At 65.3% G+C, this 112,652-nt stretch carries 100 protein-coding genes, 3 tRNA genes, 1 other RNA gene and 1 pseudogene (2 of these 105 cut by a window edge); 61 read left to right on the plus strand and 44 right to left on the minus strand.

Annotated features, from left to right (window positions below; genetic code table 11):
• Positions 1–104, plus strand: the final stretch of a protein-coding gene (locus G7045_RS07405) for a MinD/ParA family protein (protein WP_166159047.1). The gene continues 730 nt to the left of window position 1, outside the view; the window shows 104 of its 834 coding nt (coding positions 731–834); its start codon lies off the left edge, out of view; its stop codon occupies positions 102–104.
• Positions 105–180: 76 nt separating this feature from the next.
• Here G7045_RS07405 and G7045_RS07410 read toward each other — a convergent pair whose 3' ends face one another.
• On the minus strand, positions 181–594 hold the full coding sequence (locus G7045_RS07410; protein WP_166159048.1) for an OsmC family protein: 414 nt from the start codon (positions 592–594) through the stop codon (positions 181–183).
• A gap of 201 nt (positions 595–795) precedes the next feature.
• Between G7045_RS07410 and G7045_RS07415 the strand changes: the two genes are divergently transcribed.
• Genes G7045_RS07415 through G7045_RS07430 form a run of 4 tightly spaced genes read left to right on the plus strand, consistent with a single transcriptional unit; the run spans position 796 to position 4,532 of the window.
• Positions 796–1,788 carry an NAD(P)/FAD-dependent oxidoreductase gene (locus G7045_RS07415; protein ID WP_166160387.1) on the plus strand — a complete coding sequence of 331 codons (993 nt, stop codon included), beginning with the start codon at positions 796–798 and terminating at the stop codon, positions 1,786–1,788.
• Between the two features lie 11 nt (positions 1,789–1,799).
• Entirely contained in the window at positions 1,800–2,750 is a 951-nt protein-coding gene (gluQRS, locus tag G7045_RS07420; protein WP_166159049.1) for a tRNA glutamyl-Q(34) synthetase GluQRS, read from the plus strand.
• Positions 2,750–3,478 carry a tRNA (guanosine(46)-N7)-methyltransferase TrmB gene (gene trmB / locus G7045_RS07425; RefSeq protein WP_166159050.1) on the plus strand — a complete coding sequence of 243 codons (729 nt, stop codon included), beginning with the start codon at positions 2,750–2,752 and terminating at the stop codon, positions 3,476–3,478. The genes gluQRS and trmB overlap by 1 nt, the downstream gene beginning before the upstream one ends.
• A 19-nt stretch (positions 3,479–3,497) precedes the next feature.
• Positions 3,498–4,532 carry a GGDEF domain-containing protein gene (locus G7045_RS07430; protein WP_166159051.1) on the plus strand — a complete coding sequence of 345 codons (1,035 nt, stop codon included), beginning with the start codon at positions 3,498–3,500 and terminating at the stop codon, positions 4,530–4,532.
• 73 nt (positions 4,533–4,605) lie between these two features.
• Here G7045_RS07430 and alaS read toward each other — a convergent pair whose 3' ends face one another.
• The gene (alaS, locus tag G7045_RS07435) at positions 4,606–7,239 is read right to left on the minus strand and encodes an alanine--tRNA ligase (protein WP_166159052.1); all 2,634 of its coding nucleotides are present in this window, start codon (positions 7,237–7,239) and stop codon (positions 4,606–4,608) included.
• A gap of 133 nt (positions 7,240–7,372) precedes the next feature.
• On the opposite strand from alaS, the gene G7045_RS07440 reads away from it, so the two are divergent.
• The 3 genes from G7045_RS07440 (at position 7,373) to G7045_RS07450 (ending at position 12,074) form a co-directional block, all read left to right on the plus strand.
• The gene (locus tag G7045_RS07440) at positions 7,373–8,875 is read left to right on the plus strand and encodes an NAD-dependent succinate-semialdehyde dehydrogenase (protein WP_166159053.1); all 1,503 of its coding nucleotides are present in this window, start codon (positions 7,373–7,375) and stop codon (positions 8,873–8,875) included.
• 78 nt (positions 8,876–8,953) lie between these two features.
• On the plus strand, positions 8,954–11,989 hold the full coding sequence (locus G7045_RS07445; protein WP_166159054.1) for an EAL domain-containing protein: 3,036 nt from the start codon (positions 8,954–8,956) through the stop codon (positions 11,987–11,989).
• An 11-nt stretch (positions 11,990–12,000) separates the two neighbouring features.
• A tRNA-Gly gene (locus G7045_RS07450) sits at positions 12,001–12,074 on the plus strand.
• A gap of 165 nt (positions 12,075–12,239) precedes the next feature.
• On the opposite strand, the gene G7045_RS07455 is transcribed toward G7045_RS07450, so the two are convergent.
• The 3 genes from G7045_RS07455 to sbcB form a co-directional block, all read right to left on the minus strand.
• On the minus strand, positions 12,240–13,223 hold the full coding sequence (locus G7045_RS07455) for an IS481 family transposase (RefSeq protein WP_166159055.1): 984 nt from the start codon (positions 13,221–13,223) through the stop codon (positions 12,240–12,242).
• Positions 13,224–13,399: 176 nt separating this feature from the next.
• Positions 13,400–14,308: a pseudouridine synthase gene (locus tag G7045_RS07460; RefSeq protein ID WP_166159056.1), complete on the minus strand. Its 909-nt coding sequence runs from the start codon at positions 14,306–14,308 to the stop codon at positions 13,400–13,402.
• Positions 14,309–14,365: 57 nt separating this feature from the next.
• Positions 14,366–15,826 carry an exodeoxyribonuclease I gene (sbcB, locus tag G7045_RS07465; RefSeq protein WP_166159057.1) on the minus strand — a complete coding sequence of 487 codons (1,461 nt, stop codon included), beginning with the start codon at positions 15,824–15,826 and terminating at the stop codon, positions 14,366–14,368.
• Between the two features lie 64 nt (positions 15,827–15,890).
• Between sbcB and G7045_RS07470 the strand changes: the two genes are divergently transcribed.
• Positions 15,891–17,168, plus strand: coding sequence for a lytic murein transglycosylase (locus G7045_RS07470; RefSeq protein WP_166159058.1), 1,278 nt, complete (start codon positions 15,891–15,893; stop codon positions 17,166–17,168).
• Positions 17,169–17,240: 72 nt separating this feature from the next.
• On the opposite strand, the gene G7045_RS07475 is transcribed toward G7045_RS07470, so the two are convergent.
• From G7045_RS07475 to G7045_RS07480, 3 genes and pseudogenes are all read right to left on the minus strand, one after another.
• Positions 17,241–17,450, minus strand: coding sequence for a hypothetical protein (locus tag G7045_RS07475; protein WP_166159059.1), 210 nt, complete (start codon positions 17,448–17,450; stop codon positions 17,241–17,243).
• Positions 17,451–17,599: 149 nt separating this feature from the next.
• Complete coding sequence (locus tag G7045_RS14685; protein ID WP_240919312.1) at positions 17,600–18,421, minus strand: crotonase/enoyl-CoA hydratase family protein; 822 nt, start codon at positions 18,419–18,421, stop codon at positions 17,600–17,602.
• Between the two features lie 84 nt (positions 18,422–18,505).
• A pseudogene (locus tag G7045_RS07480) lies at positions 18,506–20,536 on the minus strand (FAD-dependent oxidoreductase); the annotation flags it as partial.
• A 123-nt stretch (positions 20,537–20,659) separates the two neighbouring features.
• Here G7045_RS07480 and G7045_RS07485 point away from each other — a divergent pair.
• From G7045_RS07485 to G7045_RS07505, 5 genes are all read left to right on the plus strand, one after another.
• Positions 20,660–21,217 (plus strand): PadR family transcriptional regulator, encoded by a 558-nt coding sequence (locus tag G7045_RS07485; protein ID WP_166159061.1) that lies wholly within the window; start codon positions 20,660–20,662, stop codon positions 21,215–21,217.
• Positions 21,218–21,247: 30 nt separating this feature from the next.
• The gene (locus G7045_RS07490; RefSeq protein ID WP_166159062.1) at positions 21,248–22,696 is read left to right on the plus strand and encodes an EAL and HDOD domain-containing protein; all 1,449 of its coding nucleotides are present in this window, start codon (positions 21,248–21,250) and stop codon (positions 22,694–22,696) included.
• 116 nt (positions 22,697–22,812) lie between these two features.
• A complete protein-coding gene (locus G7045_RS07495) occupies positions 22,813–23,058 on the plus strand; it encodes a type B 50S ribosomal protein L31 (protein ID WP_166159063.1) in 246 nt (81 codons plus the stop codon).
• A gap of 83 nt (positions 23,059–23,141) precedes the next feature.
• Positions 23,142–24,839 (plus strand): hypothetical protein, encoded by a 1,698-nt coding sequence (locus G7045_RS07500; RefSeq protein ID WP_166159064.1) that lies wholly within the window; start codon positions 23,142–23,144, stop codon positions 24,837–24,839.
• Positions 24,839–26,197 (plus strand): MATE family efflux transporter, encoded by a 1,359-nt coding sequence (locus G7045_RS07505; protein WP_166159065.1) that lies wholly within the window; start codon positions 24,839–24,841, stop codon positions 26,195–26,197. The genes G7045_RS07500 and G7045_RS07505 overlap by 1 nt, the downstream gene beginning before the upstream one ends.
• Here G7045_RS07505 and phoR read toward each other — a convergent pair.
• From phoR to pstS, 7 genes are all read right to left on the minus strand, one after another.
• Entirely contained in the window at positions 26,136–27,497 is a 1,362-nt protein-coding gene (gene phoR / locus G7045_RS07510) for a phosphate regulon sensor histidine kinase PhoR (RefSeq protein ID WP_166159066.1), read from the minus strand. The two genes, G7045_RS07505 and phoR, sit on opposite strands and share 62 nt — an antisense overlap.
• 45 nt (positions 27,498–27,542) lie before the next feature.
• Complete coding sequence (gene phoB / locus G7045_RS07515; RefSeq protein ID WP_166159067.1) at positions 27,543–28,262, minus strand: phosphate regulon transcriptional regulator PhoB; 720 nt, start codon at positions 28,260–28,262, stop codon at positions 27,543–27,545.
• Positions 28,259–28,960, minus strand: a complete 702-nt coding sequence (gene phoU, locus G7045_RS07520; RefSeq protein WP_166159068.1) for a phosphate signaling complex protein PhoU — start codon at positions 28,958–28,960, stop codon at positions 28,259–28,261. Before phoU ends, phoB begins: the two co-directional genes overlap by 4 nt.
• Before the next feature lie 121 nt (positions 28,961–29,081).
• Positions 29,082–29,867 carry a phosphate ABC transporter ATP-binding protein PstB gene (gene pstB / locus G7045_RS07525; RefSeq protein WP_166159069.1) on the minus strand — a complete coding sequence of 262 codons (786 nt, stop codon included), beginning with the start codon at positions 29,865–29,867 and terminating at the stop codon, positions 29,082–29,084.
• A gap of 10 nt (positions 29,868–29,877) precedes the next feature.
• Positions 29,878–30,759 carry a phosphate ABC transporter permease PstA gene (gene pstA / locus G7045_RS07530; RefSeq protein WP_166159070.1) on the minus strand — a complete coding sequence of 294 codons (882 nt, stop codon included), beginning with the start codon at positions 30,757–30,759 and terminating at the stop codon, positions 29,878–29,880.
• Positions 30,756–31,763 (minus strand): phosphate ABC transporter permease subunit PstC, encoded by a 1,008-nt coding sequence (pstC, locus tag G7045_RS07535; RefSeq protein WP_240919180.1) that lies wholly within the window; start codon positions 31,761–31,763, stop codon positions 30,756–30,758. The genes pstA and pstC overlap by 4 nt, the downstream gene beginning before the upstream one ends.
• Before the next feature lie 64 nt (positions 31,764–31,827).
• Positions 31,828–32,868, minus strand: a complete 1,041-nt coding sequence (gene pstS, locus G7045_RS07540; RefSeq protein WP_166159071.1) for a phosphate ABC transporter substrate-binding protein PstS — start codon at positions 32,866–32,868, stop codon at positions 31,828–31,830.
• A 181-nt stretch (positions 32,869–33,049) separates the two neighbouring features.
• Here pstS and G7045_RS07545 point away from each other — a divergent pair, with 181 nt between their 5' ends.
• The 4 genes from G7045_RS07545 (at position 33,050) to G7045_RS07560 (ending at position 36,353) form a co-directional block, all read left to right on the plus strand.
• Positions 33,050–34,195, plus strand: a complete 1,146-nt coding sequence (locus tag G7045_RS07545) for an ABC transporter substrate-binding protein (protein ID WP_166159072.1) — start codon at positions 33,050–33,052, stop codon at positions 34,193–34,195.
• Positions 34,196–34,247: 52 nt separating this feature from the next.
• Positions 34,248–35,729, plus strand: a complete 1,482-nt coding sequence (gene ppx, locus G7045_RS07550; protein ID WP_166159073.1) for an exopolyphosphatase — start codon at positions 34,248–34,250, stop codon at positions 35,727–35,729.
• Between the two features lie 65 nt (positions 35,730–35,794).
• The gene (locus tag G7045_RS07555) at positions 35,795–36,073 is read left to right on the plus strand and encodes a BrnT family toxin (protein ID WP_205737173.1); all 279 of its coding nucleotides are present in this window, start codon (positions 35,795–35,797) and stop codon (positions 36,071–36,073) included.
• Positions 36,033–36,353, plus strand: coding sequence for a BrnA antitoxin family protein (locus G7045_RS07560; protein WP_166159074.1), 321 nt, complete (start codon positions 36,033–36,035; stop codon positions 36,351–36,353). The genes G7045_RS07555 and G7045_RS07560 overlap by 41 nt, the downstream gene beginning before the upstream one ends.
• A gap of 60 nt (positions 36,354–36,413) precedes the next feature.
• Here the strand turns inward: G7045_RS07560 and G7045_RS07565 are convergent, their stop codons facing one another.
• From G7045_RS07565 to G7045_RS14915, 3 genes are read right to left on the minus strand one after another with little or no spacing between them, the layout of a single operon-like run.
• Positions 36,414–36,590 carry a hypothetical protein gene (locus G7045_RS07565; RefSeq protein WP_166159075.1) on the minus strand — a complete coding sequence of 59 codons (177 nt, stop codon included), beginning with the start codon at positions 36,588–36,590 and terminating at the stop codon, positions 36,414–36,416.
• 48 nt (positions 36,591–36,638) lie between these two features.
• Positions 36,639–39,815 (minus strand): DNA methyltransferase, encoded by a 3,177-nt coding sequence (locus tag G7045_RS14910; RefSeq protein ID WP_205737174.1) that lies wholly within the window; start codon positions 39,813–39,815, stop codon positions 36,639–36,641.
• Positions 39,816–39,863: 48 nt separating this feature from the next.
• Entirely contained in the window at positions 39,864–40,682 is an 819-nt protein-coding gene (locus G7045_RS14915; RefSeq protein WP_370521586.1) for a type IIL restriction-modification enzyme MmeI, read from the minus strand.
• An 82-nt stretch (positions 40,683–40,764) separates the two neighbouring features.
• Here G7045_RS14915 and G7045_RS07580 point away from each other — a divergent pair, with 82 nt between their 5' ends.
• Together G7045_RS07580 and G7045_RS07585 are read left to right on the plus strand one after the other, a co-directional pair.
• Positions 40,765–41,064, plus strand: a complete 300-nt coding sequence (locus G7045_RS07580) for a BrnT family toxin (protein WP_166159076.1) — start codon at positions 40,765–40,767, stop codon at positions 41,062–41,064.
• Complete coding sequence (locus tag G7045_RS07585; RefSeq protein ID WP_205737175.1) at positions 41,054–41,380, plus strand: BrnA antitoxin family protein; 327 nt, start codon at positions 41,054–41,056, stop codon at positions 41,378–41,380. The genes G7045_RS07580 and G7045_RS07585 overlap by 11 nt, the downstream gene beginning before the upstream one ends.
• A 19-nt stretch (positions 41,381–41,399) precedes the next feature.
• On the opposite strand, the gene G7045_RS07590 is transcribed toward G7045_RS07585, so the two are convergent.
• From G7045_RS07590 to G7045_RS07625, 8 genes are all read right to left on the minus strand, one after another.
• Positions 41,400–42,575 (minus strand): acetyl-CoA C-acyltransferase, encoded by a 1,176-nt coding sequence (locus G7045_RS07590; protein ID WP_166159078.1) that lies wholly within the window; start codon positions 42,573–42,575, stop codon positions 41,400–41,402.
• 27 nt (positions 42,576–42,602) lie between these two features.
• Positions 42,603–44,699: a 3-hydroxyacyl-CoA dehydrogenase NAD-binding domain-containing protein gene (locus tag G7045_RS07595; protein ID WP_166159079.1), complete on the minus strand. Its 2,097-nt coding sequence runs from the start codon at positions 44,697–44,699 to the stop codon at positions 42,603–42,605.
• 172 nt (positions 44,700–44,871) lie between these two features.
• Complete coding sequence (locus tag G7045_RS07600) at positions 44,872–45,561, minus strand: ABC transporter ATP-binding protein (RefSeq protein WP_166159080.1); 690 nt, start codon at positions 45,559–45,561, stop codon at positions 44,872–44,874.
• A complete protein-coding gene (locus tag G7045_RS07605) occupies positions 45,545–46,318 on the minus strand; it encodes an ABC transporter ATP-binding protein (protein WP_166159081.1) in 774 nt (257 codons plus the stop codon). The genes G7045_RS07600 and G7045_RS07605 overlap by 17 nt, the downstream gene beginning before the upstream one ends.
• Positions 46,315–47,517 (minus strand): branched-chain amino acid ABC transporter permease, encoded by a 1,203-nt coding sequence (locus G7045_RS07610; protein WP_240919181.1) that lies wholly within the window; start codon positions 47,515–47,517, stop codon positions 46,315–46,317. Before G7045_RS07610 ends, G7045_RS07605 begins: the two co-directional genes overlap by 4 nt.
• Positions 47,518–47,521: 4 nt before the next feature.
• Positions 47,522–48,421: a branched-chain amino acid ABC transporter permease gene (locus G7045_RS07615; RefSeq protein ID WP_166159083.1), complete on the minus strand. Its 900-nt coding sequence runs from the start codon at positions 48,419–48,421 to the stop codon at positions 47,522–47,524.
• Positions 48,422–48,479: 58 nt separating this feature from the next.
• Positions 48,480–50,117 (minus strand): 3-(methylthio)propionyl-CoA ligase, encoded by a 1,638-nt coding sequence (locus tag G7045_RS07620; RefSeq protein ID WP_166159084.1) that lies wholly within the window; start codon positions 50,115–50,117, stop codon positions 48,480–48,482.
• Positions 50,118–50,160: 43 nt separating this feature from the next.
• A complete protein-coding gene (locus G7045_RS07625; RefSeq protein WP_166159085.1) occupies positions 50,161–51,309 on the minus strand; it encodes an ABC transporter substrate-binding protein in 1,149 nt (382 codons plus the stop codon).
• A 137-nt stretch (positions 51,310–51,446) separates the two neighbouring features.
• Here G7045_RS07625 and G7045_RS07630 point away from each other — a divergent pair, with 137 nt between their 5' ends.
• The 6 genes from G7045_RS07630 (at position 51,447) to G7045_RS07655 (ending at position 55,283) form a co-directional block, all read left to right on the plus strand.
• Positions 51,447–52,133: a Crp/Fnr family transcriptional regulator gene (locus tag G7045_RS07630; protein WP_166159086.1), complete on the plus strand. Its 687-nt coding sequence runs from the start codon at positions 51,447–51,449 to the stop codon at positions 52,131–52,133.
• A 71-nt stretch (positions 52,134–52,204) separates the two neighbouring features.
• Positions 52,205–52,642: a peptide-methionine (R)-S-oxide reductase MsrB gene (gene msrB / locus G7045_RS07635; RefSeq protein ID WP_166159087.1), complete on the plus strand. Its 438-nt coding sequence runs from the start codon at positions 52,205–52,207 to the stop codon at positions 52,640–52,642.
• A 10-nt stretch (positions 52,643–52,652) separates the two neighbouring features.
• Positions 52,653–53,219: a septation protein A gene (locus tag G7045_RS07640; protein ID WP_166159088.1), complete on the plus strand. Its 567-nt coding sequence runs from the start codon at positions 52,653–52,655 to the stop codon at positions 53,217–53,219.
• Positions 53,216–53,488 (plus strand): BolA family transcriptional regulator, encoded by a 273-nt coding sequence (locus G7045_RS07645; protein ID WP_166159089.1) that lies wholly within the window; start codon positions 53,216–53,218, stop codon positions 53,486–53,488. Before G7045_RS07640 ends, G7045_RS07645 begins: the two co-directional genes overlap by 4 nt.
• Before the next feature lie 56 nt (positions 53,489–53,544).
• Positions 53,545–54,330 carry a peptidylprolyl isomerase gene (locus G7045_RS07650; protein WP_166159090.1) on the plus strand — a complete coding sequence of 262 codons (786 nt, stop codon included), beginning with the start codon at positions 53,545–53,547 and terminating at the stop codon, positions 54,328–54,330.
• A gap of 83 nt (positions 54,331–54,413) precedes the next feature.
• Positions 54,414–55,283 carry a TIGR00730 family Rossman fold protein gene (locus G7045_RS07655; protein ID WP_166159091.1) on the plus strand — a complete coding sequence of 290 codons (870 nt, stop codon included), beginning with the start codon at positions 54,414–54,416 and terminating at the stop codon, positions 55,281–55,283.
• Here the strand turns inward: G7045_RS07655 and rmuC are convergent.
• Positions 55,265–56,722: a DNA recombination protein RmuC gene (gene rmuC / locus G7045_RS07660; protein WP_166159092.1), complete on the minus strand. Its 1,458-nt coding sequence runs from the start codon at positions 56,720–56,722 to the stop codon at positions 55,265–55,267. The genes G7045_RS07655 and rmuC overlap by 19 nt on opposite strands.
• 69 nt (positions 56,723–56,791) lie before the next feature.
• Positions 56,792–58,201, minus strand: coding sequence for a sodium:proton antiporter (locus G7045_RS07665; RefSeq protein WP_166160390.1), 1,410 nt, complete (start codon positions 58,199–58,201; stop codon positions 56,792–56,794).
• A 237-nt stretch (positions 58,202–58,438) separates the two neighbouring features.
• Between G7045_RS07665 and G7045_RS07670 the strand changes: the two genes are divergently transcribed.
• The 4 genes from G7045_RS07670 to G7045_RS07685 all read left to right on the plus strand — a co-directional run bounded on the left by G7045_RS07670 (position 58,439) and on the right by G7045_RS07685 (position 61,504).
• A complete protein-coding gene (locus G7045_RS07670) occupies positions 58,439–58,984 on the plus strand; it encodes a phasin family protein (RefSeq protein ID WP_166159093.1) in 546 nt (181 codons plus the stop codon).
• A 202-nt stretch (positions 58,985–59,186) separates the two neighbouring features.
• Positions 59,187–59,936: a leucyl/phenylalanyl-tRNA--protein transferase gene (gene aat / locus G7045_RS07675; RefSeq protein ID WP_166159094.1), complete on the plus strand. Its 750-nt coding sequence runs from the start codon at positions 59,187–59,189 to the stop codon at positions 59,934–59,936.
• Complete coding sequence (locus tag G7045_RS07680; protein ID WP_166159095.1) at positions 59,933–60,688, plus strand: arginyltransferase; 756 nt, start codon at positions 59,933–59,935, stop codon at positions 60,686–60,688. Before aat ends, G7045_RS07680 begins: the two co-directional genes overlap by 4 nt.
• A 30-nt stretch (positions 60,689–60,718) precedes the next feature.
• Positions 60,719–61,504: an IclR family transcriptional regulator gene (locus tag G7045_RS07685; RefSeq protein WP_166159096.1), complete on the plus strand. Its 786-nt coding sequence runs from the start codon at positions 60,719–60,721 to the stop codon at positions 61,502–61,504.
• An 11-nt stretch (positions 61,505–61,515) separates the two neighbouring features.
• Here the strand turns inward: G7045_RS07685 and G7045_RS07690 are convergent, their stop codons facing one another.
• Positions 61,516–61,959, minus strand: a complete 444-nt coding sequence (locus G7045_RS07690) for a MerR family transcriptional regulator (protein WP_166159097.1) — start codon at positions 61,957–61,959, stop codon at positions 61,516–61,518.
• 41 nt (positions 61,960–62,000) lie between these two features.
• On the opposite strand from G7045_RS07690, the gene G7045_RS07695 reads away from it, so the two are divergent.
• From G7045_RS07695 to G7045_RS07720, 6 genes are all read left to right on the plus strand, one after another.
• Positions 62,001–64,007: a cation-translocating P-type ATPase gene (locus G7045_RS07695; RefSeq protein WP_166159098.1), complete on the plus strand. Its 2,007-nt coding sequence runs from the start codon at positions 62,001–62,003 to the stop codon at positions 64,005–64,007.
• An 81-nt stretch (positions 64,008–64,088) separates the two neighbouring features.
• Positions 64,089–64,709 (plus strand): YitT family protein, encoded by a 621-nt coding sequence (locus G7045_RS07700; protein ID WP_166159099.1) that lies wholly within the window; start codon positions 64,089–64,091, stop codon positions 64,707–64,709.
• 49 nt (positions 64,710–64,758) lie between these two features.
• Entirely contained in the window at positions 64,759–65,100 is a 342-nt protein-coding gene (locus G7045_RS14830; protein WP_166159100.1) for a hypothetical protein, read from the plus strand.
• A 57-nt stretch (positions 65,101–65,157) separates the two neighbouring features.
• Positions 65,158–65,661, plus strand: coding sequence for a plastocyanin/azurin family copper-binding protein (locus tag G7045_RS07710; RefSeq protein ID WP_166159101.1), 504 nt, complete (start codon positions 65,158–65,160; stop codon positions 65,659–65,661).
• A gap of 11 nt (positions 65,662–65,672) precedes the next feature.
• Positions 65,673–66,170, plus strand: a complete 498-nt coding sequence (locus G7045_RS07715; protein ID WP_166159102.1) for a DUF411 domain-containing protein — start codon at positions 65,673–65,675, stop codon at positions 66,168–66,170.
• Positions 66,171–66,190: 20 nt separating this feature from the next.
• Positions 66,191–67,210 (plus strand): P1 family peptidase, encoded by a 1,020-nt coding sequence (locus G7045_RS07720; RefSeq protein WP_166159103.1) that lies wholly within the window; start codon positions 66,191–66,193, stop codon positions 67,208–67,210.
• A 64-nt stretch (positions 67,211–67,274) separates the two neighbouring features.
• Here the strand turns inward: G7045_RS07720 and G7045_RS07725 are convergent, their stop codons facing one another.
• Both G7045_RS07725 and ettA read right to left on the minus strand, forming a co-directional pair.
• Positions 67,275–69,533, minus strand: coding sequence for a DUF1631 family protein (locus tag G7045_RS07725; protein ID WP_166159104.1), 2,259 nt, complete (start codon positions 69,531–69,533; stop codon positions 67,275–67,277).
• Between the two features lie 59 nt (positions 69,534–69,592).
• Positions 69,593–71,254 carry an energy-dependent translational throttle protein EttA gene (gene ettA, locus G7045_RS07730; protein WP_166159105.1) on the minus strand — a complete coding sequence of 554 codons (1,662 nt, stop codon included), beginning with the start codon at positions 71,252–71,254 and terminating at the stop codon, positions 69,593–69,595.
• Positions 71,255–71,513: 259 nt separating this feature from the next.
• On the opposite strand from ettA, the gene G7045_RS07735 reads away from it, so the two are divergent.
• From G7045_RS07735 to G7045_RS07805, 15 genes are all read left to right on the plus strand, one after another.
• Positions 71,514–73,223: a DEAD/DEAH box helicase gene (locus G7045_RS07735; RefSeq protein ID WP_166160391.1), complete on the plus strand. Its 1,710-nt coding sequence runs from the start codon at positions 71,514–71,516 to the stop codon at positions 73,221–73,223.
• Positions 73,224–73,336: 113 nt separating this feature from the next.
• Entirely contained in the window at positions 73,337–75,166 is a 1,830-nt protein-coding gene (locus tag G7045_RS07740; RefSeq protein WP_166159106.1) for a M14 family metallocarboxypeptidase, read from the plus strand.
• A 36-nt stretch (positions 75,167–75,202) separates the two neighbouring features.
• On the plus strand, positions 75,203–77,158 hold the full coding sequence (uvrC, locus tag G7045_RS07745) for an excinuclease ABC subunit UvrC (RefSeq protein WP_166159107.1): 1,956 nt from the start codon (positions 75,203–75,205) through the stop codon (positions 77,156–77,158).
• A 31-nt stretch (positions 77,159–77,189) separates the two neighbouring features.
• Positions 77,190–77,753, plus strand: coding sequence for a CDP-diacylglycerol--glycerol-3-phosphate 3-phosphatidyltransferase (gene pgsA, locus G7045_RS07750; RefSeq protein WP_166160392.1), 564 nt, complete (start codon positions 77,190–77,192; stop codon positions 77,751–77,753).
• Positions 77,754–77,907: 154 nt separating this feature from the next.
• Positions 77,908–78,180 (plus strand): HU family DNA-binding protein, encoded by a 273-nt coding sequence (locus G7045_RS07755; RefSeq protein ID WP_008906675.1) that lies wholly within the window; start codon positions 77,908–77,910, stop codon positions 78,178–78,180.
• A gap of 16 nt (positions 78,181–78,196) precedes the next feature.
• Positions 78,197–78,272 (plus strand) — tRNA-Val (locus tag G7045_RS07760).
• A 55-nt stretch (positions 78,273–78,327) separates the two neighbouring features.
• Positions 78,328–80,232, plus strand: a complete 1,905-nt coding sequence (locus tag G7045_RS07765) for a SurA N-terminal domain-containing protein (RefSeq protein WP_166159108.1) — start codon at positions 78,328–78,330, stop codon at positions 80,230–80,232.
• 70 nt (positions 80,233–80,302) lie between these two features.
• Positions 80,303–80,378, plus strand: a tRNA-His gene (locus tag G7045_RS07770).
• Between the two features lie 72 nt (positions 80,379–80,450).
• Positions 80,451–81,164: a bifunctional 2-polyprenyl-6-hydroxyphenol methylase/3-demethylubiquinol 3-O-methyltransferase UbiG gene (gene ubiG / locus G7045_RS07775; protein ID WP_166159109.1), complete on the plus strand. Its 714-nt coding sequence runs from the start codon at positions 80,451–80,453 to the stop codon at positions 81,162–81,164.
• Positions 81,161–81,835 (plus strand): phosphoglycolate phosphatase, encoded by a 675-nt coding sequence (gene gph / locus G7045_RS07780; RefSeq protein WP_166159110.1) that lies wholly within the window; start codon positions 81,161–81,163, stop codon positions 81,833–81,835. The genes ubiG and gph overlap by 4 nt, the downstream gene beginning before the upstream one ends.
• Before the next feature lie 13 nt (positions 81,836–81,848).
• Positions 81,849–82,226: a transfer-messenger RNA gene (ssrA, locus tag G7045_RS07785) on the plus strand.
• 58 nt (positions 82,227–82,284) lie between these two features.
• A complete protein-coding gene (gene earP, locus G7045_RS07790; RefSeq protein WP_166159111.1) occupies positions 82,285–83,355 on the plus strand; it encodes an elongation factor P maturation arginine rhamnosyltransferase EarP in 1,071 nt (356 codons plus the stop codon).
• A gap of 147 nt (positions 83,356–83,502) precedes the next feature.
• Positions 83,503–84,057 carry an elongation factor P gene (gene efp, locus G7045_RS07795; RefSeq protein WP_166159112.1) on the plus strand — a complete coding sequence of 185 codons (555 nt, stop codon included), beginning with the start codon at positions 83,503–83,505 and terminating at the stop codon, positions 84,055–84,057.
• A gap of 213 nt (positions 84,058–84,270) precedes the next feature.
• Complete coding sequence (locus G7045_RS07800) at positions 84,271–84,963, plus strand: Bax inhibitor-1/YccA family protein (protein ID WP_166159113.1); 693 nt, start codon at positions 84,271–84,273, stop codon at positions 84,961–84,963.
• Positions 84,964–85,076: 113 nt separating this feature from the next.
• Positions 85,077–85,430, plus strand: coding sequence for a hypothetical protein (locus G7045_RS07805; protein ID WP_166159114.1), 354 nt, complete (start codon positions 85,077–85,079; stop codon positions 85,428–85,430).
• Between the two features lie 23 nt (positions 85,431–85,453).
• Here the strand turns inward: G7045_RS07805 and rlmD are convergent, their stop codons facing one another.
• Positions 85,454–86,911, minus strand: coding sequence for a 23S rRNA (uracil(1939)-C(5))-methyltransferase RlmD (gene rlmD / locus G7045_RS07810; RefSeq protein ID WP_166159115.1), 1,458 nt, complete (start codon positions 86,909–86,911; stop codon positions 85,454–85,456).
• A gap of 57 nt (positions 86,912–86,968) precedes the next feature.
• Complete coding sequence (locus G7045_RS07815) at positions 86,969–88,738, minus strand: oleate hydratase (RefSeq protein WP_166159116.1); 1,770 nt, start codon at positions 88,736–88,738, stop codon at positions 86,969–86,971.
• 166 nt (positions 88,739–88,904) lie between these two features.
• Here G7045_RS07815 and G7045_RS07820 point away from each other — a divergent pair, with 166 nt between their 5' ends.
• A complete protein-coding gene (locus G7045_RS07820; RefSeq protein ID WP_166159117.1) occupies positions 88,905–89,222 on the plus strand; it encodes a pyrimidine/purine nucleoside phosphorylase in 318 nt (105 codons plus the stop codon).
• Positions 89,223–89,291: 69 nt separating this feature from the next.
• A complete protein-coding gene (gene argG, locus G7045_RS07825; RefSeq protein ID WP_166159118.1) occupies positions 89,292–90,632 on the plus strand; it encodes an argininosuccinate synthase in 1,341 nt (446 codons plus the stop codon).
• 122 nt (positions 90,633–90,754) lie between these two features.
• On the opposite strand, the gene G7045_RS07830 is transcribed toward argG, so the two are convergent.
• Together G7045_RS07830 and G7045_RS07835 are read right to left on the minus strand one after the other, a co-directional pair.
• The gene (locus G7045_RS07830; protein WP_166159119.1) at positions 90,755–91,420 is read right to left on the minus strand and encodes a 7-cyano-7-deazaguanine/7-aminomethyl-7-deazaguanine transporter; all 666 of its coding nucleotides are present in this window, start codon (positions 91,418–91,420) and stop codon (positions 90,755–90,757) included.
• Between the two features lie 166 nt (positions 91,421–91,586).
• Positions 91,587–92,480, minus strand: a complete 894-nt coding sequence (locus G7045_RS07835; RefSeq protein WP_166159120.1) for a LysR family transcriptional regulator — start codon at positions 92,478–92,480, stop codon at positions 91,587–91,589.
• A 105-nt stretch (positions 92,481–92,585) separates the two neighbouring features.
• Between G7045_RS07835 and G7045_RS07840 the strand changes: the two genes are divergently transcribed.
• A complete protein-coding gene (locus G7045_RS07840) occupies positions 92,586–93,452 on the plus strand; it encodes an MBL fold metallo-hydrolase (protein WP_166159121.1) in 867 nt (288 codons plus the stop codon).
• 252 nt (positions 93,453–93,704) lie between these two features.
• Here G7045_RS07840 and murB read toward each other — a convergent pair whose 3' ends face one another.
• On the minus strand, positions 93,705–94,781 hold the full coding sequence (murB, locus tag G7045_RS07845; protein WP_166159122.1) for a UDP-N-acetylmuramate dehydrogenase: 1,077 nt from the start codon (positions 94,779–94,781) through the stop codon (positions 93,705–93,707).
• A gap of 64 nt (positions 94,782–94,845) precedes the next feature.
• Here murB and G7045_RS07850 point away from each other — a divergent pair, with 64 nt between their 5' ends.
• Positions 94,846–95,331 carry a YajQ family cyclic di-GMP-binding protein gene (locus G7045_RS07850; protein WP_166159123.1) on the plus strand — a complete coding sequence of 162 codons (486 nt, stop codon included), beginning with the start codon at positions 94,846–94,848 and terminating at the stop codon, positions 95,329–95,331.
• A 14-nt stretch (positions 95,332–95,345) separates the two neighbouring features.
• The gene (locus tag G7045_RS07855; RefSeq protein WP_166159124.1) at positions 95,346–96,365 is read left to right on the plus strand and encodes an HD-GYP domain-containing protein; all 1,020 of its coding nucleotides are present in this window, start codon (positions 95,346–95,348) and stop codon (positions 96,363–96,365) included.
• 37 nt (positions 96,366–96,402) lie between these two features.
• Here the strand turns inward: G7045_RS07855 and plsY are convergent, their stop codons facing one another.
• Together plsY and G7045_RS07865 are read right to left on the minus strand one after the other, a co-directional pair.
• The gene (gene plsY / locus G7045_RS07860) at positions 96,403–97,101 is read right to left on the minus strand and encodes a glycerol-3-phosphate 1-O-acyltransferase PlsY (RefSeq protein ID WP_166159125.1); all 699 of its coding nucleotides are present in this window, start codon (positions 97,099–97,101) and stop codon (positions 96,403–96,405) included.
• 34 nt (positions 97,102–97,135) lie between these two features.
• Positions 97,136–97,630, minus strand: coding sequence for an aminoacyl-tRNA deacylase (locus tag G7045_RS07865; protein ID WP_166159126.1), 495 nt, complete (start codon positions 97,628–97,630; stop codon positions 97,136–97,138).
• A gap of 115 nt (positions 97,631–97,745) precedes the next feature.
• Here G7045_RS07865 and prfB point away from each other — a divergent pair.
• The 4 genes from prfB to G7045_RS07885 all read left to right on the plus strand — a co-directional run bounded on the left by prfB (position 97,746) and on the right by G7045_RS07885 (position 103,872).
• Positions 97,746–98,850 (plus strand): peptide chain release factor 2 gene (prfB, locus tag G7045_RS07870; RefSeq protein WP_166159127.1). Its coding sequence is split into 2 segments (ribosomal slippage): positions 97,746–97,826 and positions 97,828–98,850, totalling 1,104 coding nucleotides; the frame shifts between segments, so codons are not numbered across the junction.
• A 30-nt stretch (positions 98,851–98,880) separates the two neighbouring features.
• Positions 98,881–101,592: an aminopeptidase N gene (gene pepN / locus G7045_RS07875; RefSeq protein WP_166160393.1), complete on the plus strand. Its 2,712-nt coding sequence runs from the start codon at positions 98,881–98,883 to the stop codon at positions 101,590–101,592.
• A 21-nt stretch (positions 101,593–101,613) separates the two neighbouring features.
• Positions 101,614–102,624 (plus strand): class 1 fructose-bisphosphatase, encoded by a 1,011-nt coding sequence (locus G7045_RS07880; RefSeq protein ID WP_166160394.1) that lies wholly within the window; start codon positions 101,614–101,616, stop codon positions 102,622–102,624.
• Positions 102,625–102,774: 150 nt separating this feature from the next.
• Entirely contained in the window at positions 102,775–103,872 is a 1,098-nt protein-coding gene (locus G7045_RS07885; RefSeq protein ID WP_166159128.1) for an IS5 family transposase, read from the plus strand.
• Between the two features lie 585 nt (positions 103,873–104,457).
• On the opposite strand, the gene G7045_RS07890 is transcribed toward G7045_RS07885, so the two are convergent.
• Positions 104,458–106,617, minus strand: a complete 2,160-nt coding sequence (locus G7045_RS07890; RefSeq protein ID WP_166159129.1) for a P-loop NTPase fold protein — start codon at positions 106,615–106,617, stop codon at positions 104,458–104,460.
• 391 nt (positions 106,618–107,008) lie between these two features.
• On the minus strand, positions 107,009–108,169 hold the full coding sequence (locus G7045_RS07895) for a helix-turn-helix domain-containing protein (protein ID WP_166159130.1): 1,161 nt from the start codon (positions 108,167–108,169) through the stop codon (positions 107,009–107,011).
• 148 nt (positions 108,170–108,317) lie between these two features.
• Here G7045_RS07895 and G7045_RS07900 point away from each other — a divergent pair, with 148 nt between their 5' ends.
• Positions 108,318–108,653, plus strand: coding sequence for a hypothetical protein (locus G7045_RS07900; protein ID WP_166159131.1), 336 nt, complete (start codon positions 108,318–108,320; stop codon positions 108,651–108,653).
• A 108-nt stretch (positions 108,654–108,761) separates the two neighbouring features.
• Here the strand turns inward: G7045_RS07900 and G7045_RS07905 are convergent, their stop codons facing one another.
• From G7045_RS07905 to G7045_RS07920, 4 genes are all read right to left on the minus strand, one after another.
• Entirely contained in the window at positions 108,762–110,453 is a 1,692-nt protein-coding gene (locus G7045_RS07905; protein WP_166159132.1) for a phospholipase D-like domain-containing protein, read from the minus strand.
• Between the two features lie 21 nt (positions 110,454–110,474).
• Positions 110,475–111,245, minus strand: a complete 771-nt coding sequence (locus G7045_RS07910) for a ribonuclease (protein WP_166159133.1) — start codon at positions 111,243–111,245, stop codon at positions 110,475–110,477.
• Positions 111,246–111,570: 325 nt separating this feature from the next.
• Positions 111,571–111,816, minus strand: coding sequence for a DUF2274 domain-containing protein (locus G7045_RS07915; RefSeq protein WP_166159134.1), 246 nt, complete (start codon positions 111,814–111,816; stop codon positions 111,571–111,573).
• Positions 111,813–112,652, minus strand: partial view of a TrbI/VirB10 family protein gene (locus tag G7045_RS07920; protein ID WP_166159135.1) — the 3' portion only. It continues 423 nt past the right edge of the window; the window shows 840 of its 1,263 coding nt (coding positions 424–1,263); its start codon lies off the right edge, out of view; the stop codon is at positions 111,813–111,815. Before G7045_RS07920 ends, G7045_RS07915 begins: the two co-directional genes overlap by 4 nt.

Consider the following 112,652-nt stretch of genomic DNA (forward strand, 5'->3'; position numbering starts at 1 on the left):
CCGTCATGCGCCGCCAGCTGCTCATGCAAGGCGCGCCCGGCAGCCCCGCCGCCCTCGCCGTGGCGCAGCTAGCGAGCAAAATTCAAACCACGCTGCTGAACTAGCCCCCCCAAGTGCTATTAAAACAATAGCTTCTAGCGCTTACCCAATAAGCGCTAGAAGCTATTTTTATGCCTGAAATTAGCCCTCCAGGCGCTGCACCGTGGTGCTGATCTCGGTCGTTACCTGCGTCATCAGCTTGTGCACCGGGCATTTTTGCGCCACCGCCTGCAGCTCAGCGAGCTGCGCGTCGGTGAGCACACCGCTGATGTGCAGCGTGGTCGCCAGGCGGTAGGTGCCGCTGCGCTCGGCGCTGGCGTCGCGCTGCACCTCGGTGCGCACGTCGTGCACCTCCATGCCTTTTTTGCGGGCGTACCACAGCACCGTCAGCGCCTTGCACGCGCCCAGGGCGGCGTCGTACAGGTCGTGCGGATTGGGGCCGGTATCGTCGCCGCCCTCGGTGGCGGTGCCGTCGATGCGCAGCGCATGGTGGCGCACCTGCAAAATCTGGGCCATGGCCGTATCGGGCACACGCTGCAAATGGATCGCGCTCATCTGTCATCACCTCCAAAAAACCAAAGCAGCCACTGTAGCGCCCAGGACAAAAAACGCGCCCGCTTTGCCTGCCAAGCCCCTGGTGGGCGTGTAGAGTGGCCCCATGCGCTCTACGAAAGGATTGGCATGTCTGACTCCGTTGTGAAGACCGTTTCTGCCCCTGCCGGCACAGCCCGCCGCTACGCCATCGTCGGCGCCGGCATGGCAGGCGTGGCCTGCGCCCGCACCCTGGTGCAGGCCGGGCACGAGGTACAAGTGTTTGAGCGCCAGGACAGCGCCGGCGGCCGCATGGGCACGCAAGAGAGCCCGTTTGGCCCCTTCGATACCGGCGCGCAGTACTTCACCGTGCGTGACGCCCGCTTTGAGCGCGCCCTTGAAACCGTTTCCGGCCTGTGCCGCCCCTGGAGCGCCAGCAGCCTGCGCGTGCTCGACGCCAACGGCCAGGTCACCGCCACCGAGGCGCGCGAAGCGCATTGGGTCGCCCAGCCCGGTATGCAGTCGCTGGTGCTCAGCTGGGCCCAGCCCCTGATCGACGCGGGCGCCCTGCACTGCCACCAGCAGGTGCAGCAGATCGAGCCCGACCGCCTGCGCCCACAAGCCTGGCAACTGCAGTGCGAAGGCCCGGACGGCAGCCGCAGCGTGCACGCCGGCTTTGACGCCGTGCTGCTGGCCCTGCCGGCGCCAGTGGCCCACGCGCTGCTGCCCGCCAGCGCCAGCGCCCTGGCCGCGCCCCTGGCGCCCATTGCACTTGCGCCCTGCTGGACGCTCATGCTCGCCTTCCCCCAGGCCGCGCAGCCGGGCCTGACCACGCTGGGGCCGCAGTGGAACGCCGCGCGCAGCACGCACCACCGCATCAGCTGGCTGGCACGCGAATCGTCCAAACCCGGGCGCAGCCAGGTCGAGCGCTGGACGGTGCAGGCCAGCCCCGCCTGGTCCGAGGAACACTTTGGCGACAGCCCGCAGCGCGTGCAAGCCAAGCTGCTGCGCGCCTTTGCCGAAGTCACCGGCATCCACGCCGAGCCCGCCTGGAGCGACCTGCGCCGCTGGCGCCATGCGCAAACGCGCACCCCCCTGGGCCGCAGCCACCTCTGGGACGCCCAGGCCGGCCTGGGCGCCTGTGGCGACTGGTGCCTGGGCCAGCGCGTGGAAGACGCCTTCGTCAGCGGGCTGGAGCTGGCACTGGCTGCGCGCTAACCGCCTGCGGCATGGGCTACATCGGCCGCTTCGCCCCCTCGCCCACCGGCGCGCTGCACGCGGGCTCGCTGGTCGCCGCACTGGCGAGCTGGCTGGACGCGCGCGCGCACGGCGGGCGCTGGCTGGTGCGCATCGAAGACATCGACCCGCCGCGCTGCACCCCCGGCGCGGGCGACTTCATCCTCACCCAGCTCGCCGCCTGCGCCCTGCAGCCCGATGCCCCGCCACTGTGGCAATCGCAGCGCGGCGCCCTCTACAGCCAGGCCCTGGCGCAGCTGCAAGCCGCCAGCTGGGCCTACCCCTGCGCCTGCACGCGCAAAGACATCGAGGCCGCCTGGGCCGCGCAGGGCCTGGCCCACCAGCGCCACATCGAACGCCCCTACCCCGGCACCTGCCGCCAGGGCCTGCACGGGCGCAGCGCCCGCGCGTGGCGCTTTCGCACCGTCGAATATGAACAAAAAGTGGCTCCAGCGCTTACCAGGCAAGCGCAAGCAGCTCCTTTTTTTATAGCAGAAAAAACCCTGCACTGGCACGACCGGCGCCTGGGTGCGCAGCAGCAGTGCCTGGCGCAGAGCGTGGGCGACTTCGTGCTGCAACGCGCCGATGGCCTGTGGGCCTACCAGCTCGCCGTGGTCGTCGATGACGCCGCCCAGGGCGTGACGCACATCGTGCGCGGCGCCGATCTGGCCGACAACACCCCGCGCCAACTGCTGCTGCAGCACGCCCTGGGCGCGCCCCACCCCCAGTACCTGCACAGCCCGCTGGTGCTCACTGCCGACGGCGAGAAACTCTCCAAACAACACGGCGCGCCCGCACTCGACCTGTCCGATCCGCTGGCTGCGCTGCAGCAGGCGGCGCAGGCGCTGGGCCTGCCCGCCGCCGCCGCCGCTGGCATGAAACTGACAGACGCACTCGCGTACTGGGTGGCCGCCTGGGGAAATTACTTACAATCTGCCGCGTGATGGATACCGATACAACAACTCTCCCGGCCCCCAGCGGCCTGCCCCCCAGCGATGTGGCCCACCCCAAGGCCATCAAAAGCTACGTACTGCGCGCCGGCCGCACCACCAGCGGCCAAAGCAAAGCCTTTGCCGAACTCGGCCCGCGCTTTTTGCTGCCCTACCAAAACACCCTGCTCGACGCCCCGGCCGCCTTTGGCCGCAGCGCACCGCTGATCCTGGAAATTGGCTTTGGCATGGGCGACGCCACGGCGCACATCGCCGGTGTACGCCCGAACGACAACTTCCTGTGCTGCGAGGTGCACGAGCCCGGCGTGGGCGCGCTGCTCAAGCGCATTGGCGAGCAAAACCTGCACAACATCCGCATCGTGCAGCACGACGCGGTCGAGGTGCTCGAACACATGCTCGCGCCGGCCAGCCTGGACGGCGTGCACATCTTCTTTCCCGACCCCTGGCACAAAAAGCGCCACCACAAGCGCCGCCTGATCCAGCCGCCACTGGTGGCCAAGCTCGCGGCCCGCCTCAAACCCGGCGGCTACCTGCACTGCGCCACCGACTGGCAGCCCTACGCCGAGCAAATGCTCGAAGTCCTCAGCGCCGAACCACTGCTGCACAACAGCGCCGCCGACTACGCCCCCCAGCCCGCCTACCGCCCCCTGACCAAGTTCGAGAATCGGGGCCTGCGCCTGGGCCACGGCGTTTGGGATCTGGTGTTTGTGCGCCGCCCATAAAACAACAAAGACACCGACGATGAAAAAACCCATTCTTCAGAACCTGGTCGAAATGACCGGCCTGCGCGACCATTTGCGGCTTGAGTTGTCGGTGCTCTCCACCTTGTTGGCACTGCCGGGGGTGATCGACATCCGTGCGCTGGAGCTCTACAGCCGCGACGACCAGACCTGGGTGCGCCCGCGCACCTGGCGCGATGCCGATGGGCAGCTGCAATCGACCGACACCGAGGCCGCCCTGGACGCCTGCAGTCAACCCCTGAGCGCCCACCCCGACCTGCAGCAATGCATCAACAACCGCAGCGCCAGCGCCCAGCACGCCCCGCGCCGGGGACGCTACATGCTATGGCTGCCCGTGTGGGTGGGCGAGAAGGTGCACACCTGCCTGGAGATCACACAGTCGCGCGCGATTTCACCGCGCCGGCTCGACGTCATCCTGGGGGTTTTTCAGGTTTATAAAAACTACCAAAGCCTGCTCGACTACAGCGAGCGCGACGCCCTCACCGGGCTGCTCAACCGCAAGACCTTCGACGAGCAATTCGCCCGCCAGGCCGCCGCCGCTGCCATAGCCGAAGCAGCCGACGCCATGGACACCGACAGCGACGGCCCGCTGCTGCAGTGGCTGGCGGTGATCGACATCGACCATTTCAAGCAAGTCAACGACCGCTTTGGCCACCTCTACGGCGACGAGGTGCTAATCCTCATGGCCAACCTGCTGCGCAGCTCCTTTCGCAGCCGCGACCGGGTGTTTCGCTTTGGCGGCGAGGAATTCGTCGTCCTGCTGCGCAACGCCACCTTGGCCACGGCGCGCAGCGCCTTCGAGCGCTTTCGCACCCTGGTGCAGGCGCACAGCTTTCCGCAGGTGGGGCACGTCACGGTCAGCATAGGCTTCGTCGGCACACACAGCGGCTCACCGGTTGAAATCCTCGGCCAAGCCGACCAGGCGCTGTACTTTGCCAAGGAAAACGGCCGCAACCAGGTGCGCTACTACAACGACCTGATCGCCAGCGGCCACCTGCGCCAGCAAGTGGCGCACGACGACGTCGAGCTGTTTTAACCCCGCTGACATACAAAAAGCCCCCCGGCATCGCCACCGGGGGGCTTTTTGCTCTGCAGCAACCTGAGCGCGCTTACACGCGTTCGCTCACCCAGCCCTGCACAGTGGCCAGCGCCTGCGCCAGCGCGGCGGGGTTGGTGCCGCCGGCCATGGCCATGTCGGGCTTGCCGCCGCCCTTGCCGCCCACCTGCTGGGCGACGAAGTTGACCAGCTCACCAGCCTTGAGCTTGCCCACGGCGTCGGGCGTGACGCCGGCGGCCAGCTGCACCTTGTCGCCATCGACGGCGGCGAGCACGATGGCGGCGCTCTTGAGCTTGTCCTTGAGCTTGTCCATGGTGTCGCGCAGGGTCTTGGCATCGGCGCCGTCGAGCTTGGCGGCCAACACCTTGAGGCCCTTCACGTCCACCGCCTGGGTGGCGAGTTCGTCGCCCTGGCTGGATGCGAGCTTGCCCTTGAGCTGGGCGAGTTCTTTTTCCAGCGCCTTGATGTGTTCGAGCGTGCCGGTGATGCGCGCCGACAGCTCGGCCACAGGTGCCTTGAGCGTGCCAGCGGCCTGGGCCACGGTGGCTTCCAGCCCTTGCAGGCAGGCCAGTGCGTTCATGCCGGTCACGCCCTCCACGCGGCGGATGCCAGCGGCCACGCCGCTTTCGGCCACGATTTTGAACAGGCCGATGTCGCCCGTGCGCGCCACGTGCGTGCCGCCGCACAGTTCGCGGCTGCTGCCGATGTCGAGCACGCGCACGGTCTCGCCGTACTTCTCGCCAAACAGCATCATGGCGCCGGTTTGCTGCGCGCTTTCGATGTCCATCACCCGCGCCTGGGTGGCGGCGTTGGCCAGGATTTCCTCGTTCACCCGGCGCTCGATCTCGCGGATTTGCGTGTCGCTCACCGGCGCGTTGTGCGTGAAGTCAAAGCGCGTGCGCTCGGCGTTGACCAGGCTGCCCTTTTGTTGCACATGGCTGCCCAGCACCTCGCGCAGCGCCTTGTGCATGAGGTGGGTGACGGAGTGGTTGCGCACGGTGGCGGCGCGCAGCGCGGTGTCCACCTCGGCCTGCACGGCATCGCCCACGTTCAGGCTGCCGGACTCCAGCACGCCGTGGTGGCCATAGACGTCGGCCTTGATTTTTTGCGTGTCCTGCACGGCAAAGCGGGCGTTGGTGGCGTTTGTGGCGCTGATGACGCCCTGGTCGCCCACCTGGCCGCCGCTTTCGGCGTAGAACGGCGTGCGGTCGAGCACGACAACGCCGTTTTGACCGGCTTTAAGGCTGGTAACGCTTGTCCCGTCTGCGTAAAGCGCTACGATTTTTGCAGCATCGGCCAGCTGCTCGTAGCCGGTGAATGCGTTGCCTGCGCCCTGGTAGTCCAGCGCCTTGTCCATCTTGAACTTGCCTGCTGCGCGGGCAGTGTCTTTTTGGTGCTGCATGGCGGCGGTAAAGCCCGCCTCATCCACGGTCACGCCGCGCTCGCGGCACACGTCGTTGCTCAGGTCCAGCGGAAAGCCGTAGGTGTCGTGCAGCTTGAAGGCGACGTCGCCGGGCAGCACCTTGGCATCGCCAGAGAGGGTGTTGTCCAGAATCTCCATGCCATGCGCCAGGGTCTCGAAGAAGCGTTCTTCTTCCACGCGCAGCACCTCGGTGATGCGCTGTTGCTGCTCGGCCAGGCGCGGGTAGGCTGCGCCCATTTGCGCCACCAGCGGCGCGACGAGCTTGTGGAAGAACGGCGTCTTCTGGCCCAGCTTGTAGCCGTGGCGGATGGCGCGGCGGATGATGCGCCGCTGCACGTAGCCCCGGCCCTCGTTGCTGGGGATGACGCCATCGCTGACCAAAAACGCCGTGGCGCGGATGTGGTCGGCAATCACCTTGAGCGAGGGGTTGGCCACATCCTGGCAGCCGGTGGCCTGCGCAGCGGCTTGGATGAGCGCGGCGAACAGGTCGATCTCGTAGTTGCTGTGCACGTGCTGCAAGATGGCGGCCAGGCGCTCCAGGCCCATGCCGGTGTCCACGCAGGGGGCGGGCAGCTTGGTGAGGCTGCCGTCCTCGTGCATCTCGAACTGCATGAACACGTGGTTCCAGATTTCGATGAAGCGGTCGCCGTCTTCATCGGGGCTGCCCGGGGGGCCGCCGGGGATGTGCGCGCCGTGGTCGTAGAAAATTTCCGAGCAGGGGCCGCAGGGGCCGGTGTCGGCCATCATCCAGAAGTTGTCGCTCTTGTACTTGCCGCCCTTGTTGTCGCCAATGCGGATGATGCGCTCGGGCGGCAGGCCGATGACCTTGTGCCAGATGTCGTAGGCTTCGTCGTCCTCGTGGTACACGGTGGCCAGCAGGCGCTCAGCGGGCAGGCCGTACACCTTGGTCAGCAGCTCCCAGCCCCACTCGATGCTCTCGCGCTTGAAGTAGTCGCCAAAGCTCCAGTTGCCCAGCATTTCAAAAAACGTGTGGTGGCGTGCGGTGTAGCCCACGTTTTCCAGGTCGTTGTGCTTGCCGCCGGCGCGCAGGCACGCTTGCACGCTGGCTGCGCGCACGTAGCTGCGCTTGTCCGTGCCCAGGAACACGTCCTTGAACTGCACCATGCCGCTGTTGGTGAACATCAGCGTCGGGTCGTTGCCCGGCACCAAGGGGCTCGAAGCCACCACGGTGTGGCCCTTGGAGGCAAAAAAGTCCAGGAAAGACTTGCGAATGTCGGCAACGGAGAAAGGGGTTGTGCTCATGGTCAGAGTGTGTGTGCGGGGCGCGCCCAGGCGGCGCCAGTCCGTGGGGACGAACCTGCGATTATAGATTTCGCCCCTCACCAGCGCTGCCTGCAGCAGTATGCTGGCGCCTTTGCCGTTCTGGAGCCCCGCCATGCCCACACCTGCCTCGCCCCTGTCCCTGCTGCAAGACCCGGGCCTGCTGCGCACCGAGGCACTCATTGGCGGCCAATGGCAGGCTGGCAGCACCCGCTTTGCCGTGCACGACCCGGCCACCGGCGAGCTGCTGGCGCAGGTGGCCAACCTGGGCGCATCCCAGGCGCAAGATGCCATTGCCGCCGCCGAAGCCGCCGGCCCCGCCTGGCGCACCCTGGGCGCCAAGGGGCGCAGCCAGCTGCTGCGGCGCTGGTTCGATCTGCTGCTGGCGCACCAGGACGATCTGGCGCTGCTGATGACGGCCGAGCAAGGCAAACCCCTGGCCGAAGCACGCGGCGAAGTGGCCTACGGCGCCAGCTTTGTCGAGTGGTATGCCGAGGAGGCCAAGCGCGCCAACGGCCAGAGCCTGCCGGCCTGGGATGCCAACAAGCGCATCTTCGTGCTGCGCCAGCCCATCGGCGTATGCGCGGCCATCACGCCCTGGAACTTTCCGCTGGCCATGATCACGCGCAAGGTGGCGCCTGCGCTGGCAGCGGGCTGCACCGTGGTCATCAAACCTGCCGAGCAAACCCCGCTCACCGCCCTCGCCGCCGCCGAACTGGCGCAGCGCGCCGGCCTGCCAGCGGGCGTGCTCAACGTCCTCAGCGCCGACGGCGCGCAATCGGTCGCCATCGGCCAGGTGCTGTGCGCCAGCCCGGTGGTGCGCCACCTCTCGTTCACCGGCTCGACCGAGGTCGGGTGCATCTTGATGGCGCAATGCGCGCCCACGGTCAAAAAACTCGCACTCGAACTCGGGGGCAACGCACCCTTCATCGTCTTTGACGACGCCGACCTCGACAGCGCCGTCGAAGGCGCTTTTGCCAGCAAATACCGCAACGCCGGCCAGACCTGCGTCTGCAGCAACCGCTTTTACGTGCAAAGCGGCATTTACGAAGATTTCGTCGCCCGCCTGGCCGCCCGGGTGCAGGCGGCCCAGGTTGGCAACGGCCTGACGCCGGGGGTGCAGATCGGGCCGCTGATCGACGAAGCGGCGCTGGCCAAGGTGCAGGCGCATATCGACGACGCCCTGGCCCTGGGTGCACGCCTGGTCACGGGTGGCCAGCGCCTGCAGCTGCCCGGCGGCGGCGCCTTCTACGCCCCCACGGTGCTGGCCGACGCCCACGCCGCCATGCGCTGCGCAAGCGAGGAAACTTTCGGCCCGCTGGCACCCATTTTTCGCTTTGACACCGAGGCCGAGGCCGTGGCTGCCGCCAACGCCACCGAATTCGGCCTGGCGAGCTACTTCTACAGCCGCGACATGGGCCGCATACTGCGCGTGGGCGAAGCGCTGGAGTACGGCATGGTGGGCGTCAACACCGGGCTGATCTCATCGGAGCAGGTGCCGTTTGGCGGCGTCAAACAGTCGGGCCTGGGGCGCGAGGGCGGGCAAGCTGGGCTGGACGAATACCTGGAGAGCAAATACCTCTGCTTGGGCAACGTGCTCGGTGACGTACCGCAATAAATGCCTGCACAGAGCCTGCCTATGCGGCTGAATTTTTCGATAGCATCGAGCATTCTTCCAGCCTGACGAGCCCCCCTCTTGCCCACCGCCCCCACCAAGCGCTACGCCATCACCCAGCGCCTGTCCCTGAGTATCTGGGGGCTGTTTCTGGTGCTGTTGCTGCTGCTTTCGGCCCTGGGCTACGCCGCCTTGCACCTGAGCGCGGGCAAGATCGTGCCCCTGGTGCTGCAGCAAATGGTGCAGCTCAAGGCCGAGGCCAGCGAAAAACTCTTTGAGCAGGCCGACGACAGCGTGCGCCGCCTACGCCTGGCGCTGGTGCAGCGCCTGGACGCGCAGGCCACGGAGCGCTCCATACCCGAACGCTTTGACCGCCTGTTTGCCCGCAGCCCCGATGGCCTGTGGCGCCTGCGGCCCGACAAGGTCGATCCCGAACACGCCCCCACCCTCTACCTGCACGCCGGCGCACAGGGGCCGGACGCATCCACGCGGCTGCGCGCCGTCGTCAGCTACGAGCTGCTGCGCGAGCAGGGGCCGGCCCTGGTGCCGCCGTTCTTCTCGGTCTATATGGACTTTGTGGAAGACGGTTTGATGGTGTACGCCCACGACATCGACTGGGGCGGCAACGCCGACGCCCAGGCCAGCAACGCCAACTACCCCACCATGCGCGGCGCCGACCCAGCACGCAACCCCGAGCGCAAAATTTTCTGGACACCGGTGTACCTCGACCAGCAAGCGCAAACCTGGATGGTGTCAGTCATCGCCCCGCTGGACTGGCAAGGGCGCTGGGTGGGCACGGTGGGGCACGACCTGTCGGTGCAAACCTTGATCGACGCCGTCGCCGCCGGCGAAGACGGCCCCAGCCAGCAGCTCATCATCGACAACACCGGACACCTCATCGCCCACCCGCAACTGCGCCAGCGCATTGCCGCCGCCGATGGCCGACTCGACATGGCCAGCCTCAACGACCCCCTGCTGCTGCAGGTGCAAAGCCTGCTCGCAGCCAGCCCAGGAGGCCAAGGCGTGGAGCGCACGGCAGACGGCAGCCACTGGGTGGCCTGGTCGAGCATTCGGGGGCCAGGCTGGTACCAGGTCATGCTGCTGCCGCAGGCGCAGGTCAACCAGCTGCTGCTGTTGGGGCTGGCCATTTTGTTCGGCGTGGGCACCGTTGCCCTGCTGCCAGGGCTATGGGCGCTGCGCGAGCAGCTGCGCGAACAAGTCACGCTGCCGCTGGAGCAGCTGACCCAGGCCGTCGATGCGCTGGGCCAGGGCCAGGCCCCGCAGCGCCTGCCCATCCACAACCACGACGAAATCGGCCACCTGGCGCAAGCCTTCAACACCATGGCCGCCGAGCTGCAGCAGCAGCGCCAATTGCAAGCCGAGCACGCCCAGGCGCTAGAGCAGCAGGTGCAAGAACGCACCCAGGCCCTGGGCCGCCTGCACGAGGAGCGCACCCGGCTGCTGGCCCTGCTCGGTGCCATGGACAGAGGCATTTTGTTTGCCAGCGCCCAGGGCCACGTCACCTACAGCAACGCACAATTTTTGCGCCTGTGGGGTCTGGCCAAAGACGCCCTGAGCCATTCCCGTGCCGAAGGCCGCGTTCTTGCTGCCATCACGCCGCAGCTGCAGCAAAGCGAGCGCTTTACCCAGCAGCTGCAGCACATCCTGGCGCAGCCGCAAGAAAACGGGCACATGGCGCTGGAGCTGCACGATGGGCGCAGCCTGCAGCTTGACGCCTACCCCGTGCGCGATACCCACAACCACCCCATGGGCCGGCTCTGGGTGTGCGAGGACGTCACGCACAAGCGGCGCACCACCGAGCAGCTGCTGCACCTGGCCGAGCACGATGCGCTCACCGGGCTGTACAACCGCAGCCGCTTCGAGCAGGCGCTCGAACGCTTTTTCACCACCACGGGCCGTGAACCGCAGCCCGCAGCCCTGCTGTGCTTTGACCTGGACGATTTCAAATACGTCAACGACACCTTCGGCCACCAGGCCGGCGACCAGCTGCTCGTGCGCGTAGCCAGCAGCGTGCGCACCGTGGTGCGCGAGGGCGACATCCTGTGCCGCCTGGGCGGGGACGAATTCGCCATCTTCATGCCCTACGCCAGCGCCGACGACGGCGAACAGCTGGCAGTGCAGGTGCAACAGGCCATCGCCCAAACGCCGCTGCACATTGCCGAGCAAACGCTGCGCCTGGGCAGCAGCCTGGGCCTGGCGCATTGCCCCGGCGACGCCAGCGACGCCCAAGAGCTGCTCGCGCACGCCGACGCCGCCATGTACCAGGCCAAGGCCAGCGGCAAGAACCGCATCAACCGCTACCGCGCCGACCGCGATGGCTCGCAGGCAATGGTCACGCGCATGGCCTGGAGCGAGCGCATCGCCCAGGCCCTCACACACGGGCGGCTGCGCCTGCACTACCAGGGCGTGTACCACGCCCAGACCGGCGAGCTCGCGCACCTCGAAGCCCTCATCCGCATGGTCGATGAGTCCGACCCCACGCGCCTGATTGCCCCGGCAGAATTCATCGGCCACGCCGAGAAAACCAACAAAATCCTCGACATCGACCGCTGGGTCATCCGCGAGAGCGTGCGCGTGCTGGCCACACACCCCCAGCTGCCGGCACTGGCCATCAACATCTCGGGGCGCTCATTCGACGACCCACAGCTGCCCGCCTACATCAGCGACGAACTGCAGGCCCAGGGCGTACGCCCGCAGCGCCTGCTGGTGGAGCTGACGGAAACCTCCGCCATCTCCGACCTGAGCGACGCCGAGCGCTTCATCGCCGCCCTGCGCCACAACGGCTGCAGCATCTGCCTGGACGACTTCGGCACCGGCTTTGCCTCGTTTGCCTACCTCAAGCAGCTGCGCGTGGACGTGCTCAAGATCGACGGCCTGTTCATCCGCAACCTGCCCCAGGATCGGGACAACCAGGCATTCGTGCGCTCCATCATCGAAGTCGCCCACGGCATGGGCAAGCACACGGTGGCCGAATTCGTCGAAGACGAAGCCACCCTGCACATGCTCCAGGCCATGGGCGTGGACATGGTGCAGGGCTACCACCTGGACAAACCGCAGGCCGAGCATCCCGCGCTGGCCCCACGCCCGGCCCTATAATGCGAGGCTTCGCGGGTGTAGTTCAATGGTAGAACGGCAGCTTCCCAAGCTTCATACGAGGGTTCGATTCCCTTCACCCGCTCCAAATCGACTTTCCAGGCACTTCCAGCGAAAGCGCCCTGCAGCTAGTGCAAACTGGCAAAAAAGCAACAAAAAATAATGTGCGAGATTCCTGCGCATGAGTGGATTGCCAGTGAAGAAGAAAGCACTCCCGTCCGAATCAGCCGCAGCTTCACTCAAACCGTGACAGCTATGTGTCAAGTCCCGCCTGTTTGTAAACACGCTTCTTGAACAATTCCGGCTTTTTTGCATACCAATCCTTCAACGCCTGAACGGGTGAAACGTGCTTGAGTGCACGCTGTGGAATCTGGTGGTTGTAGGTTTTGACGTAGTTCATCAATGTGGCCTCCAGCTGCGCTGCCGATGCAAAGCGCGTTTGCCTGACGATTTCGCTGATACGCCCGTTGAAGCGCTCCACCATGCCGTTGGTCTGTGGGTGACGCGGCGGACACAGCCGGTGCTCAATGCCCAACGCCTTGCAGCGCACATCGAACTTGTGCCGCCCGCTGGGTTCGCGTTTTTTGTTCGTGAACCGATCCGTGAACTGACTGCCGTTGTCGGTGAGTAGTTTGACGATCTTCATGGGTGCTGCACGCTCCAGACGCTCCAGGAAGTCCACGCTGGAGTCCTCGCTCTGGTCGGCATAGATGTGCATGAACACCCAGCGCGTTGCCCGGTCTATGGCCACGAACAGATAGCGCCGCTGGCGCTCGTCGGGCATCTGCGGCAGGTATTTGATGTCCACATGCACAAAGCCTGGTTCATAGTCCTTGAAGGTCTTGACGGGCTTGTCAGCAGTGCCTGCGTCGGCCTGGGCCTGGGCCTGAAGTTCACGCAAACTGGAGACACCGTGGCGGCGCAAGCAACGATCCAGACCTGCACGGGAGACCTGCGGGTTCACAAACTCTCGCACCACCGCCAGCAGGTCATCCAGGGGCAGAAACAGCAGGCGGCGCAGCTCCACAGCGATGGCCTCTTGCACGGGCGAGAGCGTGGTATGCAGCGTGTGCGGACGGTGCGAGAGATCATCCGGGCTGTCTCGGTGCTTCCATTTGCGTGCTGTCGCACGGTTGATGTTGTAGCGATCGGCCAGTTCTGCAATCGATGCTGACGAAGCTTTAATCTCGGCTCTCGTACGCGGTGTGGTTCGTGCTTGCGCGTGCACTTGGCTCATGTCGATTGCTCCTGTTTGAAGGATTCCACCACGTTGCGCATTACCTCTCTTGCTTGGAAGAATGCCCAACTCCTGTGGGGTATATGATCACACGAGATGGGACAGTTACATCCATTAGAAGTGGCAACACCATCCCTTTGTCATTCAGACCCTTTTTCCCCAAAGATCACAAACACTCACAACGCCTGCAGCTGCCGCCGGCTGGCAAAGGCCCGCTCCTGCCCCGTCACCGGGTCGCAAAACGCCAGTTCCCGTGCCAGCAGTTGCAGGGGGCGGGAATAGTCGCCCGGCGGCGGGTCATTCACCTCGGGGTAGAACGCGTCGCCACGCAGCGGCAGGCCGAGCGCGGCCATGTGTACGCGCAGCTGGTGGCGCTTGCCGCTCACCGGTTCGAGGCGGTAGCGCGCCCAGGGGGCGGCCACTTCGATGATGGACATGCGCGTGCAGCTGTTGGCCTCGCCCGGCGCCTCGTGCATCCGAAAGAAGTGCCCGCATTCCTGCAGCCGGCTGCGGTGTTCGCGCGGAAAGTGCAGCTCTGGGCGCCAGGGGGCGATGGCCTCGTACACCTTGTGCACGCTGCGCTCGCGAAACAGCGCCTGGTAGCGCCCGCGCGTGGCGCGTTGCACTGAAAACAGCACCAGGCCGGCGGTGTCACGGTCGATGCGGTGGATGGGCGAGAGCTCGGCCAGACCCAGCGCACGCTTGAGGCGCACCAGCAGCGTGTGCTGCAGGTAGGCGCCGCCGGGCACCACGGGCAGGAAGTGCGGTTTGTCGGCCACCAGCAGGTGCTCGTCCTGGTAGAGCACTTCGGCCTCGAAGGGGATGGCCGCCTCCTGCGCCAGCGCCCGGTAGTAGTACAGGCGAATGCCGGGGGCGAAGTTGCGTTCGGGCGTGACGCACTGGCCGAACTCATCCACCACCTCGCCCGCTGCCATGCGCTGGCACCAGTCGGCGCGCGCCACGGCGGGCAGGCGCTGGCACAGGAAGTCGAGCAGGCTGCCCTGGCCCTGCGACGGCAGTACGACGCAGCTGGGGTTGACGCCGTCGCGCATGGGTAGCACGCGCGGGTCGTGGGGGTTGTGCATTTTTACTATTGTTTTTATAGCTGCTCACGCTTGCCAGATAAGCGCTAGAAGCGTTTTTTATTCAGAATCCAGGGCCGCTGCCAACTCCTCGGCCCAGTCGTACAGCGCCGCCAGCAGCTCTTGCGCACGCTCGTCGTCGCGCTCCTGGGCCTGCTCCATCAGCGGGTCGATGCGGTCGAACAGGGCCTGCACCGTCAGGCCCCCGCCAGCGCCGTGCAGCAGGCGTGCGGCGCAATGCGCCAGCCAGCGCTGCTGCTCGGGCGGCGTCAGGCTGGCGGGGTGGTTGCGCGCGCGCCAGCGAAACACCAGCTCCGGCAGGCGCGGGTCGTCAAAGCCCGGGTGCGCCTGCGCCAGCTCCGCCGGCGCCAGGGCGCGCAGGCGGTTCAGGCGCTGGCGGTCTTCGTTGCCGATGAAGCCGCCGTACAAGTCCTGCTCCACGTCCGGCGCCTCGGCCGGGGCCGGGCGCGCAAACGCCTCGGCCCAGAGCGCGCTCATGTCCGGCAGCGCGCGCGCGGCCTCGGCGTGGCGCGCGGCCTGCGCCAGGTCTATGCCCCAGCGCTGGGCCAGCGCGGGCGTGAGGGTGTTGAGGTTGCCCACCACCATGGGCGATTTGTTCAGGTGCACGCTTTTGAGCGCCAGGCGCGTCACGCCCTCGGGCAGGTCGGCCTGGCGTGTGAACAGGCGCTGGCGCAGTTCGTCTGCGCCCAGGCTGGCGAGCACCGAGGGGTCTTGCGCCAGGTCCCAGGCCAGCAGCTCGTTTTTGTTCGTCGGGTGGCTCGCCAGCGGCCACATCACGGCCAGGCAGCCGCGCTCGGTGCCGAACATGCCCGAGACGTGCAGGAATGGCCGTGCCGTCTGCTGCGTGGTCGGCAGGCGCAGCTCCTGCGCCACGCGGTCTTTCTTGTGCAGCGACAGGGCAAAGTCGAACAGGCGCGGGTTGTGCTGGCGCACCAGGCGCGCCAGGGCGATGGTGGCGCGCACGTCCGAGAGCGCATCGTGCGCCGCCTCGTGCGCAATGGCATTGGCGCGGCACAGGTCTTCGAGCTTGAAGCTGGGCGTGCCGTCGTCCTTCTTCGGCCAGACGATGCCGTCCGGGCGCAGGGCGTAGCACATGCGCACCACGTCGAGCAAATCCCAGCGGCCGCATTGGTTTTGCCACTCGCGCGCGTAGGGGTCGATCAGGTTGCGCCAGAACAGGTGGCGCGTGACCTCGTCGTCGAAGCGGATGGTGTTGTAGCCCACGCCAATGGTGCCCGGCTGCGCCAGCTCGGCCTCGATGCGGCGTGCGAACTCGTGCTCGGGCACGCCTTTTTCCAGGCACAGCTGGGGCGTGATGCCGGTGATCAGGCAGGCCTCGGGCTCGGGCAGGTAGTCGGGCGCCGGGCGGCAGTAGAGCATCAGGGGCGCGCCGATCTCGTTCAACTCGGCATCGGTGCGGATGCCGGCGAACTGCGCCGGGCGGTCGCGCCGGGGCGTGGCGCCAAAGGTTTCGTAGTCGTGCCAGTAAAAAGTGTGCATGGTGTGCTGCCGCTGCGGCGCCCCTGCGCCGATGAAGGCGCAAGTATGCCGGGACAATGGCGCCATGAAAGCTACGCCCCGCCCCCAGCTTCCCCGGCCTCCCCTGCTGCCCTGCCTGCTCACCAGCGCCGCCCTGCTCGCCGGCTGCGCCAGCCCCTTGCCCACCCCCGCCCCCACCCAGCCGCCAGACGGCCACCACCGCGCCGCGCCGCAGGCCACGGCCTTTGCCGATTGGCTGCGCAGCGTGGGCGACGAGGCCATTGCCGCCGGCCTGCACCCCGAGCGCGTGCGCCAGGCCCTGGGCCAGGCCGAGCTGCTGCCGCGCGTGATCGAGCTCGACCGCGCCCAGCCCGAGTTCACGCGCCAGCCCTGGACGTACCTCGACAACGCCGTCTCGCCCCAGCGCATCACCCAGGGCCGGGCGGCGCTGGCAGCGCAGCAACCGGCCTTGCAGGCGGCGGCCCAGCGCTACGGCGTGCCGGCGGCCATCGTCACCGCCATCTGGGGCGTGGAGAGCAATTACGGCCAGAACTTTGGCAGCTTCAGCACCCTCAGCGCCCTGGCCACGCTCGGCTTCGAGGGCCGGCGCCAAGCCTGGGCGCGGCGCGAGCTGCTGGCGGCGCTGACCACCATCGACCAGGGCGACATCGCGCCCGAACGCATGATCGGCTCCTGGGCCGGCGCCATGGGGCACACGCAGTTCCTGCCCTCGGTCTACCTGGCGTACGCCGTGGACGCCGATGGCGACGGCCGGCGCGACATCTGGGCCAGCGTGGCCGACGTCGCCGCCTCCACCGCGCATTACCTGGCGCGCTCGGGCTGGCGCGCGGACGAGCCCACGCTGGTCGAGCTGCAGCTGCCGCCCGACTTTGACTGGCAGCAGGCCGACCCCGCCGTGCGCCAGGACAGCAGCGCCTGGGCCCGCGCCGGCCTGCGCGGCATCGACGCCAGCGCCCTGCCGCCCCTGGCCGACGCCTCGGTGCTGGCCCCCGCCGGTGCGCAGGGCCCGGCGCTGCTGGTGGGGGCGAATTTTCGCGCCCTGCTGCGCTACAACAACGCCATCAACTACGCCCTCGCCGTGGCCCTGCTGGCGCGCCAGATCGAGGGCAACAGCGGCCTGCAAACGCCCTGGCCGCGCAGCGAGCCGGCGCTCTCGCGCCCGCAGGTGCAGGCGCTGCAAACGGCGCTCAACGCCCTGGGCCTGCAAGCGGGCGCGGCCGACGGCCTGCTCGGCCCGGCCACCAGCGCCGCCCTGCGCCGCTACCAGCGCAGCCAGGGCCTGACGGCCGACGGCTTTGCCACGCGCGCCCTGCTCGAACGCCTCACGGCCAGCGCACCGTAAACCCAGCCCTCCACCCAGGTGCTGAAAGCAAAACACCCCGCCGCAGCGGGGTGTTGTCGCCTTCGAGCGCGCTTACAGGGCCTGCAGAGCGGCCTGGATTTTCTCCAGGGCGTCGTCCGTGATCAGGCCGCCCGAGAACTTGGCCACCGTGGCCAGGGCCATGCCGCCGGCCATGCCGATCTGCGGATGCGCGGAAATGCCCGGCAGGTACTGCTCCAGGATGGCCTTGGTGGCATCGCTGGCGAGCAGTTCACGCACGGTGGATTCGATGGAGTACGCCATGGGTCACTCTTTCTTTGGGATGTGGGGGCCTGCCAAAACCCGGCGCGGCGGAATTGCCGCTGGCCGGGCGGGGCGCGGCGCCACCGCCTTCCGCACCCCTGTCTCCGGGCCCGCACTCTACGGCACGGGCGGCAGCTGCAGTAGAGGGATCAGTCCTTGAACTGCGGCGTCTGCTTCATCATGCCCGCCGTCATGGCGGCCATCAGGTCGTCGCTTTGCAGCATGGCGGCGTTCCAGGTGGCGACGTAGTTCAGGCCATCGGCCACGCTGTGGTCGCGGGCGTAGTTGAGCATTTCCTTGCTGCCGCGAATCGACAGCGGCGACTTGGCGGCAATGCTGGCGGCAATCTCCTGCACCCCGGCGTAGAGCGCCTCGCGCGTCTCGAACACGCGGTTGACCAGGCCGATCTGCTGCGCCTCGGCCGCGCCGAGCTTGCGCCCGGTGTAGGCCAGCTCGCGCGTGATGCCCTGGCCCACGAGCTTGGGCAGGCGCTGCAGCGTGCCGACGTCGGCCACCATGCCGATGTCGATTTCCTTGATGGAGAAACTCGCGTCGCTGCTGGCGTAGCGCATGTCGGCGCACACCACCAAGTCCACCCCGCCGCCAATGCAGGCGCCGTGGATGGCGGCCAGCACGGGCTTGCGGCAGCGCTCCAGACTGGTGAGGGTGTCTTGCAGATCGAGGATGACGCGGCGCAGCTTCTCACGCTGGCGGCCCTCGCAGTCGTCGGCAATCTGCGCCGGCATCTGCATCATCATCGCCAGGTCAATGCCGGAGCAAAACAGCTTGCCCTCGGCGCGCAGCACGGCCACGCGCACCGCCGGCGTGGCATCGACCCAGCCAAACACCTGGCGGATTTCCTGCCACATGGCGGCGTTCATGGCGTTGGCCTTGTCCGCACGGTTGAGCGTGACGGTGGCGACCGCTCCCTCCAAGGTGACGCTGAGGGTTTGCAGCTGCAGGCCGGTCACGTTCGATTTTTCAGGGTCTTTTTGGCCGCTAGCGCTTGCTGGCTGCGCGTTAGCAGCTCCTGTTTTAGGAGCAACTTCGCCCCCCAGGCGCAGCGCCAGCTCGGTGCCCTGCTTGATGGCGCGCTTGGCGTCCAGCTCCGCCGCCTTGTCCGCGCCGCCGATCAGGTGCACGGCCACGCCCTGGGCCTCCAGCGCGGCTTGCAGCGCGCGGTTGGGGTCTTGGCCGGCGCAGACGATGACGTGGTCCACCGGCAGGGTTTTCTCCTGGCCATCAACAGTGATGTGCAGGCCGGCGTCGTCCACCTTGCGGTACGCCACGCCAGCGAGCATGTGCACGCCCCGGTTTTTCAGGCCGGTGCGGTGGATCCAGCCGGTGGTCTTGCCCAGGCCCTCGCCCACCTTGCTGCTCTTGCGCTGCAGCAGCCAGATGTGGCGCGGCACTTCGCCAATCTGGCCCGGCTTGACGCCGCCGCGCAGGCTGCCGGTGGTGTCCACGCCCCATTCGGCAAAGAACTTGGCTTGGTTCAGGCTGGCGCTTTGGCCTTCGTGCAGCAGGTATTCAGAGACGTCAAAGCCAATGCCGCCGGCGCCAATCACCGCCACTTTTTCGCCCACGGGCTTTTTGTCGCGCAGCACGTCCAGGTAGCCCAGCACCTTGGGGTGGGTGATGCCTTCGATCTCGGGCAGGCGCGGCGTGATGCCGGTGGCCAGCACCACTTGTTTGAAACCGGCTTGCAGCAGGTCGTCGGCGCTCACGCGCTGGCCGAGCTGGACGGTCACGCCCGTGTGCTTGAGGCGTTCGCCAAAGTAGCGCAGCGTCTCGTAGAACTCCTCCTTGCCCGGAATTTGCTTGGCCACGTTGAACTGGCCGCCAATCTCGCTGGCGGCGTCAAACAGCGTCACCTCCAGCCCGCGCGCCGCCGCCTCGGTGGCAAAGGCCAGGCCAGCGGGGCCAGCGCCCACGACCGCAACGCGCTCTTTTTTCGGCAGCGGCAGGGGCACAAGGATGGTTTCGTGGCAGGCGCGGGGGTTGACCAGGCAGCTGGTGATCTTGCCGCCAAAGGTGTGATCCAAACAAGCCTGGTTGCAGGCGATGCAGGTGTTGATGTCCTGGCTGCGGCCCTGGGCGGCTTTGTTGACGAACTCGGGGTCGGCCAGGAAGGGCCGGGCCATGCTCACCATGTCGGCCTGGCCGCTGGCGAGCACTTCTTCGGCCACCTCGGGCGTGTTGATGCGGTTGGTGGCCACCAGCGGAATGCCGACCTTGCCCTTGAGCTGCTCGGTGACCCAGGCGAAGGCGGCGCGCGGCACCTTGGTGGCTATTGTTGGGATGCGCGCCTCGTGCCAGCCGATGCCGGTGTTGAGGATGGTGACGCCGGCTTGCTCCAGCGCCTGCGCCAGCTGCACCACTTCTTCTTGCGTGGAGCCGCCTTGCACCAGGTCGAGCATCGAGAGGCGGAAGATGAGGATGAAGTTGGCCCCCACGCGCTCGCGGGTGCGGCGCACGATTTCCAGCGCAAAGCGGATGCGGTTGTCATAGCTGCCGCCGTAGATGTCATCGCGCTGGTTGGTCTGCGCGGCGATGAATTCGTTGATCAGGTAGCCCTCCGAGCCCATGATCTCCACGCCGTCGTAGCCCGCGCTTTGCGCCAGGGCTGCGGCGTTGGCGTAGTCCTCCACGGTTTGCTGCACTTCTTCGGTGCTCAGCGCCCGGGGGGCGAAGGGGCTGATCGGCGCCTTCAAGGCGCTGGGCGCCACCATGTCGGGGTGGTAGGCGTAGCGGCCAAAGTGCAGGATTTGCATGCAAATCTTGCCGCCAGCGGCGTGTACGGCCTCGGTCACCACCTTGTGCTTGTCGGCCTCGTGCTGCGTCGTCATGGCCGCGCCGCCGGGCATGGGGCGGCCTGCGGCGTTGGGGGCGATGCCGCCCGTCACGATCAGGCCCACACCGCCGCGCGCACGCTCGGCGTAGAACGCGGCCATGCGCTCAAAGCCGTTGGGCGCTTCCTCCAGGCCCACGTGCATGGAGCCCATGAGCACGCGGTTTTTCAGCGTGGTAAAGCCCAGCTCCAGCGGGGCGAGCAGGAGGGGGTATGGCGTGGCGGCAGAGGTCATGGTGGGGTCTTTCCTGGGACAAAAGCGGTCATCTATGCAACCGGTTGCATAAAAGTGTACGGTCGTTCGATTAACTATGCAACCAGTTGCAGTACAGGTTTACCCGCTATAGACTGCGCGCCCATGTCCCTGCCCCACGCCGTGCTCACTTCGCTTTTGGAAAAATCCACCTCGGGCTACGACCTGGCGCGGCGTTTTGACAAATCCATAGGCCACTTCTGGCACGCCACGCACCAGCAGATTTACCGCGAGCTCGCGCGCATGGAGGCCGCTGGCTGGGTCGAAGGCGTTGTGCCGCCCGACGCCGGCAAGACGCGCAAAAAACACTACCGCGTGCTGCCCGCAGGCCGCGCTGAGCTGGCACGCTGGGCGGCAGAGCCCACGCCGCCCATGGACTTGCGCGATGCCTTCACCGTCAAGCTGCGCGCCGATGCGGTGCTGGGTGAAGTCGATTTGGTGCCCGAACTCGAACGCCACCTGGCCCTGCACCAGGCGCAGCTGGCGCATTACCGCCGCATCGAGGCGCAGGACTTTCCAGCAGGCCAGGCCCTGGCCCGCGCCCAGGCCATCCAGCACATGATTTTGAAAAAAGGCATCCGCTACGAAGAAGGCGAAATTGCCTGGGGGCGTGAGATGCTGGCGCTGCTACTGCAAGCCGAAAACGGGCCGGACGGCCCCTAGAATGATTCCTCTATTGCGGAGGGAGACTGCATGTCGTTTTTGCTGGATTTTTTTCGCCGCCTGCTGGGCCAGCGCCCCCCTGCGCCGCCACCGCCCCAGGTGCAAGAGGCCAAGGCGCGCCAACAGTTTGAAACCCTGCAGCAGCTCGCGCCGCTCAAGAACGCCGCCCCGCCCCCGGAGCCCACACCAGCGCCAGCCCCAGAGGCCAGCAGCAACACCTCTTTTATCTGCCGCGAGCCGGTGCTCAACCGCCAAGAGCAAATTGCCGGCTATTTTTTCCACCTGCAAGAGCACTTGCAAGAGCGTCTGCAGGGCAAAAAAGAGCAGCTGCACAAAGCCTACGACGACGCCCTGCTGCGCAGCCTCAACAGCCTGCGCATCCACAAGCTGCTGGGGCACCGCAAGGCGTTCATCCACATCAGCCCGGCCTCGCTCGACAACCCGCTGCTGGCGCTGCTGCCGGCGCACAACAGCGTGCTCATGCTCGCGCCCAACCAGCAGGCCCTCGATGGCGCGCAGCTGCCCACCCAGCTCGCCGCCCTGCGCGCCCGGGGCATGGCCCACGGCTGGGTGCTCGATAGGCAACTGCTGGAGCTGCATCCAGCGCTGCGCACCCTGGCAACGCAGGCCGACTACGTGCAGGTGCACCTGGCCGAATTCGATGGCCTGGAGATCGAGGCCCTGCGCGAGACCCTGAGCAATGGCCGCGCCAGCACCCTGGGGCCGCTGCAGTGGATCGCGCAGGAGCTGCACAGCTTTGACGAGTTCAACCTGTGCTTCCAGGGCGGCTTTGGCTTCTTCATGGGCGACTTCGTCACCAGCCGCGAGAACTGGCACCCGCCCAAGAGCGAGATCAACCGCCTGCTGACCATCAAGCTGCTCAACTTGCTGCGCAGCGACGAGGATCTGAGCGTGATCGCGCAGCAGATCACGGCCGACCCGGTGCTCACCTTCAAGCTGCTGCGCTACCTGAACTCGCCCGCCTTTGGTCTGGCGCAGCCGGTGCTGACCATAGACAAGGCGCTGATGGTGCTCGGGCGCGAGCGCTGCTACCGCTGGGTGTCGCTGCTGCTGTTCGACATCCAGCAAGGCGGCTACCGCGAGCGCGTGCTGGTCGAGCAGGCGCTCACGCGCGCCTTTTTCCTCGAAAGCCTGGCCGGCCAGGGCCAGCTGCAGGGCGCGCCGCCCGAGGAGCTGTTCATTCTGGGCCTGTTCTCCATGCTCGATCTGCTCATCGGCCATGCCATGGACGCCATCTTGCAAGAAACCCACCTGCCCGCCCCCGTGCACGCCGCGCTGCTGGGCCAGGCCGGGCTACACCGCAACGCCCTGCTGCTGGCGCAGGCGCTGGAAAAACAACAGTTTGAAGCCACCAAAACCCTGGCCGACCGCCTGCAGCTGGACTCGCTGCAGGTGCTGTGCCTGAACATGGAGGCCCTGGGCCAGGCGAATGACATCATCGAAATCGGCCACGCCTGATGGGCCGGCTGTGCGATAATGGCGGGCTTTTTGCGGAAAGTACGCCGAGTTTTTTGAATGTGCAAAAGGTTGCACATGGCCTGGCGCGGCTACCGCGAGTCAAAAGAGAGAAGACCATGAAAGAAGGCATTCACCCCAACTACCGCGAAGTGCTGTTCGTTGACCTGTCCAACGGCTTCAAGTTCGTGACCCGTTCCTGCGCCAACACCAAGGAAACCGACACCTTCGAAGGCAAGGAATACCCGCTGTTCAAGCTCGACACCTCGTCCGAGTCGCACCCCTTCTACACCGGCACGCAAAAGTCGGTGGACAACATGGGTGGCCGCGTGGAGAAGTTCCGCAACCGCTTCGCCAAGAAGTAATCTACGCTGCTGGGCGGCCCTGCCGCCCACCGTACGATACAAGGCAGCCGGGCGACCGCGCTGCCTTTTTTTCATCCTGCTCCATGAACCAGCCCAGCCCCGCCATCGTCACGCAAAGCGCCGCGCGCCCGCTGCCGCGCTGGGCGCTGCTGCTGCTGTGCCTGGCCTACGTGCTGCCGGGCTTTCTCGGGCGCGCGCCCTGGCGCCACGCCGACCTGGCGGCCTTTGGCTACATGCGCACGCTGGCGCAAGGCGGCGACTGGCTCGCCCCGAGCATGGTCGGCCTGCAACCCACGGGCGACGGCCTGCTGCCCTTGTGGCTTGGCGCCGCCGCCCTGCGCTGGGCCCCGGCGGCGCTCCCCCCCGAGCTGGCGGCGCGCCTGCCTTTTGTGTTCCTGCTCATCCTGACCCTGCTCGCCACCTGGTACGCCGTGTACTACCTGGCGCGCAGCCCCGGCGCACAGCCCGTGGCCTTTGCCTTTGGCGGCGAAGCGCTGCCGCAGGACTACGCGCGCTCCATCGCCGATGCCGGCCTGCTCGCCCTGCTCGCCTGCCTGGGGCTGGCGCAGCTCGGGCATGAAATCACCAGCTACCTCACCCAGCTCGCCTGCACGGCGCTGGTGTTTTTTGCCGCCGCCATCTTTCCGCACCACCCGCGCCGGGGCAGCGCAGCCATGCTGCTCGGGCTGCCTGCGCTCACGCTCTCGGGCGCGCCCACCGTCGCCCTGCTGCTGGGCCTGGGTGCGGCAGCGCTGCTGCGCTACGCCCCGCTGACGGCGCACGACCGCAGCAGCCGCTGGGCCCTGGCCTGGCTCGCCACCAGCGCCGCCTGCGCCCTGCTCGCCAGCGCCCTGGATCTGTGGGTCTGGCGCATCGAGGCGCCGCACGCACTCTGGCCCTACGCCCAAACCATCGCCCGCATGTTGATCTGGTTTGGCTGGCCGGCCTGGCCGCTGGCGCTGTGGACGCTGTGGCGCTGGCGCCGGCAAATCTGGAGCCGCCGGGGGCACCGCCACCTGTGGCTGCCGCTGGGGCTGGCCTCGGTCATGCTGGCCGTGTGCCTGTGCACCGAGCCCGCCGACCGCGCCCTGCTGCTGGGCCTGCCGGCACTCTCGGCCCTGGCGGCCTTTGCCCTGCCCACGCTGCAGCGCAGCCTGGCGGCGCTGATCGACTGGTTCACGCTGCTGTTCTTCAGCGCCTCGGCCATTGCCATCTGGGTCGTCTGGCTCTCGCTGCAAACGGGGTTTCCGGCGCAGCCAGCGGCCAACGTGGCGCGCCTGGCGCCCGGCTTTGAGCCGCATTTTTCCGCCCTGCCCTTTGCCCTGGCGCTCGCCGCCAGCGCCGCCTGGTGCGCCCTGGTGTACTGGCGCGCAGCGCGCCAGCGCCACGCCCTCTGGAAAAGCCTGGTGCTGCCCGCCAGCGGCACCACCTTGGCCTGGCTGCTGCTGCTGACGCTGTGGCTGCCGCTGCTGGACTACGCACGCAGCTACGCGCCGCAGGTGCAGCGCATCGTCACCACCTTGGGCAGCGCTCCAGGCTGCGTGCTGGTGCAAGACCTGGGCGATTCACAGGTGGCGGCGCTGCAGTTTCATGGTGGGCTGGATTTACGCCCCGTCGCCAGCGCCGCCGCGAATGACTGCCACTGGCTGGCCGTGGCCAGCACCAGCACCGATTTGCCGCCGAGCTTCACGCCGCCGCCAGGCCAATGGCTGCTGTACGCCGCCATTGGCCGCCCCACAAGCCGCCAAGAGCGCATCGTGCTGCTGCACCGGGTCGATTGATGTCGGAGCGCACCACCGTGCTGCGCCACGCCGCCACGGTGCTGGCAGGGCAATTGGCCGTCATGGCCTACGGCATTACGGACACCATCGTCGCCGGGCGCCATGCGCAGGCGTCGCTGGCAGCGCTGTCGGTGGGCTCGTCGATTTTCATCAGCGTCTACGTCGCCCTCATGGGCGTGCTGCAGGCGCTGCTGCCGGTCTGGGCCGAGCAGCGCGGCGCGCGCGACAGCGCCGCCATAGGCCGCTCGCTGCGCCAGGCGCTCTACCTGTGCCTGGGCGCCGGCCTGCTGGGCGTGGCGCTGCTGCTCTCGCCCGGGCCGCTGCTGCGCTGGACCGAGGTGCCGCCGGCGCTGCAAGGCGAGGTCGAGCGCTACCTGGCGGTGCTGGCCCTGGCCCTGGCGCCAGCGCTGCTGTTTCGCGTCTATTGCACGCTCAACCAGGCGCTGGGCCACCCGCAACTCGTCACCTGGCTGCAGGTGGCGGGGCTGGCGGCCAAGGTGCCGCTGTCGATCTGGTTCACCTTCGGCGGCGCCGGCCTGCCGGCGCAAGGCGCCGTCGGCTGCGCCTGGGCGACGCTGGTGGTGAACACGCTGCTGCTGGCGCTGGCGCTGTACCTGCTGCGCACGCAAAACCTGTACCAGCCACTGGCGCTGTGGCAGCGCCTGGAGCGCCCAGACGTGGCGCAGCTCGCCGCCTTCTTGCGCCTGGGCCTGCCGGCGGGGCTGTCGATCATGGTGGAAGTGACGTCGTTCACGCTGATGGCGCTGTTCATCGCCCGCCAGGGCCTGCTGGCCACGGCCAGCCACCAGATTGCGGCCAACATCACCGCCGTGCTCTACATGGTGCCGCTGTCGCTGGGCATTGCCGCCAGCGCGCGCGTGAGCTACTGGCGCGGCGCCGGCGACGAGGCCCGCGCCGCCGCCGTCGCCTGGATGAGTTTTCGCCTTGCAGCGCTGATGGCGCTTGCGCTAGCAGCTCTTCTTTTCATAGCAAGAAAGCCCTTGGCCGGGCTCTACAGCAGCGACCCCGCCGTGGCCGCCCTGGCCGCCGCGCTGCTGCTGTGGGTGGCCGCCAGCCACCTGGGCGATGCGCTGCAAACCCTGTGCGCCTTCGTGCTGCGCAGCTACCGCGTGACGCTGGCGCCGCTGCTCATCTACTGCAGCCTGCTCTGGGGCGCCGGCCTGGCCGGGGGTTACAGCCTGGCCTACCACGGCTGGGGGCCTTGGGCCGGGCAGGCGCTGCCAACACCGTTCTGGGCTGCCAACGGCCTGGCCCTGGCGGTGACGGCAGCGCTGTTCACGGCCTTGCTGGCGCGCACGCTGCGCCGGCAGCACGCAGGCGCAGCGCCGGCAGCGTAACGGCAAATTCCGAGCCCTGGCCCACGGTGCTGGCCACCTCCAGCTGCGCGCCATGGCGCTGCAGGGCGTGCTTGACGATGGCCAGGCCCAGGCCGGTACCGCCGGTCTCGCGCGAGCGGCTGCGATCGACGCGGTAAAACCGCTCGGTCAGGCGCGGCAGGTGCTCGGGCGCAATGCCGGGGCCGCTGTCGCGCACGGCAAAGCGCGCACCGCCTTCGGGCTGCGCCTGCCACTGCACGACGATCCTGCCGCCCGGCGGGGTGTAGCGCACGGCGTTGCCGATGAGGTTGGAGAGCGCGCTGTGCAGCTCGGCAGCGTTGCCAGCAATGTCGCCCGCCGCCTGCAGCGCACTGCGCTCAGGAAACACCAGCTGCTGCGCCGGCGCGCCTTCGGGCGTGAGCAGCTGCGACAGCGCCTGCGCCTCCTCCTCGCAGCGCGCCAGCAGCGACGCCACAGGGTGCCAGTCATGTATGCCAGGCAGCGGGCTGCCTTCGAGGCGCGAGAGCATCAGCAGGTCTTGCACCACGCTGTGCATCCGCGCCGCCTGCTGCGCCATCAGGCGCAGGTAGCGCGCCCGCTCGGCCTCGGGCAGGGGCAGGGTCTGCAGGGTTTCGATAAAGCCCATCAGCACCGTCAGCGGCGTGCGAATTTCATGCGAAACGTTGGCAACGAAGTCGCGCCGCATGGCCTCGGCCTGCTCCAGCGCCGTGACGTCGCGCGAGAGCAGCAGGCACCGGCCGTCGCCATACGGGTGCAGGTGCACCGACAGGCGCACCGGGTGCGTCGGGGTGCTGGCGCGCCCGGTCAGCAGCAGGTCGTGCGTGAAATCGCCACCGGCGTAATAGGCGCTGAAGGCGGGCTCGCGCAGCAAGTTGCCAATCGACTGCATCAGGTCGCGCTCTATCTCCAGGCCGAAATGCTCGGCTGCCGTCTGGTTGAACCATTCGATGTGGCCCGCGCCATCGAGCAGCACCAGGCCGTTGGGCGAGGCCTGCAGCGCCTCCAAAAACGCCTGCAACCGTGCTGTACTCGCGTCCACCTGTTTGTCGCGCTCGCGCAGCAGGCGGCGCAGGCGGTCGCAGGCTTCGCCCCACAGGCCCTGCAGCACCGGCGCCTGCGCCATCTCGGCGTTGGCGCGCAGCCAGGTGAGTACGCGCAGGCCGCGCCAGGTTTCGACGCCAAAGGCAAACCAGGAGGCCAGCAGCACCCCCACCAGCGCCCCCCATGGGCCCCAAGCCCACCAGCCCAGTACGGCAGCGAGCAGCTGCAGGGTCAGAAAAAAGAAAAAGCGCCAGGCCATGGGGCATCCTGCTTTTAGAAACAAATGGGCTCTAGCCCAATACCATCAAGCGTCAGCCGCTATCAATTTTGCTGAATCGACCTGGGCCGTAAGGCGATAGCCGGCGCCGCGCACCGTCTCCACCATGGTGCTGGCGCTGCCCAGGGCCTCGCGCAGGCGCTTGATGTGCACGTCCACCGTGCGCTCCTCGATGTAGACATGATCGCCCCAGACCTTGTCGAGCAGCTGGGCGCGGCTGTGCACGCGCTCGGCGTGCTTCATGAGGTAGTGCAGCAGCTTGAATTCGGTCGGCCCGACCTTGAGCGGCGCGCCCTGCCAGCTGACGCGGTGCGTGCCGGCATCGAGCTGCAACGCGCCGATGCTGACGCTGTCGGCCACCTGCTCGGGCGCACGCCGGCGCAGCACGGCGCGGATGCGCGCGAGCATCTCCTGCGTGGAAAAGGGCTTGGTGATGTAGTCGTCGGCGCCCGCGTCCAGGCCCGCCACCTTGTCAGGCTCGTCGCCGCGTGCGGTCAGCATGAGGATGGGCACGCTCTTGCTGCGCGGGTCGGCGCGCCACTTGCGCGCCAGCTGCAGGCCGCTCATGCCCGGCAGCATCCAGTCGAGCAGGATGACGTCGGGCAGCACGGCGTTGAGCTCGCGCTGCGCGGCCTCACCGTCTTCGGCCCAGATGGGGGTGAAGCCGTTGTGGCGCAGGTTGACGGCAATCAGTTCGGCAATGGCAGGCTCATCCTCGACGATGAGCACCAGGGGAAATTTTTTCATTGCAATACGGATTCGATCTCGTCGAGCGCCTGGTGGCGCACGTCCTTGCCCTTGACGAGGTAGATGATGAGTTCGGCCACGTTCTTGGAGTGGTCACCGATGCGCTCGATCGCCTTGGCCAAAAACAGCAGGTCCAGGCTGGCCGAGATGGTGCGCGGGTCTTCCATCATGTAGGTGATGAGTTTGCGCACGAAACCGTCAAATTCGCGATCGATAAGGTTATCTTCTTTCAAGATAGCCACCGCAGCACGCACATCCAGGCGCGCAAAGGCATCGAGCGCCTTGCGCAGCAGGCCCGAGGCCAAATCGGCCGCCACGCGCAAATCGGAGCTGGGCAGCGAGCGCGCGGCGCCGCTTTCGATGATGGAGCGCACCATGCGCGCCATGCGCGTGGCTTCGTCGCCCATGCGTTCGAGGTTGGCCGTCGCCTTGGAGAACGCCATCAGCAGGCGCAGGTCGCGCGCCGTCGGCTGGCGCCGGGCAATGATGGTGGTCAGCTCGTGGTCAATCTCCACCTCCATCTGGTTCACGCGCTGCTCGATGGCCTCCACCTGCTCGGCCGCCTCCAGGCTGAAGTGCGAGAGCGCGGCGATCGCCTGGCGAATCTGCGATTCCACATGCCCGCCCAGCTCCATGACGCGGGCGGAGACCTGGTTGAGTTCGCTGTCGAATTGGGAAGATAGATGTTTGTCTGTCATGGGTCGTCCAATGGTTTTTCTCCTTCCCCCCTTGGGGGAAGGCTGGGATGGGGGCTGGCTGCCAAGGCACACGCCGCAGCCCCCACCCCAACCCTCCCCCAGAGGGGGAGGGAGCGGGCACTCAGCCAAATCGGCCTGTGATGTAGTCCTCGGTCTCCTTGCGCTGGGGCTTGAAGAACATTTCCTGCGTGGCGCCAAATTCCACCAAATCGCCCAGGTACATATAGGCCGTGTAATCGCTGCAGCGCGCTGCCTGCTGCATGTTGTGCGTGACGATGACGACCGTGTAATCGTCCTTGAGTTCGGCAATCAGCTCCTCGATTTTGGCCGTGGAGATGGGGTCGAGCGCCGAGCACGGCTCGTCGAGCAGCAGCACCTCAGGTTTGATGGCAATGCCGCGCGCAATGCACAGGCGCTGCTGCTGCCCGCCCGACAGGCCCGATCCGCTTTGCTGCAGCTTGTCTTTGACCTCGTTCCACAGCGCCGCCTTGCGCAGCGCCCATTCGACGCGCTCGTCCATGTCGGTGGCGTTGAGGTTCTCGAACAGCTTCACGCCGAAGGCGATGTTGTCGTAGATCGACATCGGGAACGGCGTGGGTTTTTGGAACACCATGCCCACCTTGGCGCGGATCAGCGCCACGTCCTGGCGGCTGGTGAGCAGATCGTCGCCGTCGAGCAAAATCTGGCCCTGGGCGCGCTGCTCGGGGTACAGCTCGAACATGCGGTTAAAAGTGCGCAACAGCGTCGATTTGCCGCAACCCGAAGGCCCAATGAAGGCCGTGACCTTGTTGGCCGGAATATCGAGGTTGATGCCCTTCAGGGCGTGGAACTTGCCGTAGTAAAAGTTCAGGTCGCGCACGGCCAGCTTGGCACGCGGCGGCTCGGGGGGCAGGGGAACGGGGGACATACGGGTTTCCTTATTTTTGGCGCGTCAGCACACGCGCCAGGATATTGAGGCCCAGCACCGCAGCGGTGATGAGGAACACGGCCGCCCAGGCGAGCTGCTGCCAGTTCTCGTAGGGGCTCATGGCAAATTTGAAGATCGTCACCGGCAGGCTGGCCATGGGTTTACCCAGGTCAGCGTTCCAGAATTGGTTGTTGAGCGCCGTAAACAAGAGCGGCGCCGTCTCGCCCGCAATGCGCGCCACGGCCAGCAGCACGCCCGTAATCACGCCAGCGCGGGCGGCGCGCAGCGTCACCAGGGTGATGACCTTCCACTTGGGCGTACCCAGGGCGTAGGCCGCCTCGCGCAGGCTGGCGGGCACCAAGAGCAGCATGTTCTCCGTCGTGCGGATGACCACCGGGATGACGATCAGCGCCAGCGCCAGCACCCCGGCCCAGCCGGAAAAGCTCTTGAAGCGCGCCACCACCACGGTGTAGACGAACAGGCCCAGCACGATGGAGGGCGCCGACAGCAGGATGTCGTTGACAAAGCGCGTGCTGGCCGCCAGCGGGCCGTTGCGGCCATATTCAGCCAGGTACACACCGGCCAGAATGCCAATCGGCGTGCCAATGAAGGTGGCCAGCGCCACCATGATGAACGAGCCCCAGAGCGCGTTCGCCAGGCCGCCGGCCTCGTTCGGCGGCGGCGTCATCTCGGTAAAAAGCGACAGCGACAGGCCCGACAGGCCCAGGCGCAGCGTTTCCCACAAAATCCACACCAGCCAGAACACGCCAAAGGCCATGGCTGCGAGCGACAGGGTGAGCGCGATCTGGTTCACGCGCCGGCGGCGGGCAAAGCGCGCCTGGCGCGATTGCGCCAGGGCGGCAGCCCCCAGGAGTTGTTCAGACGTCGTCATGCGCGCGCTCCCTCGCCTTTTTGCAGGCGGCCCAGCAGCAGTTTGGACAGCGCCAGCACCACAAAGGTAATGAAGAACAGCACCAGCCCGAGGTAGATCAGCGAAGCCTGGTGCAGGCCCTCGCCGGCCTCGGCAAATTCATTGGCCAGGGCCGAGGTGATGCTGTTGGCAGCCTCGAACACCGAGAGCGAGTTGAGCTGGTTCATATTGCCAATCACAAAGGTCACCGCCATGGTTTCGCCCAGGGCGCGGCCCAGGCCCAGCATCACGCCGCCGAGCACGCCGGTCTTGGTGTACGGCAGCACCACTTTCCACACCACCTCCCAGGTGGTGGAGCCCAGGCCGTAGGCCGACTCCTTGAGGAGCAGCGGCGTCACTTCAAACACGTCGCGCATGACCGAGGCGATGAAGGGAATGATCATGATCGCCAGGATGATGCCCGCCGACAAAATGCCAATGCCCACCGGCGGCCCCGACACCAGCGCGCCCAGGTAGGGCACGCCCTTGAACAGGCTTTGCAGCGGCTGCTGCACCCAGGTGGCCAAAATGGGGCCGAACACCATCAGCCCCCACATGCCATAGACGATGGAGGGCACCGCCGCCAGCAGCTCGATGGCCGTGCCCAGCGGGCGCTTGAGCCAGGCGGGCGAGAGCTCGGTCAGGAACAGCGCAATACCAAAACTCACCGGCACGGCAATCAGCAGCGCAATGGCCGAGGTCATCAGCGTGCCGTAGATCATCACCAGGCCACCAAAGTCACCCTGCACGGGGTCCCAGGCGCTGCTGGTAAGAAACCCCAGGCCGTATTGCGCGATGGCGGGCCAGGCGCCGATCACCAACGAAATCAACACGCCCAAGAGCAGCGCCAGGGTCAGCAAAGCCGCCCCCCGCGCCAGGGCGGCAAACAGCCTATCGGCCCAGCGCGCAGGCAGCCAGGAGCTGCGCTGCGGCGGGCCACCGGATTGCACCAGGGGGGGCGCGGCAGAAGTCAAAGTGGTGGACATGGGTTTTTGTGGATGCATTGCGGGAGTATTACCCCTCTCCCGCCAGGGGAGAGGGGTGAGCCTCTTACTTGACCGCCACCGGCTTGCCCGCGCCGTCCACGATCTGGCCCCAGGACTTGGCGATCACGCCCTTGACCGATTCGGGCATGGGCACGTAGTCCAGGTCGGCAGCGGTTTTATCGCCACCCTGGTAGGCCCACTCGAAGAACTTGAGCGCGGTCTGCGCCTGCACCGGCTTGTCCTGGCTCTTGTGCATCAGGATGAAGGTCGCGCCCGTCAGCGGCCAGGCGGCCTTGCCCGGCTGGTTGGTCAGGATTTGGTAGAAGCTCTTGCTCCAGTCCGCACCGGCGGCAGCGGCCTTGAAGCTGTCATCCTCGGGCGATACAAAAGCGCCCTCGGCGTTTTGCATCTGCACGTACGCCATCTTGTTTTGCTTGACGTAGGCGTACTCCACATAACCAATGGAGTTGGCCAGGCGGCCCACAAAGGCGGCCACGCCCTCGTTGCCCTTGCCACCGGCGCCCATGGGCCAGTTCACCGCAGTGCCTTCACCCACCTTGGCCTTCCACTCGGCGTTCACCTTGGAGAGGTAGTTGGTAAAGATGAAGCTGGTGCCCGAGCCATCGGCGCGGCGCACCGGGGCAATGTCTGCATCGGGCAGATTCACGCTGGGGTTGAGCGCCTTGATGGCCGCATCGTTCCACTTGGTGATCTTGCCCAGGTAGATATCGCCCAGCACCTGACCGCTCAACTTGAGCTGGCCCGGGGCAATACCTTGAATGTTGACCACCGGCACCACGCCGCCGATCACGGTGGGGAACTGCACCAGGCCCTTCTTGGCCAGGTCTTCGTCCTTGAGCGGCGCATCGGAGGCACCAAAGTCCACCGTCTTGGCCTCGATCTGGCGCAGGCCCGCGCCCGAGCCGACGGACTGGTAATTGATCTTCACGCCCGTGGCCTTGTGGTAATCGGCCGCCCACTTGGCGTACAGCGGCGCCGGAAAGCTCGCACCCGCGCCGGTGGCCTCTTGCTGCGCCAGGGCCGCAGGGGCAACAACTGCAGAGGCCAGACCGGCCACCAAAACACGCATCAGGGTCAGTTTCATGCAAAAACCTTTGAAGGTTGTGGAAAGGATGGGAGCGAATGTAGGCAGGCTTTGTGACAGTGCAATGACAAAAGGCCGCCGTCATACACCTGTCGCACAGGGGGTGTTGCCACAGCGCATGGCGTCACAGCACTGTCACGCAGCTTCCCTAGGCTGCCGGGTTTCCCTCCAACCCCACACCATGCCTGCCACCCCCCTGCCTCCCCTGCCCCGCCGCCGTTGGCTCCAGCGCTGCGCTGCGGTCAGCGCCGCCGCCCTGGGCGGCCCCTTCGCCCTGGCCCAGCCCGGCACGGCCAGCGACGAGCCGCCCCTGACCATCGCCCAGATTGCCGACATGTCGCCCAGCCAGCAGGACGTGAGCCGCGACTTCGTCACCGGCGCGCGCCTGGCCTGGCAAGACTTCAACGCCCGGGGCGGCCTGCGCGGGCGGCCCGTGCTGCACCGCGTGATCGAGCACCACGGCGATGGCGCCCAGCTCCAAAGCAACTGGCAACGCCTGCAGGCCGACCCCAACTGCCTGGCGCTGGCCGGCTGCGTGGGCGAGCGCACCGCCAGCGCCCTGGTCACGCTGCAGCAGGCCGAGCGCGGCAGCACCCTGGCGCAGATTGCCCCCTGGCTGCACAGCCACAGCACCACCCAGGGCGAAGACCTGCTGTTTGGCATCTTCCCCGACTACCGAGCGCAAATCGCCCACGCCCTGAAAAACCTCGCCAGCATGGGCGTGCAAGAGCTGGGCGTGGTCTATGCCAGCGCGGCGCTGCGCACGCAAATGCAAGCCCCGGTGCAGCAGGCCGCGCGGGCCCTGGCCCTGCGCACGCAGGCGCTGCCCGAATCCTCGGGCCGCGTGCAGCCGCAGCAGGCCATGGTGCTGTTCGTCGGTGGCACACCCGAGCTGCACGACTTCTTGCGCCGCCTGGCGCTGCAGCCCGGGCGCCAGTGCTTCATCGTCGCCCTGGCCGACGTCAACCTGCAGGTGCTGGCACAAATGGGCGCCACGCCGCGCAACGTCTCCGTCATCGCCACCCAGGCCGTGCCCCTGGTCAGCGCCGGCCTGCCCATCGTGCGCGCCTACCGCGAACGCCTGGCGCGGCTGTACGACGAACCACCCTCGCCCCAGGGCCTGGCCGGCTTCATCAGCGCGCGCTACACGGCGCAAGCCCTGGCCAACGTCAACGGCCCCCTCACACGCGCGAGCCTGCTCGCCAGCCTGCGCCAGCGCCAGGGGCTTGATTTGGGCGGCTTTGGCATCGCCTTCCAGGGCCGCCAGCCGGTGGGCAGCAGCGTGACGCAAAGTATGCTCAGCAGCAACGGCCGCATCGTCGGCTAATGCCTCGGCGGTGCTATGCTGCGCCGCTTTTCACCCCCCCTCCTGCCGCCCCATGCAAGACGGAACATTGCTCGCCGCTGTGGACCTGGGCTCCAACAGCTTTCGCCTCGAAATTGCCCGCTACGAACACGGCCAGCTCCAGCGCATCGAATACCTCAAGGAAACCGTGCGCCAGGGCGGGGGCCTGGATGCCGAGCGCAACCTCAGCGCCGACGCCCTGCAGCGCGGCTGGGACTGCCTGGCGCGCTTTGCCGAACGCCTGCGCGACTTCGCCCCCGCCCAGGTGCGCGCCGTGGCCACGCAAACCCTGCGCGAAGCGCGCAACCGCGACGTCTTCATCGAACGCGGCAGCGCCATCCTTGGCCACCGCATCGAAGTCGTCAGCGGCCCCGAAGAAGCGCGCCTGATCTACCAGGGCGTCTCGCACCTGCTGCCCCAGTCCGACGAACGCCGACTGGTGCTCGACATCGGCGGGCGCTCGACCGAGCTCATCCTCGGCCAGCAGTACCAGGCGCAGGAAGTGGCCTCGTTTCGCGTCGGCAGCGTCTCCTGGTCGGCGCAATTCTTTGCCGACGGCCAATTCACCGAACGCGCCTTTGCCCGCGCCGAAACCGCCGCCCAGGCCCAGCTCGACGAAGCCCTGGCCGTGTACCAGCGCCAGCGCTGGGACTGCGCCTATGGCGCCTCGGGCACGGTGGGCGCGGTGGGCGAGATTTTGGCCGCCAGCGGCCATGCCCCCGGGCGCATCACGCGCCAACACCTGGACGGGCTCTACCAGCAACTGCTGCGCGCCGGCCACGCCAGCCGCGTGCAACTGCCGGGCCTCAAGGAGGAGCGGCGCGCCGTCATCGGCGGCGGCCTGAGCGTGCTGCGCGCCCTGTTTGCCCTGCTGCAAATCGACACCCTGCACGTAGCCCAAGGCGCCCTGCGCCAAGGCGCGCTGTACGACCTGATCGAGCGCGACAGCCCCGCCACCGACCAGCGCCGCGCCACCGTCAGCGCCCTGCAGCAACGCTTTGGCGTCGATACCGCCCAGGCCGAGCGCGTGGCGCAAGCCGCCAGCACCCTGTTCGCCCAGGCCACAGGCCAGGAGCAACCCGGCCATGCCCAGGAACTCACCTGGGCCGCGCAACTGCACGAAGTGGGCTGCCGCATCGCCCACAGCGGCTACCACCGCCACGGCGCCTACATCCTGGACAACACCGACGCCGCCGGTTTTGCCCAACACGAGCTGCAACGCCTGGCCCTGCTGGTGCGCGCCCACCGGGGCAAGCTGCGCAAACTAGAGCTGCCCTGGAGCGCCCCGCTGGCGCTGCAACTGGCCTGCCTGCGCCTGGCCGTGGCCCTGTGCCACGCCCGCCGCCCGCCCGAGCTAGCCGGCCTGCACCTGCGCCAGGACCCCGGCCACATCACCCTGCGCCTGCCCACCGACTGGGCCACGCGCTACCCCCAATCAGCCCACCTGCTGCGCGAAGAAAGCCAGGACTGGCAGCGCACGCCCTGGGCGCTGGAGGTGATTGCGCAATCGGCGTAGCCATCGGGTCCAGTGAGCACAAAACCCATTTGACGTAACTACAAAACGCAACAACAATCGCCCCAATGGAACTTGAATGGGGCGCCGCCAAAACAGCCTCGAATCTGCAAAAGCACGGCGTTGCCTTCGAGGATGCTGAGCTTGTTTTTTACGACTCTGGACGGATTGAAGCCTACGATGGGCGGGCGGACTACGGGGAAGATCGCTGGGCCACGATTGGCCTTGCTTATTGCGCTGTTCTGTATGTCGTGCACACCGTTCGGCACGAGGACACCATCCGCCTGATCTCTGCAAGGAAAGCCAATGCCGACGAAAGAAAAAAATACCGTGAAGCGAACGCTTGACCCCAAGAATCCGCCCGTCCTGACCGCCGAGCAGAAGGCCCGACTGCAAGCCTTGGCGGCCATGCCCGATGAGCCAATCGACTACAGCGACACCCCTGGCCTGCCGGACGCTGTTTGGATGAAGGCGGCGGCGCAGTTACCCCACACCAAGAAGCAAATCACGCTGCGGGTGGATGCCGACGTGTTGGAGTTTTTCAGGCACACCGGCGCGCGATACCAGTCGCGCATGAATGCCGTTTTGCGCTCCTATGTGGAGGCGCACAAGGCACACGCCAAATAGTGGGCTGGGGCAGCACGCACCACACAGACAGCCCGGGCTGCGGGCTGCCGTTTTGCGGGCTTACTTCAAGCAAACGATATCCAATACCTCGCCATCTTCGGACGAGAGAACGTATTCGTTATTGCCCACATCGACCACGAAACGCGCAGGCTTACGAAAGCGGCGCCCATGCGCTCGAATGGCATCGGGAACTCTGGGATCGTCGATATTCATGATCTCTTCTTCATCGTCGTTCATGGGGTTGCCTTCTTTCATTGCTTGGATCAGGACAGAAACCGCCTCACCCTACCCCGCCCGCCACCCCCCCGCCTCCTGGCGGGCGCGGCCCAGGGCTTCGAGGGTTTGCAAGAGCGTGGGCAGGCTTTTTTTCCAGGGGCCACGGCCTTTGAAGGCGGCTTCTATGGCGGGCAGGGGCAGCGCGGTGCTGTGGGCGGCCAGCAAGGTGGCGACGGCGCGCACCTGCTCGGGCAGGGTGGCGGGCCAGGTGGTTTGCTCTTGTTTTGATAGCGGTTTTTCAGGGGTCAAATCGGCCTCTGGCGCTTGATAATCAAGCGCAACCAGCTCTTGTTTTGATAGCGATTTTTCCAGATTTTGGAACGCCGGGCGCAGCCAGTGGATGCGGCCTTGGGCCTCCTCGCGGGCGCGATCGGCGTTGAGCTGCACCAGGTGCTGGAGGATGGCGTCTGCGCTGGCGCTGCTGGGCAGGCCGTAGGCGGTGAGCACTGCCGCGTCCAGCTCGTCGTGCAGCTCGCGCAGCACGGACACCAGGCCCTGGGTGTGGAGGGTTTTTTCCTTGGCCGTCAAGGCGCGGCCCTCGCGCAGTGCGGCCAGCACGTTGTAGAGGCCGGTGAGGGTGAGGCTTTGTGCTGTGGCGCTGGCCCCCTCTCCCCGGCCCTCTCCCGCAAGGGGAGAGGGAGTGGGGGCGATGGCAAGGGCTGGGAGGCTGGTGGGGGTAGCTATAGCTCCCCTCTCCCCTTGCGGGAGAGGAGTGGGGGCGATGGCAAGGGCTGGGAGGCTGGTGGGGGTGGCTGTAGCTCCCCTCTCCCCTTGCGGGAGAGGGGTGGGGGCGATGGCAAGGGCTGGGGGGCTGGTGGGGGTGGCTGTAGCTCCCCTCTCCCCTTGCGGGAGAGGGGTGGGGGCGATGGCAAGGGCTGGGGGGCTGGTGGGGGTGGCTGTAGCTCCCCTCTCCCCTTGCGGGAGAGGGGTGGGGGCGATGGCAAGGGCTGGGAGGCTGATGGGGGTGGCTGTAGCTCCCCTCTCCCCTTGCGGGAGAGGGGTGGGGGGAGAGGGGGGAACGCCCAGCACGCGCTTGCGGTGCGCGTCGATTTTTTCGGCCAGATCGGCAATGCGCGCTTGCAGGGCGGGGGTCAGGCCGGTGGCTTCGGCGGGGAAGGGGAAGGTTTCAAAGCAGCGGGATTTGTTATAGCGCGGCCTGTCCTCCAGCGTGCCACCCGTTGCCAAGGCCCAGGCGGTGTGCAATTGGCTGGAGAGTACGCCCAGGGTGTAAGCATCGTCCATACCAATAACAACCAGCATTTGATCGGGCAGGATGGCACCATCCAAAAACTGGAATACACGGTGCTTGGCCGTCATTACCGTGGCGATGTAACGGGGCAAGCCTGACAAAGCACGGCGCATTTCTTCGTTGTTGCGGCGGTGCAGCCACCATTTTTCACGCAGGTCTTTGTCGTTGTTGACATCTCGCTCCGGCTTGACTCTGTCCAGTAGCCATTGGTAAAGCCTGGGGTAACGATCACGTACTTGTTCGACGCTCAGACCGTAGCAGTCGATGACCAACATGTTTCGAGACTTGTCTGTCAAGTCTTTGCCATTACGGTAGGGCTTGATGGGTGCATCCGGCTCCATGGCAGCAGCTTCGTCGGACGTGAGCAACATGCCAGCACCATGCGGAATTACACCGGCACTGCTCAATCTGGCATTGGCTTGCAGTGCCTGGGCCATCGTGACGTTCGCGCCAATTTTCAAGTCCGCATGAATCAAACCGCGCTGACCCTGCATTTCCACAGCCATTTCGCCGTATGCACCAGCTTCTTCACTGGTGACGGCTAATAGTTCTCCCTCGCCGCTGCCGGGGGCGAGCACCGTCATGGCGATGCGCACGGCAGCGCCGTCGCTGCTGTCCACCCAGGGGTGGTCGGCAATGGCCATGCTCAGGTGCGTGCCCTGCTGCAGCGCGGCTTGCACCACGCGGCGGTTAAAAATCATCGTCAGGCTGTTGGTGGTAATCAGCCCCATGCGCTGCACCTGGCCGCTGGCAACCAGTTGCGCGGCGTGATGCCACCAAAACATCACAAAGTCGGCGCTGTCGGGTACACCCTGCCAAGCGGAGCGCAGGGCTTCCACATAGCCATCGCCCAGTGCCTCACGCATCCGCAGCTTGCCAATAAACGGCGGGTTGCCAACGATGAAATCCGCCTGCGGCCACTGGGCCTGCCGGGCGCCGATGTAGCGCCACTGCGGCACTTGGGCGGCTTCGTCGGGCACGCGCTCGCCGGTGGCGGGGTGGGTTTTATAGGTTTTCCCGTCCCAGCGGGTGCGCAGTTGGCCGGCATTGTCGTAGGCGGGCTCTTGGGCGTCCCAGGCGAGTACGGCGTCGCGGCATTCGATGTTGCCGTAGTTGTGCACCACGGGCGTGGCCACGCTGGCGCGGCCGCGGCTGCGGATGTGCCATTGCAGGTAGCCAATCCACAGCACCAGTTCGGCCAGGGCGGCGGCGCGTTCGTTGAGCTCGATGCCGCGCAGTTGCGCCAGGGTGACGGTTTCGCCTTCAAAGCCGAGCTGGTCTTGCTGCTGGCCCAGGGCTTCGAGCTGGTTGATGACTTCGCCCTCCAGGCGCTTCAAGTGTTCGAGGGTGACGTACAAAAAATTGGCGCTGCCGCAGGCCGGGTCGAGCACGCGCAGAGTGCACAGGCGGTGGTGGAATTTCTGGATTTCGCCCCGCGCTTGCTCCAGCTTGGCGGCCTGCGCCCGGCCTTCGAGCGCGCCCGCTTCGCGTGCCAGCACCAGGGCGGCGGCGCGGGCGTTGTCCCATTCGGCGCGCAGGGGCGCAATCACCGTGGGCAGCACCAGGCGCTCCACATAGGCGCGGGGGGTGTAGTGGGCGCCCAGCGCGTGGCGCTCGGTGGGGTCCAGGGCGCGTTCGAGCAGGGTGCCGAAGATGGCGGGTTCCACCTCGCGCCAGTTGGCGCGGGCGGCGGCTATCAGCAGGTCGATTTGCGCGGTGGTCAGCAGCAGGCTGTAGTGGGGTGCGCCCGCGCCCTTGAACAGCTTGCCGTTGAAGTGCAGCACGTCTTGCGCCAGCGCGGCGCTGAAGCCCCCCTGGTCCATGTCTTGCCACAGGATGCGCAGCATTTGCTGCAGCACGGCGGGCTGCTCGCGGTGCTTTTGCAGCAGGCTTTGAAAGCTGTTCTCGGGCAGCAGGCCAACGTCTTCGGCAAACATGGAAAACAGGCAGCGGGTGAGGTAGGACGCTACGATTTCAGGAGCTGCTTACGCTGGACTGGCGGGCGCTGGAGGGTTTTTCACCTCCTCTCCCCGGCCCTCTCCCGCAAGGGGAGAGGGAGTGGGGGCGCTGGCAAGGGCTGGGGGGCTGGTGGGGGTGGCTGTAGCTCCCCTCTCCCCTTGCGGGAGAGGGGTGGGGGGAGAGGGTTGCGCCCCCAGCAAACTGCCCTCCAGCGACTGCGACAGCCGCGCCAAGAGCTGCGCCACCTCGCGTGTGACCTGGGCGCTGATGCGTGCGGGGTCCAGGCTGTGCGGTGCGCTCCAGATGCACTGCAGGCGCACGCGCACCTCGGGCTGGGCCAGGTCGGCCAGGGCGATGCGGTGGCTGCGCGGGTCGGGAAACGGGGTGTAGGTGCCGCCGCTTTGGCTGAATTCTGCGTACACCTCGATGACGGTGCCCACGTCCACCACCAGCACAAAGGGCGGGCGGCCTTCCTGCGCAGGCAGGGCGCGGGCGTAGTTCTCGGCCTGGCTGCGGGCGCGCAAGAGGCCGTCGTCAAAGCCTTTGGTGTGCGTGGCGGCCTTGAATTTTTTCGCTTCAAGCACAAAGTGGCCGCGCTTGTAGCAGTCGATGCGCCCACTGCTGGTGCTGCCGTCGCCATGCGTGAAGGTGATGGGACGCTCGAACATATAGCTTTGCTCGGGCGTGGGGTGGGGTTTTTCTACGCCCAGCAGTTCGCACAGCTCGATGGTGAAGCTCTGCGCGGTGGAAAGCTCGCTGGCCGTCACGCCCTGCCAGCGGGCGATGAAGGCGGCGGCGGTGTCGGGTGGCAGCGTATCGGCTGATGTGGGGGTGGCGCTGTGCATGGGGGGCGATGATAGGGGGCGGGCGGGGCCTGGCCGGGCTACGGGGTGGTAGTCATTTTATTTATTGCAGCTACAATAATCCATGAACGAGCGACTGACCTGGGATGAAGCCAAGCGCCAAACCAATCTGGCGAAACACGGGCTGGATTTTGCAGATGCCGATGAAGTTCTGGCATCGCGTTTCCGGTTCGATATCCCCCTGGTACGCAACGGGGAGCGCCGGATTCAGTCGATTTCGTATGCGCTGGGTTTTCTGGCTGTGTTGACGGTGGTGCATACCCGCCGTGACCCCTCAACCCGCATCATCAGCTTTCGCCGCGCAAGCAGTGCAGAACGTGAGGCTTACCATGTCTGGCTCGAAAACCAATGCGATGAACCATAAACAAGTGCTGGCCCAGGTACGGGCCTTGCCCCCTCAAGAGGACTACCAGTGGGATGGTGCGGATGAGGATGAGCGCCCCGCTACAGCGCAGGAGCTGCAAGCGGCCTTGGCCACGGCACGCAAGCGCGGCAGGCCGGTGAGCGACAGCAGCAAGGAGCAGGTGTCTATCCGCTACGACCGCGAGGTGCTGGCCGCCTTTCGCCAAACCGGCCCCGGCTGGCAAACGCGCATGAACGATGCCCTCAAAGAATGGCTGCAAACCCAACAAGCGTGTAGCCCAGGGCAGCGCAGCGCACCCGGGCTACCGGGTGGCTAGCGCGTAGCCCGGGTGCAGTTTACAGCACCTCAAACACGCCAGCAGCGCCCATGCCGCCGCCGATGCACATGGTCACGCACACGCGCTTGGCGCCCCGGCGCTTGCCTTCGATCAGGGCGTGGCCCGTGAGGCGCTGGCCGCTGACGCCGTAGGGGTGGCCCAGGGCGATGGCGCCGCCGTTGACGTTCAGGCGCGCGGGGTCGATGCCGAGCTTGTCGCGGCAGTACAGCACCTGCACGGCGAAGGCTTCGTTCAACTCCCACAGGTCGATGTCTTGCACCGTGAGGCCGAGTTTTTTCAGCACCTTGGGGATGGCGAACACCGGGCCGATGCCCATTTCGTCAGGCTCGCAGCCGGCAACGGCAAAGCCCAGGAAGCGGCCCAGGGGCTGCAGCTTGTGCTGGGTGGCAAAGGCTTCGCTGACCACCACGCAGGCGCCGGCGCCGTCGCTGAACTGGCTGGCGTTGCCGGCGGTGATGAGGCCACCGGGCATGGCGCTCTTGAGGCCGCTGATGCCTTCGACCGTGGTGCCTTCGCGCGTGCCTTCGTCGCGGCTGACGGTGACTTTTTTCGTGATCAGGCCCAGCGTCTTGTCAGCAATGCCGGCGGTGACGGTGATGGGGGCAATTTCCGCATCGAACAAGCCGGCGGCCTGCGCGGCGCAGGCTTTTTGCTGGCTGGCGGCGCCGTATTCGTCCATGGCGTCGCGGCCAATGCCGTAGCGTTTGGCGACGTTCTCGGCCGTTTGCAGCATGTTCCAGTAAATCTCGGGCTTGGCGGCATACAGCTCGGGGTCTTGCGCCATGTGCATGTTCACCTCTTGCTGCACGCAGGAGATGCTTTCCACGCCGCCGGCGACGAGCACGTCGTTCTCGCCGGCGATGATGCGCTGCGCCGCCAGGGCGATCGATTGCAGGCCCGAGGAGCAGAAGCGGTTGATGGTCAGGCCCGAGGCGGTGACGGGCAGGCCGGCGCGGATGGCGATCAGGCGCGCCACGTTGGCGCCCGTGGTGCCTTCGGGCAGGGCACAGCCCATGATGACGTCTTCGACCAGGGCGCCGTCAATGCCGGCGCGCTGCACGGCGTGCTGCACGGCGTGGCCGCCAAGGGTGACGCCGTAGGTCATGTTGAAGGCGCCCTTCCAGCTCTTGGCCAGGGGGGTGCGGGCGGTGGAGACGATTACTGCGGAAGTCATAACGCTATTTCCTTGAATACGGGGCGGTTAGAACTGCTTGCCTTGCGCCACCAGGCGCTGCAGCAGCGGCGCGGGTTGCCAGAAAGCAGCGTCGTCGAGCGGGTTTTGGCCAAAGCGCTGCATGGCACGCACGACGTTGAACAGGCCGACTTCGTTGGCGTAGCACAGCGGCCCGCCCCGGTGCACGGGGAAGCCGTAGCCAAAGATGTAGACGACGTCGATGTCGCTGGCCTTGGTGGCAATGCCTTCTTCGAGGATGTGGGCGGCTTCGTTGACCAGGCTGAACACCAGGCGCTGGACGATTTCTTCGTCCGAAATCTTGCGCGCCGTGATGCCCTGGGCCTGGCGGTTGGCCTCGATCATGGCGACGACCTCGGCGTTGGGGATGGCGTCGCGCTTACCCGGCAGGTAGTCGTACCAGCCGGCGCCGGCTTTCTGGCCGAAGCGGCCCTGTTCGCACAGCAAATCAGCGGTTTTGCTGTATTTGAGGTCGGGACGCTCGACGGCGCGGCGCTTGCGGATGGCCCAGCCGATGTCGTTGCCGGCGAGGTCGCCCATGCGGAAGGGGCCCATGGCAAAGCCAAATTTTTCTGCGGCCTTATCGACCTGCGCCGGGGTGCAGCCTTCGTCGAGCAAAAAGCCCGCCTGCTGGCTGTAGCGCTCGATCATGCGGTTGCCGATAAAGCCGTCGCACACGCCCGAGAGCACCGCCGTCTTGCGGATTTTTTTCGCCACGGCCATGACGGTGGCGAGCACGTCGTTGGCGGTTTTTTCGCCGCGCACCACTTCGAGCAGCTTCATGATGTTGGCCGGGCTGAAGAAGTGCAGGCCGACCACGTCTTGCGGGCGGTTGGTGAAGGCGGCAATGTGGTTCAAATCGAGCGTGGAGGTGTTGCTCGCCAGGATGGCGCCGGGCTTGGCGACGGCGTCGAGCTGCTTGAACACCGCCTCCTTCACGCCCATGTCCTCGAACACGGCTTCGATGATGAGGTCGGCGTCCTTCAAGTCGGCGTAGTCCAGCGTGCTCGACAGCAGGGCCATGCGCTGCTCGTACTTGTCTTGCTTGAGCTTTTTCTTCGCCACCTGGGCTTCGTAGTTCTTGCGGATGGTGGCGATGCCGCGCTCCAGGGCTTCGGGCTTGGTCTCCAACAGCTTGACGGGGATGCCGGCGTTGAGGAAGTTCATGGCAATGCCGCCGCCCATGGTGCCGGCGCCAATCACGCCCACGGCAGCGATGGTGCGCTGGGGCGTGCTCGAAGGCACGTCCGGGATCTTGCTGGCAGCGCGTTCGGCCAGGAACAGGTGGCGCAGGGCGCGCGATTCGCTGCCCCACATCAGCTCGATGAACAGCGCGCGCTCGGCGGCCAGGCCATCGGCAAATTTTTTCTGGGTTGCAGCTTGGACGGCATCGACACACTTGGCCGGGGCTGGGAAATTTTTGGCCATGCCCTTGGCCATGTTGCGCGCGAACTGAAAGTACGCATCGCCCTGCGGGTGCTTGCACGGCAGGCTGCTCAAAAGCGGCAGCGGGCGCACGCTGGCGATGCTGCGGGCAAAGGCCAGGGCTTCTTCGGCCAGCGATTGGGCGCTGGCAGCGAGCTTGTCGAACAGTTTTTGCCCGGGCACGAAGGCCAGCATTTCGCTCTTGACGGTTTCACCGCTGACGATGAGGTTGAGCGCCGCCTCCACCCCCAGGGCGCGCGGCAGGCGCTGCGTGCCGCCCGCGCCGGGCAGCAGGCCGAGCTTGACCTCGGGCAGGGCCACGCTGGTGCCGGGCGCAGCAATGCGGTAGTGGCAGCCCAGCGCCAGCTCCAGCCCGCCGCCCATGGCGACGCTGTGCAGCGCCGCCACCACGGGCTTGGCGCATTGCTCGATGGCGGCGATGACGGTGTGCAGATTGGGTTCGGCAAAGGCGCGGTCGGTGCCAAATTCGGTGATGTCGGCACCGCCGCTGAACGCTTTGCCCGCGCCCGTGAGGACGATGGCCTGCACCGCCGCATCCTGCTCGGCCTGCGCCAGCGCCGCGACGATGCCCTGGCGCGTGGCCAGGCCCAGCCCGTTGACGGGCGGGTTGTTCAAGGTGATCACGGCCACATCGCCGTGGACTTGGTATTCAGCGCTCATGCTGTTGCTCCTGTGGAAAGACAAGAAAAAAGAACGCTCGTGCGTTTTTTAAAAGTCTAGGGCCGCCCTGCCCTGGCTCTTGTCTCACACGGGACATTGCCAGCCTGCTGGATACTATTATTTTTATAGCTACTCACGCTTATTTATCAAGCGCTAGAGCCATTTTTTATACTCAAACCCCCAGCCACTGCTGCTGCAGCTGCGGCTGGGCCTGCAAGGCGGCGGGGGAGCCTTCAAAGACGATACGGCCCTGCCCCATGAGCAGTACGCGGTCGGCCAGGGCCAGGGCGAGGGGGCGCTTTTGCTCGATCAACAGCACCGCCACACCAGCGGCGCGCTGCGCCTGCAGGCAGGCGGCCACCTGCGCCACGACGGCGGGCGCCAGGCCCTCGGTGGGTTCATCGACCAGCAGGCACTGCGGCCGCCCCATGAGGGTGCGCGCCAGCGCCAGCATTTGCTGCTCGCCGCCCGAGAGGCGCCCGGCCGCCACCTGGGCGCGCGCCTGCAGCGCCGGGAAGAGCGCGTACGCCTCGTGCAGCGCCAGGCTGGCGCCAGCGCTTTTTTGCCCCAGCAGCAGGTTGTGCTGCACGCTCAGGTTGGCAAACACCTCGCGCCCCTCGGGCACGTAGCCCAGGCCCCGGCGCGCAATCTGGTGCGGTGCCAGCCCGGCCAGGCTGCGCCCCTGCCACAGCAGCTGACCCTGCCAGGGCAGCAGGCCCATGGTGGCGCGCGCCAGGGTGGAGCGCCCGCTGCCGTTGCGCCCGAGCAGGGCCACGATCTCGCCCGGGCGCACGCTCAGGCTGACGCCGCGCAGCACATGGCTGGCGCCGTAGTGCGCGTGCAGCTCATGCAGTTGCAGCATCGAGCCCTCCCAGGTAGGCCGCTTGCACTTGCGCGTTGGCGCGCACCGCCTCGGGGCGGTCAAAAGCGATGACTTCGCCCGCCACCAGCACCGCAATGCGCTCGGCCAGGCCAAACACCACTTCCATATCGTGTTCCACCAGCAGCAGCGTGCGCCCGGCGCACAGCTGGCGAATCAGTGCCACCATGCGCTGCGCCTGCTGTGCGCTCATGCCCGCCGTGGGCTCGTCGAGCAGCAGCACCCGCGCCGGCCCGGCCACGGCCATGCCCAGCTCCAGCGCGCGCTGCTCGGCGTAGCCCAGCTGCGCCGCCGGGGTATCGGCCCCCTCTTGCAAGCCCAGCTGGGCCAGCAGCTGCTCCACCTGCGCATTCACAGCGCGCAAATGCGCCAGCCGGCGCCAAAAAGCGTAGCCATGGCCCAGGCGCCACAGCAGGCTGCAGCGCAGGTTGTCGCGCACCGAAAGCGTGCCAAACAGCTGGCTGACCTGAAAGCTGCGCCCCAAACCCTGGCGGTAGATGCGCTGCGGCGCCCAGCCGTCCACACGCTGGCCATGCAGCCACACCTGGCCGCTGCTGGGGGCCTGGCGCCCGCTGATGAGGTCGAGCAGCGTCGATTTGCCGGCGCCATTGGGGCCGATGAGGGCCACGCGCTCACCCGGCTGCAGCGCCAGATCAACGCCGCGCAGCACCACGCTGGCGCCGTAGCTTTTGTGCAGCGCGCGCAGCGCCAGGGCGGGGGCTGGAGCTGGGGCGTTCATGCGCCCGCCCCGGCCACGGCACGCCGGCACAGCGCCCACAGCCCCACACCCGTGGCCAGCAGCAGCACGGCTGCGCCCCAGGGGTCGGGGCTGCGCACGTCAAGCGGCAGGCCCAAAAACACCAGCTGCGGCCCCAGCAGCGCGCTTTGCTGGCGCTGGTAGGCCAGCTCCACCAGCAGCACCAGCCCGAGCAGCGCCAGCAGAGCGCAGCTGCCCAGCGCCACCCAGGCCCATCCCTGGCGCCACCAGGCGCCCGCGCGTGCCAGCAGCCCGGCGAGCCCGCCCGGCGCCCACAGCACCATGGCCAGAAACAGCAGCCCCAGGTACAGCTGCCAGGCCGGCGTCCACTGCGACAGCAGCACGGTGCACAGCACCAGCAGCACGGCGCCCAGCACCGGGCCAAAGAAATACCCGGCACCACCCAAAAAGGTGAACAGCAGGTAGCTGCCCGAGCGCGCCATGCTGACGCTGTCGGCTGCCGTCACGACCTCGAAAAACACCGCCGCCAGCGCGCCGCCAACGCCGGCAAAGCCGCCCGCGAGCACAAACGCCAGGTAGCGCACCCAGCGCGGGTCGTAGCCGATGAAGGCCAGGCGCTCGGGGTTGTCGCGTGCAGCGTTGAGCAGGCGCCCCAGGGGCGTGGTGGTGAAGGCATACATGGCGCCGCTGCACAGCAGGCCATAGGCGGCAATCAGGTAGTACACCTGCCGCGCCGGGCCAAAGTCCAGCCCCCACCAGGGCGCGCCATAGACACGGTCGGCGCTCACGCCGCCCTCGCCGCCAAAGACCTGGGGCCACATCAGCACCAGCGCCAGCACCAGCTCGCCCAGGCCCAGGCTGATCATGGCCAGGGCCGTGCCGGCGCGCTGCGTCGTCACCCAACCGAGCAGCAGCGCACCCAGCAGGCCGGCCAGGGCGCCCACCAGGGGCAGCAGCGGCAGCGGTAACGGCAGCAGGCCGGCACCGGCCCAGCGCATGGCGTGGATGGTGGCCAGCGCCCCCAGGCCGGAGTACACCGCGTGGCCAAAACTGAGCATTCCGCCCTGGCCCCACAGCATGTTGTACGACAGGCAGATCACGCTCAGGATGGCCATCTGCGCCAGCAGCGTCAGCGCCAGGCTGCTGGGCCACAGCATGGGTGCGGCGAGCAGGGCCAGGGCGTACAGCGCCCAGGCGCGCCAGGAATGGCCGTGCAGCACCGCCCTAGCCTCCCTCGGCCCCGCGCAGGCCCTGCGGGCGCCACAGCAGCATGAGCACCAGCAGCAGGTACGGCAGCAGCGGTGCCAGCTGCGCCAGCGGCACATTCCACAGCCGGCCCTCAGCGGCCACGGCAAAGGTTTGCAGGCAGCCAATGAGCAGCGCCGCCCAGAAAGCCCCGCCCAGCGAACCGATGCCCCCCACGACCACCACCACGAAGACGATGGGCCCGAGCGCCGCCGCCATCGCCGGCTCGGTGACGTAGCTGCCCCCGCCCAGCACCCCGGCCAGGGCGGCAAGAGCGCAACCGCCGCCAAACACCAGCGTGTGCAGCAGCGGCAGGTCGTGGCCCAGGGCCTGCACCATGCTCGGCTGGGTCAGCGCCGCCCGCAGCAGCAGCCCGGCGCGGGTGCGCACCAGCAGCAGCCACAGCAGCACCAACATGCACAGCGCCACCAGCATGATGAAGGCACGGGCACGCGGGAACTGCACGCCGTGCAGCGTCCACAGCGGGCCTTGCAGCAGCGGCGGCAGGCTCCAGGGCAGGCTCGCGCGCCCCCACAGCAGTTGCACCAGCTCCAGCAGCAGGTACGACAGGCCAAAGGTCGCCAGCATTTCAGCCACATGGCCCGAGCGCTGCACACGGCGCAGGCAGTAGCGCTGAAACAGCGCCCCCAGCAGCCCTACCAGCAGGGGCGCGAGCAGCAACGCCAGCCAAAACCCCAGGGCCGCGCTGAGCTGGTAGGCCAGGTAAGCACCCAGCATGTAAAAGCTGGCGTGCGCAAAGTTGAGCACGCCCATGAGGCTGAAAATCACCGTCAGCCCGGCGCTGAGCATGAACAGCAGCAGGCCGTAGCTGACGCCGTTGAGCAAGGTCAGAAGAAAAAGTGCAAGGCCCGTTGCCATGGAAGAAAAAAAGAAAGCCCGAACGCGTCGGGCTTTATAACGTGCCAGCGGCCTGGTTTTACAAACCCGGCAACTTGTACCCGGCGAGCTGCTCACGCAGCCGGGTTTTGAGCATTTTGCCGGTGGCGCCCAACGGGATGGCCTCGACGAACACCACGTCGTCCGGGATTTGCCACTTGGCGGTCTTGCCTTCGTAGAAGGCCAGAATGTCCTCGCGCGTGGCGCTCGCTCCGGGCTTGAGGGCGATGGCGACGATGGGGCGCTCGTCCCATTTGGGGTGCGGCATACCAATGCAAGCGGCCATGGCCACGGCCGGGTGGCCCATGGCGATGTTTTCCACGTCGATGGAGCTGATCCATTCGCCGCCGGACTTGATCACGTCCTTGCTGCGGTCGGTGATGTGCATGAAGCCGTCAGCGTCGATGGTGGCGACGTCGCCCGTGGGGAACCAGCCCAGGCCGTTGGCGCCCTCCACCAGCGGGCTGTCGCCCTTGAAGTAGCGCTCCAGAATCCAGGGGCCGCGCACCAGCAGGTCGCCGTAGGTTTTACCGTCCCAGGGCAGCTCCTGGCCGTCGGCACCGACGATTTTCATATCCACGCCGCAGATCGCCCGGCCCTGCTTTTGCTGCAGGGCGCGCTGCTGCTCTGGCGGCCATGCCAATTGCTTTTTCTTGGGCGTGCACAGGGTGCCCAGCGGGCTGGTCTCGGTCATGCCCCAGGCGTGCAGCACGTGCACGCCAAATTCTTCCTCAAAGGCGGCAATCATGGCCGGTGGGCAGGCAGCGCCACCAATCACCGTGCGCGTCAGGCTGCTGAATTTTTGCCCCTGGCTGCGCACGTGGGTCAGCAGCATCTGCCAGACGGTGGGCACGCCGGCGGCAAAGGTCACGCCCTCGGCCTCGATCAGCTCGTACACCGATTTGCCGTCGAGCGCCGGGCCGGGGAACACCAGCTTGCAGCCGGTGAGCGCCGCCGAGTACGGAATGCCCCAGGCGTTGACGTGGAACATGGGCACGACCGGCAGCACAGCATCGCGCGACGACAGGCACATCACATCGGGCAGCGCCGCCGCGTAGGCGTGCAGCACGCTGGAGCGGTGGCTGTAGAGCACGCCCTTGGGGTTGCCGGTGGTGCCGCTGGTGTAGCAGATGCTGGACGCGGTGTTCTCATCGAACTGCGGCCAGGCGTAGTCGGTGCGCATGGCACCAATCCAGGCTTCGTAGCTCACCAGGTTGGGAATGCCGCTATCGGCGGGTAATTTGTCGGCATCGCACAGCATCACCCACTTTTGCACCGTCGGGCAGTGGCTGTGAATGGCCTGCACGATGGGCAAGAACGTCATGTCAAAGCACAGCACGCGGTCTTCGGCGTGGTTCACGACCCAGGCGATTTGCTCGGGGTGCAGGCGCGGGTTGATGGTGTGCAGCACGCGGCCCGAGCCGGAGACGCCAAAGTACATCTCCATGTGGCGGTAGCCGTTCCAGGCGATGGAGGCCACGCGTTCGCCCATGGCCAGGCCCTGGGCATCGAGGGCGTTGGCCAACTGGCGTGCACGGCCCGCCAGCTGGCGGTAGGTGCTGCGGTGGATGTCGCCTTCGACCCGGCGCGAGACGATCTCGCCGTCGCTGTGGTGGCGCTCGGCAAAGGTAAGAAGGGAAGAAATCAACAGCGGTTGGTTCTGCATCAAGCCAAGCATGGAGTCTCCTGAAATAGTGGTGGATGACGACGCAGCGCCCATCCTAGCGGGTGAACTTCTCACCCTGGCCGATGTAAGTGAGGTCAACAAACTTGGAGCCCTGGCGCACGCCCTTGCCGTAATCGACCTCAAAGCCACCAATATCGAGGCGTTTGATCGACTCCATGGCCTGGATGAAACGCGGGCGCGTCAAGTCTTTACCGGCGCGGCGCAGGCCTTCGACCAAGACCTTGGCATTGATGTAAGCCTCCAGGCCAATGAAAGAGACGTTGTCCTTGAAACCATTTTTCTCCAGCGCCTGGCGGTATTCGCGCGCCAACGGCATGCTTTGGCTCCAGGGAAAGGGCACGACGGTGGTCACGACCACGCCCACGCCATCTTCGCCCAGCGCGCGCAGCGTGGCCTGGGTGCCCATGACCGAGAGGGTGTAAAAGCGCGTACCCCGGTTGATCTTGCGATAAGCCTTGATAAACGCCACCGTGGGTGCGCCGGCGGTCACCATGATGATGGAGTTGGGCTCGCTGGCGCTGAGTTTTTGCACCGCTTGCTGCAAGTTGGATAAATCCGGGGCAATGGCGGCGTCGGCATGGATTTTCTGACCGCGTTTTTTCATCGCATCGTGCGCGCCCGCCAAGCCATCCTTGCCAAAGGCGTTGTCCGTCCAGAGCACGGCAATGCGTGGTACGCCCACGGTGCTCAGGTGCTGCACGAGTTTGTCGATTTCATCACCATAGCTGGCGCGGATATTGAACACATGGTCAATCGCCGGCTCGCGGATCAAATCTGCGCCGGTAAAAGGAGAAATCAGCGGCAGCGGTGGGCTTTCCTTGGCCAGCAGCGGCAAGATGGCAGCCACGTTGGCCGTGCCCGTGACGTTGCACAGGGCGAACACATTATTTTCTTCAATCAGTTTGGTGACGTTTTTGGCCGTAGCCTCGGGCCGGTAACCATCGTCGAGAGTGACCAGGCGCAGACGCCGACCATGCACACCGCCCTGGGCGTTGATTTGCTCAAAATACGACTGTACGGCGCGCTGCATATCGGGCGCCATTTGCGCCAGGGGGCCGCTCAGATCCAGCGATTCGCCAATGACGATTTCATTGTCTGTGACCCCAGGCGTGGCCTGCGCCAAACCCCAAGGCGCCAGCGCTGCCACTCCCATACCTGCGATGAATTGGCGTTTATTCCACATATCTCACTCCCTTTGCTACGTTGGCGAAAGGGCGCAGTGTGAAAGCCTGGGCGGGCAGTGCCAAAACCTGTCGCCATACAGACATTTCTCAAGGGTTTCCCCTAAAAAAACCCCACAAAACACGTCAAAATGCCGCCATGTTGTGCCTTTCCAGCCCTGCCGAGCGCTTTATCTGCCGCCAACCGTGGTTTGCCAACCTGGGGGAAAAATTGCAACAAGAGGTGCGCTGTAGCGTCTATGAAACACCGGCAGCCAAGGGCGATGTCGTCTTGCCCGCCGGCCATCCAGCGCAAGGCTGGCACGCTGTACTGGAAGGTTTGGTCATGCTGCGCAGCACCCAGCACCAGCGGCGCACTGCGGCCTTCCTGGGCGTGCCCGACGGCGAGTGGTTTGGCGAAGGCACGGCCCTGCGGGCCGAGGCCCAGCGCTACGAGGTCGTGGCCCTGCGCCCCTCGCGCTTGCTATGCCTGCCTCTGGCTGTGTTTGAGCATCTGCACGCCAGCAGTCTGGCGTTCAACCAGCATCTGGCGCAGCACATCAACCTGCGCCTGGGCCAGGCCATGACCATCATCGAGGCCGGACGCACACGCTCGGCCGAGCAGCGCGTGGCGCTGCAGCTCAGCCGCCTGTTTTGGCGCAGCCGCCGGCGCCTGGACATCACACAAGAAGAATTGGGCCAGCTCGCCGGGCTCTCGCGCCAAACCATCAATCGGGCCCTGGGAGCCCTGGCGGCAGCGGGCATCGTGGGCTTGAATTTTGGTCGAGTCGCCATCCTCGACGATACCGCGCTCGACCAGTTCCTGAACCCAACAGCCACGGCTTGACCCCGCAAACGCCCAGGCCAGCACCTGTGGCCCACAATGGCGCCTTGCCCTGTTTTTGTCCTGTTTTTGCCATGACCTACCCCATCGTCAAAACCGATGCCCAGTGGCAGGCCCTGCTGCAAGCGCGGGGGGCCGAGCCCGGCGCCTTTGCAGTCACACGCCATGCAGCCACCGAACGCCCTTTCGGCGGTCGCTACGCGCAGCACTGGGCTACAGGCAGCTACCATTGCGTGTGCTGCGGCGCACCTCTGTTCGAGTCCGCCCACAAATTCGACCCGGGTTGCGGTTGGCCGAGCTTTTCACAGGCGCTGCCAGGGTCGATCACAGAAATTGAAGACCGCAGCCACGCCATGGTGCGCACGGAAACGGTGTGCAGCCAGTGCGGCGCGCATCTGGGCCATGTCTTTACCGACGGCCCCGCCCCCACCGGCCTGCGCTACTGCATGAATTCCGCCGCCCTGGACTTTGCACCGGGCCCTAAACCCGGTTTTGAATCAGACGGCCCTTGAGCCGCCCGTTATGAAGTTTTTAATCGACTTTTTCCCTATTTTTCTGTTTTTTGCCGCTTTCAAGGTCTGGGGCATCTACACCGCAACCGCCGTCGCCATCGTCGCCACGGTGCTGCAAATTGCCTACCTGCGCTGGCACCACGGCAAGGTCGAGCCCATGCAGTGGCTCAGCCTGGGCGTGATCGTCGTCTTTGGCGGCGCAACGCTGCTGGCGCACAGCGAAACCTTCATCAAGTGGAAACCCACCGTGCTGTATTGGCTCATGGGATCGGCCCTGGTACTCGGGCAGCTCATCTGGCGCAAAAACCTCATCCGCACGCTGATGCAGGCCCAAATGACGCTGCCAGAGCCGGTGTGGCTGCGCCTTAATTGGAGCTGGGCCGGATTTTTTGCCACCATGGGGCTGCTCAACCTCTGGGTGGCTTATACGTTCGATACCGACACCTGGGTCAACTTCAAGCTTTTTGGAGGCATGGGGCTGATGCTGGTGTTCGTCATCGCCCAAGGCTTGTACCTGAGCCGCCATATCCAAGACACACCATCGACCCACAAAGACACCCATAACGCACAGCCATGAGCAATACGTTCTCCACCACGGCCGCCACTCTCGAAGCCCGCCTGCGCGAGCGCCTGGCGCCAACGCAACTCGAAGTCATCGACGAAAGCGGCCAGCACATTGGCCACGCTGGCGCCAACGGCACCGGCTTTGGCACCCATTTCCGCGTGCGTATTGCAGCGCCGCAATTGGCCGGCAAATCGCGCGTGGCGCAGCATCGCCTTGTGTATGATGCGCTGCAAGAATTCATGGACCAGGGCTTGCACGCGCTGGCAATTGAACTTCTCTGAGCGGGCCCTATCTACAAGGCCCTGCCTGCCTCTATTCCTCGTTGTTTGGATTTTTCATGAAGCAAAAGCTCTTGTCCGGCCTCGTAGCCGCCGCTGTGTTGGGCGCCGTTTCTCTGCCCGTCGCTGCACAAAACCTGGCCATCGTCAATGGCAAGCCCGTGCCTTCGACACGCGCTGACGTGCTGCGCCAACAAGTCGAGCGCTCGGGCCGCCCGATTACGCCGGAAGTCGAAAACCAAATCAAAGAAGAAGTCATCGCCCGCGAAATCTTCCTGCAAGAAGCGCAAAAGCGCGGCCTGGAAGCAACCGCCGACTACAAGAGCCAGATGGAACTGGCCCGCCAGACCATCTTGATCCGCGAGCTGTTCACCGACTACCAAAAGAAGAACCCGGTCACCGACGCTGAAATTCAGGCCGAGTACGACAAGTTCGTCGCCGCCAACAGCGGCAAGGAATACAAGGCCAGCCACATCCTGGTGGAAAAGGAAGACGAGGCCAAGGCCATCATCGCTTCGATCAAGAAGGGCGCAAAGTTCGAGGACGTTGCCAAGAAGAAGTCCAAGGACCCGGGCTCCGGCGCACGCGGCGGCGATCTCGACTGGGCCAACCCCAGCAGCTACGTGAGCGAGTTCACCGAAGCCATGCTCAAGCTCAAAAAGGGCGAGATGACGGCAGAGCCGGTCAAGAGCCAGTTCGGCTGGCACATCATCCGCCTCGACGACGAGCGCCAGGCCCAGCTGCCCAAGCTCGAAGACGTCAAGCCGCAGATCGCCCAACAGCTGCAGCAGCAAAAACTGGGGCAGTTCCAGGAAGACCTGCGCACCAAGGCCAAGGTCGAGTAAAAACGCTTAACCTCTACCAAAACGCGGCTTCAGCCGCGTTTTTTATGCCCGCAGCCCGGGCCTATTCGCGCCACAATCGTCCCATGCAAGCCAACACCCAACTCAACGAACGCCGCATGGCCGATGCCTGGGCCGAACTGCACAACCAGATGCACAACGGCAACCCGCTGCAGCCCGACTCCAACCGCCTGGCCTTTGCCGACCCGGAGTTCCTCTTTCGCCGCGAGACACGGGGCATCCGCTTTCAGCTGGAAATGCTCAAGCCCGACCTGGAGCAGGCCGAGCAAGGCATAGAGCACACCGTGGTGGTTTACGGCAGCGCCCGCTTCGTCTCGCACGAGGAGGCCCAGCGCCAACAGGCTCAGGCCCAGGCCAGCGGCGATGCAGCCGCCCTACAGAAGGCCGAACGCGCCCTGCGCAACGCCGAGCGCTACGAGCAGGCGCGCACCTTTGCCCGCCTCGTGGCCGAACACAGCAAGCGCCAGGTGCCGCAAGACCGCATCTACATCTGCACCGGCGGCGGCCCCGGCATCATGGAAGCGGCCAACCGGGGCGCGCACGACGCGGGCGAACCCACCATCGGCCTGAACATCGTGCTGCCGCACGAGCAGCACGGCAACCGCTTCATCACGCCGCACCTGAACTTCAAGTTCCACTACTTTGCGCTGCGCAAAATGCATTTCATGATGCGGGCCAAGGCGCTGGTGGCGTTCCCAGGCGGCTTTGGCACGCTCGACGAACTGTTCGAGGTATTGACCCTGGTGCAGACGCGCAAGACCAAGCCCGTGCCCATCGTGCTCTTTGGCAGCGATTTCTGGCGCCGCCTGCTCAACTTCGAGCTGCTGGTAGAAGAAGGCACGATCTCCGCCGACGACCTGCAGCTGTTTCACATCACCGACTCGCCCCAGGAAGCCTGGGACATCATCCGGCGCTTCTACACCATCGCCGACTGATCACCCGCCCCCGCCACCGGGGCGTCATCCTCGCGCGCGGCCTCGACCAGGGCCGCCGGCAAGGTCTTGGCGGGCTTGATGCCCAGCTCCTTGAGCATCTCCGCCCGGCGAATGACGTTGCCCCGGTTCTTGCTGAACTTGTTGAACGCCTTGTGGTACGCATCGTGCGCCAGGCCGAGGTTGCGGCCCACTTTTTCCAGCTCCTCGACAAAACCTGTGAGGTGGTCGTACAGGTCGGCGCCGCGCTGCGCAATCTCCTGCGCATTGCGTGTCTGCGCCTCCTGGCGCCACAGATGGGCCACGGTGCGCAGCACGAACAGCAGCGTCGATGGGCTGACCAGCAGCACGTTCTTGTTCCAGGCTTCGCTATAGAGCTGGTTGTCGCTGCTCACCGCGAGCATGAAGGCCGGCTCCACCGGCACGAACATGAGGACGAAATCGAGCGAACCGCCCAGGCCGTAGAGCTGCTGGTAGTTGCGCTCGGCCAGGCCCTTGATGTGCTGGCGCAGCGAATCGAGGTGGCGCCGCAGCGCACCGGCGCGCTGCGCCTCGTCCTCGGCGTGCGCCCATTCCTCGTAGGCACGCAGCGACACCTTGGCGTCGATCACCAGGTGGCGGTTCTCTGGCAAATGGATGACGACATCGGGCTGCGCGCGTGAGCCGTCCTCGCGCTGGTGGCTCTCTTGCGTGTCGTACTCGTGGCCGTTGCGCAGGCCGCACGATTCAAGCACGCGCTCCAAAATCAGCTCACCCCAATTGCCCTGCGCCTTGGTCGAGCCCTTGAGCGCCTGGGTGAGGTTCTTGGCGTCTTCGCTCAGGCTGTGGTTGAGCTGCAAGAGCTGCTGCACCTGCTGCGCCAGGGCCGAACGCTCCTTGCCCTCCACGTCGTAGAACTGCTCGACCCGGCCCTGGAACTCGCCCAGGCGCAGGCGCAGCGGATCGAGCAGCTGCCCGAGCGACTGCTGGTTCTGCTCGGCAAAGCGGCGGCTTTTTTCTTCCAGGATGTCGTTGGCCAGGCTCTTGAACTGCAGGCCCAGGGCCTCCCGCGCCTCGTTCAAGAGGGCCAGCTTTTCCTGTGCGCTGCGGCGCTCGACCTCCAGCTGCGTGCCCTGCGCCGCCAGCTGGCTGTGCAGCTGCAGCGCCTGCGCCTGCAGCGCCTGGGTCTGGGTCTTGCCTTGCTGCAACTCGGCGAGCAGCGCCTGGCGCTCGCCCTCAAGCGCCCGCACGCGCTCTTGCGCCGTCGCCAGCTGCGCGCCCGCCTGCGCCTGCAGCGCCAGCTGCGTCTCACGCTGCACCTGCGCTCTGGTGGCCGCCAGCAGCGCCTCTTGCTGCGCCAGCAGCGTACGCCGCACCCGCACGGCCGCCAGCCCAGCGCCTGCCGCAGCAGCCAACACCACCGCCAGCAAAGCAGCCACCCAACCCCACAGGTTGACGCCCATAAACACTCTCTTTTTTATAGCTACTCACGCTTGATAGACAAGCGCTAGAGGCATTTTTAATGCAAAAACTTAACGGAAAAAAATCAGCGTCATGAGGGCAAACAGCGGCAACAGCACTGCCCCCGACCAGAGCATGTAGCCAAAAAAGCTCGGCATCTTCACGCCCCTATCCTCGGCAATGGCCTTGACCATCATGTTCGGCGCGTTGCCGATATAAGTATTGGCGCCCATGAAGACCGCGCCAGCGGAAATTGCCGCCAGCGTGGGCGCGAGCTGCGTCATCAGGTACTGGGCGTCGCCGCCGGCGGTGTTGAAGAACACCAGGTAGGTCGGGGCGTTGTCCAAAAAGGAGGACAGCGTGCCGGTCGCCCAAAAATACATCGCCGGATCGGGTTGGCCGTCGGCACGCGTGACCGCACGCACAATGGCCCCAAACGGCCCATCCACCCCGGCCTTGAGCATGGCGATCACGGGAATGATGGTCAGAAAAATGCCGGCAAACAGCTTGGCCACCTCCTGCATCGGCCCCCAGCTGAACTGGTTGGCCGCGTGCACCGGCTTGGGCGTAAGCCACAGCGACAGCGCCGTCACCAGCAGCAGCCCCCCATCGCGCACCAGACCCGGCAAGCCGACAGGGGTGCCCGCCACGATCCACTGCACCGGCGAGTGCCACAACCCACTCATCAGCACCAGGGCGACAACGGCGGCGAGCAGAACGAAGTTGAGCTTGCCATCAAAGCCAAAATCGGCGCTGTCCGGCGTCAGATCAACGCGGCGCAGCTGGTCGGCCTGGCGGAAAAACCAGCTGTCGAGGGCAAAAAACGCCAGCAGCAACACACCTACCAGGAACAGCGTCTCGGGCAGGATGTGGCGCACGGTCCAGAAAAAATCCACCCCCTTCAAAAAACCCAGAAACAAGGGCGGATCGCCCAGCGGCGTGAGCGAGCCACCGGCGTTGGAGACGATGAAAATGAAAAACACCACTACGTGGGCCATGTTGCGGCGCTGGTCGTTGGCGCGGATCAGCGGGCGAATGAGCAGCATAGAAGCCCCGGTCGTGCCCATAAAGCTCGCCAGCAGCGCCCCCAGCGCCAGCAGCCCGGTATTGAGCAGCGCGCTGCCGTGCAGATTGCCCCGGATGTAAATGCCCCCAGCCACCGTGAACAGCGCCGTGAGCAAGATGACGAACGGCAGGTACTCAGCCAGCAGCGCGTGCACCAGGTTCACCCCCGCCAAAGCTGGGCCAAAGACAAATGCAAACGGCAGCAAGAACGCTAGCGCCCAGCCCGCCGCCACCTTGCCAAAATGGTGGTGCCAAAACGCCGGCGCCAAGAGTGGCACCAAGGCAATCGAGAGCAAAAGCCCCGCAAAAGGCAGCCCCCAGAACACCGACAAGGCCGCGCCATCGAACTCCGCCGCCCGTGCGCCCAGCGGCGCCAGCGCTGCCAACAAACCCATCCCTGCGCGCCGATATGCCATAGCCATTGCCTCTCCTCGTTCCCAGCTGCACCGCGCCGCCTTCGTGACCAACGCCCGAGTGTACGGTTTAGAGGCAGCGCTCTTTTTGTGCTGCACTGCAACATAAAACTTGCTTTTTACGTTGAGGCCACTAGAATACACAACCATGCTGCACTGCAACATGATTCATGTTCATCATGTCAGCGCAGATGTCTCTGTAAACCACCCGGGCGTTACGCCTATTCCAAGGAGATTCTTATGTCGCTGACCAACGAACAAATCCTGGCATCGCACAAAGCCAACGTCGAAACCCTGTTCGGCCTGACCAACAAAGCCTTTGAAGGCGTGGAAAAGCTGGTGGAACTCAACGTTGCCGCCTCGCGCGCCGCCCTGAACGACGCTGCCAGCCATGCCCAGGCCGTGCTCAGCGTCAAGGACGTGCAAGAGCTGCTGGCCCTGCAAGCCGGCCTGTTCCAGCCCCTGGCTGAAAAGACCGCCGCCTACAGCCGCCACCTGTACGACATCGCCACCGGCACCGGCGGCGAGTTCACCAAGGCTTTTGAAGCCAAGGCCGCCGAAGCCCAGCAAAGCTTCGCCAGCCTGGTCGATAACGCTGCCAAGAACGCCCCCGCAGGCTCGGAAACTGCCGTTGCCGTCATGAAGAGCGCCGTCTCTGCTGCCACCAACGCTTTCGAGTCGGTGCAAAAAGCCGTCAAGCAAGCCTCGGACGTGGCCGAAGCCAACTTCAACGCCGTGGCCAACACCGCTGCCACCGCCGCTACGGCTGCCCCGCGCAAGCGTTGATACAACGCAACATGTCTGGAGAACTTCCTCTAGGCAAAAAGCCGGGATTACCCTGATAATCGCGCTATCGCTTTGCAGCACAGCCCAACGGCGCTGCAAAGCCCCAGTTGTCTCCTTGGATCCTCTCGAAACCCTGTTTCAAGGATCCCTTCTAGGCCCAGTCTTCGTGCTGGGCTTTTTTTTTGCCCAGACAATGGCGCCCATGAGCCCTTCCCTGCCCTGGCTGGAGCCGCACGCGCCTTTTCCCCCGCCCGATCTGGCCTGGGGCCCCGACAGTCCCGCCCCAGGGCTGCTCGCCGCCGGCGGCACGCTCGACGCGGTGCAGCTGCACAGCGCCTACAGCCAGGGGATTTTTCCCTGGTTCAGCGCCGGCCAGCCCATTCTGTGGTGGTCGCCCGACCCGCGCATGGTGCTGCGGCCCGAAGCCTTTCGCCTGCAGCCCTCGCTGCGGCGCACGCTGCGCCAGTTTGCGCGCCGCAGCAGCTGCGCCATCCGCATCGACCACGACTTTGGACGCGTCATCCGCGCCTGCGCGCACACGCCGCGCCAGGGGCAAGGTGGCACCTGGATCACCCCCGGCATCATTGCCGCGTACGAGCAATTGCACGCTGGCGGCCATGCGCACAGCGTCGAAACCTGGATCAACGGCCAGCTCGTGGGCGGCCTGTACTGCGTCGCCCTGGGGCGGGCGGTATTTGGCGAATCCATGTTCGCGCACGCCAGCAACGCCTCCAAGATTGCCCTGGCAGCCCTGGTCTGCCTGTGCCGGCGCCACGGCGTGGCCTTGATCGACTGCCAGCAAAACACAGCACACCTGGCTTCGCTCGGCGCCTCTGAAATCGCGCGCCAGACGTTTTTGCACACCATCGCCCACGGCCAACAACAGGCGCCACTGGACTGGGCTTTTACGCCCGCCGACTGGGCGCAGCTACTGGGCAAGGAGGGCGCATGACCCAGCTCAACGACCTGCCGGCGCAGCCGCTGCAGTTCTACGCCACCGCCGATTACCCCTGCAGCTACCTGGCGCAGCGCCAGGCGCGCTCGCTCGTGGCCACGCCCAGCCACAGCATCGACGCCGACGTGTACTCCGAACTCGTGGCCCAGGGCTTTCGCCGCAGCGGCCTGTTCACCTACCGCCCCTGCTGCGACAGCTGCCAGGCCTGCCAGCCGCTGCGCGTGCTGGCGCGCGACTTTGCCCCCGACCGCAGCCAGCGCCGCGCCTGGGCACGCCACCAGGGCCTGCAGGTGCAGGTGCTGCCGCTGTGCCTGAGCGCCGAGCATTACCAGCTCTACCTGCGCTACCAGCAAAGCCGGCACGGCGGCGGCGGCATGGACCAGGACAGCGTCGAGCAGTACACCCAGTTCCTGCTGCAAAGCCGGGTGCAAACGCGCCTGGTGGAGTTTCGCGACGCAGCCAGCGCAGAGCTCAAAATGGTCTCGCTCATCGACCTGCTGGCCGACGGCCTGTCGGCGGTCTATACCTTCTACGCACCCGATCCGGGCGAGAGCTTTGGCACCTACAACGTGCTGTGGCAAATCGAGCAGGCGCGCACCCTGGGCCTGCCGCATGTCTATCTGGGCTACTGGATAGAAGAAAGCCGCAAGATGAGCTACAAAGCGCGCTTTTTACCGCACGAAGTGCGCCGCAACGGCCAATGGCAGCGTGTGGAGCGGGCCCCAGCAGACGTTAATTTCATAGGATAAAATTCGATTTTTCGTTCTGCAGCCGTCTCCATGAGAAAAAGCGACACCGACATCCCCGCCCAGCCCAGCGTCCAAGTGCTCGAACGCATGTTCCTGCTGATCGACGTGCTGGCCGCACGGGAGGAGGCAACCTCGCTCAAGGAAATCAGCGAGCGCACCGGGCTGCACCCCTCGACCGCGCACCGCATCCTCAACGACCTGGCGATCGGGCGCTTCGTCGATCGCCCCGAGGCCGGCAGCTACCGCCTGGGAATGCGTTTTCTGGAGCTGGGCAACCTGGTCAAGGCGCGCCTGTCGGTGCGCGACGCGGCCATCGCGCCCATGCGCAATCTGCACAAGCTCATCCAGCAGCCGGTGAACCTGAGCGTGCGCCAGGGCGACGAGATCGTGTACGTCGAGCGCGCCTACAGCGAGCGCTCGGGAATGCAGGTGGTGCGCGCCATCGGCGGCCACGCGCCGCTGCACCTGACATCGACCGGCAAGCTGTTCCTGGCCCTGGAAGACGCCCAGCGCGTGCGCGCCTACGCCACCCGCACCGGCCTGCCCGGGCACACGCACAACAGCATCACCGAGCTGCCCGCACTCGAACGCGAGCTGGCCAAGGCGCGCCAATACGGCCTGGCGCGCGACAACGAGGAGCTGGAGCTGGGCGTGCGCTGCATGGCCGCCGGCGTATACGACGACCAGGGCAAACTCGTTGCCGGCCTGTCGATCTCGGCGCCAGCCGACCGCCTCGACGAAGGCTGGCTGCCCAAACTGCAGGCCACGGCACAAGAAATCTCCACCGCCCTGGGCTACCAGCCGGACAAGCGCTAAATAAACAGGGGCTAAACGTGGCGCGGCGCCGCCGGCGGGCGCGGCGCGAGCACACCTTCGGCTTCGGCGCGCGCGTGCAGGGCCTCGATGACGTGGCAATGCGCCGCGTGCCCGTCACAGCGCGCACGCAGCGCCTGCAGCTCCTGCGCCAATGCCTGCAGCTCGGCCAGGCGCTCGTGCACATGCTGCAGGTGCGCGTCCAGCGTGGTGCAAGCCTGGTGGTCGGCGCTGGCGGGGTCGATGCCGAGCAGGGTGCGCACCTCGGGCAACGACATGTCCATGGCCCGGCACAGGCGGATGAAGCGCAGCCGGTGGATGTCCTCATCACTATAAAAACGATAGCTGTTCGCGCTGCGTCCATGCGGCTGGAGCAGGTTTTCCTTCTCGTAATAGCGGATATTGGCGCTCGATACGCCAGCGCGCGCGGCAGCCGCGCCAATGCGGTAGGCAGACATGGGCTTGACCTTGGAGTGACTTTAAGGTTTCCAATCATGGCATGACGCACCCGCATCCCCACCCAGATTCCCATTCCCATCCCCCCCACCCGCCGCAAGGCCATGCCCCCGGCGCCCCGGCCTGCGCCTGCAGCCATGGCGACGACGACGCGCACGCCGGCCACGACCACGGCGCCCTGCCCGGCTGGCCGCGCATCGGCGCCGCCCTGGCCTTCGCACTGGGCGCCGAGCTGGCGCACTGGATGCAGCAGGAGCACCTGGGCATGGCGCTGGCGCTGCTGGCGATTGCGCTCGCCGGCCTGGGCGTGTACCGCTCGGGGCTGCGCGATCTGGCACGCCTGCGCCTGGGCATCCACGCCCTGATGGCCGTGGCCGTCACGGGCGCTTTTCTCATCGGCCAATGGCCCGAGGCCGCCATGGTGATGGCGCTGTACGTCGCCGCCGAGCGCATCGAGGACGGCGCCATGGAGCGCGCCCGCCACGCCATCCGCAGCCTGCTCGACCTGGCGCCCGAGAGCGCCGACCTGCTGCAACCAGGCGGCAGCGTGCAGCGCGTGCCCGCCACCGAAGTGGCGCCCGGCGCGCACATCCGCGTCGCCCCCGGCGCGCGCGTGCCGCTCGATGGCCGCGTGCTGCAGGGCCACAGCAGCGTCAACCAGGCGCCCATCACCGGCGAGAGCCAGCTCGCCGACAAGGCCCCGGGCGACGCGGTTTATGCCGGCAGCGTCAACCAGGAGGGCGAGCTGGTGCTGCAGGTCACGGCCGCAGCCAGCGGCACGCTGCTGGCACGCATCGTGCACGCCGTGGAGCAGGCCCAGGCGACGCGCGCGCCAACGCAGCGCTTCGTCGATCGCTTTGCCCAGGTGTACACGCCGCTGGTATTTGCCGCCGCCTTGCTGCTGGCGCTGCTGGCGCCGCCGCTGCTGGACTGGAGCTGGCTGCAAGCGGCCTACCAGGCGCTGGCGCTGCTCGTCATAGCCTGCCCCTGCGCGCTCGTCATCTCCACCCCGGTGACCGTCGTCAGCGCACTGACCGCAGCCGCGCGCCGGGGCATTCTCATCAAGGGCGGCAGCGCCCTGGAAGGCGCGCGCAGCCTGCGCGCCATCGCCCTGGACAAAACCGGCACCTTGACCAGCGGCCACCCCACCTTGGTGCACTGGCAGGCGCTGGACGCTGCCGACACCGCCCAGGCCAGCACCATCGCCTGGCAACTGGCGAGCCGCTCCGAGCACCCCGTCTCGCGCGCCATTGCCGCCGGCCTGAGCGCCCCCACCGGGGCCGTGGCCCCCGTGCAGGCGCTGCAGGCCCTGCCCGGGCGCGGCGTGCAGGCCGACATAGGCGGCCAGACCTGGCAGCTCGGAAACCTGCGCCTGGTGCGTGAGCAGGGCCTGCTCACACCCGCCCTGCAAACCCTGCTGGCCACGCACGAAGCCCAGGGGCGCAGCGTCACCGTGCTGCTGCACGCCAAGCAGGTGCTGGCGCTGTTTGCCGTTGCCGACCCGCTGCGCCCGCAGGCGAGCGCCGCCGTTGCCCAGCTGCAGGCGCTGGGCGTACAGCCGCTGGTGCTCAGCGGCGACAACGCCGCCACCGTGCGCGCCGTGGCGCAGGAGGCCGGCATCAGCGACGCACGCGGCGGCCTGCTGCCGCAGGACAAGCTCGACGCCCTGGCGCAGCTGCAGGCGAGCCTGGGCCCCACGGCCATGACGGGCGACGGCATCAACGACGCCCCGGCCCTGGCGCGCGCCGACATCGGCTTTGCCATGGGCGGCCAGCACAGCAGCGCCATGGCCATGGAAACCGCCGCCGTGGTGCTGATGAACGACGACCTGCGCCGCATCCCCGAGACCATCCGCCTCTCGCGCCGCGCCCACCACCTGCTGTGGCAGAACATCACCCTGGCGCTGGGCGTGAAGGCAGCGTTCTTCACCCTGGCGCTGATGGGCCAGGCGAGCATGTGGCTGGCGGTGCTGGCCGACATGGGCGTGAGCCTGCTGGTAGTGGCCAACGGCCTGCGCCTGCGCCGCTGGGGCCGCAAAGAAGCAGCGTAAAAAGGCCTGCAGGGCTTGTGTATAAAGCGCAACCAGCTACCGATTCAGGAGCAAAATAACGCCCTCCCCGAGCCCTGCACCATGACCGAAACCCTCACCCCACCGCGCAGCCTGGCGCACAGCCGCACCGAAGACCTGGTGGCCATCCTCACCGGCGTGGCGCTGGTGTCGGTGGGCGTGGCCTTCATCGGCAGCGCCGGCCTGCTCACCGGCGGCATGACGGGGCTGGCCTTCGTGCTGCACTACGCCACGGGCTGGAGTTTTGGCCTGCTGTTTTTCCTGCTCAACCTGCCGTTTTACTGGCTGGCGCTGCGCCGCATGGGGCTGGCGTTCACGCTCAAGACCTTTGGCGCCGTCGCCCTGCTGTCGCTGCTCACCGGGCTGCAGGCGCAGTTCGTGCAGATCAGCCACCCGCACCCCTTGTACGCCGCCATCACCGGCGGGCTGCTCATGGGCATTGGCTTTCTGGTGCTGTTTCGCCACCGCTGCAGCCTGGGCGGCGTCGGCATCTTGGCGCTGTACCTGCAAGAGCGCTACGGCTGGCGCGCGGGCAAGGTGCAGATGGCGATCGACTGCGCCATCGTCTTGGCCGCCCTGGCCACGGTGGAGCCGCTGCGCGTGCTGTGGTCGGTGCTCGGCGCCGTGGCGCTGAACCTGGTGCTGGCCATGAACCACCGGCCCGGGCGCTACATGGCGGCCTGAGCGCCGGTTGCGGGGGAACTTTCAGCCCCGCCCCACCATCGATCCTGCCATGCGCCGTCTTTTCCTGGCCCTGATCGCCTGCCTGCTGGCCCTGCAAGGGCTCGCCGGCAGCGCCATGGCCGCCAGCGCCCCGGCAGCGCTGGCCGCAGCCGCCGCCACCAGCGCCTGTCACCCCAGCCGCCCCACCCACGCGGCGCCAGAACACGAGGCCACGGCCAGCACCAGCGCTGGCACCCCCTGCGCCCTGTGCAGCCTGTGCCACAGCGCCCCCGCCCTGGGCAGCGCCGGGCAAACCGGCGCCCAGGCCCAGCCCAACGCCCCACCCCAGAGCGACAGCCCCCGCTGGCAAAGCGCCGCGCTGGCGCCCGCGCTCAAGCCCCCCATCGTCTGAAACGCGTGCGCCACGCCCCCGGCCCCTGCCGGGTTCTTGACCTTTTTTCAGACGACCATGAACACTATTAAATTGATAGCTGCTAGCGCTTTATTGGCAAGCGCTACAGCCGTTTTTGCCCACGAATCCGCCCATGCGCACAGCGCCCATTTAGCAGCCACGGACAGCGCCGCGCCCGCGCAGCAAACCCCGTTTGGCATCGCCGGCCAGGCACACAACGTGCAGCGCACCCTGACGCTGGACATGAGCGACGCCATGCGCTTTGCCCCCGCGCACATCCAGGTGCGCCAGGGCCAAACCCTGCGCCTGCGCGTACGCAACCAGGGCCAGGTGCTGCACGAAATCGTGCTGGGCACACCCGCGAGCCTGGCCAAGCACGCCCAGGCCATGCAGGCCCAGCCCGAGATGGCACACGACAGCGCCTACATGGCGCATGTGGCGCCCAACGCGCAGGGCGAGCTGCTGTGGCAGTTCAACCGCGCCGGCACGTTCGAGTACGCCTGCCTGATCCCCGGCCACTTCGAGGCGGGAATGCGTGGCACCATCACCGTCACGCCGTGAAAGGAGCCACCATGCACCCCCACCTGAATCGTCGCCAACTCCTGGCCGCCAGCACCCTGGCCCTGGCCGCCCCCGCACTCTGGGCCGCCACCGAGCCCCGCCGCGCCGCGCGCCTGCCCGCCGTCGAAGTCTGGAAAGACCCCAGCTGCGGCTGCTGCCAGGACTGGATCGAGCACATGCAGGCCGAAGGCTTTGCCGTCACCCTGCACGACAGCGGCAACACCGCCGTGCGCGCCCGCCTGGGCCTGCCCGTGCGCCTGGGCTCGTGCCACACGGCCCTGGTCGGCGGCTACCTGCTCGAAGGCCACGTGCCCGCTTCCGACGTGAAAAAGCTGCTGACACAAAAGCCCACCGCCCTGGGCCTGGCCGTGCCCGGTATGCCCGTGGGCAGCCCCGGCATGGACGGCCCGGCCTACCAAGGGCGCAAAGACCCCTACGACGTGCTGCTGGTGACGAAAAACGCCAGCGGCGGCGACGTCTCCACGCGCGTTTTCACCGCCTACCGCTAAAAAGCCGGGAGTCTGTGCCCATGCCCGCCCTGCCCACGCCCGCCTGGTTCAGCGCTCCCGGCGCCATCACCGACGTTGCCGGCATCGAAGTCGGCCACTACAGCGACAGCCGCCGCCCCACGGGCTGCAGCGTCGTCATCGCACGCGCCGGCGCCGTGGCGGCAGTCGATGTGCGCGGCGCCGCCCCCGGCACGCGCGAGACCGACCTGCTCGCCCCCGGCCACTTGGTGCAGCAGGTGCACGCCATCGTCCTCGCCGGCGGCAGCGCCTGGGGGCTGGACGCGGCCAGCGGCGCCGTGCGCTGGCTCGAAGAGCACGGCGTGGGCCTGGACCTGGGCGTGGCGCGCCTGCCGCTGGTGCCCGCCGCCGTGCTGTTCGACCTGCAGGTGGGCGACGCCCGCATCCGCCCCGACGCCGGCGCCGGCTACGCCGCCTGCTGCGCCGCCAGCCGCCAGCGCCCGGCCGAGGGCAATGTCGGCGCCGGCAGCGGCGCCACGGTGGGCAAGCTCTTTGGCATGGAAAGGGCGATGAAGGGGGGCATCGGCACCGCCGCCGTCAGCGCTGCCGGCGTGACGGTGGGCGCGCTCATCGCCTGCAATGCCGTCGGCGACGTGCTGCACCCGGGCAGCGGCGCGCCCCTGGCCGGGGCCCGGCGCAGCGACGGCACGGGCCTGCGCGGCAGCTGCGCCGCGCTGCTCGCCGGGGAGCTGCCGACGGCGGCACTGGCGGGGCGCAACACCACCATCGGCGTCATCGCCACCGACGCGCTGCTGGACAGGCCCCAAGCGCAGCGCCTGGCCGTGGCCGGCCACGATGGCCTGGCGCGCAGCATCGCCCCGGTGCACACCGCCCTCGATGGCGACACGCTCTTTACCCTGGCCACCGGCGCCAGCGGGCGCCGCGCCGACGCCGTGCTGCTGGCCACCCTGGCCGCCGAGGCCGTGGCCCGCGCCACCGTGCGCGCCGTCTGGCTAGCGCGCAGCCTGCGCACGGCCGAGGGCCTGTACCTGCCGGGCCTGGCGGGCCTGGCGGGGGGTTAGCTATCAAAACAAGAGCTGCTCGCGCTTATCTGGCAAGCGCTAGAGGCCAAAACAATCCGAAAATTTAGTCCACCACGCGCAAGCTGCCTTCGGCCAGCAGCTTGTCGCGCATACGCCGCGTCATGGACTGGGTGCTGCCGTCGGGCGCGGTGAACAGGAACAGTGTTTTGTGCGGGCTGGCCCAGGTCAGCTGCGAGCGCAGGGGTTGGCCTTTGCTGACGATTTCAACCCAGGCGCCGACCCGGAACTCAGGGTGCGGGTCACGCGCCTCGGGCAGGGGCGGGCCTTCGTGGCTCAGGTCCAGGTCGAGCGCCACCATGGCCGATGCGGACATGTCCGCTGGCGGCTGCTGCAACCGCACCTGCAGCTGCACCTGCAGCAGCGCGTGGCGCTCGCGCAGGCGCTGCAAGAAGGCGTCGGCCTGGGCCTCGGGCCGGCCAATGCTGGCCAGGCCCCGGCGCAGCGTCTCTTGCATACCGGGCCAAATTTCTTGCAGATGCGCCAAATCCTGGCCGAGCTGGCTCGGCTGCACGCTCCACAGCAGCTCGGGCACCAGCGCCAGATAGCCGCCGGGGTCGCCACCGGCGTCTTCGGCACTGACTTGGGCCAGGGCGACGACCTCGGCCCAGGGGCCGGTGGCAAATTCCATGATGTCGGCCGGCACCTCTTGGGTGTCGGGCAGTTTGCGAATGCCGGCGGCAATCTGCGCCGCCAGCTTGGCACGCTGCTCCACCTGGCGCAGGGCGCGGGCCTTGGCGGCCTGGCGCGCCTTTTCTTTCGCCGCTTCCTTGTCCCGCAGCGCCTGGGCGCGGGTTTGCGCCGCCTCGGCCTCGGCGCGCTCGTGCTCGGCCTGCGCCTGCCAGGCCGCCTGCAGCGCCGTCAGCACCGAGGCAAAGGGCGCGGCGCTGGTGACGCTGTGCCCGCTCAGGTGCACCACGGCTTCATCGACTACGCGCATGAAGCGGCCAAAGCTGCTTGCTTCCTCGGTCTCAAAAGCGCGGCTGCGCTCGGTGATTTCGTCGAGCAGGCGCCGCGCCGGGTGCTGCTCGTCCTTGAAAAAATTCGCATCGTGGCGCACCAGCTGGTGCAGCGCCGGCTCCAGGCTGCGCACGGCACGCTGCACCGAGGGCAGCAGGCGTTCGTCTTGCACCAGGTGCGCAATCATGCGGCTGACCACCTCCTGCGCCGGGTTTCCCGCCGCCGCCAGGGCCGACGGGCGCCACCCCGGCAGGGGGGCGGCGCGGCTGGCGTGGGGCTGGGCCTGCGCCAGCTGCCCCACCATGCGCTCGATTTCGGCCATTTCATGCAGCGCCGCCTGGGCGCTGTGCTCCATGGGAACCAAGCCGCTCAGGCCCGCAGGTGCGCTGCTGGGGGCCAGGCGGGCATCGAGCCCGACCTGGGTTGCAAGCATCTGGCGCAACATGCCGACGGTGAGCAGCGCCTCTTGGGCTTCCTGGGCCTCTTGGGCTTCTTGCATTCCCTGCGCGGGGTAGCTGCCATCCCAACCGGCAGCGCCCCCCATGGCTGCCGGCCCATTGAGCGGTGCCTGGCTGCTGTGGCCATACCCCGTGCCATACCCTGTACCGTAGCCGGTGCCATAAGCACTGCCGTAGCCGGTGCCGCCGCCCATGGCGTAGGCCCCGCCTTGCACGCTGTGGCGCACCCCAGGCGCAGCCAGCACGGCGTAGCCCACGGGCTGCACGCCCTGGCTGCGCAGGCTCTCGCTGGCCCATTGGTATTCCTGCGTCAGCAGCGTGCCCAGCGGGTCGCGCAGGTAGCGCATCCACAGCTGGCGCACCGGGCTGGTCAGAGCGCATTCGCCCACCACCTGCTGCAGGGCGCGGATGTAGTTGTCCGGGCGCAGCGGGTTGCGCTCGGGCTGCACGTTGCGCAGGCCCTGGGCGGCGCTGACCAGGGTGTTGAGCTCGGCCAGGCTGGCGTCGGTGGCGTGTACCGCCAGCTGCTGCGCCCGCGAGAACTCGACCTGCGCCTGCACCTGGGCGTCGTCCATGAGCGAGAGCTCGCCAAAGTCCATGCCGCTGGCGCTCGCCGGCTGTGCCTGGCTGCTGCCGGGGCCTTCAGCGAAAACCTCCAGCAGCGCCATCGGGTAGGCTTTGAGCAGCGCCGCCTGGTGCTCGCGCAGCAGGCACAGGGCGTCGGACAGGTCGGCGCGCTGCTGCACGTTGCGCTCGCTGGCCTCGTCGGCGGCCAGCGCCTGTAGCGTGGCCTGCAGCAGTTTTTCCATCAGCGCCTCACCCCGGCGCACGGCGGTGACGACGCAGGTACGAAAAACCGTTTTGGGGCTCGATTCAGGCAGTGACATGGCGGCGCAGACGGAACAAAAGGGCCAAAAGGGCCGCAGCGGCCCTTGGCAATCCTAAGTTATTTAAGCGCCTTGTAACGTACACGTTTGGGTGCTGCGCCTTCCTCACCCAGGCGTTTTTTCTTATCGGCTTCGTACTCTTGGTAGTTGCCGTCGAAGAAGACCCACTGCGAATCGCCCTCGGCAGCCAGGATGTGGGTGGCGATGCGGTCGAGGAACCAGCGGTCGTGGGAAATCACCAGCACCGTGCCGGCGTATTCCAAGAGCGCGTCTTCGAGCGCGCGCAGGGTTTCGACGTCCAGGTCGTTGGAGGGTTCGTCCAGCAGCAGCACGTTGCCGCCCTGGATCAGCGTCTTGGCCAGGTGCAGGCGCCCGCGCTCACCGCCCGAGAGCATTCCGACCTTCTTTTGCTGGTCGCCACCGTTGAAGTTGAAGCGCCCGCAGTAGGCGCGGCTGGCCATCTGGAACTTGCCGATGTTGAGCATGTCCAGGCCGCCCGAGACGTCTTCCCACACGGTTTTGTCGTCCGACAGGGCATCGCGCGACTGGTCCACGTAGGCCATTTTCACCGTCTGGCCGACGATGACCTGGCCGGAATCGGGCTGCTCCTTGCCGGCGATCATCTTGAACAGCGTCGATTTACCCGCGCCGTTGGGGCCGATGATGCCGACGATGGCGCCGGCCGGGATGTTCATCGACAGGTTATCGATCAGCACGCGGTCACCAAAGCTCTTGGTCACGCCGTGGAACTCGATCACCTGCGTGCCCAGACGCTCGGCCACAGGAATGAAGATTTCCTGCGTTTCGTTGCGGCGCTGGTATTCGTAGTCGCTCAGTTCCTCAAAGCGGGCAATACGCGCCTTGCTCTTGGCCTGGCGGCCCTTGGCGTTCTGGCGCACCCACTCCAGCTCTTTCTTCAGCGCCTTGGCGCGCGCTTCTTCGCCCTTTTGCTCGGACTCCAGGCGGGCCTGCTTTTGCAGCAGCCACTCGGAATAGTTGCCCTTGTAGGGAATGCCGTGGCCCCGGTCGAGCTCCAAAATCCACTCGGCGGCGTTGTCCAGGAAGTAGCGGTCGTGGGTAATGGCGACCACCGTGCCGGTGAAACGGTGCAGGAACTGCTCCAGCCATTCGACGGACTCGGCGTCCAGGTGGTTGGTGGGCTCGTCCAGCAGCAGCATGTCGGGCTTGGACAAGAGCAGCTGGCACAGCGCCACGCGGCGTTTTTCACCGCCCGAGAGCTTGCCGATCACGGCCTCCCAGGGCGGCAGGCGCAGGGCGTCGGCGGCGATTTCGAGTTGGTGTTCGCTGTCGGTGCCGGCAGCGGCGATGATGGCTTCGAGCTTGCCCTGCTCGGCGGCCAGGGCGTCAAAATCGGCGTTTTCGTCGGCGTAGGCGGCGTACACCTCTTCCAGGCGCGCCTTGGCGTTATTCACCTCGGCCATGGCTTCTTCCACCGCCTCGCGCACCGTGTGCTCGGGATTGAGTTGGGGCTCTTGCGGCAGGTAGCCAATCGACAGGCCGGCCATGGGGATGGCTTCGCCCTCAATCTCCTTGTCGATGCCGGCCATGATCTTCAAAAGCGACGATTTGCCCGAGCCGTTGAGGCCCAGCACGCCAATCTTGGCGCCGGGGAAAAACGACAGGGAAATGTCCTTCAAGATCTGGCGCTTCGGGGGCACCGTCTTGCTGACGCGGTTCATCGAAAAAACGTATTGGGCCATGGCTTGTTATCGGTAAAAACAGGCAAAAAAGAGGGCGCATTTTTTCATGCGCGTGAACTCGGATTATCGTGCCATGCGACAATACCCTTCTGTCACGGGCTCCAGTCGGCCCTGACAACAGCGCAAACGCTGGGGATGGCGAGAACCCTTTTCGCTACTCCCGACCTTGAACCCCCATCTGCCTGCCGAACTGGCGCAACCCACCCTGGCGTTGCGTAAGGCCGATGCCCAGCGCCCCGGATGGGCGCTCCGAGTACCCATGACATTTGACGAACTGAACCTGGCCCCAGCCATCCTGAAGGCCGTGCACGAGCAGGGCTATACCCAGCCAACCCCCATTCAGGCCCAAGCCATCCCGCTCGTGCTGGCGGGCCACGACCTGCTCGCCGGCGCCCAAACCGGCACCGGCAAGACCGCCGCCTTCACCCTGCCCCTGCTGCACCGCCTGAGCCAGGGCGAGCCCGTGCGCAACCGCTTCGGCGGCAAAGGTATCCGCGCCCTGGTGCTGACCCCCACACGCGAGCTCGCCGCCCAGGTCGAGGAGTCGGTGCGCGAATACGGCAAGCACCTGGCACTGAACTCGACCGTGATCTTCGGCGGCGTCGGCATGAACCCGCAAATCGACCGCATCAAGCGCGGTGTGGACGTGCTCGTTGCCACCCCCGGGCGCCTGCTCGATCTGCAGCAGCAGGGCTTTATGGACCTGTCCACGGTCGAAGTCCTGGTGCTCGACGAGGCCGACCGTATGCTCGACATGGGCTTCATCCACGACGTGAAAAAGGTGCTGGCGCTGCTGCCCAAGAGCAAGCAAAGCCTGCTGTTCTCGGCCACCTTCAGCGACGACATTCGCGAGCTGGCCAATGGCCTGCTCAAAAACCCGCAAAGCATCCAGGTCACGCCGCGCAACACCACGGTGCAGCGCATCAGCCAGGTCATCCACCCGGTGGGCCGGGGCAAGAAAAAGCAGGTGCTGCTGCACATCATCGAGCAGCACAACTGGAGCCAGGTGCTGGTCTTCACGCGCACCAAGTTCGGCGCCAACAACGTTGCCGAATACCTGACGAAGAACGGCATCAGCGCCATGGCGCTGCACGGCAACAAGAGCCAGAGCGCCCGCACGCAAGCACTCAATGGCTTTAAAACCGGCGAAATTCGTGCGCTGGTAGCTACAGATATTGCAGCACGCGGCATCGACATCGACGACCTGCCGCACGTTGTCAACTACGAAATTCCCAACGTCCCCGAAGACTACGTGCACCGCATCGGCCGCACCGGCCGCGCCGGCCGCGAAGGCCAGGCCGTGAGCCTGGTGTGCATGGACGAAGAAGGCTTCATGATGGAGATCGAGCGCTTTACGAAGCAGGAGATCCCAGTGCAAATCATCGACGGCTTCGGCCCCGACGAGGGCGAGAAAGCCGAACCCATCGCCATGGGCCGCCAAACCATCTGGGGCGGCGCCGGCAAACCGCCCAGCCGCGAGGTCATGCAAGCAGCCGCCAAGGCGGCACGCGGCGAAATGATGGAGCGCATCCGCACCAACAAAACCACGCAGCGCGGCGGCAAACCAGCAGCCCAGGGTGACAAACCCGCACGCCAGGATGGCGAGCGCGGCAACGGCCAGCGCCAGGGCCAAGCGCAAAACCGGGGGCCACGCAACGCCCAAGGCGGCGGTGCATATCCTGGCCAGGGCCAGGGCCAGGGCCAGGGACGCAACCGCCGAGGCGGCCGCCCCCAGGGCGCACGCGAGCGCGACGATGATGCATTCGACGACCACCGCCAGCCACGTGCAGATGCCCACCTGGGCACGCAGTTCGGTCATCCCAAGCCGGCACGCCACTCGCAAGGCGGCGGCCAGCCCGATCCCATGCGCACCAGCGTGGACAGCATGGGCAGCGGACGCGGCAACCGGGGCAGTGGCTACCGCAGCGGCGGTGGCGGCTTTGGCGGCGGGCGCGGCGGGTACCGCTAAGCCCTCGCTCCATCTACGGCGCAGCAGCGGCTGCGCCGACGGTTAACATCACACGCTTTGGCGGGGGCCCTCCAGCCCTCCGGTGAAACTTTGCAGCCGGTGTTTTGTTGACCATGAAAACTTCGACCCTCGCTTTTCTCCTCTCGCGCTCCCGACCGCTGAGTTTGCTGGGCCTGGCCGCCTTGCTGGCGGCCTGCTCCAGCACCCCCCTGCCCCCCTGGCCCGGCACCCCTGACGCTTCGGCAGGGACGGCACCCAAAGCCCGCCCGGGCGTGGTTGTGCCGCCCCCTCTGGGCACTCCGGCGCGTCCGCCTGCGATTTTCCCCCCAAAGCCAACACCATCCACCCCCGAAGGCGTCACCATCACGCCTATTGGCGCAGCCCTGCCCGACGCCACCAGTTTGCCGTTTGGCGCGGCCGTTGCTGCACGCTTTCCTGACCCCGCCGTGCGCTACCACACTCCTGGCTTGGAGCAAGGGCGCAGCAGCTACACCAGCAATGCCGAACTGGCGCAATGGCTGCGTGAGCTGCAAAGCCAACCCAGTGGCACCGGTACCCGGCTGGTGCTGGAACAAATTGGCCATGCCCAATCGGGCTCCCCGCTGCTGGGCCTGATTGCCACCCGCGCTGCGGGCACTGACCCAGCCAGTTTGCAGGCCAGTGGGCACCCCACCGTACTGCTCATAGGCCAGCAGCATGGCGATGAGCCCGCCGGCAGCGAGGCCCTGCTCGCCATGGCACGCGAACTCGCTCCTGGCGGACTGCTCGAACCCCTGCTTGACAAAATCAACGTCATCCTCGTGCCCCGCGCCAACCCCGACGGCGCCGAAGCCGGCCAGCGCAACACCGCCAGCGGCGTGGACATGAACCGCGACCACCTGCTGCTGACCACGCCCGAAGCCCAGGCCCTGGCCCAACTGGTGCGCAACTACCGCCCACTGGCCGTGCTCGATGCGCACGAATACACCGTAGGCGGGCGCTTTCTGGAAAAATTCCACGCCCTGCCACGCTACGACGCATTGCTACAGTACGCCACCACGCCCAACGTGCCAGACTTTGTGACCAAAGCAGCGCGCGAGTGGTACTACCCCCCCATGGTCGATGCCCTGAACAGCCAGGGCTTGAGCAGCGACTGGTACTACACCACCTCCACCGATTTGCAAGACATGCGCCTGTCGATGGGCGGCATCCGCCCGGACACCGGGCGCAACGTCAATGGCCTGAAGAACGCCGTCAGCATGTTGGTGGAGACGCGTGGCATCGGCATTGGCCGTACGCACCTGCAGCGGCGCGTGCACACCCAGGTCACGGCGCTGACCAGCGCCCTGCGCAGCACCGCCGAGCGTGCCAAGAGCCTGGAGCAGGTGCGCTCCTTCGTCGCCCGCGACGTTAGCGCCCAAGCCTGCCGAGGCCAGGTGGTGATCGACGCCGCCCCGACCCGCAGCGAGCGCGAGTTGCTCATGATCGACCCCAAAACCGGTGCCGACCGCAGCCTGCGCCTGCCCTGGGATTCGGCACTACAGCTGCAAGCCACCAAGAGCCGCCCACGCCCCTGCGGCTACTGGCTCTCGGCCGACGCCGGCAGTGCCGTCGAGCGCCTGCGCCTGCTCGGCCTGCAGGTCTTGCAGGTGGCCGAAAACGGTTCCGTGCTGGCCGAAACGTTCAGCGCCACCGAAAGCCAAAGCGCCCCGCGCGAAGACGTGCGCGGCACGGTCGAGGGCAGCGCGGCCATCGTGCGCGTCGAGGTTGCACCCCACCGCGCCGCCATCGACGTGCCTGCTGGCAGCTACTACGTGCCCCTGAGCCAGCCCTGGGCCAACCTGGCCGTGGCCGCCCTGGAGCCCGATACCCAGAGCAGCTATTTTGCCAACCACCTGCTACCCAGCTTGGCCGACAGTGCCCGCATCATGGCTCCGCCGGCATTGGTCTTTGAAGAGGACTGACCAGCGCTTGCGCGCGGGCTTGCGCACAATAGCGCCATGTCTGCACCGCACCCTGAGGCCCTGCTGGCGCAAGTGGCCGCATTGCCGCCCCTGCCCGGCGTGTACCGCTATTTCGATCACAGTGGCACCTTGCTCTACGTGGGCAAGGCGCGCAATTTAAAAAAACGCGTCGCCAGCTATTTCAACAAAAACCATGGCGGCACCCGCATAGGCCACATGGTGGGCAAAATTGCGCGCTTGGAAACGACCGTGGTGCGCTCGGAAACCGAGGCCCTGCTGCTTGAAAACAACCTCATCAAGTCGCTGCACCCCAAGTACAACATTCTTTTTCGGGACGACAAAAGCTACCCCTTCCTGAAGATCTCCGGCCTGGCCGCACACGACGGCACGGGCAGCGCCCCAAGCCAACGCTTTCCACGCATCGCCTACTACCGGGGCAGCACCGACAAGCGCCACCGCTACTTCGGCCCCTACCCCAGCGCCTGGGCGGTCAAAGAAACCATCACCTTGCTGCAAAAAGTCTTTCGCCTGCGCACCTGCGAAGACACGGTTTACGCCAACCGCAGCCGCCCCTGCCTGCTCTACCAAATCAAGCGCTGCACCGCCCCTTGCGTGGGGCTGATCACACCCCAGACGTACGCCAGCGATGTGCACAACGCCGAAGCTTTGCTGCGCGGCGAAACCCAGGAATTGCTGCACACACTGGAGCAGCGAATGCTGGCCCACGCAGAGCAACTCCAATTCGAGCAGGCTGCCGAACTGCGCAACCAGCTCCAAGCCCTGGCGCGCATGTTGCACCAGCAAGCCATTGAAACAACCGATACGCGCGACGTGGACATCCTCGCCGTGCGCGTACAAGGCGGCAAAGCCTGCGTCAACCTGGCCATGGTGCGCGGCGGCCGCCACCTGGGCGACCGACCGTATTTTTCTTCACAAGCGGATACTGTGGGCACTGTGCTGGAAACAGAGAATGAGGACAGGGATGGGACAACAACAAACCCGCCAGAGCCTGCACAGCAAATCCTGGAGGCATTCGTGGCCCAGCATTACCTGGGCTTGCCCATACCGCCCCTGTTGGTGGTCAGCCACCCCCTGCCCTCCCTCCTGCTGCAAGCACTGAGCGAGCAGGCCGGCCACCGCATTCAGGCCGTGCACCAGCCGCGCGAAGAACGCCGCACCTGGCTGGAGATGGCACAGAGGAATGCCGAGCTGCAGCTCACCCGCCTACTGGCCGAAGAAGGCTCGCAGCAAGCGCGCACCCGCGCCCTGGCTGAGGCGCTGGATTTGCCCTGCGAACAGCTCGAGCAGCTGCGCATTGAGTGCTTTGACATCTCGCACACCGCTGGCGAGGCCACCCGCGCTTCCTGCGTGGTGTTCACCCAGCACGCCATGCAAAGCAGCCAATACCGCCATTTCAAGATCGAAGGCATCACCGGCGGCGACGATTACGCCGCCATGCGCCAGGTGCTCGAACGCCGCTACCGCCCCCTGGCGCAGGCCCGACAAGAGGCCGAAAGCCCCTCCAGCAACGACGCCCAGGCTCGCCTGCCAGACTTGGTGCTGATCGACGGCGGCAAGGGCCAGGTGGCGGTGGCGCGCGAGGTGTTCTCAGAGCTTGGCCTGGAGCTGTCACGCATCGTCGGCGTGGAAAAGGGCGAAGGCCGCAAAGTGGGCCTGGAGGAGTTGGTGTTTGCCGATGGCCGCGACAAAATTTACCTGGGCAAAGACTCCGCCGCGCTCATGCTAATCGCGCAAATCCGCGACGAGGCACACCGCTTTGCCATTACGGGAATGCGCGCCGCCCGCGCCAAGGTTCGCACCGGCGGTAGCCGCCTGGAGGATATTCCCGGTATTGGCCCCAAAAAACGTGCCCGCCTGCTGCAACGCTTTGGCGGCCTGCGCGGCGTGCAAGATGCCAGCCCGCAGGATCTGGCCAGCGTCGAAGGCATTTCCGCCGAGCTGGCAGACACCATCTACCACGCTCTGCGGTAAGAGGACGGATGCCATGCCACAATCGCGCCCCATGTTCTTCACCATCCCCACCTTGATGACCTGGACGCGGATCATCGCGATCCCCTTGATCGTCGGGGTGTTCTACGCTCCGCTGGCGCCAGACACGCGCAATCTCATCGCCACGCTCATGTTCGTGGTCTTTGCCGCCACCGACTGGCTCGATGGTTTTCTGGCACGCAAGCTCAACCAAACCTCAGCCTTTGGCGCCTTTCTCGATCCGGTGGCAGACAAATTTTTGGTCTGCGCCTCGCTGCTGGTGCTGGTGCACCTGGGACGAACGGATGTATTCGTGGCACTGATCATCATCGGCCGCGAAATTGCCATCTCTGCCCTGCGCGAATGGATGGCACAAATTGGTGCGAGCAAAAGCGTGGCCGTGCACATGATCGGCAAACTCAAAACCACGGCGCAAATGACGGCCATCCCCTTCTTGCTCTACGACGGCCCGGTCGGCCCCATCAACACAGGGGTGTGGGGACTGTGGCTGATCTGGATTGCAGCCGTACTCACCGTCTGGTCCATGGTCTACTACCTGCAAAAAGCGCTGCCTGAAATCCGCGCCCGTGTTCGCTAAAAAGCGACGCCAAGCCGAGCAGACGCATAAATACGACTAGAATCCCGCGACACGTCGCCGCCGCAGCGCGCGCCTGACCCGATAACAGGAAACCGGGGCCGCCTAAAATTGCCGAGCACCCAGGTCTTCCACACGCTTTCCCGAGAGGCATCTTGTGAATAAAACCGAACTAATTGAACACATTGCAACCAATGCCGACATATCCAAGGCTGCCGCTGCCCGCGCCCTGGAATCGACGATCGAAGCCGTCAAAAAAACCCTGAAAAAAGGTGGTACCGTATCCCTGGTCGGTTTTGGCACTTTTGCCGTTGGCAAACGTGCCGCCCGCACCGGTCGCAACCCCCGTACCGGCGCTACGATTAAAATCAAGGCTGCCAAGGTTCCGAAGTTCCGTCCAGGCAAGGCGTTGAAAGACGCCCTGAACTGAACAAGCAGTTAAGGTGGGGTGCTTAGCTCAGTTGGTAGAGCGGCGCCCTTACAAGGCGTAGGTCAGCGGTTCGAGCCCGTTAGCACCCACCACCACCGAACAAAGGCGAACGCAAGTTCGCCTTTTCTTTTGTCAGAAAGTTTGACTATGCTCGAATCCATCCGCAAGCACTCCAAGTTCGGCATGATCTTGTTGTTCTTGCTGGTCATTCCCTCATTCGTTCTGGTAGGTGTAGACCAGAGCTATTTTTCCGAGAGCAGCCCCATCGTCGCCCGCGTCGATGGTCACGAGATCAAGCAATCGGACTGGGATAACGCCCATCGCCAAGAAAGCGACCGAGCCCGTGCCCAAGCACCCAACAGCGACCCCAGGCTGCTCGACACACCCCAAGCGCGCTATGCCACGCTCGAACGCATGGTACGCGACCGCGTGTTGACTGCAGCCGTGCAAAAAATGCATCTGGGCGTCAGCAATACCCGCTTGGCACAAACCCTGCAAGATATTCCAGCGATTGCAGCCCTCAAGCGCCCCGATGGCTCGCTCGATGCCGAAGCCTACCGCGCCCTGGTCGGCGCCCAGGGCCTGACACCTGAAGGCTTTGAGGCCAATGTGCGCCAGGACATGGCGCTTTCACAAGTGCTCGGCGGCGTGGTGCAATCGTCCTTCAGCACCCCCGAGCAGCTCAACCAGGCCATGGACACGCTGCTGCAGCGCCGCGAGATTCAAATCGCACGCTTTACCCCGCAAGACTTCAGCGCCAAAGTCACGCCCACGGATGCCGAACTCGAAAGCTACTACCAGGCCCACACGGTGCAATTCCAGCAGCCTGAAGAAGCCACCGTCGAATACCTGTTGCTCGACCTCGATGCCGTGCGTGCCAGCCTCACGCCCAGCGAGGACGATCTGCGCACTTACTACAAAGAAAACCTCGACCGCCTTGCCGGCAAAGAAGAGCGCCGTGCCAGCCATATCCTGATCAGCGCCGCCAAGGATGCTCCGGCCGCCGAACGCGAAAAAGCCAAGGCCCAAGCCAACGAACTCGAAACCACTTTGCGCAAAGACCCGGGCCAATTCGCTGCCCTGGCCAAGAAAAATTCGCAAGACCCGGGCTCTGCCAGTGCCGGCGGCGATCTGGGCTTTTTTGCCCGAGGTGCAATGGTCAAACCATTTGAAGACGCCGTCTTTGGCATGAACAAAGGCGACATCAGCCCCGTGGTGGAGAGCGATTTTGGCTACCACATCATCACACTCACCGACATCAAAAAACCCAAAGCACCGAGTTTTGAGGAAGTGCGTCCCAAGCTGCAAGCAGAGCTGCTGCAACAACTGGCCCAACGCAAATTTGCCGAAGTGGCTGACACGTTCACCAACAGCGTCTATGAGCAGGCCGATAGCCTGCAGCCCACCGCCGACAAGCTCAAGCTCAAAGTGCAAACGGCTCAGCACGTCACGCGCACACCAGCTCCTGGCGCCCAAGGGCCGCTGGCCAACGCCCGCTTCCTCGAAGCCTTGTTTGCCAACGACTCGATTGAGAACAAGCGCAACACCGAAGCCATCGACATCGCCCCCAGCACTCTGGTTGCGGGCCGCGTGAGCCAATATGAACCGGCCCGTACCCTGCCTTACGCCGAAGTACGCGAGCGCGTTCGGGCCCTGTACGTCGCCGACAAGGCTGGCGAGCTCGCCCGCACAGAAGGTCAGGCCAAACTCCAAGCTTGGCAAGCCGACCCCAACAGTGCCAACCGCCTGGCGCCATCCATCATCGTCGCCCGCAACCAGCTGCAAAACCAGCCCCGCGCCCTGGTCGATGCCGCTTTGCACGCCCCGGCAGACAAACTCCCAGCCTGGACCGGTGTCGATCTGGGTGCGCAAGGCTATGCCGTCATCAAAATCAACCGCATCGTGCCGCGCGAAGCCAGCCAGGCTGCAGAAACTGCCGCCCTGCAGCAGCAATTCGACCAATGGCTGGGCACTGCGGAAGGCATGGCGTACTACGAGCTGCTCAAGCAACGCTTCAAGGTCCAAATCAAGGCCCCACGGCCCACCTCCTAAAGCGTGGACATGAAAATTCCTTGAATTACCATTTGCTTCGAAATTTGACGCTATAATTCAGGGCTCTACGGTGGCTGTAGCTCAGTTGGTAGAGTCCAGGATTGTGATTCCTGTCGTCGTGGGTTCGAGTCCCATCAGCCACCCCAAATGACAAAACCTCGCCAACTTCTGTTGGCGAGGTTTTTTTACGTCAGGTATTTTGTGCGGAGTACGAAGCCATGAGTGCAACCCTCAACGTCGATCCGGCCGAACTGGCTAAATTTTCTGAACTGGCCCACCGCTGGTGGGACCCTGAGAGCGAATTCCGCCCCTTGCACCAGTTCAATCCCTTGCGCCTGGAGTGGATCATGGGCTTGGCCCCACTGGCCGGCAAGAAGGTACTGGACGTAGGCTGTGGCGGCGGCATTTTGGCCGACTCGATGGCACACCAAGGCGCCAGCGTCACAGGTATTGATCTGGCCAGCAAATCGCTGCGTGTGGCCCAACTGCACGCACTAGAAGCCCAAACACCCAACATCGACTACCGCGAAGTCAGCGCCGAAGTCCTGGCCGCAGAGCAGCCTGGCGCGTACGACGTCGTCACCTGCATGGAAATGCTCGAACACGTGCCCGACCCGGCGTCCATCGTGCGTGCCTGCGCCACCCTGGTCAAGCCCGGTGGCTGGGTGTTCTTTTCTACCATCCACCGCAACCTCAAAGCCTTCGCCCTGGCCATCGTCGCTGCTGAATACCTGCTAAAAATGCTACCCCAGGGCACGCACGAATACGACAAGCTCATTCAGCCCAGCGAACTCGCCCGCTACTGCCGCCAAGCCGGACTGGAACTACAGCACACCCGGGGCCTGGAATACAACCCCCTGACCCAGCGCTACCGCCTGAGCGACGACACCAGCGTCAACTACCTCTTTGCCACCCGCAGGCTGCCCGCATGAGCCCGGTTTTTTCCACCGTACGGGCGGTTTTATTCGACCTCGATGGCACCTTGATCGACAGCGCCCCGGACCTCGGCGCCGCCGTGGACAAAATGCGCACCGACCGAGGGTTGCCTCCCCTGCCCATGGAGTGCTACCGCCCCCTGGCCGGCGCGGGCGCCCGTGGCCTGCTAGGGCAGGCGTTCGGCATCGGCCCCGATCACCCTGAATTTACCCAGCTGCGCGAAGAATTTTTCAATAACTACCAAGCTTGCATGACGGCGCGCACCCAGCCCTTTGAGGGCGTGGCCCAGCTCCTCGACCACTTGCACCGCAAAGCCCTGCCCTGGGGTGTGGTCACCAACAAATCAACCCGCTTTGCCCAACCTCTGACGCAGCAGATGCCCCTGTTTGCCACCATGCAGACTGTGGTATGTGGCGACACCACCGCACACTCCAAACCCCACCCCGAACCCCTGCTTGAAGCCTGCAGACGCCTGGGCGTTGCGCCACAGCATTGCATTTACGTGGGTGACGACGCACGCGACATCGAAGCCGGCCATGCCGCCGGCATGGGCACCGTGGCCGCCTGCTACGGCTACCTGGGACACGAACACCCCCCCCAGACCTGGGGCGCCCACGCCACCATCTATTCCCCCCTGGAGCTCTTGAAATTACTGAAAAAGGACTAAAATGGCGAATCAAGGGGCTGCCCTGGTTTCGACGTGGGTTCGGAATCGGCGTGGTGCATGTCGAGCTTGAGTGACGCTCGTAAATCTCCATTCAACAAAGTAACTGCAAACGACGAACGTTTCGCACTCGCCGCTTAAATCCGGTGAGCCTTGCAACAGCACGCTGATGGGCTGGGCAAGGGGGTAGCAATACCTCCCGGCTGCAAGGGAATTCACATCAGCTGGTTCTGTGCCGGGCACCTTGGCATGGGGCAAGATCCAAGGGTGCTGGCTGGTGGTAGAGCGTGTGCCTGCGCGCTACCGGCGGCGAGATCCAAAACAGAACACTAAACATGTAGATCTGCCCGAAGAAGGCTTGCGGACGCGGGTTCAATTCCCGCCAGCTCCACCAATCTCCCCAGCCCACATCCAAGGATGTGGGCTTTTTTTTGCCCCCCAGCTCACGCCCTATGCCCCCATTGCTTTGGGATGTTTTTTGTCGCGTCATCGACAACTTCGGCGACGTTGGTGTCTGTTGGCGTCTTTCGGCTGATCTTGCTGCCCGTGGGCACCAGGTGCGGCTATGGATAGACGATGCCAGCGCCCTGGCTTGGATGGCGCCGCAAGGTGTTAGCGGCGTGCAAGTGCTTCCCTGGCCAGACGCTGCTCCCGCCACGGGGGTCGGTCAAGTGCTGGTCGAAGCCTTTGGCTGCGGGGCGCCGGACATTTTTTTTGCTACCAAAACAATAGCGTCTGACGCTGATACAACAAGCCCTGCAAGCAAAAATTACCCACTATTAATCAACCTGGAATACCTCAGCGCCGAAAGCTATGTTGAGCGCTGCCATCGCCTGCCCTCCCCCATCTCCACCGGCCCCTGCCAAGGGGCAGTACGCTGGTTTTTCTACCCTGGTTTCACCCCGGCCACCGGCGGCCTGCTGCGCGAATCGAATCTGGCGGCACGCCTGCAACAATTTGACCGGGCCGGCTGGCGCACCCGCCACGGCATTGGAGCGCAGCAATGGGCCGTATCGCTGTTTTGCTATGAACCGCCGGTTTTGCCCGCCTTTTTACAACAATTACAGTCAGTTGGCGCCCAGTTGCTGGTCACCCCCGGACGCGCCGCAGCGGCAGTGCAGGCTTGCGCCAATCACCAACCACCAATCACCTGGCTGCAGCCGTGCACACAGCACGCGTTTGACGAGCTGCTGTGGGGCTGCGACCTCAATTGCGTACGCGGCGAAGACTCCCTGGTGCGCGCCCTGTGGGCTGGCCAGCCCCTCTTGTGGCACATCTACCCCCAAGAAGACAACGCCCACCACGCCAAGCTGCAAGCCTTTCTCGATTGGCTGCAGGCACCACCCTCGCTGCGCCAACTGCACTGCGCCTGGAACGGTATCGAACCGACCCAAACCCTGCCGCACCTGGACGCCCACGCCCTGCAGCAATGGCGCGAATGCATACAAGCTGCACGCCAGCGCTTGCTGGCACAACGGGATTTATTGACCCAACTACTAGGGTTTGTGGCTGAAAAAAGCTAAAATCGCAGGTTTTGCGCTATTGGATTGAGCAACCCGCTTTGACCGTAGCCGCATCCCCTGCCGCGAAATTTCTGCACCGGCGCACCAAGGCCTCTGGGCCCGATCCGCGCTACCTGCAGGCTGCGGCTCCAACCCAAGCACTACGCTATGAAAATCGCTCAAGAAATCCGCGCCGGCAACGTCATCATGCACGGCAAAGACCCGATGATCGTCCTGAAGACCGAATACGCCCGTGGCGGCCGTGGCGCGGCCACCGTGCGCATGAAGCTCAAGTCTCTGCTGGGCAACATGGGCACTGAAAACGTGTACAAGGCCGACGACAAGATCGACAACGTCATCCTCGACAAAAAAGAGTGCACCTACTCTTACTTTGCCGATCCGATGTACGTCTGGATGGACACCGAATACAACCAGTACGAAGTCGAAGCCAGCAACATGGGCGACGCCATCAGCTATCTCGAAGACGGCATGGCCGCTGAAGTGGTGTTCTACGACGGCAAGGCCATCTCGGTCGAGCTGCCCACCAGCGTCGAGCGCGAAATCACCTGGACGGAACCCGCCGTCAAGGGCGACACCTCGGGCAAGGTTTTGAAGCCTGCCAAGATCGCCACCGGCTTTGAAGTGCCCGTGCCGCTGTTCGTCAGCCAGGGCGACAAGATTGAAATCGACACCCGCACCGGCGAATACCGCAAGCGCGTCTGATACCGTTTTGCGTACACCCCAAGGGAGCCCAGGCTCCCTTTTTTATTGCCACCACACCGCGACAAAATGCTGGAACTTTCAGCATTCGGTTGTGTTCCATGCAATACCGGACAAAACAAGCGCCGTTTGGGCTGTTTTTGCGTCCTCCTGAGCATTCATGGCGCCTGGCCTAGAATGCAGCGTTTTTTGCCACTTTCAAGAAAGAGACAATCCATGTTCAACCAACCCACCACCTGGGATTCTGGCGGCCTCGCCCTGTCGCAAGAGCAGCGCCACAAGGTGCTGCGCAACACCTACTGGCTGCTCGCCCTGAGCCTGTTGCCGTCCGTGCTGGGCGCCTGGCTGGGCGTGGCCACGGGCATCACGCAGTCGCTGCGCGGCGGCCTGGGGCTGATCGTCTTCATGGGCGGCGCCTTCGGCTTCATGTTCGCCATCGAGAAAACCAAAAACTCGGCTGCCGGCGTCGGTGTGCTGCTGGCTTTTACCTTCTTCATGGGGCTGATGCTCTCGCGCCTGATCGGCATGGTGCTGGGCTTCAAGAACGGCACCGATCTCATCATGACCGCCTTCGCCGGCACGGCCGGGGTGTTCTTGGTCATGGCCAGCCTGGCCAGCGTCATCAAGCGCGACCTTTCGGGCATGGGCAAATGGCTCATGGTCGGCGCCCTGGTGCTGCTGGTGGGCAGCGTCATCAACGTGTTCGTCGGTTCTTCGGCCGGCATGATGGCGATCTCGGTGGCAGCCATCGGCATTTTCAGCGCCTACATGCTGTATGACATCAAGCAGATCATCGACGGCGGCGAAACCAACTACATCAGCGCCACCCTGGCCCTGTACCTGGATATCTTCAACGTCTTTCAGAGCCTGCTGGCCCTGCTCGGCATCATGGGCGGCGAGCGCGACTGAGCGGCTGCCCTGCCCACGACCCAAACCAAAGGCCCTGCGGGGCCTTTTTTCATGGAGAGCACAGCACCCTACCCCCTTCAAAACCGGCCACCGATGCCGATAATGACAGGGACATGATCCGCCACCCCCCCCCCCTGCGCCCGCTGGCCCTTGTGCTGGTGCTGCTGCCGCTGCTCACCGCCTGTGAAATCCCAGGCGTCTGGCCCAACCCGCGCACGGTCGAGAAAGAGGCCGAGGCCAAAGCCATCGGCGGCGCCTGCCGCCATGCCCTGCGCGGCCTGGAAGACTGCTACACGCTCAACCCGCAGGCGGCCAAAGCGGCAGTTTTTGCCGGCTGGAAGGACATGGACAGCTATATGCGCGAGAACAAGATCGAGGGCACGCCCTCGGTCATCACCAAGTCCGAACCGCCACCACCACCGGAAAAGCCCAAGCGCAAACGCAGCGCAGCCAGCGAGGATTCGTAAAAAAAGCGCCCCAGGCGCTTTTTTTACGTCCGCTCGAACACCGCCATGCTCTCGACGTGGGCGGTGTGCGGAAACATGTTCACCACCCCCGCCTGGGTGCAGCGGTAGCCCGCCTGGTGCACCAGCAGGCCCGCATCGCGCGCCAGCGTCGCCGGGTTGCAGCTGACGTAGACGATGCGCTGCGGCGGCTGCCAGCCCTCGGCACCGGCGGGCAGCGGCGGCGCACCCTCGACCCCCAGGCGCGCCTGGTGCAGCTCGCCCAGGGCCTTGGCCAGGGCAAAAGCGCCTTCGCGCGGGGGATCGACCAGCCATTTGTCGGCCTGGCCGTCGGCCACCAGCATCTCGGGCGTCATCTCGAACAGGTTGCGCGCTACAAAATTAGTAGCTGCTAACGCTTGACCAGACTGCCTTTGAGCCTGATTTTTCGCATAATTTTGGCGCGAACGGGCAACCAGCGTCTCGCTGCCCTCGATGCCCAGCACCTCACGCGCCTGGGTCGCCAGCGGCAGGGTGAAGTTGCCCAGGCCGCAGAACCAGTCGATCACGCGCTCGGTTGTGTGCACGTCCAGCAGGCGCAGCGCACGGCTGACCAGCACGCGGTTGATGTGCGGGTTCACCTGGGTGAAGTCGGTGGGCTTGAACGGCATGGTGATGCCAAAGTCCGGCAGGCCGTAGGCGAGCTGCTCGGCCCCCTCAGCGTCGAGCAGGTGCACGGTATCGGGCCCCTTGGGCTGCAGCCACCACTGCACGCCGTGGGCGGCGGCAAACTCGCGCAGCAACTGCAGGTCGCCCGCGCCCAGGGGTTCGAGGTGGCGCAGCACCAGCGCCGTCACGGTGTCGCCGCAGGCGAGCTCGATCTGCGGACAGGTGTCGCGCGCGGCCATGCGGCCGATGAGCGCGCGCAGCGGCATGAGCATGGCGTCCACGTGCGGCGGCAGGATTTTGCAGGTCTGCATGTCGGCGATGTAGCGGCTCTTGCGCTCGTGAAAGCCGACCAGCACCTCGCCCTTCTTGACGACGTAGCGCACCGACAGGCGGGCGCGGTAGCGGTAGCCCCAGGCCGGGCCTTCAATGGGGCGCAGCACGGTCTCGGCGCGCACCTTGCCCAGGTGCCAGAGGTTGTCTTCGAGCACGCGCTGCTTGATGGCGACCTGGGCGCTTTCGTGCAGGTGCTGCATCTTGCAGCCGCCGCAGGCACCGGCGTGCAAGCCAAAGTGCGGGCAACCCGGGCGCACGCGCTGGCTCGATTCGCGGTGAATGGCCGTCAGCTGGGCCTGCTCCCAGTTGTTTTTCTTGCGCTGCGTCTGGGCGCTGATCCATTCGCCGGGCAGCGCACCGTCGATGAACACCACCTTGCCATCGGGCTTACGTGCCACGCCCTGGGCGTCCATGTCCATGGACACCACCTCCAGCCAGCCCTCGGGCAGGGTTGTTGCGCCATCGGTGGCCAACAGGCATTCATCGTTCTTCAAATCGCTCATAACAAACCAATAAGGGAGGGCCTGCGCCCTCCCCGAGAACCAACACAAAAGCCGGACTCAATCGTCCTGCACGATGCCGTATTCTCGCAGCAAGCCCCCTATTTGCGTCTGATCGAGCTTTTTCATGAGCAGATGGCGCAGGAAATTCGGCCCCGGCAGCTCCATCTCCTTGCCGTCGCGCAGGCGCCCGGTGGCCGCAAGCAGCGTGCGCACGTCGTACGTGGAGTTGAACACCTCGGGCACGCCGCGCTCCACGCCGAGCAGGGTGTAGACCGCCTCCATCGGCGTGCGCACCGAGTATTCGGTGGTGAAGATGCAGTCGCGCTGGCGCGACTCGGCAAACTGGCCGATGAAGGCAAAGTTGACCGCCCCGGCCGGCACCACGTCGGGCCGGTCGCCCGCCTGGCGCGGCATGAAGAACGAGGTCACGTAGGGCATCATCACCGGCACGGTGCGCGCCCCGGTGGCGGCCAGCGCCGCAATATCTTCGGGCGGCACGCCCAGGTGGTAGAGCCATTCCTGCGTGATTTCCTCGCCCGTGCAGTCCTGCATGGGCTTTTGCACGTAGTCACCCAGGCGCTCAGGGAACAGGCCATACACCCAGACAACGATCTGCTCCTTGGGCTGGGCCTTGAAGTGCGGCTGGCGGTTGACGGTCCAGCTCAAGAGCCAGCCCGAGTCCTTGGCCGTGACGATACCGCCCGTCACCACCTTGCCGCTGAAGGGATCGCGCTTGGCGATTTTCTGGATGTACTGCGGGATGCGTGCGTCCAGCGTGGTGACGGTGGCCGACTCCCACTTGGTCTCGGGAATGTGCGCGCCAAACACATCCGGGCGGCCAAAGGCCGGGTCTTTGGCCGCAATGCGCCGCCACAGCTCCCAGGCCGGTGCCGGCCCGGTGTTGAGCTGCGCGGGGGTGTGGTGGTCGCCGCAGTCGGAGTTTTCCGTGAGCGAGCCGATGGTGAGGAACACCAGCTCATCCGGCCCCAGATCAACGCCGCCTGCCACGCCGCCCTCGCGCCAGTGGATGCGCGTGGCCTGCTTGCGCCCGCTCGCCAGGTCAAAGTCCACGTCCAGCACCTCCACGCCGTAGCGAAAGCGCACGCCCTGGCCCTGCAGCCACTGCACCAGCGGCAGCACCAGCGATTCATACTGGTTGTACTTGGTGAACTTGAGGGCGGAAAAATCGGGCAGGCCGCCGATGTGGTGGATGAAGCGGTGCAGGTACAGCTTCATCTCCAGCGCCGAATGCCACTCCTCGAAGGCGAACATGGTGCGCCAGTAGAGCCAGAAATTGCTGGCCAGGAATTCAGCGCCCAGCACCTCGTTGATGCGCTTGTTCTCCACCTCGGCACGGGTTGCCATGAACAGCCAGATGACCTCTTTTTGCGCCTTCTCGCTCAGGGTGAACAGGCCGTCGGTGTGCGCGTCCTGCCCCTGGTTGACGGTGGCGCGCTGCAGCGAATAGTTGGGATCGTCCTTGTTCAGCCAGTAAAACTCGTCGAGCACGCTCGCGCCGGGGATCTCCAGCGAGGGGATGGAGCGGTACAGATCCCACAGGCATTCAAAGTGGTCTTCCATCTCGCGCCCGCCCCGGATGACAAAGCCCTTGCCGGGCTCGTCGCTGCCATCGAGCGCGCCGCCGGGCAGGGCCAGGCGCTCCAAAATCGTGATGCGCTCGCCCGCCATGTGGCCGTCGCGCACCAAAAAAGCCGCCCCGGCCAGCGCCGCCAGGCCCGAACCGACGAACCAGGCCGACTTGTTCTCCACCCCGGCAGGCTTGCGGGGGCGGGCAAAGGCTTCGTAGTTACCGCTGCTGTAGTACATGCACTTTCCTTTCAGAGAACTGACGACTCATGGTAAACCCGTATACCGCTACCGCCATGCGAGAGCGCAGCGCAGTGGCTGACCCAGGTCAAAGGCCGGTGCGGCGCTTTTTCATGCCCGTAAAATCCCCCGTTCTGCTTCACAACCCGCAACCGCCGGCCCGCCCATGACCACTGTTACCCTCGACGCCGTCAGCGTCACCACCCAAGCCAATGTGTACTTTGACGGCAAATGCGTCAGCCACAGCCTGACGCTGGCCGACGGCACGAAGAAATCGGTGGGCGTGATCCTGCCCTCGACCCTGACCTTCAACACCGGCGCCGCCGAGATCATGGAATGCGTCGCTGGCGCCTGCGAATACCGCCTGGCCGGCTGCGAAGACTGGCTGCCCTCGCGCCCGGGCGAACGCTTTAGCATCCCTGCGCACTCACACTTCGACATCCGCGTCACGCAGGCGTACCACTACATCTGCCACTTCGCCTGATTTCAAGGCATTTTGGCCTCCAGCGCTTGCTAATCAAGCGCGAACAGCTATTATTTTGAGAGCAAACCCATGGCAAGCATCCTGCAACACCTCCCCGTCGGCCAGAAGGTCGGCATCGCTTTTTCTGGCGGCCTCGACACCAGCGCCGCGCTGCGCTGGATGAAGAACAAAGGCGCCCTGCCCTACGCCTACACCGCCAACCTGGGCCAGCCCGACGAGGCCGATTACGACGAGATTCCCCGCAAGGCCATGGAATACGGCGCCGAGCAGGCGCGGCTGATCGACTGCCGCACGCAACTGGCGCACGAGGGCATTGCCGCCATCCAGGCCGGGGCGTTTCACATCAGCACCGGCGGCATCACCTACTTCAACACCACACCGCTGGGCCGCGCCGTGACCGGCACCATGCTGGTGGCGGCCATGAAGGAGGACGACGTGCACATCTGGGGCGACGGCTCGACCTTCAAGGGCAACGACATCGAGCGCTTCTACCGCTACGGCCTGCTGACCAACCCCAGCCTGCGCATCTACAAGCCCTGGCTGGACCAGCAGTTCATCGACGAGCTCGGCGGCCGCGCCGAGATGTCGGCCTTCATGACGAAAGAGGGTTTTGGCTACAAGATGAGCGCCGAAAAGGCGTATTCCACCGACAGCAACATGCTGGGCGCGACGCACGAGGCGAAAGACCTCGAATTTCTCAACAGCGGCATCCGCATCGTCAACCCCATCATGGGCGTGGCGTTCTGGAAGCCCGAGGTCGAGGTGCTGGCCGAAGAAGTGTCCATCACCTTCGACGAAGGCCAGCCCGTAGCCATCAACGGCAAAGAGATTGCCGACCCGGTGGAGCTGTTCCTGGAGCTCAACCGCATCGGCGGCCGACACGGCCTGGGCATGAGCGACCAGATCGAGAACCGCATCATCGAGGCCAAGAGCCGTGGCATCTACGAGGCCCCCGGCATGGCGCTCTTGCACATCGCCTACGAGCGCCTGGTCACCGGCATCCACAACGAGGACACCATCGAGCAGTACCGTGTCAATGGCCTCAAACTCGGGCGCCTCTTGTACCAGGGCCGCTGGTTCGACCCGCAGGCCATCATGCTGCGCGAGACCGCCCAGCGCTGGGTGGCACGCGCCGTCACCGGCACCGTCGCGCTGGAGCTGCGCCGGGGCAACGACTATTCGCTGCTCAACACCGAAAGCCCCAACCTGACCTACGCGCCCGAGCGCCTGTCGATGGAAAAGGTGGAAGACGCGCCGTTCTCGCCCCTGGACCGCATCGGCCAGCTGACCATGCGCAACCTCGACATCTCCGACACGCGGGGCAAGCTGGGGGTGTATTCGCGCGCCGGCCTGCTGTCGCTGGGCGGCAATGCGGCGCTGGCGCAGCTCGAAGACGGTAAAAAGCAATAAAAATAGCTGATAGCGCTTATCCATCAAGCGCCATCAGCTATTAAATAAATAGCAAAAACCCGGCAACTGCCTAATACCAATCAGGGTTTAACTGACTGGCATTAGGCAGTTGCCGGGTTTTTTCATGCCGCCCGTGGCTGCGGCAAGCGCCCCATGGAACGCACAATGGCCGCCAGCGCCACACCATAGGCCGGCACGAACAAGAGCAGGCTCACGGCCAGCTTGATGACGTAGTCCACCCAGGCAATCTCCACCCAGTGGGTGGCCATGAAGGGATCGGGGCTGTGCCAGAAGGCAATGGCAAAAAACGCCAGCGTATCGAGCGCCTGGCCAAACACCGACGCCGCCGCCGGCGCCAGCCACCAGGCGCTGCTGCTCTGGCGGATGCGGTCAAACACCTGGATGTCCAGCAACTGCCCCAGCACGTAGGCGGCAAAACTGGCAAAGGCGATGCGAAACACGAAAGTGTTGAATTCGGCCAGCGCCGTCAGGCCCTTGAAGCCGCCCTCGTGGAACAGCACGCCCACCACATACGAGGCCAGCAGCGCCGGCACCATGGCGCGGGTGATGACGCGCCGCGCCGCCGGCTTGCCGATCAGGCGCACCGTCAAATCCGTGGCCAAGAAGATGAAGGGAAAGCTGAACGCCCCCCAGGTGCTGTGAAAACCCCACAGCGTGATGGGCAGCTGCACCAGGTAGTTGCTGGCAATGACGATGGCGATGTGAAACGCCACCAGGAGGGAGAGATAAAACGGCACGCGCGAGGGGCGCGCCAGTGCGGATGGCATGGCAGTCCTTTTTGATGGATGGGGGCGAGGGAACCCATGGAAGAAAACGCGGGCCGCAATTATAGGCGCGCGGGATATGCCACCCGGTAAAGATGCGCCAAATTTGAATCCAATCTGGCTGTAACGCTTGCTGGACAAGCGTGAGCCGCTCTCATTTTTGATGCGCCTACCAGGGCGCACCGGCAAAGCGCTGCACCAAAAAATCCAGCAGCGCGCGCACTGCCGGCGCCAGGTGGCGGCGCGACGGGTAGAGCGCGTACACCGTGAGCTGCGGCGGCGTCCAGCCGGGCAGCAGCGCCTGCAGCGCGCCCGCCTGCAGCAGCGGCCGCACCAGGTAGGTGGGCTGCAGCGCGATGCCGGCGCCGGCCTGCGCCGCCGCCATCAGCACCACGGCGTCGTTGGCGGTGAAGCGTGTGGGCACGCTCACCGCCTGCACGCCGGCCTGGGCGTGGGTGAAGCGCCATTCGCTGCGGCCAAAGTTGGCGTGGCCCAGGCAGCGGTGCGCCGCCAAGTCGGCCGGCTGTGCCGGGCACCCCATGCGCGCCAGGTAGGCGGGCGCGGCCACCAGCACCGATTCGCACCGGGCCAGGGGCCGCGCGATCAGGGCCGGATCGGGGTCGGCGCTGATGCGGATCGCCAGGTCGATGCGCTCGGCCACCAGGTTCACCGAACCATCGCCGACGTGCAAATCCACGTGCAGCTGCGGGTGCAGCGCCAGGAAGTCGCCCAGCGCCGCCGCGAGCTGCGCGTAGCCAAACGACAGGCTGCAGGTCAGCCGCAGCTGCCCGCGCAGCGCGCCATCGGCGGGGGCGGTGGCCTCCTCCACCTCCTGGGCAATGGCCAGCATCTGCAGGCAGCGGCGCAGGCACTGCTCGCCGGCGTCGGTCAGCGTCACACGGCGCGTGGTGCGCTGCAGCAGGCGCGCGCCCAGCCACTGCTCCAGGGCGGCGACGTAGCGCGTGACCATGGCGCGCGACAGGGCCAGGCGCGCGCTGGTGGCGGTGAAGCTGCCGGTCTGCGCCACATCGGCGAAGACGCGCATGGCGGTGAGGCGGTCCATGGTATTTGCGCAAATCAAGAAACAATCAAGCGCATTTTGAGGCGTTTATCTGCATCGTTTCAAGCAATAAAGTCCTGTCCATCGTTTTTCAACCGGATTTTTTTCATGACTTTGCGCACCACCTTGCTCTGCACCACCCTCGCCCTGGCCTTCGGCGCCGCCCACGCCGCCGGGCCGCTGCAGCTGACGGTGTACAACGCCGGCGCCGGCAGCTTCCACGTCAATTCGGTGCTGCTGAGCGGCGAGAAGGAGGCGCTGGTGATCGACACCGGCTTCACGCGCGCCGACGCCTACCGCATCGCCGCCAACGTGCTCGACAGCGGCAAGACGCTCAGCACCATCTTGGTGAGCAACGCCGACCCGGATTACTACTTTGGCGCCGAGACGCTCCAGGCCCTGTTCCCGCAGGCCCGCGTGGTGGCCACGCCCGCCGTGCGCGAGAAAATCCAGGCCAAGATGGCCGGCAAGCTGGCCTTCTGGGGCCCCAAAATGGGCGCAAACGCCCCCGTGCGGCCCGTGCTGCCCGAGGCCCTGGCGGGCACCACGCTCACCGTGGATGGCCAGGCCGTGGAGCTGCGCGGCACCACCGGGCCGCTGGCGCACCGCCCCTACGTGTGGGTGCCATCGCTGCACGCCATCGTCGGCAACGTGGCGCTGTTCGGCCACATGCACGTGTGGACGGCCGACACGCAAAAGCCCGCCGAGCGCCAGGCCTGGATCGCCCAGCTCGACGACATGAAGGCCCTGCAGCCGCGCGTGGTGGTGCCGGGCCACATGGCCGCCGGCACAGCCACCGACGCCGGGGTGATCGACTTCACGCGCGGCTACCTGGTGAAGTTCGAGGCGGCGCTGCAGCAGTCGCCAGACAGCGCAGGCGTCATCCAGACCCTGCGCGCGGCCTACCCGCAGCTCGGCGAGAGCAGCACGCTCGACCTGGGCGCCAAGGTGAACAAGGGCGAGATGGCCTGGTGATTTTTGAGCGTTCTTGCCTGATTGGCGACATGCCTGAGCCATACCCCGTTCGCCCTGAGCTTGGCCTGTCCTGAGCTTGCCGAAGGGTCGAAGGGCAAGCTCGGGCAGTGCCCTGGCTTCGACAAGCTCAGCCCGAACGGATGGGGGAAAGAGTCTGAGGCAAGTCGCTAATCAGGCGTTTTTGGGCTCTAGCGCTTGCCAGTCAAGCGCTAGCAGCTATCAAAAAAGAAGCAAAACCAAAGCCCGAAGCCGCTACAGCACCACCGGCTCGGGTTCGAGCCGGATGCCAAAGCGCTCGTACACGCTGGTCTGTATCGCCTTGGCCAGGGTCATGACCTCGCCGCCGGTGACGCTGTCTTCGGGCGTGCCCCGGTTCACCAGCACCAGCGCCTGCTTGTCGTACACGCCGGCGCGGCCCACGGTCTTGCCCTTCCAGCCGCAGGCGTCGATCAGCCAGCCGGCGGCGAGCTTGATGGAGCCGTCGGCCAGCGGGTAGTGCACGATCTTGGGCTCGCGCGCGATGATGTCCTGGCATTGCTCGGGCGTCACCGTCGGGTTCTTGAAGAAGCTGCCGGCGTTGCCGATCAGCGCCGGGTCGGGCAGCTTGGCACGGCGGATGGCGCACACCCAGTCAAAAATCTGCTGCGCCGTGGGCGCGGCCACGCCCTCTTCCTGGCGTTTGCGCTCCAGGTCGAGGTAGCCGAGCTCCGGGCGCCAGTCCTTGCGCAGCCACAGCCGCACATGGGTGATGACGGCGCGCCCGGCCAGCCCCATGCCCCGGGGCAGGCCCGACCCCTCGTGCGCGGCCAGGGGGGCAGCGTGCTTGAACACCGAATCGCGGTAGCCAAAGGCGCATTGCGCGGCGTCGAGGGTGAAGGGCTGGCCGCTGGCAAAGTCCACTGCCACCAAGGAATGGAAACGGTCTTGCAGCTCGACGCCGTAGGCGCCGATGTTTTGCACCGGCGCCGCGCCCACGGTGCCGGGGATGAGCGCCAGGTTCTCCAGCCCGGGCCAGCCCTGCTGCAGCGTCCAGGCCACCAGGTCGTGCCAGCGCTCGCCGGCGCCGGCCTCGATCAGCCAGCCGCGCTCGGTTTCTTCGAGCAGGCGCATTCCGGGGATTTCCATCTTCAGCACCACGGGCTTGACGTCGCCAGTGAGCACAATATTGCTGCCCCCGCCGAGCACGAACAGCGGCTGCGCCCCCAGGCGCTGGTCGGCCAGCAGCGCGTGCAGGCCCTGGGCGCTGCGCACGCGCACCAGGGTATGCGCGCGCGCGGCAATGCCAAAGCTGTTGTAACTTTGAAGGGGAACGTTTTTCTCGACTAACATCGCCCGCATTGTCGCACCCACCCCCAGCGGGTGCGGGTTTGTACCAGGACACCCGAGTATTGCCATGCCTTCTTTTGATACCGTTTGCGAAGCCAATTTTGTCGAAGTGAAAAACGCGGTGGAAAACACCGCCAAAGAGATCGGTACGCGCTTTGACTTCAAGGGCACCAGCGCCGCCATCGAACTCAAGGACAAGGAAATCACCCTGTTTGGCGACGCCGATTTTCAGCTGCAGCAGGTCGAAGACATCTTGCGCGGCAAGCTCACCAAGCGCAGCGTGGACGTGCGCTTTTTGGACGTGCAAAAGCCGCAAAAAATCGGCGGCGACAAGCTCAAGCAGGCGGTCAAGGTCAAGAACGGCATCGAGTCCGAGCTGGCGAAAAAAATCCAGAAACTGATGAAGGAAAGCAAGCTCAAGGTGCAAGCTGCCATCCAGGAGGACAAGGTACGCGTGAGCGGTGCCAAGCGCGACGACCTGCAGGCCGCCATGGCCCTGATCCGCAAGGAGATCGACGACACCCCGCTGTCGTTCGACAACTTCCGCGACTAAGCCCCCACCGCACCATGGCAGCGCCCGCACACGACGGCCAGCTCGAAGACCAGTACGAGGATTTGCTCGGGCTGTGGTCAGACCTGGAATCGGCGCTGTCGGCGCTGCTGGCGCGGCCCATGCAAACGCAGGACTTTGTCGCCAAAGTGGGCCAGCTCGACCGCTGGCTGCAGGACCTGGTGGCGCACGACACCGACGCCGCGCTCTACCTGATGTTCCAGCTCGCCTCGACCTCGACGGTGGGCTACAGCGCCTCGCACGCCCTGGTCTGCGGCACGCTGTGCCACATCGTGGCGCAGGATTTGCAGCTGCCCGCGCCCGAGCGCGACAGCCTGGTGCACGCTGCCCTCACCATGAACATCGCCATGACCGCGCTGCAAGACCTGCTGGCCGGCCAGCGCGAACGCCCCAGCGCAGCGCAGCAAGAGGCCATCCGCAGCCACCCGCGCGAAGGCCAGTTGCTGCTCTCGCGCCTGTTCGTGCAAGACGAGCTGTGGCTGGACGTGGTCGGCCAGCACCACGCGCCGCTGCCCGAGCGCGAGCCGCTGGCGCAGCTGCCGGCAGCCGACCGGCTCACGCGCATTCTTGGCACCATCGACCGCTACGCCGCCATGATCAGCCCGCGCAAATCGCGCGAAGGGCGCAGCGCCACCGATTCGGTGCGCGCCATCGTCGGCCAGGAAGACACGCTGCGCGAGGAAGTGAGCTACGCCCTGGTGCGCGCCGTCGGCCTGTGCCCGCCGGGCACCTTTGTGCGCCTGGACAACGGCGACACCGCTGTCGTCCTGCGCCGCAGCAACAAGGCCAACCAGCCGCTGGTGGCGAGCATTCTGGACGCCAAGGGCACGCCGCGCCCCGAACCGCGTCTGCACCAGACCAGCCTGGGAAAACCGCGCGTGCAATCGGCATTGGCGCATGGCGCCGTCACCGCCGAGGCCAATCACCGCACCATGGTGCGCCTGGGCCTGTACGCCGCGCGCCACAGCCAGCAGCAGCTGCGCAGCATGGTCACCATGCCGGGCACGCTGCACTGACGGCCCGGCAAGCACCGGCCCTACTGATCTGCCCTTTTCAGCGGCGCTTTTTAGCGGCGCTTTTTTTCTTCGCCACCGGCGCCGGTGCGGCCGGCGCTGGCGGCGTTTTTTTGCCGCCCACCTTGGATTCCTTGCCCTGCAGCAGGCGCTGGATGTTTTCCTGGTGGCGCCAGGCGAGCAGGCCCGCCATTACCGCCATCACCAGGGCCATGGGCGCATTGGCAAACCACAGCAAGCCACTGGCGAGCAGGTAAATGACCGGCGCCAGCGCCGCCGCCACCAGCGAGGCCAGCGAGGAGTAGCGCGTGGCCAGAACCACCGCCAGCCACACCAGGCCCGCCGCCAGCCCGAGCCAGCCGCTAAAGCCCAGCAGCACGCCCAGCGCCGTAGCCACGCCCTTGCCGCCGACAAAGCGGAAAAACACCGGCCACAGATGGCCCAGGAACGCTGCCATGCCAACGAGCGCGGCCGTGCCCTCCTCCAGGCCGTAGGGCTGGCCCCAGGCCAGCACCAGCACCACGGGCACCCAGCCCTTGACGGCATCGAGCAGCAGCGTCACCGCTGCCGCCGCCTTCGAGCCCGAGCGCAGCACGTTCGTAGCGCCGGGATTTTTGCTGCCGTAGGTGCGCGGGTCGGACAGGCCCATGGCCCGACTGACGATGACGGCAAACGAGAGCGAGCCGAGCAGATACGCCGCCACGGTGGCGAGCAGGGGGTAGAAAAAAGAGGCGGTCAACGCAGTGTTCCTGGCCAGTCAATCAAAGAGGGCGCTATTCTGCCAGCGCGCACTGCACCGGCTTGGCCGCCAGCAGCTGCAGGCACACCCGGGGGTCGAGCTGCAGCAAAAAGCCGCGCCGCCCGCCGTTGATGGCGATGCGCGGCAGCGCCAGGATGCTCTCTTCGATGTACACCGGCATATCGCGGCGCGTACCAAAGGGCGAGGTGCCGCCCACCAGGTAACCGCTGTGGCGATTGGCCACCTCGGGCTGGCAGGGCACGACGCTCTTGGCGCCGATCTGGCGCGCCAGGTTCTTGGTGGAAACCTTGCAGTCGCCGTGCATGAGCACGATCAGCGGCTTGGCGTCCTGGTCCTGCATGACCAGGGTTTTGACCACCATGTGCTCGTCAAACCCGAGCTGGCGGGCGGATTCTGCCGTGCCGCCATGCTCGACGTAGTCGTAGGGGTGCTCGGTAAAGGCTACGCCCTGCTGGCGCAGCAACAGGGTGGCCGGGGTTTCGCTGACGTGGGAAGTCTTTTTTGCCATGGCTAAAAATGGTAGCGACAAATCACAGGGGGATATTCATCCGCGCGGGGGCAGGCATCCGTCCCATGAGAAAATCGCCGGTTATTTCGCCCAAAACACACAGGACACCCGCACCATGGAAGCAGAACGCATCAACCAAATCGGCAACACCCTCCAGGACTTGGCCACGCGCACGGCCGAGTTACGGAGGTATCTTTGACTACGATGCCAAGTACGAACGCCTGCGCACCGTCAACGCTTCGCTAGAAGACCCCGCCGTCTGGAACGACCCCAAAAAAGCCCAGGAGCTGGGCAAAGAACAAAAGTCGCTCAGCAGCGTGGTCGTGACGCTGCAAAAGCTCACCGCTGAGCTGGCCGACAACGCCGAGCTCTACGAGATGAGCCGCGAGGAAGACGACGAGGCCGGCCTCGTCACCATCGAAGGCGAGACCGCCAAGCTGCTGCCGCTGATCGAGGAGCTGGAATTCCGTCGCATGTTCAGCCAGGAGGCCGACCCGCTCAACTGCTTTGTCGATATCCAGGCCGGCGCTGGCGGCACCGAGGCCTGCGACTGGGCCAGCATGTTGCTGCGCCAGTACCTGAAATACGCCGAACGCAAGGGCTTCAAAGCCACGGTGGAAGAAGAAACCGCCGGTGATGTGGCGGGTATCAAAAGCGCCACCATCAAGATCGAAGGCGAATACGCCTACGGCCTGCTGCGCACCGAAACCGGCGTGCACCGCCTGGTACGCAAGAGCCCGTTCGACAGCTCTGGCGGGCGCCACACCAGCTTTGCCTCACTGTTTGTTTACCCCGAGATCGACGATTCGATCGAGATCAACATCAACCCGTCGGACGTGCGCACCGACACCTACCGCGCATCGGGCGCGGGCGGCCAGCACATCAACAAGACCGACTCGGCCGTGCGCCTGACGCACATCCCCACCGGCATCGTCGTGCAGTGCCAGGATGGGCGCAGCCAACATTCCAACCGAGACGTCGCCTGGCAGCGCCTGCGCTCGCGCCTGTACGACTTCGAGATGCGCAAACGCATGGAAGAGCAGCAAAAGCTCGAAGACACCAAGACCGATGTCGGCTGGGGCCACCAGATTCGCAGCTACGTGCTCGACAACAGCCGCATCAAGGATTTGCGCACCAACGTCGAAGTCTCGGCCACACAAAAAGTGCTGGACGGCGACCTGGACGTGTTCATCGAAGCCTCCCTCAAGCAAGGCGTGTAAGCACGCGCCCCACCGAAAGCCCAAGCCATGATGAGAGAAGGACAAGCCACCGCCGTGCAGCGCCTCGACTACCAGGCGCCCGCCTACTGGATCGACAGCGTGGAGCTCACGTTCGACCTGGACCCGGCCAAGACCCGCGTCTTGAACAAAATGCGCCTGCGCCGCAACCCGGACGTAGCGCCGCAGCCGCTGCGCCTTGACGGCGAGGAGCTGAACCTGGCGCGCGTGCTGGTCAACGGCGCCGGCACCTCGTTCAAGATCGAGGGCGAGCAGCTGGTGCTGGAGAACCTGCCCGAGGGTGACGAGCCCTTTGCGCTGGAGATTTTCACCACCTGCGCGCCCATCAAGAACACGCAGCTGTCGGGCCTGTACGTCAGCGGCGAGACCTTCTTCACGCAGTGCGAGGCCGAGGGCTTTCGGCGCATCACCTACTTCCTCGACCGCCCGGACGTGATGGCCAGCTACACCGTGCTGCTGCGCGCCGACAAGGCACAGTACCCGGTGCTGCTCAGTAACGGCAACCTGGTGGAAAGTGGCGCGCTGGACGACGGCCGCCACTTTGCCAAATGGGTCGATCCGCACAAAAAACCCAGCTACCTGTTCGCCCTGGTGGCGGGCAAGCTCGTCGCCCGCGAGCAGCAAATCATCAGCCGCGCGGGCAAGCCGCACCTGCTGCAAGTCTGGGTGCGCCCGGGCGACCTGGGCAAGACCGAACACGCCATGCATTCGCTCATGGCCTCCATCGCCTGGGACGAAACGCGCTTTGGCCTCTCGCTCGACCTGGAGCGCTTCATGATCGTCGCCACCAGCGACTTCAACATGGGCGCGATGGAGAACAAGGGCCTCAACATCTTCAACACCAAGTACGTGCTGGCCAGCGAAGCCACGGCCACCGATGCCGACTTTGCCAACATCGAAAGCGTGGTCGGCCACGAGTACTTCCACAACTGGACGGGCAACCGCGTCACCTGTCGCGACTGGTTCCAGCTCTCGCTCAAAGAGGGCCTGACGGTGTTCCGCGACCAGGAGTTCAGCCAGGACATGGCGGGCAGCCCTTCGGCGCGCGCCGTCAAGCGCATCGAGGACGTGCGCGTGCTGCGCACCGCCCAGTTCCCCGAAGACGCCGGCCCCATGGCCCACCCGGTGCGCCCGGACAGCTACGTCGAGATCAACAACTTCTACACCGTCACCATCTACGAAAAAGGTGCCGAGGTGGTGCGGATGCAGCACAACCTCGTGGGGCGTGAAGGCTTTGCCCGTGGCATGAAGCTGTACTTCGAGCGCCACGACGGCTCGGCCGTCACCTGCGACGACTTCCTCGCCGCCATGGCCGACGCGAATCCGAACAGCCCGCTGGCCGCGCACCGCGAACCGTTCGGTCGCTGGTACAGCCAGGCCGGCACGCCCCGGGTACAAGCCCAGGGCCAGTACGACAGCGCCGCGCAAACCTACACGCTGACGCTCACGCAAACCTGCCCGCCCACGCCCGGCCAGGCGCAAAAGCTGCCCTTCGTCATCCCCGTGGCGCTGGGCCTGCTCGGCCCCGACGGCAACGCCCTGCCCCTGCAGCTCGCTGGCGAAGCGCAGGCCAGCGGCACCGAGCGCACCGTGGTGCTGACCGAAGCCAGCCAGACGCTGACCTTTGTGAACGTCGCCGCGCAGCCCGTGCCCTCGCTGCTGCGGGGCTTCAGCGCCCCGGTGGTGCTGGAGTACGCCTACAGCGACGCCGAGCTGCTGCACCTGCTGGCGCACGACAGCGACGCCTTCAACCGCTGGGAGGCGGGCCAGCGCCTGCTGCTGCGCATTGCTATCAAAAATATAGCTGCTTGCGCTTGCCTGGAGCGCCCTAGCGGTCAAATTGATGCCCCATTGCTGCCCCTGGAGCTGGTTCAAGCCCTGCGCAGCGTGCTGCGCCACCCCGAGCTGGACGCCGCCTTCAAGGAGCTGGTGCTGACGCTGCCGTCCGAGAGCTACATCGCCGAGCAGCTCGACGAGGTCGATCCGCAGCAAGTGCACGCCGTGCGCGAAACCCTGCGCCTGGCGCTGGCGACGCAACTGCACGCCGACTGGGCCGAGGCTTTTGACGCCCACCAGGCCAGCGGCGCCTACCAGCCCGACGCCGCCAGCAGCGGCCGCCGTGCACTCGCCGGCCTGGCCCTGTCCATGCTGTGCCTGGCCGCACGCGAGAGCGGCGACGCCGTCTGGCCCGGCAAGGCCTACCAGCGTTTCAAGGTGGCGGGCAATATGACCGACCGCGCCAACGCCCTGGCCGCCCTGGTCGGCAGCGGCCACGAACTGGCCCAGCCCGCGCTGGCGCGCTTTCACGCGCTGTTCAAGGACGATGCCCTGGTGCTGGACAAATGGTTTGCGCTGCAGGCCGGTCGCTGCGACCGAGGTGGCGACGTGCTGCCCGCCGTCAAGGCGCTGCTCAAGCACCCGGACTTCCAGCTGAAGAACCCCAACCGCGCGCGCAGCCTGATCTTCAGCTACTGCAGCGCCAACCCCGGGGCCTTCCACCGCCAGGACGCTGCCGGCTACGTCTTCTGGGCCGACCAGGTGCTGGCGCTCGACGCCATCAACCCCCAGGTGGCCGCCCGCCTGGCGCGCGCGCTCGACCGCTGGAAAAAACTCGCCGAGCCCTACCGCAGCGCCGCCCGCGAGGCCATCGCCCGCGTGGCCGCCAAGGCCGAGCTATCGAACGACGTGCGCGAGGTCGTGACCCGCGCACTGGCCGATCAATAACCCCGGAGCTATTGCATGAGCATGAACAACCACCGCATTTCCTTCACCCGCTACCTGGTCGAGCAGCAGCGCGACCATGGCCGCATCCCACCGCAACTGCGCCTGCTGCTCGAAGTGGTGGGCCGCGCCTGCAAGCGCATCGCCCTGGCCGTGAACAAGGGCGAGCTTGGCGACGTGATGGGCAGCGCCGGCAGCGAGAACGTGCAAGGCGAGGTGCAGAAGAAGCTCGACATCATCGCCAACGAAACGCTGATCGAAGCCAACGAATGGGGCGGCCACCTCGCCGCCATGGCCAGCGAGGAAATGGAAGGTATCTACCTCGTGCCCAACCGCTACCCGCAGGGCGAATACCTGCTGATGTTCGACCCGCTCGACGGCTCGTCCAACATCGATGTCAACGTCAGCATCGGCACCATCTTCAGCGTGGTAAAAAAACCCGAAGGCCACCCCGGCGTGACCGAGGCCGACTTCCTGCAGCCCGGCCACCAGCAGGTCGCCGCCGGCTACTGCATCTACGGCCCGCAGACCACGCTGGTGCTCACGGTGGGCGACGGCGTCGCCATGTTCACGCTCGACCGCGAACAGGGCTCCTTCGTGCTGACGCGCGAGAACGTGCGCATTCCCGAGGACACCAAGGAATTCGCCATCAACATGAGCAATATGCGCCACTGGGACGAACCCGTGAAGCGCTACATCGACGAATGCCTGCAGGGCAAGGAAGGCCCACGCGGCAAAGACTTCAACATGCGCTGGATTGCCAGCATGGTCGCTGACGTGCACCGCATCCTGTGCCGTGGCGGCGTCTTCATGTACCCCTGGGACAAGCGCGAGCCCAACAAACCCGGCAAGCTGCGCCTGATGTACGAAGCCAACCCCATGGGCTGGCTGGTAGAACAAGCCGGCGGCGCCGCCACCAACGGCAAGCAGCGCATCCTGGACATCCAGCCCAACCAACTGCACGAGCGCGTGAGCGTGATTTTGGGATCGAAAAACGAAGTGGAGCGCGTGACCAGTTACCACAATGGCCTGTAATACGCGCCTTGCGACATAAAAAAACAGCGCATGTGACATGCGCTGTTTTTTTATCCAGAAAACCCAGGAAGGTGTCGTGGTTCAACAGGGAACCTCTAAAAACCCCCGTCGTTCCCTGAGCGCCTGCACAAAAAACCAGAAAATCCCCACATGAGCCCACCTCCCGCCCGCAGCGCCCTCAAGCCCGACCTGTTTGCCGACGCAGCCCACAAGCGCAAAATCGAATCGCTGGGCGACCCGCTGCAGCTCATCGCCCGGCACATTGACTTTGCCCAGCTCACACAGACCATCGACACCCTGCTGCCTCGCGGTGACGCCAGCCGGGGCGGGCGTCCACCGTATCCCACCGAGGTGATGGTACGCATCCTAGTCTTGAAGCATCTGTACAAGCTCAGCGACGAGCAGACCGAGTACCAGCTTCTCGACCGCATGAGCTACCGGCGTTTTTGCCTGCTGCAGGACAGCGCCACCATTCCTGACCGTAACACCATCTGGCACTACCAACAGCGCCTGGGCGTTGATGGCGTGACGGCGCTGTTCCAAGCCATGGACAACCAACTGCTGCGCTACGGCTATCTGGCGCGCTGCGGGCAGATCATCGATGCCACCTTGGTGAGCGCCCCCATCCAGCACTTGACCAAGAAGGACAAAGAGCAGCTCGACCAAGGCGACATCCCCGAAGACTGGAGCGCCGCCAAGCGCAGACAGAAAGACCTGGATGCGACCCATACCAAGAAGCACGGCAAGAGCTACCACGGCTACAAGCTGAGCATCAGCGTGGACGTGAAACACAAGTTCATCCGCAAGATCACCACGGGCACCGCCAGCGAGCACGACAGCAGGCACTTTGACGAAGTGATCGATGAGGGCAACACCAGCCTTGACGTCTATGCCGACCGGGGTTACCCCGGCGCTCGGCGCAGTGAAATGCTCAAAGTGCTGGGCTATCGCGAACACATCCAGCGCAAGGCCAAGCCCAACCAACCCCTGAGTGACTGCCATAAGGGCCGTAACAAGCGCATCGCCAAGACCCGTGCGCGGGTAGAACACCCCTTTGCCCAGATGCGCCACATGGGCGGCAAGATCATCCGCACCATCGGACAGGCCCGCGCCACGGTGGCCATGACCATGATGGCCACCTGCTACAACCTCAAGCGCCTGGCGCGGTTCCTGGAAGATGGAGTGGATGTGTTCTTCAAGGTCAAGCCATCAAAGAGCCAGGTGCGTCTGCAAGGGGCCAATGGGTGAAAAATGGGGCGGGAAATGGCCTCAAAATGGCTTGAATTGCCTAAGAAATGGGCAAATTCGAGAGGGTGGCCTCGCTGCGACTGGCTCGGGGTGAAAACTGGCGGTTTTTAGAGGTTCCCTTATGAGTGTTTTACCGTCAAAGACCGGTTTGGTCCGAATAGTTAACGGCAGGGTCTTAATCCGGCCCTAGGGATCTACCGTCACCTTTACCGCCAACTTGTTCCGCTTGCTGGCGATAGCTACCGATAGATGCCGTGACGTATTTACTTATAAATCAATACGTTACGACTTTTCTTCGATAGCTGGCGATAGACCCCGAAGGACCCGATTTCACTCCCACTCAATCATCAACAAATCGCCTAAACCCGCGTGGTTAAAGGGATTGGCTGTGATCAACATAGGGCGTTACCGTCACTTTTACCGTCAGAAGCGCGCATCCTTTGCTGGCGCGGGAAATGGAGCGATTTGCGGGGAAGCGATTCCGGCGACACCATCGTCAATCAGGACATAGGATAGCGGAATCTGCTCTCGCCTGAGGCAAAACACATCTGTAGATTGCGCAACGAGCCGAACAGGCAACATCAGCTAGTCGTCTAGTCCCTGCTCCTGACGCCGCCATGCTTCCAAGAACGCCGAGACCTCTGGAGACGATCCTCCGGCTGCAACCTCTTCCACGCGCCGCCGAAACTCCGCTACATCCATCAAGCGGTCTAGGCCCTTCACTTGCGCCCGAGTCGTCCGCCTCGCCACAAAGTCACCGAGGCCGCCCATTCCGAGACCCTGACTCCAGCTGTACGAAGTGAATGCAACTGCAAACTGCTTGACCCCCTCGTCGGTAGCCAACTGCCCGGAGGTCCACTGTTTGACCACCGCACCGTCGTCATTGGCCAGTTCACTCCAACGGTACAGCAGATATGCCAGATCTTGACTCTTGAGGAGTGAGGCATCTTTCGAAGCATCCGCGATCCTATTCCCAAGCAATTTTCGCAGCGTCTCTGCATCGGCGGCAGTCGTTAGACACTTGTCTTCGGGCTCAGGCTCCTTTCCCTCACGAGGGTGGTAGTCTGTCCATGCCGAATCAGCAAAGCTGGCCAACCACCCCAACGAAGCTGTTTGACATGCGGCGACGTAGATCGCGGACCGCTGGTCCAGCGTAAGACGATCCCTGGTGAGGCTGCGTAACAGCCAATGCAAGCGTAATTCGTTGCTTGCCATACTGAAGGCCCCGCCACGATCTGCTTCGACATTGATCTCATCAGCCACCGCGAAGAGTCCTGTCAGCAGCGGTTCGATATACGCCACGTCGACCTTCTCGGCATGTAAGTTAAGTTCGTCAAGTACCACGGCCGCCTTGGTTCCCCCTGAAGGCCGCACAATCAAGGCAGCCCTTCGCATTTCGGCGGCGATGAACGTGGAGTCATGAGCTTTCGCAATGAGTCCATCCAGTTCCGCTGCAGAAAGAACTTTCGCGCCTATGGCGAAGCGAAAGTACGCATCGAAATGAGATGCTGAACATACACGCCGCTCAGCGGCCCACCGGCGTCCAAAGTCTCCCCCATAGTGCATGTTTCCCCACACAGCCTCAAGCACAGGAAACAACCTCATCATGGTGTTGCGGAGCCGCTCGCGCTGAGCGCCTACGGACGAACGTAGCAGCAAGTCTTCGTATTCTTTTGCGCGTGCCCCCCTGTCATCGCGCTCACCACCTGCCGAATGGCACAGACGATCTTTGTTCTGGCGGACTGAGCGGTAAATGTCCGGGTGCAACAGCCGCAGAACCTCCAAGGCGACAAAGTCTGCTGGGTCAACCTCCCCCGCCACTGCGGGCCAAGTTACAGCCAGCGAATTGGTAAACCGTGCCACATCTCGTGGGGTGCGCATTTCTGGTGCAACCCCTTCATGAAAGATGTTCATGAATCGGAGCAAACGCTCCTGTGGCAGGTCTCCACAGATGGCCCCTATCTGTGCAAGAAGATGCCGATGGACATCAGTGGTCATCGGCTCCGGCAGCTCGAACGCCGCTTGGACAATCTTTTCCAGGTAGTGCGGTCCCTCCGAAGGAAATCGCTCACTGACAATCTTCTCGGCCAGTTGCCGGTCGTACACCAGCAGATACATGACATTCGGCAAGCGACCGACCGACTTCACCAACCGGAAAATCAGCAGCGCCTCGTCTGGTGAGAGCCGATCAATGTCGTCGATTACGACCAGGAAACGCCGAGGCTGCTCCGCCAGCGCTTTCGAAAGGTCTGCATGCAGCTTCTCCACGCCCTCCTCTTGCTGGATGAGTCCACCGAGCCATTCCATGGCCCCACCAGCTACACCGCCAGCACCGCCTGCGCCGGCAAGATCTGCTGCGCTCCCCAAGACCGCCCCAGCCTTCAATAGTCGGGCACCGAGCTTAGGGAGAGACTTTTTGAGTTTCTCTCCCAATGTCGGCGACATGCCTGCATACAGCTCTCGAAAGAAGGCCAGCGCGAGCGCCTCTTCACCCCGAAACCACCAGCAGGTGAAATCGATAACCGCGACGTCACCAGCCTTAACGGCACCATCAAGGTGGTGTCGGATGAGATTCAAAGCGCTGCTCTTGCCGGAACCCCATGGCCCGTTCAATGCGATCACAGATCCCGTTGGCGATTGGATCTTGAGAATGCTTTTTGCCAGTGCAGCTGCAAATGGATCTATCCCAAAGCGGTCTTCCGACGGCGTCAATATGGGTTGATCATTGTGCGAAAGATCATTCATTTTGGTCCCGTTCTTCTAACGAAAGTCGGTATGTAGCAGCTCACAACGCTTTCAAAAGCGTGTTGCGTCACGACTTTCCGCAACAGTTCTAGAAGCCGAGAGTGAGGCCAATCTGGAAGGAGTTCAATTGAAAATGTCCACTGTCAAGAGATTTCTGCTTCCACCGCAAGGGCGAAAATCTATGCCTGACACGGGTTTCGAGAGTATCTGGTTTCCGAGCGCAAACGCACTGCATCCGAGCCAGGAGTCGTATAGGAGCCTGGCGATTGTGCATCTACGGCAGCCTGAAGCGCGGGCCAGCGCATAAATGGCGAGCGCACCGGCGCTGCGAGCCACGCCTCTGGCAGAAATTCGCAGCAGTCCGAAGTCTAAACAGCGGCTAGCAAGGTACTCACCGGTCGAAGCGCGGAAATTCTTCCACGCTCGCCTTCAACTCGTTCACCAAAACCTGAGCATCATCGACGATGTGCTGAAGCGACGTGCCACCATCCATGTAGACCCTCATGGACACCAGTTGGAGCAAGCCAAGACCGATGCGGCGCAGGTCGAGTAGCGTGCTTTCTGGCAGCAGGGACAGCCTGAAGTAGGTCCATTTCGCGATTTGCTGGCCGATGCCGTAGGTTTCCTGCTGGGCTTTCTCGACGCGCCCGTCGAAGATTTCTTTTCCGGCTCGCTCCCACATCTGGGCCAACTTGCGAGCCAGCTTGGCAACCGCTTCTAGGACTTCGCGCTGAGTCTCTTGGCTGATTTCGACCGGGTCGACCAGTTCGCGCATCAACTCCGCAGCAGCGAAGCCTGCAGCGCTGCATACGTCGTCGAAGCTGTCCCCTCCGCCGATGTAGTGCCGGAACTGCGCGACTTCATCGAGCTTCTCAGCTATGGCTTCCAATCGTTCATCGACGTGGCTGTCGATGGCCCAGTCTGTGACGGACAGGTCGCGAAGCTTCGATGCATAGGTTTCAGCATCCGCTGACCACTCATCAACCCAGGGCTTCAGGCTTCGCATATTGGCGTCGGTATCGCTCCAGCGCCGCACATTGGCAAGCACGTCGGCCAGCGCAGACAGCTCCGGATGATTCTTGGCACGCTCCGTAGCCGCCGCGGGGACCAAGGCAGCGCGAATCTCTGCGGGCGTCGCCGGTCGGGAGACCGGGCCATGCCGGATGTACGCGCGCCCATCCACGTAGTACAGAGACTCCGAACCCTTCTCGACGGTGACGACGAGAACTCCGCTCCCATTGGCTGATGCCCAATTGATCTGCGGACGAACAGGAGGGTCGATGATCTGGCAAACGCCCACGATCCGCCTTTCGAAATCATCCCGTACCGCTGAGTCATGTGCATTTGCGACTCCAGGAATCGAGCCATCGTCCGCCACCCCAAGAAGGAGACGGCCACCGCGGCTGGCGGCGAAGGCCGCGATCTCCTTCGCGAGATCTCTTACCTGCTTCGGCAACTCCCGCTTGAATTCGACAGTCTCACTCTCGCCGCCCTGAGCAAGTCGAGGGAGCTCTTCAGATAGCTGGGCGTCAGCCCACGGTTCGATGATCATGGCGACATCATGCACAAACCTGGGCGGATGCGGTCAGAAGCGGGGCATCGTCCTGCATCTACTTGCACCCCGCGATTGCTGGAACCCACCGTCGGCACTATGGCCAAGAGCTACCATCTGTCTTTTCACTGGTGTTCGAATCGCAGCCATGACCAATCAGCTCGCAGACGTCGTCAAAGAACTGGCCGAGAAGCAAGTCGGGTTCTATGCAACGCATGACCATCCGCATGGTCAAGCGACCGTTCCGCTCCCATCCCAAGAAGTGATCCGGTATGCGGCCGATCCTGTTGGATACCTCGCCGAACACTATCGGGTGAGCAGAGAGGATTACCTTGCATGGCACCGTTCAGGCTACAAAGTGATCTGCTCTGGCCTCACCAAAACTGGCAAGCCTTGCAAAGGAATCGTTCGCGGCCTATCCATGGTTACCAGCCCCGCACTGTGGGTGCAAGGCCAGGGTGGACGCTGCACCACACACGGGTGAGCGCGTCCCGTCTCCGATTCGAGGTCGGTGGTCAGGAACGTTCTGGATGCCTCAGCTTTTTGTCCACTACAGATCGTTCAATCGCTGCATGGACCGGCCGCGCGCCTGTCAACCAACGAAATAGCTGCGCCGCTTTGATCGGTAGTTCGACGGGTCCAGGTGTGCGGGCAACCATTGGTCGGTTTGCGCCTTCAAGTAGTTTCCTGGGCTTTTGGGGTTGCGCCGGTACTTCGCCGCCAGGTAGCGCGCGTAGTGATGGTCGAACAGGCGCATGAACTCCCCGAAGTAGATGTCCGCCACCCGGGTGTCGCCGTGGATCACGAGCATGTTCTCGTCATTCTGCGTCTGGGATGAACTGCTGAAGTTCGCCGATCCAGTTACGACGGTAGGCTGTTCTCCCAGTGGATCGACCAGCATGTACTTGGTGTGGATGTAGTCGTTGCTGTTGAGCGGGTTGCCGCTTTCCTTGAGTGCGTTCGTGAGCGCGTTGTCATCCTCGATGTAGCCGCCTGGTGCGAAGATCACGTCGCCATCAGCGCCAAGATCCTCGGTCTTCTTGAGCGGATCGTCCTTGACGATGTAGCGCAGCACATCGTTCTGCTTCTGAAAGACGGCCAGGAATTCCGGAGCGATGTCGAAGGCCGCTGTGAAGCACACTAACTGCTGGGCAGCCTCGGCCAGGTTTGCATACCACTGCAGGGTCTTCTCTGCCTGTGGAGTTTCCTTGGTTTCGCGAGGACTGAACAAGGGATAAGTACCTGGCTGCAGGGGCAACGAGGGAGTTGGACTCGCCTCGGCATTCGGCTCGCGCAACTTAGTGGCCGTGAGGTTGTGCTGCAGACGCTCCCAGTACTCCAGGTACTGCGCTGCGATCTCCGGGTCATGAACGACGTGGCCAACGTTCGAATGGCCGAAGATTCCGCCGGCGGAGATGTTGGTCGACCCTGTCCACACACTGACCGGCTTGCCGTCCTTCAGAAGCACGATGAACTTGTTGTGACGGATGCCTGCGGTGACTGTTCGAGGATGGACGAATTCGGCCAGGCCCGCCTCTTCGATCGTGGCTTCGTTCTCCACCTTGTAGGTGCTCTCCGCGTCATAGACGATCTGTACATCGCCTTTGTCTGCGGCGTCACGCAGCGCCTGAGCGACAGGCAGGTAACGGAATTCATAGAAGGCCGCGCGCAAGCCCGTGCCCTGCTTGGCGCCGCGCTTGATGAAGGCGAGCAGGGCCTCATACAGGCCGCGCGAGAGCCATTTCATCGGTTTGGAAGCAGGGGCATTCGAATCAGGAGCGGCATTGTCGAATTCCCGTGCATAGGCCTGAGAGCCGATGACGCCCCGATTGAAGTGAACCTCGTGCCGGGAACTCTGGCCAGCAGAAACCGCAGTGGTTTCGCAGCGAACGCGGACCGAGACGCCCTGAGCCTCATCGATCCATAGTTTCTTGGGCTCGCCGAAGACAGGCTCCACCGCATATTCGTATTCCACGCCGGCAGCGGCTGTGTAGTCTGCCCACAGGAAGCTCTGGATCGGATGCTCGCTGGTGGGGACCAGCGTGCCCGGCGGCAGCCCCTTGTCCTTGTCTTCGAACCGCTTGAGGCCTCGCAAGTAGTAGCTCGTTTGCACATTCCCGGCCGCGTCGAACTTTTGTCGATGCACGGCAAAGCCGAGGAGGTTGCTTTCGCCGACAAGCGTGGAGATGTCCGGTGGAACCACGAAGTCCCAGGCCAGGACGACGACATGGGTGCCGGCAATGGCGCGCAGGCGCAAATAGGGACCGGTGGCCGATGCTCGCATGGGGCGTTCCTCCCGAGGTGGCTACTGGTAAGGGGTCCTGACCCTGACCTTCTGGCTGTCAGGGGTTCCGCCTGCCGGGCAGCGCATGGGCTTGAGGCCCTTGTCGAGGCAAATCCATAGTTCCTTGAGTCGGTTGCCCGAGGCTACGTTGACTCGCAGGCTATCGGCTAGCAAAGCCGGGTTGCGAGCCAGGAAAGCCTGCTTGATGTCGGCCACCTTAACGTCGACCAGTTGATTCGGGCTTGGCTTGATGCCCACCATGTCCTGCGTAGTGGGGCGACGCACCGAGGTGTACACGGTCTGGATGTCGGAGAAATAGCGGTAAGGCGATGACCAGCCGCACGTGCCATGGGCTTGCCACTCGTTTTGCATCAGGTCCGAGCCCGGCATCATGCAGAGGTGCTGCTTGACCAAAGGGGCTGGCAGCGAACCGACGCTCTGGCAGTTGCGCGGGTGATCCTGATTAGAGCGGGCCTGTCCGTTCTGGGGCCACAGGCCATGCACCACCCATTCGAATCGATTCCCGGAGAAGCACTGAAAGGCGTGCTTCTCTCGTGCAGGCTTGGGCTTGTTGCGCTGGGCTTCGCAATGTTCCGGCGACCAGGACAGAACCATGGCCAGATAGTCCGTCGGCAGGTCTTTGTTGACGTAATCCACAGGCCTTGGCGGAGCGGGTTCGACCGTGCCAGGCAATGCGCAGATTTCTTGCGCAGAGACTTGGGGCGCAAAGGTTGCCAGCATGCCGCAGAGCAGGACATGCGTCCAAGTTGCACGTCTAAATCCAAGTCCCATGATGACCTCCCGTTGTGGCGAAACACACCTGCGCATGGTTCTGACATGCTCATGTCTCGCTATTCTTCGGCGGAAATATGACGACCCGTCGTCAGCGAAGCTTTGGTGCATCTGCCCCCAATGAGACAGATTCGGCCTCCGGCTGAGCCCAATCAGGATGGACACGGGCGTCTCTGCTCGACGCAGGTCGCTACTATTGCTCGCCGCAAAGCATCGCCGAACTTTTCAAACTCGGCAAGCGATGTTGTGCCAACCACGCGCCGGTGCCTATACTCCTAAAGCACAAGCCCCCCCGCAGGCGATCGCCGCGGATTCTGGAAACCAATCAAGCCGAATGGGTGAAGGAGCGCTTGACTCTTTCACCTTTCTTGAATCCCCGATCCCCAACCATGAACGCTTCCAGCATGTGCGGGATCAATGTCACCGCATCGACTGCTTCGCCGTAGGTCTGCGCATGCAGAACGGCATAGCGATCCAATTCAGCCTTCAGGCTGGTCGGACAAGAAAACGTGACCTTCGTGCTCTCGGCCTTGGGTAGCGGCCCTATCCGCAGCTTTCTGGCTCCGTTCATTTCGCACCTCCACGGTTGAAGAACATCGGTTGATAGGGGCGCAGCACCAGGTCTCGGTTCACGATGACCCGCACCGGCAACCCCGGCCGCGCTGTGAGCGTCGGCTGAATGTTCATATTGCGCCGGGTCATCTCCTGCCCGATCTGGTTCACGCTGTCCTGCACGCTATCGCGCCCCGCAATAACGATCCGGTTTCCATCCTGCCGGTTCTCGGGTGCGGCCAGCTCAGCGCCCACGCCCAGCAGCGTGGTCAGCGCCGCGCCCGCCAGGATGCGTCCCCAGTGCCGGTCCACGTCATCCTCCAGCCCGGCATAGCCCGCAGGGTCAGTCCCAACGAGGTTGTCCAGCGTCAGCGACGAGGTATCGGGCAAGATGACCCGATTCCACACCATCTGCACCCGGCTGTGCCCGTAGCTCACCTGGCTGTTGTACCTGCCCAGGATGCGCGAGCCTTGCGGGATCAGCAGGAATTTTCCCTTGGCCGTGTCATAGACCGGCTCCGTCACCGTGGCGATCACATCGCCCGGCAGATCGGACTTGATGCCCGTCACCAGTGCCGCCGCGATCACCGTCCCTGCCATGACTTGGTAGGGGGAAGCGGGCATTTGCAGATTGCCGGAATTGCGGGTTTCCGTAGTTCCGGCTTTCTGGAATCCCTCTTTCTGGTCCTGCCGGTTTTGCACAGCCGTTGGATCAGCAGGCTGTGCCGCCGTCGATGCGGGCCCCGCCGCGAGCGGGTCAAAGCCCGCCAAGCCGGCGGCCAGGGTACTCGGTGCGGAGGCACCCTGCCCTGCAGCTATAGCAGCGGCACGTTGATTGGCCGAGCGGAAAAACAC

The sequence above is a fragment of the Acidovorax sp. HDW3 genome, from assembly GCF_011303755.1.
Classification (GTDB): Bacteria; Pseudomonadota; Gammaproteobacteria; order Burkholderiales; family Burkholderiaceae_C; genus Paenacidovorax.

What these genes read in the sequence shown, in the direction of transcription:
- G7045_RS07455 (WP_166159055.1), bottom strand. Translation starts at nt 13,223, where the DNA reads ATGAGCCAAGTGCACGCGCAAGCACGAACCACACCGCGTACGAGAGCC.
- G7045_RS07440 (WP_166159053.1), top strand. Translation starts at nt 7,373, where the DNA reads ATGCCCACACCTGCCTCGCCCCTGTCCCTGCTGCAAGACCCGGGCCTG.
- G7045_RS07815 (WP_166159116.1), bottom strand. Translation starts at nt 88,738, where the DNA reads ATGTACTACAGCAGCGGTAACTACGAAGCCTTTGCCCGCCCCCGCAAG.
- G7045_RS07630 (WP_166159086.1), top strand. Translation starts at nt 51,447, where the DNA reads ATGTTGTGCCTTTCCAGCCCTGCCGAGCGCTTTATCTGCCGCCAACCG.
- G7045_RS07645 (WP_166159089.1), top strand. Translation starts at nt 53,216, where the DNA reads ATGAGCAATACGTTCTCCACCACGGCCGCCACTCTCGAAGCCCGCCTG.
- G7045_RS07600 (WP_166159080.1), bottom strand. Translation starts at nt 45,561, where the DNA reads ATGCTGCAACTGCATGAGCTGCACGCGCACTACGGCGCCAGCCATGTG.
- alaS (WP_166159052.1), bottom strand. Translation starts at nt 7,239, where the DNA reads ATGAGCACAACCCCTTTCTCCGTTGCCGACATTCGCAAGTCTTTCCTG.
- G7045_RS07490 (WP_166159062.1), top strand. Translation starts at nt 21,248, where the DNA reads ATGTCGTTTTTGCTGGATTTTTTTCGCCGCCTGCTGGGCCAGCGCCCC.
- G7045_RS07835 (WP_166159120.1), bottom strand. Translation starts at nt 92,480, where the DNA reads ATGGACCGCCTCACCGCCATGCGCGTCTTCGCCGATGTGGCGCAGACC.
- G7045_RS07555 (WP_205737173.1), top strand. Translation starts at nt 35,795, where the DNA reads ATGGAACTTGAATGGGGCGCCGCCAAAACAGCCTCGAATCTGCAAAAG.
- G7045_RS07470 (WP_166159058.1), top strand. Translation starts at nt 15,891, where the DNA reads ATGAAAGCTACGCCCCGCCCCCAGCTTCCCCGGCCTCCCCTGCTGCCC.
- G7045_RS07585 (WP_205737175.1), top strand. Translation starts at nt 41,054, where the DNA reads ATGAACCATAAACAAGTGCTGGCCCAGGTACGGGCCTTGCCCCCTCAA.
- G7045_RS07695 (WP_166159098.1), top strand. Translation starts at nt 62,001, where the DNA reads ATGACGCACCCGCATCCCCACCCAGATTCCCATTCCCATCCCCCCCAC.
- G7045_RS07650 (WP_166159090.1), top strand. Translation starts at nt 53,545, where the DNA reads ATGAAGCAAAAGCTCTTGTCCGGCCTCGTAGCCGCCGCTGTGTTGGGC.
- G7045_RS07580 (WP_166159076.1), top strand. Translation starts at nt 40,765, where the DNA reads ATGAACGAGCGACTGACCTGGGATGAAGCCAAGCGCCAAACCAATCTG.
- G7045_RS07655 (WP_166159091.1), top strand. Translation starts at nt 54,414, where the DNA reads ATGCAAGCCAACACCCAACTCAACGAACGCCGCATGGCCGATGCCTGG.
- rlmD (WP_166159115.1), bottom strand. Translation starts at nt 86,911, where the DNA reads ATGAGCGATTTGAAGAACGATGAATGCCTGTTGGCCACCGATGGCGCA.
- pepN (WP_166160393.1), top strand. Translation starts at nt 98,881, where the DNA reads ATGAGAGAAGGACAAGCCACCGCCGTGCAGCGCCTCGACTACCAGGCG.
- G7045_RS07430 (WP_166159051.1), top strand. Translation starts at nt 3,498, where the DNA reads ATGAAAAAACCCATTCTTCAGAACCTGGTCGAAATGACCGGCCTGCGC.
- efp (WP_166159112.1), top strand. Translation starts at nt 83,503, where the DNA reads ATGAAAATCGCTCAAGAAATCCGCGCCGGCAACGTCATCATGCACGGC.
- pstB (WP_166159069.1), bottom strand. Translation starts at nt 29,867, where the DNA reads ATGTCCCCCGTTCCCCTGCCCCCCGAGCCGCCGCGTGCCAAGCTGGCC.
- pstS (WP_166159071.1), bottom strand. Translation starts at nt 32,868, where the DNA reads ATGAAACTGACCCTGATGCGTGTTTTGGTGGCCGGTCTGGCCTCTGCA.
- G7045_RS07605 (WP_166159081.1), bottom strand. Translation starts at nt 46,318, where the DNA reads ATGAACGCCCCAGCTCCAGCCCCCGCCCTGGCGCTGCGCGCGCTGCAC.
- G7045_RS07625 (WP_166159085.1), bottom strand. Translation starts at nt 51,309, where the DNA reads ATGTGGAATAAACGCCAATTCATCGCAGGTATGGGAGTGGCAGCGCTG.
- G7045_RS07460 (WP_166159056.1), bottom strand. Translation starts at nt 14,308, where the DNA reads ATGCACAACCCCCACGACCCGCGCGTGCTACCCATGCGCGACGGCGTC.
- G7045_RS07590 (WP_166159078.1), bottom strand. Translation starts at nt 42,575, where the DNA reads ATGACTTCCGCAGTAATCGTCTCCACCGCCCGCACCCCCCTGGCCAAG.
- G7045_RS07915 (WP_166159134.1), bottom strand. Translation starts at nt 111,816, where the DNA reads ATGAACGGAGCCAGAAAGCTGCGGATAGGGCCGCTACCCAAGGCCGAG.
- ettA (WP_166159105.1), bottom strand. Translation starts at nt 71,254, where the DNA reads ATGGCCCAATACGTTTTTTCGATGAACCGCGTCAGCAAGACGGTGCCC.
- G7045_RS07495 (WP_166159063.1), top strand. Translation starts at nt 22,813, where the DNA reads ATGAAAGAAGGCATTCACCCCAACTACCGCGAAGTGCTGTTCGTTGAC.
- G7045_RS07820 (WP_166159117.1), top strand. Translation starts at nt 88,905, where the DNA reads ATGACCACTGTTACCCTCGACGCCGTCAGCGTCACCACCCAAGCCAAT.
- G7045_RS07900 (WP_166159131.1), top strand. Translation starts at nt 108,318, where the DNA reads ATGACCAATCAGCTCGCAGACGTCGTCAAAGAACTGGCCGAGAAGCAA.
- G7045_RS07905 (WP_166159132.1), bottom strand. Translation starts at nt 110,453, where the DNA reads ATGCGAGCATCGGCCACCGGTCCCTATTTGCGCCTGCGCGCCATTGCC.
- pstA (WP_166159070.1), bottom strand. Translation starts at nt 30,759, where the DNA reads ATGACGACGTCTGAACAACTCCTGGGGGCTGCCGCCCTGGCGCAATCG.
- aat (WP_166159094.1), top strand. Translation starts at nt 59,187, where the DNA reads ATGAGCCCTTCCCTGCCCTGGCTGGAGCCGCACGCGCCTTTTCCCCCG.
- G7045_RS07910 (WP_166159133.1), bottom strand. Translation starts at nt 111,245, where the DNA reads ATGGGACTTGGATTTAGACGTGCAACTTGGACGCATGTCCTGCTCTGC.
- G7045_RS14915 (WP_370521586.1), bottom strand. Translation starts at nt 40,682, where the DNA reads ATGCACAGCGCCACCCCCACATCAGCCGATACGCTGCCACCCGACACC.
- G7045_RS07740 (WP_166159106.1), top strand. Translation starts at nt 73,337, where the DNA reads ATGAAAACTTCGACCCTCGCTTTTCTCCTCTCGCGCTCCCGACCGCTG.
- G7045_RS14830 (WP_166159100.1), top strand. Translation starts at nt 64,759, where the DNA reads ATGCGCCGTCTTTTCCTGGCCCTGATCGCCTGCCTGCTGGCCCTGCAA.
- G7045_RS07865 (WP_166159126.1), bottom strand. Translation starts at nt 97,630, where the DNA reads ATGGCAAAAAAGACTTCCCACGTCAGCGAAACCCCGGCCACCCTGTTG.
- trmB (WP_166159050.1), top strand. Translation starts at nt 2,750, where the DNA reads ATGGATACCGATACAACAACTCTCCCGGCCCCCAGCGGCCTGCCCCCC.
- G7045_RS07830 (WP_166159119.1), bottom strand. Translation starts at nt 91,420, where the DNA reads ATGCCATCCGCACTGGCGCGCCCCTCGCGCGTGCCGTTTTATCTCTCC.
- G7045_RS07615 (WP_166159083.1), bottom strand. Translation starts at nt 48,421, where the DNA reads ATGGCAACGGGCCTTGCACTTTTTCTTCTGACCTTGCTCAACGGCGTC.
- earP (WP_166159111.1), top strand. Translation starts at nt 82,285, where the DNA reads ATGCCCCCATTGCTTTGGGATGTTTTTTGTCGCGTCATCGACAACTTC.
- G7045_RS07890 (WP_166159129.1), bottom strand. Translation starts at nt 106,617, where the DNA reads ATGAATGATCTTTCGCACAATGATCAACCCATATTGACGCCGTCGGAA.
- G7045_RS07720 (WP_166159103.1), top strand. Translation starts at nt 66,191, where the DNA reads ATGCCCGCCCTGCCCACGCCCGCCTGGTTCAGCGCTCCCGGCGCCATC.
- G7045_RS07880 (WP_166160394.1), top strand. Translation starts at nt 101,614, where the DNA reads ATGAACAACCACCGCATTTCCTTCACCCGCTACCTGGTCGAGCAGCAG.
- G7045_RS07475 (WP_166159059.1), bottom strand. Translation starts at nt 17,450, where the DNA reads ATGGCGTACTCCATCGAATCCACCGTGCGTGAACTGCTCGCCAGCGAT.
- phoU (WP_166159068.1), bottom strand. Translation starts at nt 28,960, where the DNA reads ATGACAGACAAACATCTATCTTCCCAATTCGACAGCGAACTCAACCAG.
- G7045_RS07500 (WP_166159064.1), top strand. Translation starts at nt 23,142, where the DNA reads ATGAACCAGCCCAGCCCCGCCATCGTCACGCAAAGCGCCGCGCGCCCG.
- pgsA (WP_166160392.1), top strand. Translation starts at nt 77,190, where the DNA reads ATGTTCTTCACCATCCCCACCTTGATGACCTGGACGCGGATCATCGCG.
- G7045_RS07700 (WP_166159099.1), top strand. Translation starts at nt 64,089, where the DNA reads ATGACCGAAACCCTCACCCCACCGCGCAGCCTGGCGCACAGCCGCACC.
- G7045_RS07565 (WP_166159075.1), bottom strand. Translation starts at nt 36,590, where the DNA reads ATGAACGACGATGAAGAAGAGATCATGAATATCGACGATCCCAGAGTT.
- sbcB (WP_166159057.1), bottom strand. Translation starts at nt 15,826, where the DNA reads ATGCACACTTTTTACTGGCACGACTACGAAACCTTTGGCGCCACGCCC.
- G7045_RS07640 (WP_166159088.1), top strand. Translation starts at nt 52,653, where the DNA reads ATGAAGTTTTTAATCGACTTTTTCCCTATTTTTCTGTTTTTTGCCGCT.
- G7045_RS07855 (WP_166159124.1), top strand. Translation starts at nt 95,346, where the DNA reads ATGGCAGCGCCCGCACACGACGGCCAGCTCGAAGACCAGTACGAGGAT.
- G7045_RS07725 (WP_166159104.1), bottom strand. Translation starts at nt 69,533, where the DNA reads ATGTCACTGCCTGAATCGAGCCCCAAAACGGTTTTTCGTACCTGCGTC.
- G7045_RS07505 (WP_166159065.1), top strand. Translation starts at nt 24,839, where the DNA reads ATGTCGGAGCGCACCACCGTGCTGCGCCACGCCGCCACGGTGCTGGCA.
- G7045_RS07800 (WP_166159113.1), top strand. Translation starts at nt 84,271, where the DNA reads ATGTTCAACCAACCCACCACCTGGGATTCTGGCGGCCTCGCCCTGTCG.
- G7045_RS07485 (WP_166159061.1), top strand. Translation starts at nt 20,660, where the DNA reads ATGTCCCTGCCCCACGCCGTGCTCACTTCGCTTTTGGAAAAATCCACC.
- G7045_RS07850 (WP_166159123.1), top strand. Translation starts at nt 94,846, where the DNA reads ATGCCTTCTTTTGATACCGTTTGCGAAGCCAATTTTGTCGAAGTGAAA.
- argG (WP_166159118.1), top strand. Translation starts at nt 89,292, where the DNA reads ATGGCAAGCATCCTGCAACACCTCCCCGTCGGCCAGAAGGTCGGCATC.
- G7045_RS07410 (WP_166159048.1), bottom strand. Translation starts at nt 594, where the DNA reads ATGAGCGCGATCCATTTGCAGCGTGTGCCCGATACGGCCATGGCCCAG.
- G7045_RS07805 (WP_166159114.1), top strand. Translation starts at nt 85,077, where the DNA reads ATGATCCGCCACCCCCCCCCCCTGCGCCCGCTGGCCCTTGTGCTGGTG.
- gph (WP_166159110.1), top strand. Translation starts at nt 81,161, where the DNA reads ATGAGCCCGGTTTTTTCCACCGTACGGGCGGTTTTATTCGACCTCGAT.
- G7045_RS07670 (WP_166159093.1), top strand. Translation starts at nt 58,439, where the DNA reads ATGTCGCTGACCAACGAACAAATCCTGGCATCGCACAAAGCCAACGTC.
- G7045_RS14910 (WP_205737174.1), bottom strand. Translation starts at nt 39,815, where the DNA reads ATGTTTGCCGAAGACGTTGGCCTGCTGCCCGAGAACAGCTTTCAAAGC.
- G7045_RS07665 (WP_166160390.1), bottom strand. Translation starts at nt 58,201, where the DNA reads ATGGCATATCGGCGCGCAGGGATGGGTTTGTTGGCAGCGCTGGCGCCG.
- G7045_RS07710 (WP_166159101.1), top strand. Translation starts at nt 65,158, where the DNA reads ATGAACACTATTAAATTGATAGCTGCTAGCGCTTTATTGGCAAGCGCT.
- G7045_RS07885 (WP_166159128.1), top strand. Translation starts at nt 102,775, where the DNA reads ATGAGCCCACCTCCCGCCCGCAGCGCCCTCAAGCCCGACCTGTTTGCC.
- G7045_RS07415 (WP_166160387.1), top strand. Translation starts at nt 796, where the DNA reads ATGGCAGGCGTGGCCTGCGCCCGCACCCTGGTGCAGGCCGGGCACGAG.
- G7045_RS07715 (WP_166159102.1), top strand. Translation starts at nt 65,673, where the DNA reads ATGCACCCCCACCTGAATCGTCGCCAACTCCTGGCCGCCAGCACCCTG.
- G7045_RS07690 (WP_166159097.1), bottom strand. Translation starts at nt 61,959, where the DNA reads ATGTCTGCCTACCGCATTGGCGCGGCTGCCGCGCGCGCTGGCGTATCG.
- ubiG (WP_166159109.1), top strand. Translation starts at nt 80,451, where the DNA reads ATGAGTGCAACCCTCAACGTCGATCCGGCCGAACTGGCTAAATTTTCT.
- gluQRS (WP_166159049.1), top strand. Translation starts at nt 1,800, where the DNA reads ATGGGCTACATCGGCCGCTTCGCCCCCTCGCCCACCGGCGCGCTGCAC.
- G7045_RS07620 (WP_166159084.1), bottom strand. Translation starts at nt 50,117, where the DNA reads ATGCTTGGCTTGATGCAGAACCAACCGCTGTTGATTTCTTCCCTTCTT.
- murB (WP_166159122.1), bottom strand. Translation starts at nt 94,781, where the DNA reads ATGTTAGTCGAGAAAAACGTTCCCCTTCAAAGTTACAACAGCTTTGGC.
- G7045_RS07680 (WP_166159095.1), top strand. Translation starts at nt 59,933, where the DNA reads ATGACCCAGCTCAACGACCTGCCGGCGCAGCCGCTGCAGTTCTACGCC.
- pstC (WP_240919180.1), bottom strand. Translation starts at nt 31,763, where the DNA reads ATGTCCACCACTTTGACTTCTGCCGCGCCCCCCCTGGTGCAATCCGGT.
- ppx (WP_166159073.1), top strand. Translation starts at nt 34,248, where the DNA reads ATGCAAGACGGAACATTGCTCGCCGCTGTGGACCTGGGCTCCAACAGC.
- msrB (WP_166159087.1), top strand. Translation starts at nt 52,205, where the DNA reads ATGACCTACCCCATCGTCAAAACCGATGCCCAGTGGCAGGCCCTGCTG.
- G7045_RS07595 (WP_166159079.1), bottom strand. Translation starts at nt 44,699, where the DNA reads ATGAGCGCTGAATACCAAGTCCACGGCGATGTGGCCGTGATCACCTTG.
- G7045_RS07685 (WP_166159096.1), top strand. Translation starts at nt 60,719, where the DNA reads ATGAGAAAAAGCGACACCGACATCCCCGCCCAGCCCAGCGTCCAAGTG.
- uvrC (WP_166159107.1), top strand. Translation starts at nt 75,203, where the DNA reads ATGTCTGCACCGCACCCTGAGGCCCTGCTGGCGCAAGTGGCCGCATTG.
- G7045_RS07840 (WP_166159121.1), top strand. Translation starts at nt 92,586, where the DNA reads ATGACTTTGCGCACCACCTTGCTCTGCACCACCCTCGCCCTGGCCTTC.
- G7045_RS07560 (WP_166159074.1), top strand. Translation starts at nt 36,033, where the DNA reads ATGCCGACGAAAGAAAAAAATACCGTGAAGCGAACGCTTGACCCCAAG.
- G7045_RS07895 (WP_166159130.1), bottom strand. Translation starts at nt 108,169, where the DNA reads ATGATCATCGAACCGTGGGCTGACGCCCAGCTATCTGAAGAGCTCCCT.
- G7045_RS07765 (WP_166159108.1), top strand. Translation starts at nt 78,328, where the DNA reads ATGCTCGAATCCATCCGCAAGCACTCCAAGTTCGGCATGATCTTGTTG.
- G7045_RS07545 (WP_166159072.1), top strand. Translation starts at nt 33,050, where the DNA reads ATGCCTGCCACCCCCCTGCCTCCCCTGCCCCGCCGCCGTTGGCTCCAG.
- G7045_RS07735 (WP_166160391.1), top strand. Translation starts at nt 71,514, where the DNA reads ATGACATTTGACGAACTGAACCTGGCCCCAGCCATCCTGAAGGCCGTG.
- phoB (WP_166159067.1), bottom strand. Translation starts at nt 28,262, where the DNA reads ATGAAAAAATTTCCCCTGGTGCTCATCGTCGAGGATGAGCCTGCCATT.
- phoR (WP_166159066.1), bottom strand. Translation starts at nt 27,497, where the DNA reads ATGGCCTGGCGCTTTTTCTTTTTTCTGACCCTGCAGCTGCTCGCTGCC.
- rmuC (WP_166159092.1), bottom strand. Translation starts at nt 56,722, where the DNA reads ATGGGCGTCAACCTGTGGGGTTGGGTGGCTGCTTTGCTGGCGGTGGTG.